99 protein-coding genes, 4 pseudogenes and 3 riboswitches (2 of these 106 cut by a window edge) are annotated in these 115343 nt (G+C 36.5%); of the genes and pseudogenes, 69 read left to right on the top strand and 34 right to left on the bottom strand.

The window, feature by feature from the left end:
* The 8 genes from arsB to A2J09_RS07785 all read left to right on the top strand — a co-directional run.
* Positions 1-816, top strand: the 3' portion of a protein-coding gene (gene arsB / locus A2J09_RS07820; protein WP_036161760.1) for an ACR3 family arsenite efflux transporter. 243 nt of this gene lie to the left of the window's left edge; 816 of the gene's 1059 nt are visible here — the last part of the coding sequence; its start codon lies off the left edge, out of view; it ends in the stop codon at positions 814-816.
* A gap of 12 nt (positions 817-828) precedes the next feature.
* On the top strand, positions 829-1245 hold the full coding sequence (arsC, locus tag A2J09_RS07815; RefSeq protein WP_036161757.1) for an arsenate reductase (thioredoxin): 417 nt from the start codon (positions 829-831) through the stop codon (positions 1243-1245).
* 330 nt (positions 1246-1575) lie between these two features.
* Positions 1576-2931 carry an NAD(P)-binding domain-containing protein gene (locus tag A2J09_RS07810; RefSeq protein ID WP_012294600.1) on the top strand — a complete coding sequence of 452 codons (1356 nt, stop codon included), beginning with the start codon at positions 1576-1578 and terminating at the stop codon, positions 2929-2931.
* 97 nt (positions 2932-3028) lie between these two features.
* On the top strand, positions 3029-3271 hold the full coding sequence (locus A2J09_RS07805; RefSeq protein WP_012294599.1) for a GNAT family N-acetyltransferase: 243 nt from the start codon (positions 3029-3031) through the stop codon (positions 3269-3271).
* Positions 3272-3939: 668 nt separating this feature from the next.
* Complete coding sequence (locus A2J09_RS07800; RefSeq protein ID WP_036161754.1) at positions 3940-5007, top strand: DUF4085 family protein; 1068 nt, start codon at positions 3940-3942, stop codon at positions 5005-5007.
* A gap of 186 nt (positions 5008-5193) precedes the next feature.
* Positions 5194-6249 (top strand): ankyrin repeat domain-containing protein, encoded by a 1056-nt coding sequence (locus tag A2J09_RS07795; protein ID WP_012294596.1) that lies wholly within the window; start codon positions 5194-5196, stop codon positions 6247-6249.
* 169 nt (positions 6250-6418) lie between these two features.
* Positions 6419-7180 (top strand): alpha/beta fold hydrolase, encoded by a 762-nt coding sequence (locus A2J09_RS07790; protein ID WP_012294595.1) that lies wholly within the window; start codon positions 6419-6421, stop codon positions 7178-7180.
* Complete coding sequence (locus A2J09_RS07785; RefSeq protein ID WP_012294594.1) at positions 7177-8022, top strand: DUF2785 domain-containing protein; 846 nt, start codon at positions 7177-7179, stop codon at positions 8020-8022. The genes A2J09_RS07790 and A2J09_RS07785 overlap by 4 nt, the downstream gene beginning before the upstream one ends.
* Before the next feature lie 397 nt (positions 8023-8419).
* Here the strand turns inward: A2J09_RS07785 and A2J09_RS22895 are convergent, their stop codons facing one another.
* Positions 8420-8566, bottom strand: coding sequence for a YrzI family small protein (locus A2J09_RS22895; protein WP_080695201.1), 147 nt, complete (start codon positions 8564-8566; stop codon positions 8420-8422).
* A 547-nt stretch (positions 8567-9113) separates the two neighbouring features.
* Positions 9114-9293: riboswitch (cobalamin riboswitch) on the top strand.
* Positions 9294-9565: 272 nt separating this feature from the next.
* Here A2J09_RS22895 and metE point away from each other — a divergent pair.
* The 6 genes from metE to A2J09_RS07755 all read left to right on the top strand — a co-directional run bounded on the left by metE (position 9566) and on the right by A2J09_RS07755 (position 17375).
* Positions 9566-11863, top strand: a complete 2298-nt coding sequence (metE, locus tag A2J09_RS07780; RefSeq protein ID WP_036161751.1) for a 5-methyltetrahydropteroyltriglutamate--homocysteine S-methyltransferase — start codon at positions 9566-9568, stop codon at positions 11861-11863.
* Positions 11864-11983: 120 nt separating this feature from the next.
* Positions 11984-12177: riboswitch (cobalamin riboswitch) on the top strand.
* Between the two features lie 143 nt (positions 12178-12320).
* Entirely contained in the window at positions 12321-13940 is a 1620-nt protein-coding gene (nikA, locus tag A2J09_RS07775; RefSeq protein ID WP_036161748.1) for a nickel ABC transporter substrate-binding protein, read from the top strand.
* A gap of 71 nt (positions 13941-14011) precedes the next feature.
* Positions 14012-14965, top strand: coding sequence for a nickel ABC transporter permease (gene nikB / locus A2J09_RS07770; RefSeq protein ID WP_036161745.1), 954 nt, complete (start codon positions 14012-14014; stop codon positions 14963-14965).
* 1 nt (position 14966) lies between these two features.
* A complete protein-coding gene (locus tag A2J09_RS07765) occupies positions 14967-15770 on the top strand; it encodes an ABC transporter permease subunit (protein ID WP_230586010.1) in 804 nt (267 codons plus the stop codon).
* Positions 15771-15780: 10 nt separating this feature from the next.
* The gene (locus A2J09_RS07760; RefSeq protein WP_012294587.1) at positions 15781-16554 is read left to right on the top strand and encodes an ABC transporter ATP-binding protein; all 774 of its coding nucleotides are present in this window, start codon (positions 15781-15783) and stop codon (positions 16552-16554) included.
* A 2-nt stretch (positions 16555-16556) separates the two neighbouring features.
* Positions 16557-17375 carry an ABC transporter ATP-binding protein gene (locus A2J09_RS07755; RefSeq protein WP_012294586.1) on the top strand — a complete coding sequence of 273 codons (819 nt, stop codon included), beginning with the start codon at positions 16557-16559 and terminating at the stop codon, positions 17373-17375.
* A gap of 47 nt (positions 17376-17422) precedes the next feature.
* Here the strand turns inward: A2J09_RS07755 and A2J09_RS07750 are convergent, their stop codons facing one another.
* Positions 17423-17908: an NUDIX hydrolase gene (locus tag A2J09_RS07750; protein WP_031416007.1), complete on the bottom strand. Its 486-nt coding sequence runs from the start codon at positions 17906-17908 to the stop codon at positions 17423-17425.
* Positions 17909-18139: 231 nt separating this feature from the next.
* Positions 18140-18335, top strand: a riboswitch (cobalamin riboswitch).
* A 188-nt stretch (positions 18336-18523) separates the two neighbouring features.
* On the opposite strand from A2J09_RS07750, the gene mmgD reads away from it, so the two are divergent.
* The 6 genes from mmgD (at position 18524) to A2J09_RS07720 (ending at position 25704) form a co-directional block, all read left to right on the top strand.
* Positions 18524-19645: a citrate synthase gene (gene mmgD / locus A2J09_RS07745; RefSeq protein WP_012294584.1), complete on the top strand. Its 1122-nt coding sequence runs from the start codon at positions 18524-18526 to the stop codon at positions 19643-19645.
* Between the two features lie 98 nt (positions 19646-19743).
* Entirely contained in the window at positions 19744-21177 is a 1434-nt protein-coding gene (locus A2J09_RS07740) for a bifunctional 2-methylcitrate dehydratase/aconitate hydratase (RefSeq protein WP_012294583.1), read from the top strand.
* A 42-nt stretch (positions 21178-21219) separates the two neighbouring features.
* Entirely contained in the window at positions 21220-22134 is a 915-nt protein-coding gene (gene prpB / locus A2J09_RS07735; protein WP_012294582.1) for a methylisocitrate lyase, read from the top strand.
* 45 nt (positions 22135-22179) lie between these two features.
* A complete protein-coding gene (locus A2J09_RS07730; RefSeq protein WP_012294581.1) occupies positions 22180-23838 on the top strand; it encodes an acyl-CoA dehydrogenase FadE in 1659 nt (552 codons plus the stop codon).
* Between the two features lie 10 nt (positions 23839-23848).
* Positions 23849-24634 carry an enoyl-CoA hydratase-related protein gene (locus tag A2J09_RS07725; protein ID WP_012294580.1) on the top strand — a complete coding sequence of 262 codons (786 nt, stop codon included), beginning with the start codon at positions 23849-23851 and terminating at the stop codon, positions 24632-24634.
* 14 nt (positions 24635-24648) lie between these two features.
* The gene (locus A2J09_RS07720) at positions 24649-25704 is read left to right on the top strand and encodes an enoyl-CoA hydratase/isomerase family protein (protein ID WP_012294579.1); all 1056 of its coding nucleotides are present in this window, start codon (positions 24649-24651) and stop codon (positions 25702-25704) included.
* Positions 25705-25813: 109 nt separating this feature from the next.
* Here the strand turns inward: A2J09_RS07720 and A2J09_RS07715 are convergent, their stop codons facing one another.
* Entirely contained in the window at positions 25814-26455 is a 642-nt protein-coding gene (locus A2J09_RS07715) for a YczE/YyaS/YitT family protein (RefSeq protein ID WP_012294578.1), read from the bottom strand.
* Between the two features lie 121 nt (positions 26456-26576).
* Here A2J09_RS07715 and A2J09_RS07710 point away from each other — a divergent pair, with 121 nt between their 5' ends.
* From A2J09_RS07710 to A2J09_RS07680, 7 genes are all read left to right on the top strand, one after another.
* On the top strand, positions 26577-27095 hold the full coding sequence (locus tag A2J09_RS07710; RefSeq protein WP_012294577.1) for a spermidine/spermine N(1)-acetyltransferase: 519 nt from the start codon (positions 26577-26579) through the stop codon (positions 27093-27095).
* A gap of 472 nt (positions 27096-27567) precedes the next feature.
* Positions 27568-29388: an IucA/IucC family protein gene (locus tag A2J09_RS07705; protein WP_012294576.1), complete on the top strand. Its 1821-nt coding sequence runs from the start codon at positions 27568-27570 to the stop codon at positions 29386-29388.
* A complete protein-coding gene (locus A2J09_RS07700) occupies positions 29363-31108 on the top strand; it encodes an IucA/IucC family protein (RefSeq protein WP_036161739.1) in 1746 nt (581 codons plus the stop codon). The genes A2J09_RS07705 and A2J09_RS07700 overlap by 26 nt, the downstream gene beginning before the upstream one ends.
* A 2-nt stretch (positions 31109-31110) precedes the next feature.
* A complete protein-coding gene (locus A2J09_RS07695; RefSeq protein ID WP_036161736.1) occupies positions 31111-32343 on the top strand; it encodes an AMP-binding protein in 1233 nt (410 codons plus the stop codon).
* Positions 32340-32597, top strand: coding sequence for a petrobactin biosynthesis protein AsbD (gene asbD / locus A2J09_RS07690; RefSeq protein WP_031415996.1), 258 nt, complete (start codon positions 32340-32342; stop codon positions 32595-32597). The genes A2J09_RS07695 and asbD overlap by 4 nt, the downstream gene beginning before the upstream one ends.
* Before the next feature lie 13 nt (positions 32598-32610).
* On the top strand, positions 32611-33585 hold the full coding sequence (locus A2J09_RS07685; protein ID WP_012294572.1) for a DUF6005 family protein: 975 nt from the start codon (positions 32611-32613) through the stop codon (positions 33583-33585).
* The gene (locus tag A2J09_RS07680; RefSeq protein ID WP_031415994.1) at positions 33582-34406 is read left to right on the top strand and encodes a sugar phosphate isomerase/epimerase family protein; all 825 of its coding nucleotides are present in this window, start codon (positions 33582-33584) and stop codon (positions 34404-34406) included. Before A2J09_RS07685 ends, A2J09_RS07680 begins: the two co-directional genes overlap by 4 nt.
* A gap of 135 nt (positions 34407-34541) precedes the next feature.
* On the opposite strand, the gene A2J09_RS07675 is transcribed toward A2J09_RS07680, so the two are convergent.
* Together A2J09_RS07675 and A2J09_RS07670 are read right to left on the bottom strand one after the other, a co-directional pair.
* Positions 34542-36020 carry an Lsa family ABC-F type ribosomal protection protein gene (locus A2J09_RS07675; protein WP_036161732.1) on the bottom strand — a complete coding sequence of 493 codons (1479 nt, stop codon included), beginning with the start codon at positions 36018-36020 and terminating at the stop codon, positions 34542-34544.
* A gap of 447 nt (positions 36021-36467) precedes the next feature.
* Positions 36468-37433 carry an arsenic resistance protein gene (locus tag A2J09_RS07670; protein WP_036162758.1) on the bottom strand — a complete coding sequence of 322 codons (966 nt, stop codon included), beginning with the start codon at positions 37431-37433 and terminating at the stop codon, positions 36468-36470.
* Positions 37434-37636: 203 nt separating this feature from the next.
* On the opposite strand from A2J09_RS07670, the pseudogene A2J09_RS07665 reads away from it, so the two are divergent.
* Positions 37637-37825 (top strand): annotated as a pseudogene (locus A2J09_RS07665) (SDR family oxidoreductase); the annotation flags it as partial.
* Between the two features lie 109 nt (positions 37826-37934).
* Here the strand turns inward: A2J09_RS07665 and A2J09_RS07660 are convergent.
* Positions 37935-38270, bottom strand: a complete 336-nt coding sequence (locus tag A2J09_RS07660) for a 2Fe-2S iron-sulfur cluster-binding protein (RefSeq protein ID WP_031415986.1) — start codon at positions 38268-38270, stop codon at positions 37935-37937.
* 552 nt (positions 38271-38822) lie between these two features.
* On the opposite strand from A2J09_RS07660, the gene A2J09_RS07655 reads away from it, so the two are divergent.
* The 18 genes from A2J09_RS07655 to A2J09_RS07570 all read left to right on the top strand — a co-directional run bounded on the left by A2J09_RS07655 (position 38823) and on the right by A2J09_RS07570 (position 54126).
* Entirely contained in the window at positions 38823-39191 is a 369-nt protein-coding gene (locus A2J09_RS07655) for a DUF2089 domain-containing protein (protein WP_031415985.1), read from the top strand.
* Positions 39192-39203: 12 nt separating this feature from the next.
* Positions 39204-39593 carry an SHOCT-like domain-containing protein gene (locus A2J09_RS07650; RefSeq protein ID WP_031415984.1) on the top strand — a complete coding sequence of 130 codons (390 nt, stop codon included), beginning with the start codon at positions 39204-39206 and terminating at the stop codon, positions 39591-39593.
* Between the two features lie 6 nt (positions 39594-39599).
* Positions 39600-39881: a hypothetical protein gene (locus A2J09_RS07645; protein ID WP_031415983.1), complete on the top strand. Its 282-nt coding sequence runs from the start codon at positions 39600-39602 to the stop codon at positions 39879-39881.
* A 306-nt stretch (positions 39882-40187) separates the two neighbouring features.
* A complete protein-coding gene (locus tag A2J09_RS07640; protein WP_012294563.1) occupies positions 40188-40625 on the top strand; it encodes a MarR family winged helix-turn-helix transcriptional regulator in 438 nt (145 codons plus the stop codon).
* 391 nt (positions 40626-41016) lie between these two features.
* A complete protein-coding gene (gene hslO, locus A2J09_RS07635; protein ID WP_036161726.1) occupies positions 41017-41895 on the top strand; it encodes an Hsp33 family molecular chaperone HslO in 879 nt (292 codons plus the stop codon).
* Between the two features lie 366 nt (positions 41896-42261).
* Positions 42262-43014 carry an SDR family NAD(P)-dependent oxidoreductase gene (locus tag A2J09_RS07630; protein WP_012294560.1) on the top strand — a complete coding sequence of 251 codons (753 nt, stop codon included), beginning with the start codon at positions 42262-42264 and terminating at the stop codon, positions 43012-43014.
* A gap of 584 nt (positions 43015-43598) precedes the next feature.
* Positions 43599-44723 (top strand): ABC transporter, encoded by a 1125-nt coding sequence (locus A2J09_RS07625; protein ID WP_012294558.1) that lies wholly within the window; start codon positions 43599-43601, stop codon positions 44721-44723.
* A 17-nt stretch (positions 44724-44740) separates the two neighbouring features.
* Complete coding sequence (locus A2J09_RS07620) at positions 44741-45952, top strand: ABC transporter permease (RefSeq protein ID WP_012294557.1); 1212 nt, start codon at positions 44741-44743, stop codon at positions 45950-45952.
* 11 nt (positions 45953-45963) lie between these two features.
* Positions 45964-46884 (top strand): ABC transporter ATP-binding protein, encoded by a 921-nt coding sequence (locus A2J09_RS07615; protein ID WP_012294556.1) that lies wholly within the window; start codon positions 45964-45966, stop codon positions 46882-46884.
* A gap of 47 nt (positions 46885-46931) precedes the next feature.
* Positions 46932-47561 (top strand): DUF3885 domain-containing protein, encoded by a 630-nt coding sequence (locus A2J09_RS07610; protein WP_051563248.1) that lies wholly within the window; start codon positions 46932-46934, stop codon positions 47559-47561.
* Between the two features lie 229 nt (positions 47562-47790).
* Positions 47791-48216, top strand: a complete 426-nt coding sequence (locus A2J09_RS07605; protein WP_012294554.1) for a hypothetical protein — start codon at positions 47791-47793, stop codon at positions 48214-48216.
* Between the two features lie 478 nt (positions 48217-48694).
* Positions 48695-49129, top strand: coding sequence for a hypothetical protein (locus tag A2J09_RS07600; RefSeq protein ID WP_031415973.1), 435 nt, complete (start codon positions 48695-48697; stop codon positions 49127-49129).
* Positions 49130-49146: 17 nt separating this feature from the next.
* Positions 49147-50028 (top strand): tetratricopeptide repeat protein, encoded by an 882-nt coding sequence (locus A2J09_RS07595; RefSeq protein ID WP_012294553.1) that lies wholly within the window; start codon positions 49147-49149, stop codon positions 50026-50028.
* 38 nt (positions 50029-50066) lie between these two features.
* On the top strand, positions 50067-50516 hold the full coding sequence (locus A2J09_RS07590; RefSeq protein WP_012294552.1) for a hypothetical protein: 450 nt from the start codon (positions 50067-50069) through the stop codon (positions 50514-50516).
* A gap of 19 nt (positions 50517-50535) precedes the next feature.
* The gene (locus A2J09_RS07585; RefSeq protein WP_051563246.1) at positions 50536-51447 is read left to right on the top strand and encodes a tetratricopeptide repeat protein; all 912 of its coding nucleotides are present in this window, start codon (positions 50536-50538) and stop codon (positions 51445-51447) included.
* Positions 51440-52726: an ATP-binding protein gene (locus A2J09_RS07580; protein ID WP_012294549.1), complete on the top strand. Its 1287-nt coding sequence runs from the start codon at positions 51440-51442 to the stop codon at positions 52724-52726. The genes A2J09_RS07585 and A2J09_RS07580 overlap by 8 nt, the downstream gene beginning before the upstream one ends.
* A gap of 251 nt (positions 52727-52977) precedes the next feature.
* Positions 52978-53391, top strand: coding sequence for a DUF4279 domain-containing protein (locus A2J09_RS07575; RefSeq protein ID WP_012294548.1), 414 nt, complete (start codon positions 52978-52980; stop codon positions 53389-53391).
* 78 nt (positions 53392-53469) lie between these two features.
* A complete protein-coding gene (locus tag A2J09_RS07570; protein WP_171821091.1) occupies positions 53470-54126 on the top strand; it encodes a Type 1 glutamine amidotransferase-like domain-containing protein in 657 nt (218 codons plus the stop codon).
* 367 nt (positions 54127-54493) lie between these two features.
* Here A2J09_RS07570 and A2J09_RS07565 read toward each other — a convergent pair whose 3' ends face one another.
* The gene (locus A2J09_RS07565) at positions 54494-55405 is read right to left on the bottom strand and encodes a DNA glycosylase (RefSeq protein WP_036161718.1); all 912 of its coding nucleotides are present in this window, start codon (positions 55403-55405) and stop codon (positions 54494-54496) included.
* 163 nt (positions 55406-55568) lie between these two features.
* On the opposite strand from A2J09_RS07565, the gene A2J09_RS07560 reads away from it, so the two are divergent.
* The 12 genes and pseudogenes from A2J09_RS07560 to A2J09_RS23400 form a co-directional block, all read left to right on the top strand.
* Positions 55569-56282 carry a 2OG-Fe(II) oxygenase gene (locus tag A2J09_RS07560; protein WP_012294545.1) on the top strand — a complete coding sequence of 238 codons (714 nt, stop codon included), beginning with the start codon at positions 55569-55571 and terminating at the stop codon, positions 56280-56282.
* An 85-nt stretch (positions 56283-56367) separates the two neighbouring features.
* Positions 56368-57006 carry a bifunctional transcriptional activator/DNA repair enzyme AdaA gene (locus tag A2J09_RS07555; RefSeq protein ID WP_012294544.1) on the top strand — a complete coding sequence of 213 codons (639 nt, stop codon included), beginning with the start codon at positions 56368-56370 and terminating at the stop codon, positions 57004-57006.
* Complete coding sequence (gene adaB / locus A2J09_RS07550) at positions 56990-57523, top strand: methylated-DNA--[protein]-cysteine S-methyltransferase (protein WP_031415949.1); 534 nt, start codon at positions 56990-56992, stop codon at positions 57521-57523. Before A2J09_RS07555 ends, adaB begins: the two co-directional genes overlap by 17 nt.
* Before the next feature lie 36 nt (positions 57524-57559).
* Positions 57560-58378, top strand: a complete 819-nt coding sequence (locus A2J09_RS07545) for an SPL family radical SAM protein (RefSeq protein ID WP_012294542.1) — start codon at positions 57560-57562, stop codon at positions 58376-58378.
* A 182-nt stretch (positions 58379-58560) separates the two neighbouring features.
* Complete coding sequence (locus tag A2J09_RS07540; RefSeq protein WP_012294541.1) at positions 58561-59247, top strand: response regulator transcription factor; 687 nt, start codon at positions 58561-58563, stop codon at positions 59245-59247.
* Entirely contained in the window at positions 59244-60320 is a 1077-nt protein-coding gene (locus A2J09_RS07535; protein ID WP_036161714.1) for a sensor histidine kinase, read from the top strand. The genes A2J09_RS07540 and A2J09_RS07535 overlap by 4 nt, the downstream gene beginning before the upstream one ends.
* Positions 60321-60449: 129 nt before the next feature.
* Positions 60450-61007, top strand: coding sequence for a class I SAM-dependent methyltransferase (locus tag A2J09_RS07530; RefSeq protein WP_012294539.1), 558 nt, complete (start codon positions 60450-60452; stop codon positions 61005-61007).
* Between the two features lie 1287 nt (positions 61008-62294).
* Positions 62295-62426 (top strand): hypothetical protein, encoded by a 132-nt coding sequence (locus A2J09_RS24645; RefSeq protein WP_235616131.1) that lies wholly within the window; start codon positions 62295-62297, stop codon positions 62424-62426.
* A 377-nt stretch (positions 62427-62803) separates the two neighbouring features.
* On the top strand, positions 62804-63652 hold the full coding sequence (gene accD, locus A2J09_RS07515; protein ID WP_012294537.1) for an acetyl-CoA carboxylase, carboxyltransferase subunit beta: 849 nt from the start codon (positions 62804-62806) through the stop codon (positions 63650-63652).
* The gene (locus A2J09_RS07510; protein WP_012294536.1) at positions 63645-64601 is read left to right on the top strand and encodes an acetyl-CoA carboxylase carboxyltransferase subunit alpha; all 957 of its coding nucleotides are present in this window, start codon (positions 63645-63647) and stop codon (positions 64599-64601) included. The genes accD and A2J09_RS07510 overlap by 8 nt, the downstream gene beginning before the upstream one ends.
* 527 nt (positions 64602-65128) lie before the next feature.
* Positions 65129-65308 (top strand): site-specific integrase, encoded by a 180-nt coding sequence (locus A2J09_RS24640; RefSeq protein WP_080695200.1) that lies wholly within the window; start codon positions 65129-65131, stop codon positions 65306-65308.
* A 218-nt stretch (positions 65309-65526) separates the two neighbouring features.
* A pseudogene (locus A2J09_RS23400) lies at positions 65527-65859 on the top strand (tyrosine-type recombinase/integrase); the annotation flags it as partial.
* Between the two features lie 149 nt (positions 65860-66008).
* Here A2J09_RS23400 and A2J09_RS07500 read toward each other — a convergent pair.
* Together A2J09_RS07500 and A2J09_RS07495 are read right to left on the bottom strand one after the other, a co-directional pair.
* Positions 66009-66722, bottom strand: a pseudogene (locus A2J09_RS07500) (SDR family oxidoreductase).
* A gap of 32 nt (positions 66723-66754) precedes the next feature.
* The gene (locus tag A2J09_RS07495) at positions 66755-67306 is read right to left on the bottom strand and encodes an NAD(P)H-dependent oxidoreductase (protein ID WP_012294533.1); all 552 of its coding nucleotides are present in this window, start codon (positions 67304-67306) and stop codon (positions 66755-66757) included.
* 497 nt (positions 67307-67803) lie between these two features.
* On the opposite strand from A2J09_RS07495, the gene A2J09_RS07490 reads away from it, so the two are divergent.
* A complete protein-coding gene (locus A2J09_RS07490; protein ID WP_231112958.1) occupies positions 67804-68010 on the top strand; it encodes a winged helix-turn-helix transcriptional regulator in 207 nt (68 codons plus the stop codon).
* An 877-nt stretch (positions 68011-68887) separates the two neighbouring features.
* Here A2J09_RS07490 and bluB read toward each other — a convergent pair.
* The 8 genes from bluB to A2J09_RS07450 all read right to left on the bottom strand — a co-directional run bounded on the left by bluB (position 68888) and on the right by A2J09_RS07450 (position 81438).
* A complete protein-coding gene (gene bluB, locus A2J09_RS07485; RefSeq protein WP_012294531.1) occupies positions 68888-69529 on the bottom strand; it encodes a 5,6-dimethylbenzimidazole synthase in 642 nt (213 codons plus the stop codon).
* Between the two features lie 636 nt (positions 69530-70165).
* Complete coding sequence (locus tag A2J09_RS07480) at positions 70166-72472, bottom strand: glycoside hydrolase (RefSeq protein ID WP_012294530.1); 2307 nt, start codon at positions 72470-72472, stop codon at positions 70166-70168.
* Positions 72473-73123: 651 nt separating this feature from the next.
* Positions 73124-74776 (bottom strand): helix-turn-helix domain-containing protein, encoded by a 1653-nt coding sequence (locus tag A2J09_RS07475; RefSeq protein ID WP_012294529.1) that lies wholly within the window; start codon positions 74774-74776, stop codon positions 73124-73126.
* 135 nt (positions 74777-74911) lie between these two features.
* Positions 74912-75904 carry an ABC transporter substrate-binding protein gene (locus A2J09_RS07470; RefSeq protein ID WP_012294528.1) on the bottom strand — a complete coding sequence of 331 codons (993 nt, stop codon included), beginning with the start codon at positions 75902-75904 and terminating at the stop codon, positions 74912-74914.
* A 631-nt stretch (positions 75905-76535) separates the two neighbouring features.
* On the bottom strand, positions 76536-77312 hold the full coding sequence (locus A2J09_RS07465) for a GNAT family N-acetyltransferase (protein WP_036161707.1): 777 nt from the start codon (positions 77310-77312) through the stop codon (positions 76536-76538).
* Between the two features lie 528 nt (positions 77313-77840).
* Positions 77841-79679: an alpha/beta fold hydrolase gene (locus tag A2J09_RS07460; RefSeq protein WP_012294526.1), complete on the bottom strand. Its 1839-nt coding sequence runs from the start codon at positions 79677-79679 to the stop codon at positions 77841-77843.
* A gap of 57 nt (positions 79680-79736) precedes the next feature.
* Positions 79737-80303, bottom strand: coding sequence for a TetR/AcrR family transcriptional regulator (locus tag A2J09_RS07455; protein ID WP_036161706.1), 567 nt, complete (start codon positions 80301-80303; stop codon positions 79737-79739).
* Positions 80304-80862: 559 nt separating this feature from the next.
* Entirely contained in the window at positions 80863-81438 is a 576-nt protein-coding gene (locus tag A2J09_RS07450; RefSeq protein ID WP_036161704.1) for a TetR/AcrR family transcriptional regulator, read from the bottom strand.
* Positions 81439-82064: 626 nt separating this feature from the next.
* Between A2J09_RS07450 and A2J09_RS07445 the strand changes: the two genes are divergently transcribed.
* Together A2J09_RS07445 and A2J09_RS07440 are read left to right on the top strand one after the other, a co-directional pair.
* Positions 82065-83087, top strand: coding sequence for an MBL fold metallo-hydrolase (locus A2J09_RS07445; protein WP_036161702.1), 1023 nt, complete (start codon positions 82065-82067; stop codon positions 83085-83087).
* Positions 83088-83795: 708 nt separating this feature from the next.
* Positions 83796-84047, top strand: a complete 252-nt coding sequence (locus tag A2J09_RS07440; RefSeq protein ID WP_036161700.1) for a GlsB/YeaQ/YmgE family stress response membrane protein — start codon at positions 83796-83798, stop codon at positions 84045-84047.
* Between the two features lie 615 nt (positions 84048-84662).
* Here A2J09_RS07440 and A2J09_RS07435 read toward each other — a convergent pair.
* From A2J09_RS07435 to A2J09_RS24635, 9 genes and pseudogenes are all read right to left on the bottom strand, one after another.
* On the bottom strand, positions 84663-85262 hold the full coding sequence (locus tag A2J09_RS07435) for a nitroreductase family protein (RefSeq protein WP_036161697.1): 600 nt from the start codon (positions 85260-85262) through the stop codon (positions 84663-84665).
* Positions 85263-86173: 911 nt separating this feature from the next.
* Positions 86174-87106: a carbamate kinase gene (gene arcC / locus A2J09_RS07430; protein WP_036161696.1), complete on the bottom strand. Its 933-nt coding sequence runs from the start codon at positions 87104-87106 to the stop codon at positions 86174-86176.
* 5 nt (positions 87107-87111) lie between these two features.
* Positions 87112-87882: an oxamate carbamoyltransferase subunit AllH family protein gene (locus A2J09_RS07425; RefSeq protein WP_012294516.1), complete on the bottom strand. Its 771-nt coding sequence runs from the start codon at positions 87880-87882 to the stop codon at positions 87112-87114.
* Positions 87879-89144, bottom strand: coding sequence for a YlbE family protein (locus A2J09_RS07420; protein ID WP_012294515.1), 1266 nt, complete (start codon positions 89142-89144; stop codon positions 87879-87881). Before A2J09_RS07420 ends, A2J09_RS07425 begins: the two co-directional genes overlap by 4 nt.
* Entirely contained in the window at positions 89144-90898 is a 1755-nt protein-coding gene (locus tag A2J09_RS07415; protein WP_012294514.1) for an acyl-CoA synthetase FdrA, read from the bottom strand. Before A2J09_RS07415 ends, A2J09_RS07420 begins: the two co-directional genes overlap by 1 nt.
* An 18-nt stretch (positions 90899-90916) precedes the next feature.
* A complete protein-coding gene (gene allD / locus A2J09_RS07410) occupies positions 90917-91966 on the bottom strand; it encodes an ureidoglycolate dehydrogenase (protein WP_012294513.1) in 1050 nt (349 codons plus the stop codon).
* Positions 91967-92098: 132 nt separating this feature from the next.
* Positions 92099-92902 carry a (S)-ureidoglycine aminohydrolase gene (gene allE / locus A2J09_RS07405; RefSeq protein ID WP_012294512.1) on the bottom strand — a complete coding sequence of 268 codons (804 nt, stop codon included), beginning with the start codon at positions 92900-92902 and terminating at the stop codon, positions 92099-92101.
* A 27-nt stretch (positions 92903-92929) separates the two neighbouring features.
* Positions 92930-94159, bottom strand: a complete 1230-nt coding sequence (gene allC / locus A2J09_RS07400; RefSeq protein WP_012294511.1) for an allantoate deiminase — start codon at positions 94157-94159, stop codon at positions 92930-92932.
* A 337-nt stretch (positions 94160-94496) separates the two neighbouring features.
* Positions 94497-94825, bottom strand: a pseudogene (locus tag A2J09_RS24635) (L-lactate permease); the annotation flags it as partial.
* Between the two features lie 155 nt (positions 94826-94980).
* On the opposite strand from A2J09_RS24635, the gene A2J09_RS07385 reads away from it, so the two are divergent.
* Positions 94981-96594, top strand: a complete 1614-nt coding sequence (locus tag A2J09_RS07385) for a PucR family transcriptional regulator (RefSeq protein WP_012294509.1) — start codon at positions 94981-94983, stop codon at positions 96592-96594.
* Positions 96595-96845: 251 nt separating this feature from the next.
* Here A2J09_RS07385 and A2J09_RS07380 read toward each other — a convergent pair whose 3' ends face one another.
* The 3 genes from A2J09_RS07380 to A2J09_RS07370 form a co-directional block, all read right to left on the bottom strand.
* On the bottom strand, positions 96846-98096 hold the full coding sequence (locus tag A2J09_RS07380) for an MFS transporter (RefSeq protein ID WP_012294508.1): 1251 nt from the start codon (positions 98094-98096) through the stop codon (positions 96846-96848).
* A gap of 443 nt (positions 98097-98539) precedes the next feature.
* Entirely contained in the window at positions 98540-98923 is a 384-nt protein-coding gene (locus A2J09_RS07375; protein ID WP_012294507.1) for a cupin domain-containing protein, read from the bottom strand.
* Positions 98924-98988: 65 nt separating this feature from the next.
* On the bottom strand, positions 98989-99948 hold the full coding sequence (locus tag A2J09_RS07370; protein ID WP_012294506.1) for a 2-hydroxyacid dehydrogenase: 960 nt from the start codon (positions 99946-99948) through the stop codon (positions 98989-98991).
* A 741-nt stretch (positions 99949-100689) separates the two neighbouring features.
* On the opposite strand from A2J09_RS07370, the gene A2J09_RS07365 reads away from it, so the two are divergent.
* A complete protein-coding gene (locus A2J09_RS07365; protein WP_012294505.1) occupies positions 100690-101598 on the top strand; it encodes a C40 family peptidase in 909 nt (302 codons plus the stop codon).
* A gap of 388 nt (positions 101599-101986) precedes the next feature.
* Here the strand turns inward: A2J09_RS07365 and A2J09_RS07360 are convergent, their stop codons facing one another.
* A complete protein-coding gene (locus A2J09_RS07360; RefSeq protein WP_036161689.1) occupies positions 101987-103516 on the bottom strand; it encodes a DHA2 family efflux MFS transporter permease subunit in 1530 nt (509 codons plus the stop codon).
* Positions 103517-104931: 1415 nt separating this feature from the next.
* Positions 104932-106377 (bottom strand): MocR-like pyridoxine biosynthesis transcription factor PdxR, encoded by a 1446-nt coding sequence (locus tag A2J09_RS07355; protein ID WP_012294502.1) that lies wholly within the window; start codon positions 106375-106377, stop codon positions 104932-104934.
* 350 nt (positions 106378-106727) lie between these two features.
* Here A2J09_RS07355 and qoxA point away from each other — a divergent pair, with 350 nt between their 5' ends.
* The 4 genes from qoxA (at position 106728) to qoxD (ending at position 110503) form a co-directional block, all read left to right on the top strand.
* On the top strand, positions 106728-107606 hold the full coding sequence (qoxA, locus tag A2J09_RS07350; RefSeq protein WP_036161687.1) for a cytochrome aa3 quinol oxidase subunit II: 879 nt from the start codon (positions 106728-106730) through the stop codon (positions 107604-107606).
* A gap of 68 nt (positions 107607-107674) precedes the next feature.
* Entirely contained in the window at positions 107675-109624 is a 1950-nt protein-coding gene (gene qoxB, locus A2J09_RS07345) for a cytochrome aa3 quinol oxidase subunit I (RefSeq protein WP_012294500.1), read from the top strand.
* Positions 109621-110217, top strand: coding sequence for a cytochrome aa3 quinol oxidase subunit III (gene qoxC / locus A2J09_RS07340; RefSeq protein ID WP_012294499.1), 597 nt, complete (start codon positions 109621-109623; stop codon positions 110215-110217). The genes qoxB and qoxC overlap by 4 nt, the downstream gene beginning before the upstream one ends.
* A gap of 1 nt (position 110218) precedes the next feature.
* The gene (qoxD, locus tag A2J09_RS07335; protein ID WP_031415917.1) at positions 110219-110503 is read left to right on the top strand and encodes a cytochrome aa3 quinol oxidase subunit IV; all 285 of its coding nucleotides are present in this window, start codon (positions 110219-110221) and stop codon (positions 110501-110503) included.
* A gap of 165 nt (positions 110504-110668) precedes the next feature.
* On the opposite strand, the gene A2J09_RS07330 is transcribed toward qoxD, so the two are convergent.
* Positions 110669-111208 (bottom strand): helix-turn-helix domain-containing protein, encoded by a 540-nt coding sequence (locus A2J09_RS07330; RefSeq protein ID WP_031415915.1) that lies wholly within the window; start codon positions 111206-111208, stop codon positions 110669-110671.
* Positions 111209-111357: 149 nt separating this feature from the next.
* Here A2J09_RS07330 and A2J09_RS07325 point away from each other — a divergent pair, with 149 nt between their 5' ends.
* Both A2J09_RS07325 and A2J09_RS07320 read left to right on the top strand, forming a co-directional pair.
* Positions 111358-112566, top strand: coding sequence for an MFS transporter (locus A2J09_RS07325; RefSeq protein ID WP_031415913.1), 1209 nt, complete (start codon positions 111358-111360; stop codon positions 112564-112566).
* Positions 112567-112723: 157 nt separating this feature from the next.
* On the top strand, positions 112724-113578 hold the full coding sequence (locus tag A2J09_RS07320; RefSeq protein WP_036161685.1) for a PhzF family phenazine biosynthesis protein: 855 nt from the start codon (positions 112724-112726) through the stop codon (positions 113576-113578).
* 147 nt (positions 113579-113725) lie between these two features.
* Here A2J09_RS07320 and A2J09_RS07315 read toward each other — a convergent pair whose 3' ends face one another.
* Both A2J09_RS07315 and A2J09_RS07310 read right to left on the bottom strand, forming a co-directional pair.
* Complete coding sequence (locus A2J09_RS07315) at positions 113726-115060, bottom strand: sensor histidine kinase (protein ID WP_031415909.1); 1335 nt, start codon at positions 115058-115060, stop codon at positions 113726-113728.
* Positions 115057-115343, bottom strand: the end of a protein-coding gene (locus tag A2J09_RS07310) for a response regulator transcription factor (RefSeq protein WP_012294492.1). The gene runs 352 nt beyond the window's last position; 287 of the gene's 639 nt are visible here — the last part of the coding sequence; the start codon falls outside the window, past its right edge; the stop codon is at positions 115057-115059. Before A2J09_RS07310 ends, A2J09_RS07315 begins: the two co-directional genes overlap by 4 nt.

Below are 115343 nucleotides of genomic sequence, written 5' to 3'. Positions count from 1 at the left end.
AAGGTGCTTTTGCTATCCCTTTTTCAAAACTGGTTACTCGGACCGTTCTTAATGTTCTTTTTAGCCATCATCTTCCTGCATGATTATCCTGAATATATGGCTGGACTCATTATGATTGGCTTAGCTCGCTGTATAGCAATGGTCATTGTATGGAACGATTTAGCCCGTGGAGACCGGGAATACGTCGCTGGACTCGTTGCTTTTAACTCCATCTTTCAAATCGTGACATATTCTATTTTTGCTTATTTTTTCTTAAATGTATTGCCTGGTTGGTTTGGTTTAGAGAATTTCCATGTATCCATTTCTATGTGGGAGATTACTAAGAGTGTACTTATTTACTTAGGTATCCCGTTTGCTGCAGGGTTCCTCACACGATGGATAGGGATTAAAACAAAAGGGAAACAGTGGTATGAAGAAAAGTTCTTGCCAAAGATTTCACCACTTACTTTAATTGCACTGTTATTTACGATTATGATGATGTTTGCTTTAAAGGGTGAGCAATTAGTAGAACTGCCACTTGATGTAGTGCGAATTGCTATTCCATTATTTATTTACTTTGTGGTGATGTTTGCTGTGTCATTCTTCTCTTCTCGTAAAGCAGGTGCTTCTTATCCTGTCACAGCAGCTCTTTCTTTTACAGCTGCAAGTAACAACTTCGAGCTAGCGATCGCCGTGGCAGTTGGCGTGTTTGGCCTTCACAGTGGCGTGGCATTTGCTGCTGTTATTGGTCCACTTGTAGAAGTACCTGTTCTCATCGGACTTGTATGGGTTGCCTTACGTTGGCAGAAAAAATACTTTAAAACCGTTGAATTGTAAGGAGCAATTTTTATGACAAATACACTTTATTTCTTATGTACGGGGAACTCATGCCGAAGTCAAATGGCTGAAGGATGGGCAAAAAAATTACTCCCTACTAATTGGACTGTAGAAAGTGCTGGGATCGAAGCACATGGCGTAAATCCGAAGGCCATTAAAGCGATGGCAGAGGTAGGGGTTGATATTTCGGATCACACATCAGATTTAATTGATTTTGAGACATTAAACAATGCCACATTAGTTGTTACGTTATGCGGTGATGCCGCTGATAAATGCCCAATGACTCCACCGCACGTACGTCGTGAGCATTGGGGATTTGAAGATCCAGCGAAAGCGACAGGAACAGATGAAGAGAAATGGACTGTATTCCAAAATGTACGTGATGCAATCGGCAAACGCATTGAGCAATTTGTAGCTGATGAGCTGTAATTGAATGGAGGATTAAAAATGACAGTGATTCATGCTAGCGTATGAACTCTAGACTATTTTATCGCTTATTTAATAGTTATTATGAATAGTAGAGAGCACACATTGAGTCAGGCCAAAGAGTTCGCTTTTGATTTTTTTGAAGAAGCCTTGGATTGTTACGGCGCTTCGACATGGTTGCAATTTAAAAGTGCTGTAAAAGAAATTGATAAACGATATGTGAAATGTGTTAATTACACATGCAAAGTTTAAACGTCTAGCTAACTGCTAGACGTAAAAAATATATTATATATAAGAGAATGCTTATATAAAGAAAAAGAGGAGAAGGTAATAATGAAAACACTAAATATAATCAACCAAAATGGCTCTTGTTGTACTACTACAAAGGATATTGAAGTACAGAAGAGTGTTAATAAATCCAACAAGAATTTACCGATTGTCATAATTGGCGCAGGTCCTATTGGATTAGCTGCAGCTGCTCATTTAGTGGAACAAAAGCAAGCATTTATTTTACTTGAGGCTGGGCGTGAAATAGCACACAATATTCGTACCTGGGGGCAGGTTACACTATTTTCACCATGGCGATATAATATTAATAAAGCAGCTAAAGCTTTATTAGATGACTCCGGATGGGTAGCACCTAATTTAGATACGTTACCGACAGGACATGAATTAATTGATCTTTATTTAAAGCCTTTTTCTGAGCTAGTACAAATGAAGCCGAACATTCAGTTGAACGCAAAAGTAGTAGGGATTTCACGACAGTTGAATGATAAGATGAAGACAAAAAATCGAGTTGAACAGCCCTTTACTATTTATATTGAACAAGAGAATGACATCCGTATGATTGAGGCGAGAGCAGTTATTGATGCAACGGGTACATGGGGAAATCCCAACCCAGCAAATTCTACAGGTATATGGCTACAAAGTGAAAAGGCATTAGCCAATCACATTGAATATGGTATCCCAGACATTGCTACGAATACTAAGAGATATGCCAATAAGAAGATTGCAGTTATTGGAGGTGGTCATTCAGCTATTAATACATTATTGGCGCTTGCGGAATTACAAACAGAGAATCCTGCAACCATGCTAGTGTGGATTATGCGTAAAAAGTCTGTAGAAGAAGCCTATGGTGGCGAAGAAAAAGATGCATTAGCAGCCCGTGGCACACTTGGTATTCGCATTCATGAATTAGTGGATACAGGTAAGATTGAAGTAATAACACCTTTCTATATCTCACAGGTGAAGAAAGTTGAGAACATCCATATTGTTGGTGCAATGAACGGAGAACAAAAAGTATTAACAGGATTTGAAGAGCTTATTGTCAATGCAGGAAGTAGACCAGACCTTTCAATTAACAGTGAATTACGGCTTTCCATTGATTCAGCAACTGAAAGTGCGCATTCCTTAGCACCATTAATTGATCCAAATGTGCATAGTTGTGGCACAGTAAGAGCACATGGAGAAGAAATTCTACGCCAACCAGAAAAGGACTTCTATATAGTCGGAGCTAAAAGCTATGGACGTGCACCAACTTTTTTAATGGCAACAGGCTACGAACAAGTTCGTTCCATAACAGCTTTTTTATCAGATGATGAAGAAGCTTCAAAACGTGTGGAATTGGAGTTACCTGAAACCGGTGTATGTGGAATAAATCTTGCCGGTCCATCAAATTCATGTTGTTAATGATTCCGACTGTTAGCGAAAGCTAGCAGTCCTTTTAAAATAATAAGGAGGGAATTAGGATGGACACACTCATTATTCGTAAAATGGAAAAGAAGGATTGAAAGAGGAATTACAGATTGATAAAGAAGGAATCGAAACAGGGTTGGCAACCTTTAAAATAATTGTGCCAAGTGAACAGGTAAGGGATGAAAGACAACATGCAACATTGCGTTTTGTTGCAGAAGAAGACAATAGGGTAGAGGGTTGGATTGGCATTTCCCCTGTCTCTACACGGTCGTCTACGATGCAACATGAAAAGATAAATCGAGGAATGACGTTTATAGAATTAGAATTTCCCTAACATTGTAATGCCGCATTAACTACATCAAGTTGTATGTGTAAAAAATCGCTTGAAAAGTGCAAAATATCTCCTGAAGCAACCTGTCCTAAATTAGAACGGGTTAGCTTTATAGATGATTATAAAAGTAATTAGCTATTCGCTACAGTGTTATATAACCCTTATCAAACTATATGGAGAAAATAATTAAAATGGGTCTTATGCTTAAAGAAGTACTTGTGTAGAAACTTTCTTAAATATAGAGCTGGGTATAGAAATAAAATTACATACAACTACGAGCTTTTAAATGGCTGAAAATTTGGTATTATTTGGTTTGGTGGGCTGTTTTTTTGAAATGAGGAGATGTTATTTTTTTAATGGGTATGGGCGTGATTATTTCAATAGCTGCCGTGATGGCTTGTGGCAAAAATAAATAATGTTTTAAGAAATAGTACTAAATTCACTACATATTCATTTTAGATAAATTTCCAAAACCAAATTTTGAATTCAATGAAATATTCTTTAAACAGCTATTTATGCAATACATAAACAGGTCTACTATAAGTACTTTTCAAGAGTATGCTGAGTGTGTACTCAGCATAGAAACCTGTATATTAGACACTTTAAAACTACATTTTTTTATCGTTCATATACTTTAAATAACAGGCATTACAGCTAAAAGGAGTGGGATGATGTTTTTCTTAACACGTGAACGTCAGGAAGTATTCAACGTAGCACAAACATATCCATTTGAAGAGGAGTTCGATGGCGAATTTGAAGATCATTTATACGAGTATTTAACTGCGTATATAGATGTCTTACCACAAAAGTTTCAAACCGGAATGATTGAACGAACTCTATTTGGAAATGATACTTTAATGAAAGAGTTTCAAGAGTGGTGCAATGTGACAATTGAGCAGTTCATAACTAAGAGTAATGCTATTTATGAAGAGCGTGAAGCAATTGTGGAAAGCTTTCATTCGTCTGCAAAAACTGTTTTTTCACAATCATTGCACGATGGAGAAATTTTGAATGCTGAGCAACAAGGAAATAATTTTATGCTTTTATTAGATATGAGTAACGGGTTTACAGTCGAGTCAATGGTCCAATTAGTTTTTCATGATGCCCATATAGAGGGTGATCTTGAAGGCTATTACGTGTATGACGAACTAATAAAGTTTGAAGGTAGATATGCCTTACGAGTTTTATCTAGTTTTGGTAGCCCTTATGCTGAATGTACGATTTTCTTCAAAGATGTGACAGCAAAATACTTGTATCGTCCTGCAGTTTATATTGAACCAGGAGGAGTCGCTACGTGGGATGATTATGTTATTGCACTAAACCTAGATGATAAACATTATATTGTAAAAGATACGCATTTTGTAGAGATTAATATGGCTAATATTTCGCAATCGGATAATGGGATTTTTGCTGGAGGAGTATTACTAGGTGATACTTTTGAGGAGGCAAGAGAGCGGATTTATTGTGCTACTTATGAAGATCCATATGCTCATTTTAGTGAGCCTATACCGGCTGATGAGCTGTTATCTGCTATGTTTGATTTAGACCAAAATATACGTGTGCGTGCCTTCAACACAATCTTTGCATTAGGAAAGGATGCCGCATATATCGCTAATGATGTGCTTCGTAAAGTCGATATAAACACAGATGAAAATATGTATTTTAATATTATTGCCAACCATTTCAATCAACTCGGTTGTTTAGAGGAGGATGTAAAACTGAAATGGCATAGTGAATAAGAAGAGTGCTGTTCAAAACGTTCAGTGATTGAACAGCCTTTTTTAGTATTATGGATAGTTGACACAACCAATCCCTCCTCCATGCCAAAAAAGAAATTAAAACATGGTAAAATATAGAATGGTATATAGTGAGTAAATGACGTGATGAATTGTATTCAAAAATCTAATGTGAGGAGGAAAATACATATGGCGAGGAAGAGAAAAACGTTACCGAAAAATTTTAGTGAACTAATTGAAGCAGGTGATATTGCGGCATTACAAGCGGTATTTACCAAATGCGAGCTAGATGCATATGGCGGTTATAGTAAAACAACAGCCTTAAGCTTTTTCGATGTACCGGATGAATTGGTTCGCTGGCTGGCGGAACAGGGAGCAAATATAAATGCGAGAGACAATTACAAAAGAACAGCTTTACATAATCAGGCAATAAATTGGCGGGGGAATATTGAATTGCTTCTTGAGTTAAATGCAGATATAGAAGCCTTGGATTATCAAAATGAAACACCTTTATTTGCTGCGGCTGCTTTTTTTAAACCAAATGCGGTGCGCACATTGGTTTCTAAAGGAGCAAATATAAGAGCGGTAAATATGTTGAATGAGACGCCTTTGGACAAAGCTTTAGCAGTATGCAGAAATATAAATATTGTTGATCTAGTGGAAGTTTCTGAGATTTTTTTGAGCGCAGGTATAGCTGTAACGCCGGAAATGAAAAATTCTATTATGCGAATTGGAAAAGACTTTGAATTTCATAGAGAAGGTTTTAATAAAGAATATTTGAAAGAAACGGATGAGGCACTTTCCCGTCTTTATGAGCTATTTGATGTTTCACCTGTAGAGAAGCGAAAAACGCATGATGGTAAGTCTAAAATAACAGTATGTACAAAGGGCTGGCAGGCACAACATAATGAACTTTGGGATTTACTAATTCCTTGGCAAGGACATGCCCAAACTGTACAAGGAGAGGTTATTCGTATTACTGGTAAAGTCTCATACGAAATTTTACATAATGGCGGCATCAACTGGGATAATGATTTTCGTAAAATGCTCAAAAGTTTGAACCATTACATTAGCTTAGGTACACCATTACATCCCGCTGCACTTCAGGAATCTATCACTTTAGCGAAAGAACTTTACAAAGGTGATGGAGATAAGGAGCCTGCGAGACTATGCGAGTTAGCAGTGCAATGGGTACTTAGCAATCCAAATCCAATTATTTTAGAACAGCCCGAATATAAGCGCTAACATATTTAACGAATCCAATAACCATTTTTATAAACAATACTATCCACTTTTTCTAAGCACTTAACGGCAATGAAGGGCTTTGGAAAATTACCCCTTAGTTGCATAAACGGACCTTTTTTATATTGTAGAAATAATAATGTAAAGCTTATAATTTAATTAGGTGATTAAAATGACGATACGACATAAAAAGATAATCAATTTCTATAATAGGCGTATACGGTTCAATAAATATCGTAAAAATACACCCAGCGTAATCTTTATTGCCGGGTTAGGCGATAGCCATGAAACATGGAAAAAGGTCCAAGATCGAATATCGGAAGAAACGTCAACCTTGTCCTATGACAGGGCGGGTATTGGCAGGAGTCAAGACGTAGCTGTTACGCGAACTTGCTGTGATCTTGTTGAGGAGCTCTCCGAATTGGTACAAGCGCTTGATGTGGAGAAGCCTTATATATTAGTAGGCCATTCCTTTGGTGGATTGGTCGCCAGATTGTATACCAGTCTTTATCCGCTGGACATCTGTGGTATGGTTTTGGTTGACGCTGCACCGGAATATAAAGAACTTGCCTATGAAAAGGTTCTACCAGAAAATCTACTTGCAGGAAATAGGGAATATTTCGAGAACCCTATGTTAAATAGTGAGAAAATTGATAAAATACAGAGTTATAAGCAAATCGTTGATTATTCAAACCAAAGTGATATCCCTCTCTCAATTATTACAAGAGGTTTACCCGATACTAATGAAAATGAAGGTGGATGGCCCTCACAAGAAATATTAGGAATTGAACAAAGTCTACAAGCAGAATTCCAATGGCTGTCAACGTCTAGTAAGTTCCGGATTGCTAGTCGTAGTGGACATTATATACATCATGATGAGCCTGATATTGTAATAGAAGAGATTATATTCATGTTAAAGGAGATGGGAAAATGAGCGACATAAGGTTTAAACTTATGGAGGATTTACAAAGAATTGAGGAGAATGCGTATCAGTTAGGCGAAGGTGAGCAGCATCAAGATTTCTTACCTTTGTTACTTCAATATATCGGTGATCCTCAGCCAGAATTGCGGGATAACTTGATTTATCCGATGTTTTATATGTGGATTAAGGAAGAGAATAGGTTCAGTGAAGAGGAGTTGCGTAGTCTCTTAACTGTTCTGACGGATGAGAACCATTTGTTCTATAAAATTGGCAGTGAGGAGGATCAGTCAGTTTTTACAAGGACGTTTTCTGCCTTGCCTATCGCTTTGATTATACAACGCCACAGACAGAATCCATTTTTAACTCAAGAAGAAATTGAGCAATTAATGCGAGACATGCTCCGTTATTACAAGGAGGAGAAGGATCTGCGGGGTTACCTTTCAGTAGGAGGCTGGGCTCACAGCGCGTCTCACGGTGCAGATGTTTTTGTTGAGCTGGTGCAGTGTGAGGAGAGCGGCGTTGCAATGCTACGTGAGGTGCTTGTCGCTATATCTAGCATGCTCCATAATGAAATACATATTTTTAGTGATGAGGATGATGAGCGGTTGGTCAATATCGTGGATACAATAATTGACAAAGAATTACTTCCACATCAAGAAATTGCTGATTGGATTAGCTGCTTAGCGCAATGCTGCAATTTGCCGAGAAGTCGCAGTCAGGTGATTGCTCGCGTGAACAGCAAGAATTTTTTACGCAGTCTCTATTTCAGAAGGGGACAAGATAGCCGAGGAAATGAGCTTAATACTGCCATACTTGGCACTGAGGCAAAATTAAACAGGTTTTCTATCAGTTAAAGGATTAAGGGGTTGTCCTAATCCATGGATTTGGCTGAGAAGCGCTGTTTTTTGTTACATGGATGGCTAATGGAGTAGAATAATTGAATTAGGCTAAATTGCCACATTCAATTTTAGTATCGAGGAATTACGCTTTGTAGAATTAGAATTTTTCGAACATTGTAATGCCGCATTTTCTTAAACTACAACAAGTGGTATGTGTAAAAAATCGCTTGAAAAGTGCAAAATATCTCCTGAAGCAACCCGTCCTAGATTAGAACGGGTTAGCTTTACAGGGATTATAAAATATTACTTCATCTGGTGGTTGTGTCTTTCTCCAGCCATAAAACTGCATATCGTCTTTTGATCATATAAATCATTTCTATTCCCACCTTTCCTGTTTTTTGAAATTACAACATTAATATTGACGAATACGAATATAATTTTCTACTTTTCTTCTGTTCTCTTCAAAGATTTTTTTCGCATTTTCATGTTGAAGTGCTTTTTCAATAGAAATCTCACGTTTTGTAATAGTTATCGTAAGAGCAAAAATGTTTAACATCATTTATTATCACCTCCTTAAATTACCATGAGGAATGAAAAAAACCGCAGAGAGACTCCTCTACGGTGAAAAAAGACACAAAAATACCGCAGGGGCACACTTCTCCCTGCGGTATGGGTATACTTAATTACAAAAAACTTAAGCGATCCATTCCGATCTGGTCGAATGTGTGATTTTCATTTTTACTGAAGTTGTAACTACCAATGACATTAATTTAGCGATAACGAACATTTCATTCGACCTCCTTAAGAATTTTTTACTTTGTAAGTATATCATTTTTTAAGTTGTTTGTAAACAACTTTTACTAAGAATTCCTGATTGTGTAAAAGTCTAGAAAAATTCTTTGCTGCTTTACATTGTTAGTTATCTGATTTTTTTTGGTAGCGAATAGTAGAAATAGTAGTCTTAAAGCCAACAAACATCATTAAACCATTATCACTAAGGGTAAGGGTCAAGTTGTTGACAATTAAAAACAAAGTAAATAGATAATTTTTTTATATAAAAACAATTTCTACTATTCTGAAATATATGGTATAGTAGGGGTATAACTGAATATAGTGTAAGAAATGGTGCCAGATGAAAGTTTGGCTTAAAAGGGAAGTCGGTGCAAATCCGACGCTGTCCCGCAACTGTAATTCGGAGCAAATCACAAATGCCACTGGGAAACTGGGAAGGCTGTGAGACGTGTTGATGAGAAGCCAGGAGACCTGCCAATTTCTAGTACACACCAAATACCTACGTGGAAATAGGTGGTGAATAGTGACCAATAGGCACTGTGCGAAAACAGATGATGTATACGGAAGTTCTTTTTTTTCGTATTGTTTTTGTATTAATAATTTTACTATGCAGCCATTTTCCAAAAAGGAGAATGGCTTTTTATCATGCTAATATTGCAAAGTGAAGCCCACTGGTTTTCATATAGGGCAACAAAACTAGCATGTGGATAACCAAATTTGTAGAGCAAGCTAGAAGTAAATTTTTTTGATGAAAGGGAGATGAAAGATGACTTATACTAGTACACTCATTGGCTACCCATATATCGGAGATGATCGCGAATGGAAGAAGGCATTAGAAGCATTTTGGCGTCAAGAACTAACGGAAGAGGATTTTCAGGCTACACTAAAAAGTATTCGTTTATCAAGAATTGAAAAGCAGCTACAACTCGGCATAGATGTGGTGACAGTAGGAGATTTCACATTGTACGATAGAATGTTGGATACTGCCTTAATGTTCGGCTTAGTACCGAAGCGCTTTAACTGGCAAGGTGGAAGGGTAGATTTACATACCTACTACAGTGTAGCGAGAGGAAATCATTCAGCAGTAGCTAGTGAAATGACCAAATGGTTTAATACCAACTATCACTACATTGTTCCTGAGTATGAAGGGCAACCGTTGCAGCTAACAGAAAATAAGGTATTAGCCGACTTTTTAGAGGCAAAGGAAGCGTTCGGTATTATGGCGAAGCCGACACTTATTGGCCCCTATACATTTTATAAGCTCACTAAGGGCTACAATAAATTAACGCAGGTCGAATACTTATTAGCCTTAATACCTCTCTATGCCCAGATTATTCAAGAATTAGTAGATGCAGGTGCCGAATGGATTCAAATAGAGGAGCCTTCTTTAGTGACGACACTTGACTCAGCAGAACTGAAGCTAGTTCAAGAAATCTATGCTCAATTGATGATGACAGTTCCAGCAGCAAAACTAATGCTACAAACATACTTTGAAGCATTATGCTCCTATGAAACATTAATTACACTGCCTGTACAAGGATTTGGCTTAGATTTTGTACATGGCTATAAAGGGAATATGGAGTCACTTCGACAATATGGTTTCCCTCCAGATAAAGTTTTAGCCATTGGGGTGGTCAATGGTCGTGATATATGGCGTTCAAACCTAGCGGAAGCGAATGCCATGATTCAAGCAATTGAAAAACTAAGTGATGCTAAGGAATTGTGGATTCAACCTTCAAGTAACCTGCAACATGTACCAATATCTACTTCATTTGAAAAGAAGTTGGACCCTGTTCTCAAACAAGCACTGGCGTTTGCCGATGAAAAAATCGAAGAGATTACTGAGCTAACTAAATATAGAAAGAGTCAAAACGGAACTCGACGTCATAATTTCTCAGAAAGTATGAAAGCCATTGAAGCACTAAAAAATCATCCGATTCGTCAAAATAAGATGATCCAGCAAGCCGTTCAATCCGTCTCCACAAAGGATTTTGAGCGACATAGTGATTTTAGTCAACGTCAAAAATTACAGCAGCAGGCGTTAGCCTTACCACTATTCCCTACAACAACAATCGGTAGCTTTCCTCAATCTGATGAGGTGAAGAGAAATCGGAATGCTTGGCGAAAGAAACAAATATCGAATACAGACTATGAAGCATTTATTGAACTGGAAACAAAGCGCTGGATTCACTTGCAGGAGGATATGGATATAGATGTACTGGTTCATGGAGAATTTGAACGGACAGACATGGTCGAGTATTTCGGTGAAAAACTGACGGGCTTTGCCTTTACTGAAAAAGCATGGGTGGTTTCGTATGGTTCTCGCTGTGTGAAGCCTCCGATTATTTATGGAGATGTTGAATGGACTTCATCCATTACCGTGAAAGAGTCAGCGTATGCCCAAAGCTTAACGAAGCGCTTTGTCAAAGGGATGCTGACAGGGCCAGTGACCATTTTAAATTGGTCCTTTGTACGTGATGATATTTCTCGGAAAGATGTGGCCTATCAAATTGCTTTAGCACTTTGTAAGGAAGTGAAAGCACTAGAAACGGCAGGTATCTCCATTATTCAAGTGGATGAGCCAGCACTAAGAGAAGGGCTACCTCTTCGTAAAGAAAATTGGGGGGCTTACCTAGACTGGGCAATCAATGCCTTCAAACTTGCTACCTCGAGTGTAAAAGATACAACACAAATTCATACACATATGTGTTACTGCGAATTTAACGATTTCATAGAACCCATTAGTGCGCTAGATGCTGATGTGATTTCTATTGAAACATCACGAAGCCATGGAGAGCTTATTTCTTCACTTCAAGTGCATCCTTATACAAAAGGGATTGGATTAGGTGTATACGATATTCATAGTCCACGTGTGCCGAGTGAGGGAGAAATGTTAGCCATCATGAGAGATAGTTTACAAGTTTTAGACAAACATCAATTTTGGATTAATCCGGACTGTGGCTTAAAAACAAGGAAAGAGCCAGAAACAATAGCGGCTTTAGCTAATATGGTGGCTGCTACCAAACTATTGCGTCAGGAGGTGAAAGAATCTATATCGAGATAACGAGAGATAAAAGGAGTTAAGCAAAGATCAGGTTATCTGCCTGGTCTTTTTGTATCTGTTTATTATATTCAGAAAATAAAATTGACGTGAACATTTGAGCATGTTATGTTTATTACTAATTTCAAATATTGCATTACAAGTTTGAATGAAATTATTTTTCGTTCGATTAAAAGGAAAATGGGTGTAAATCCCATGCTGTCCCGCAGCTGTAAATGAGGAGTTTTGTTTCGATGACCACTGAGTTTTTTCTTGGGAAGGTGAAGCAAAATGATGATTCATAAGCCAGAATGCCTGCTTGTAAGAAGATTCATTGATGATCTACGAAAGATAGGGAGATGGATGGTAGCTTACGTATTGTAGGTTTATCTGTCCTTATTCTTGTAGAATAAGGTTTTTTTATGCCTTCTTTCTATTCAATTTGTAGATATGAACAGGGAATAGAGATAGGAGATAAAAAATGAGATGGACGAAGTATTTACTGCCTTACATGCTTGTTTTGACCTTCAGTTTTCTTGCAGGTTGTACAAGCACGGAAAAAGACAAAGGAAACTCAGCATCAACTGAACAGACAGATGAAAAAATGATTACGATTGGTTGGCCATTAGATGTAGGCCCATTAAACCCCCATACATATTTACCAAATCAGATGACTGCTCAAGCAATGGTTTATGAATCTTTAGTGGCGTATAACGATGATGGGACAATTACGCCAAAGCTAGCAGAAAGCTGGGTCATCTCAGAGGATAAAACTGCTTATACGTTCCATTTACGCAAGGATGTTAACTATTCGGATGGGACTGCCTTTAATGCTGATAATGTGATTCGCAATTTTGATGCGGTATTAGCGAATCGTGACATGCATTCTTGGATGGGCATGGTCAACCATATAAAAGAGGTCGTCAAAGTAGATGAATCAACAATACGTTTGCAATTAGACGAACCGTATTACCCTGTGTTAAACGAATTAGCCTTTGTCAGACCATTCCGTTTTTTAGGGGATAATGGCTTCCCAGACGGCGATAAGACAAATGATTCCATTCAATCAGCTATTGGCACAGGGCCATGGGTTTTAACCGACTATAAAAAAGACGAATATGCTTTATTTAGCCGTAATGAACATTATTGGGGAGAAAAGCCTCTCGTAGATAAAATAAAGGTTAAAATCATCCCAAATTCGGAATCCATTTCGTTAGCCTTTGAAAATGAAGAATTAGATGTCATTTATGGGCGAGGGGTTATTAGTTTAGATAACTATACGTATTTAAGAGATAGTGGCAAATATAAAACAGCTACATCTGAGCCATTGTCTACGAAAGCATTACTGTTCAATACACAATCTGGACCGTTAGCTGAGCTAAAGGTTCGACAAGCGATGCAATATGCTATCAATAAGGAACAAATGGTAGAAAGCATTACACATGGTACAGAAAAAGTGGCTAACACGCTATTTTGGGAAGCAATTCCATATGCCAATATTGATTTAGCCCCCATTATATATAATCCTGAAAAAGCACAGAAATTGCTAGATGAAGCTGGATGGACGCTACAGAAGGGTGAAAAAATTCGTTCAAAAAATGGTCAACCCCTTACATTAGATTTAATCTATATTGCTACTGATGCCATTCAAAAACCTATGGCAGAGTTAATGCAGGGCGAGCTAGCGAAAATAGGCGTACAGTTAAATATTGAAGGCGCCGATGTGATGGTCGGTCTGCAAAAATTAATGGATGATCAGGTTGATATTAACTTCTGGCGAACTAATGGACCGCCGACTGATCCACATAGCTTTGCAAATGAATCAGCTACACCAAATGCTAGTGGTGTTTATGAAGCAAAATTAGGCTTACCAAATACTCAAGAAATCGATACTAACATACATCAATTATTAGTCGGGACCGATGAAGAAGAACGCGTGCAGCTATACACGGATATTTTAACAATGTTCCACAAACAAGCATTGTTCTATCCAATATCGTATGAAACGAATCAAGTTATTTATCAACCATATATGAAGGATTTTGCACCACGTGCTTCTGAGTATGACATTCCATATGCACAAATGGATAAAGAAAACTAAGTATGAAAGAGAGAGTGTGTCGAACCAGGACAACTCTCTTTTTATCATCGGATGAAATAGGAAGTGACGACATGTACGAATCGACTTGGATGTTTTGTGTAAAAAGAATTCTCACACTTCCATTTGTATTAGTAGGCGTATCTATTCTGACCTTTGTGTTTATTCGTTTCGTACCAGTAGAACCAGCAGAGGTCATTCTTCGACTTGCAAGAATAGCCCCAACACCAGAGGCTATACAAGCTTTACGAGAAGAATTAGGGACAGATAAGCCTTTTATCATGCAATATCTGCTATGGGTAAAAGGCGTTTTACAGCTAGACTTTGGGACATCTTTTGTTAGTAAATTACCCGTTGGTGATGAGCTATTTGCTAAGCTACCCGCTACCATCGAATTAGCTTTAGTAGCATTTATCCTTATTTTAACCTTTAGTATTCCGTTAGGGGTTGTGAGCGCATTATATAAGCATTCCTTTATCGATAAAATCATTCGATTATTTACAGTCCTAAGTGTTTCCATTCCAACATTTTGGTTAGGGTTTATCCTACTTTATCTATTCAGTTTAAAACTTGGGATTTTTCCGACGAATGGAAAAGGTTCAGGAGCACATTTAGTTTTACCAGCTTTCACATTAGCTTTACCTACAATCGGATTGTTCTCACAGTTTATCCGCTCTGCCATCATTGAAGAATACGAGCAGCCCTATGTAAAATATGCACAGCTTAGAGGCTTAAAAAAATCGGTCATTCTCATCCGACACGTGGGGAGGAATGCTGCCATACCGATATCAACTTTGTTAGGGATGACACTCGGAAATTTGCTAGGTGGGGCTGTCATTGTAGAGCAAGTATTTAGTTGGCCTGGACTCGGTAGATATTTAATAGAATCCATAACGAATCGTGATTACCCCGTTGTACAATGCTATGTGTTGGTGATCGCTGTCATCTATGTGCTCGCCAATCTAGGCACAGATGTATTGCATCGTTTATTGGATCCTCATCTGATGATGAAGAATAGGAGAGAGTAAAGTGAACTTAGAACGTATACATATGAGAAGATTTATGAGTCTCACTATACTAATCATCATTGGTTTACTAGGACTGTTTGCCCCAATCATGATGCCTCATGACCCTTTAGCAGTCGATATTTCTAAGAAATTTTTAGCACCTTCATGGGACTATCCATTAGGAACAGACCATTTAGGAAGATGTGTCTTCTCACGATTGCTTTTAGGGATTCGGTATTCTTTAGGTGCGGCGCTCGTCATACAAATAGTTGCTATTGTAGTAGCGATCCTGTTGGGCGCATGGGTCTCTTTAAAAAGAGGTATAATAGATGCGCTATTTATTCGGATATGCGATATTTTATTAGCTTTTCCAACACTTGTACTAGCATTTGGGCTTTTAGGTGTATTAGGGCCAAGCTTAAAAAATGTGTTAATCGCACTTATTTTGACACAGCTTATTTATTATTCAAGACTAATTCGAAGTTTATTTATCGGCATGAATGAAAAGGATTTTATTCTAGCGGCAAGAATAAGCGGTACTACAGGTGTGAAATTAATTATTCGTCACTATCTCCCTCATGTTTGGCCTCCTATTGTAACGATTGTTGCATTAGATATGGGAAAGGTTATTTTAGAGATTGCAGGCTTTTCCTTTATAGGGCTTGGCGTGCAGGCTCCCACTCCTGAGTGGGGAATGATGGTAAATGAAGGGAAGCAATATATCCGCCAACATCCCGAATTAATGCTATATCCTGGGCTTACTATCGTTCTAGTTGTCCTAGTATGTAATGTTTTGGCAAGTAGTTTAAAGACGCCTGACCAGTAAAGGGGAAGTTATGAAAAAAGTTTTAGAAGTGAAAGACTTATCGGTCAAAATTGGAGAACAAAATATTTTAAACGCCATTCATCTGACAGCCTATCAAGGCCGCGTTTTGGGGATTATTGGCGAAAGCGGTAGTGGGAAAACCATGCTTTGCCAAGCTATCATGCAAGCCTTACCGTCTAGAGCGCAGATTATCAAAGGGCACATATTCTACCATCAACAAGATTTATTGAAGATAAATGCTGCTCAAATGAGAGCTTATCGTGGAAGACATCTATCTATTATTATGCAAAATCCTTCGACTGCCTTTGACCGTGTGCAAACCATTGAAAGTCATTTTCGTGAATCATTAAAGGCTCATTTTGTTATAACTAAAAATGAAATTAGACAAATTGCTATGGAAAGCATGTCAAAAGTTAATTTACCTAATCCCGAGAAACTTTTACACTATTATCCATTCCAATTAAGTGGGGGAATGCTACAGCGTGTAATGATTGCTTTGTCACTCGCAATTCAAGCCTCGGTATACATAGCTGATGAGCCAACGACAGCTCTTGATACAGTCAACCAAAAACAGGTATTGACATTATTTGATCGGATTCGCCTGGAAACACAGGCAGCCATACTTCTTGTGACGCATGATTTAGGCGTTATTGCTGAACTAGCTGATGATGTAGCCGTGATGTATAAAGGGGAACTAATTGAACAAGCGAATGTCTATGATTTTTTTGATGCACCACAGCATCCTTATACAAAGAAACTATTACAATCCCGAATGATGTTTTAGAGGTGAAAAAATTGAAGCTACTAGAAGTGAGAAATATTGAGAAGAACTATGCACATAGACCGTTCATATTCAAGCGAAGACAGGATGCTCCTGTATTACAGAAAGTATCATTTTCACTTCAGGAGGGGGAATGCTTAGGCATTGTTGGACAAAGTGGCTCAGGAAAAAGCACATTGGGCCGAATTATATTAGGAATGGAAAGGCCAACAGCCGGTGAGGTTCTATTTCAAGGGGTTAATCTTTATGATGCCACTAGCCAACAGAAAAAAATGATACGGAGAGATTTACAAGCAGTCTTCCAAAATAGCTATCATTCATTAAATCCAAAGCACACTATTTTTCAAATTTTAGAGGAACCGTACCTAAATTTCGAGCATTATAGCTCAGCCGAGAGACACTATAAGGTAAAGGAATTACTTAATCATGTAGAGTTAGAAAAATCTATTGCCGAAAAGTATCCTTCCCAGCTTAGTGGGGGACAACAACAGCGTGTGAACATTGCAAGAGCGCTTGCCTTACATCCAAAATTAATTGTTTTAGATGAAGCCATTAGTAGTTTAGATATGATTTTGCGAAAACAAATCATTCAATTACTGCAGACACTACAAAAGGATTTGCAACTTGCATACATTTTCATTTCTCATGACTTACAGGCTACACGCTTTATTTCAGATCGCATCCTCGTCATGCAAAATGGTCAGCTAGTAGAGGAAATCATGAAAGGTGAACCATTTAAGCATTCCGCATCACTTGAGCTATACAACGCGATTTTGCCCAGTCACCCTCGCGAAAGAATTCACAAGAATACTAGTTTGGAATGATCTGAAATGTCTTTGCGAAGAAAGTCCTTATTAAAATTCTTACATTGTTATTTGGAAAGCTTCGTAAAGGAGCTTTCGAACCCCCATATTTTGCCCTCTAGGTTGTTTAAGAGAGCGACCGTCCTCTGTTCCATATTATTCGGAAGTTCTTCCTTACTGAAATAAGTGAGGCTTAAGCTCTCACCATCCTTCATTTCCAATACACCCCTTACATGTTTAGCTCTATAAAGGTGAATGACTGTATAGATTTCATCGCCATTCGGATAACAGTAGTAATAATCAGGTCCTGAAAAAACACCGATAAACTCAAACTCTTTAGCCACGAGACCAGTTTCCTCATAAAGTTCACGAGCAGCAACCTGCTCTAATGTTTCGTTTATTTCCATTGAACCGCCAGGTAATCCCCAATCCAACGTATCTGAACGATGTTGAAAGAGTATTTTCTTATCATCATTAACAACAAGAACTGTCGAACCAACGCTTATAATTGGTCTATTACCGATAAGCTTTCTTAATTCAGTTATATAGCCCATCCCGTCACTCCTCGTTTCATCGTAATGCAAAACAAATCGCTTTTTTAAAGCAGGCTTCATAAATATAGCTCCATTGGGATTGATTAACAATCTTTTTTTGAGCGAAATAATGCTTAAATATGCAGAATAGTTCGTCAAAAATGAAAAATAGCTTTTTATAATCAGTCTTTTCTGAATTTTACCTATATTGATTGTTTGGAAACCTCTATGTTAAGGTAAAAAGACAAATTGAATATGCTAAATTTTGGTGGTTCAAATGGGTTTGATTCCATTTGATTAAAAGGGAAGTTGGTGTGAGTCCAACACTGTCCCGCAACTGTATGTAGGAGTTCCATAACGAGACCACTGTTTTGTTCTTCAAGACGGGAAGGTGTTATAGGAATGTTGATGATAAGTCAGGAGACCTGCCACTAAATAAGCATCAATTGACCTACGAGGATAGGGAGGTGTTAGCTACTGTATGATGATTGTGAATGGATGTAAGTTCACTGTTTTTTGTTCTGTCATACTTTTGTAGATTAACAACTTCTAAAGGATAGAAGTTGTTTTTTTGTTGTTCTTTCGAGTTTGAATGGTAACGCTTACAAGAATGATTAAACAAAGGGGTTGTAATCTATGGAGTTAACGTATTCACCAGGTCTTGATGGAGTTATTGCTGCGGAAACAAAACTGTCTTTCTTAGACGTAGTAGGCAGTCAAATTGTTATACGTGGCTATGATTTGATTGAACTATCTCAGCGATACGCCTATTTAGATATTGTCCATTTATTATTGCACGGAAACCTACCAACTACTGAGCAACAAGCTGACGTACAGGATAAATTGAAAGAAAACTATCACGTTCCACAAGAGCTTTTTCAAATTTTCAACTTATTACCAAATGGGACACATGCGATGGACGGCCTTCGAACTGGAATTTCAGCGTTAGCAGGGTATGATCAGCACATCCATGATCGTTCGACTGAAATGAATGTAACACGAGCATATCGACTTTTAGGTGGAATGCCCAACATCGTTGCGAATAGCTACCGTGTATTAAATGGTCAAGATGTTGTAGAACCGGATAGTCAGCTTTCTTATAGTGCTAATTTTTATTACATGATTACTGGAAGAAAACCAACACCATTAGAAGAGGGAATTTTTGACCAATCACTTGTTTTATATAGTGAACATGAAATGCCGAATTCGACCTTTGCTGCTCGTGTTATTGCCTCCACACAATCCGATCTGTATGGTGCTCTAACTGGTGCTGTCGCATCATTGAAAGGAAATTTGCATGGTGGGGCGAACGAGGCAGTCATGTATATGCTGCTTGAAGCTAAGACTGTGGAGGGCTTTGAAGCGATGCTGAAAAACAAGCTCAAAAATAAAGATAAAATAATGGGCTTTGGCCATCGTGTCTATATGAAAAAAATGGACCCAAGAGCGCAGATCATGAAAGAAGCTTTGTATAAACTATGCTTGGAGCAAGGGGATGACTGCTTATATCACATGTGCGAAGCCGGTGAAAAAGTGATGGTGGAGGAAAAAGGCTTGTATCCAAATTTAGATTATTATGCTGCGCCCGTGTACTACATGCTGGGCTTACCAATTGAATTATATACGCCTATTTTCTTTGGCTCTCGAACGATCGGTTTATGTGCACATGTGATCGAACAACATGACAATAATCGATTATTTAGACCTCGTGTTCATTATATAGGCGAGCGTCATAACCTTGAAGAATTGTCGGTATAATCAAGTTTTAACAACTCGCCATAGAGCTGATGGACATTCTGACCAATGCCCATCAGCATACTAGTATATCAAATTCATACCTTGAAAGGAAGATATAGATGATTAAAACGAATGAAAAAACGATGACAGACCAGCTTCTTATTGATATTGCGGATTACGTATTAAACACAAAGATTACGAGCGAAGAAGCTTACGAAACGGCTCGATATGTTTTATTGGATACGTTAGGTTGTGGCATTTTAGCTTTACAATATCCTGAATGTACAAAACTTCTAGGTCCTGTAGTACCCGGTACAGTCGTTCCAAATGGTACTCGTATTCCAGGAACATCCTATGTCCTTGATCCAGTTAAAGGTGCCTTTAATATCGGTTGTATGATCCGTTGGTTGGATTATAACGATACATGGTTGGCGGCAGAATGGGGGCATCCTTCTGATAATCTTGGTGGTATTTTAGCTGTAGCTGATTATTTGAGTCGTGTACGTGTTGCAGAAGGGCAAGAGCCTCTCCAAATGAAAGATGTTTTAGAAATGATGATTCAAGCCCATGAAATACAAGGAATACTTGCACTCGAAAATAGCTTAAATCGTGTTGGCTTAGATCACGTTTTATTTGTCAAAATAGCGACAACAGCTGTTGTTACAAAGGCTTTAGGGGGCACTCATCAAGAGATTGTCAATGCTTTATCAAATGCTTGGATTGATAATTCAAGTTTAAGAACCTATCGACATGCTCCTAATACGGGATCAAGAAAATCATGGGCTGCTGGCGATGCTACAAGCAGGGCCGTACAACTAGCAATGATGGCTGTGAAAGGGGAAATGGGCTATGCAACTGCATTATCTGCACCAGGCTGGGGATTCCAAGATGTGCTCTTTCATAAGCAAGAATTAAAGCTTGCGAGACCACTTGCATCTTATGTTATGGAAAATGTCCTCTTTAAAGTTTCATATCCTGCAGAGTTTCATGCTCAAACGGCTGCAGAATGTGCCGTTCATTTGCATGCTGAAGTAAAAAATCGCCTAGCTGATATTGACCGCATAGAAATTACAACACATGAATCAGCCATGCGAATTATCGATAAAGAAGGGCCTCTTCACAATCCTGCAGATCGAGATCACTGCCTTCAATATATTACAGCGATTGGTCTTATTTATGGTGACATTACCGCAAATCACTATGAAGATGAGGTGGCGGCAGATCCACGAATCGATGACTTGCGTAATAAAATGGTTGTTGTGGAAAAAGGCCAATATACAATCGACTATTTAGACCCTGATAAACGATCCATTGCGAACGCTGTTCAAGTTTATTACAAAGATGGTACATCAACTGAGCTAATTGAGTGTGAATATCCTTTAGGACATCGTTTCCGCCGTGAGGAAGCATTCCCTCAGATTATTGATAAATTCCAGCAAAACCTTCGTACGCATTATGCTCAAAAACAACTCAATAAAATAAACGATGTTTGTGTAAATAAAGAGCTGCTTGAACAAATTGCTGTTCATGAATTTATTAATCTATTTATTTAATTTAGATGGATTCCGAACACAATAAAGAGGAGGTATTTAAAAATGGCATGGATTGTCCAAGAAGCAAAGACACAAAAACAATTAGCTGAACAATTTAAAGCTCTTATCGCTCGTTCAGCTATTTTGCAAATACCAGGGGTACATGATGCAATGGCTGGTTTGATGGCTAAAAAAGTTGGCTTTGAGGCATTATATCTTTCTGGTGCCGCTTATACAGCGAGTAGAGGTTTACCAGACTTAGGGATGATTTATTCAAATGAGATAGCCCAGCGTGCTAGTGATATTATTCGGGCTACAAATTTACCGATGCTAGTGGACATTGATACGGGCTTTGGTGGCGTATTAAATGTTGCCCGTACTGCTCGTGAAATGCTAGAGGCAGGGGTTGCTGCCGTACAGCTAGAGGACCAAAATCTTCCTAAAAAGTGTGGACATTTAAATGGCAAAACTCTTGTTCCAAAGGAGGAAATGATTCAAAAAATAAAAATGATTAAACAAATAGCCCCTACATTAATGATTGTTGCTCGCACGGATGCAAGGTCTGTTGAAGGCTTAGAGCAGGCTATACTAAGAGCCAAAGCATATGTTACTGCTGGGGCAGATGTTATTTTTCCAGAGGCATTACAAACTGAAAAAGAGTTTAAACAATTTGCCAATGAGTTAGATGCCCCCTTATTAGCCAATATGACTGAATTCGGTCAAACTCCTTATTATACGGCTAAGGAATTTGAAAAGATGGGCTACTCGATGGTCATTTATCCCGTTACATCTATGAGAGTTGCAGCAAAAGCATACGAGCGCGTATTTGAATTAATAAAAAATACTGGAACACAACAAGAAGCAATTGAGGATATGCAAACAAGAAGCGAATTGTATGAAACGATTTCCTATTATAAATTCGAGGATTTAGATAGTGAATTAGCAAAAACCATCTTACCGAAGGAGGAAATAAAGTAGGAGAGGTAAATGGCTTTTCTCCACTTTCTTTCAAGGAGGGCTTATATGGATCGACTAAAAAACAACATGACGATCTTTACACCTGAGGATTTCCACGATGAAGAAGAGCTCATTGCAAAAACTGCTGAGCTCTTCATTAAACAGGATGTCTCACCGAATATCTCATCCATTGAACAGCAACAATATGAGATCACCCGACAATTGTTCCAAAAAGCAGGTGATCTTGGATTACTGGCCATTGAAATACCCGAAGCTTATGGAGGACTTGAGCTCAATAAAAAAATTTCTGGTCTGGTAGCAGAAAAAATGGGTTTTGGGGGTTCTTTTAGTGTCTCCTACAATATTCATGCAGGGGTGGGCACATTACCCTATATCTATTTTGGAAATGAGGAGCAAAAGCTGAAATACTTACCAAAGTTGGCTTCTGGAGAATGGATTGGAGCTTACGCCCTTACAGAGTCCGAAGCGGGTTCTGATGCACTGCGCCCCAAAACGAATGCTAGATTAACAGAAGACGGGAAAGCATGGCTAGTAAATGGAGAAAAGCAATGGATTACCAATGCTCAGCTAGCAGACGTCTTCGTTGTATTTGCCCAGACGAATAGGGGGATGACTGCGTTGATTGTCGAACGTTCCATTAAAGGGGTATCCGTGGGTCAGGAAGAAGAGAAGATGGGCATTAAAGGCTCTTCAACGGCCACGCTCATTTTAGAGGATGTTATTGTGCCAATCAATTGTGTTCTTGGAGAGGTTGGCAAAGGACATATAGTCGCTATGAACATTTTGAATATGGCACGTCTAAAGCTTGCCTTTTCTAATATAGGAACGGCCAAACAAGCATTTCAAATAGCCGTGAATTATGGGAAGGGACGGAAACAATTTGAACGACCTATCGTTGACTTTACATTGATACAGGAAAAGCTTGCTGACATGGCCGTTCTGATTTATGGAGCAGAAAGCGGTGCATACCGAACGGCTGGGAAAGTTGATGAGGCTATTGCATCAGCAAGCAATGAAACGATAGTTCAGAAAATATCTGAATTTGCTCTGGAATGCGCACTTCATAAAGTACATTGTTCCGAAGCACTTGGAAGAATAGCTGATGAAGCTGTTCAAATACATGGTGGATATGGCTATATGCAAGATTATGAAGTGGAACGTTTGTATCGAGACGCAAGAATTAACCGTATTTTCGAGGGTACAAATGAAATCAATCGCCTTACAATGGCTAAAATGCTGTGGAAAAAATATGTACAAACAACTGCAATAGAGGGTGATTTTATTCACGCTCAACCATTAGAAAAAAATCACCATTACATCCTTCTCTCCAAGCATTTAATGCAACTAGCTATTCATGTCATTGCAAATACACAAATTCAACTCGAACAGGAGCAAGAATTTATGCGTTTGTTGGCGGATATGGCCATGGAAACGTATGTCATGGAATCAGCCTGGCTCAGGTCGAAAAAAACTGCACATGTCCAAACAAAACAATTAATGACTGACATATTATGCCAGGAGGGTTACCGCAAAATAGAAGAAAGTGCGATTACTATCATTACGGCCGCTGAAAGCAATGAACAAAAACGAGTAAGCTTGCTAAATAACATTCGACAATTAAATATTCCGCTACAGCAAAATCTCTTTATGAAAAAACGGGCACTTGCGAGAACATTCATTGACAACCCAAAAATGATTAGTTAGGAGGAGCAGCATGATCGATACATTTGTCAACGTTAGTAAAGAGGATTCTATTTCAATTATTCATTTAAATCATCCACCTGCAAACACTTTGTCATCAGCCACTATTGAAAACCTACGTCTCATTTTCCAAGAGCTAGCAGAGGATGAAGACACAAGTGCCATTATTATTACAGGCACTGGCCGATTTTTTGTCGCTGGGGCTGATATAAAGGAGTTTGTTTCAGCCTTTGGCCAACAGGAAAAAGCATTGCAAATGGCTCAAGCAGGGCAAACGCTATGCGATGAAGTAGAAGCCATGAAAAAACCAGTTATTGCTGCCATTAATGGACCGGCTCTTGGAGGAGGGCTTGAACTAGCGTTAGGATGTCATTTCCGAATTGCTTCGAATCAAGCCATTCTCGGCTTACCTGAATTAAAGCTTGGGCTACTCCCAACATTCGGGGGGACTCAACGACTTAGCAGAATGACGAATCAAGCAACAGCGCTCCAATTAATTTTAACAAGTAAACAACTGAGTGCAGACGAGGCATTACAGCTAGGTATTATTCAACTCGTAACAGAACCTGAGGAACTTTTGACGACAGCTAAAGCTGTTGCACAGTCCTTTGTTGCGGGTAAAAGTATGACATGTGTCTCTCGTACAATTGAATGTGTGATTCAAAGCACGAAGGATAACCTACAAAAAGGACTTGAACTTGAACGAACGAGTTTTGCTGAGTTATTTTTAACAAATGATGCCAAAGAAGGTGTGCAGGCATTTATTGAAAAAAGACAGCCACACTTTAAACACTGTTAAAGGAGGGGGCCAACATGGCAAACGAAGTTTTATTTTCGGTGGAAGATGGAGGATCAGCCTTCATTACGTTGAATCGTCCTAAAGCTTTAAATTCTCTTTCCACTAACATGCTTAACCTCATTAGAGAAAAATTAAAAGAATGGGAAGCGAATGATCAAATCTGTCTTATTGTACTACAAGGGGCAGGGGAGAAGGGGTTTTGCGCTGGAGGTGACATTAAAACACTTTATCAAGCACAATCCAGTCAAGAAGCATTTAAAGTAGCTGAAAACTTTTTTGAAGTAGAGTATGAAGTGGATTTGGAAATCTATCATTATTCTAAACCAATTATTGCTTGCCTTGATGGCATAGTCATGGGTGGTGGAGTCGGATTAACCTATGGAGCAAGCCACCGAATCGTTACAGAGCGTACAAAATGGGCGATGCCGGAAATGGATATTGGCTTTTTTCCAGACGTTGGCGCGGGCTATTTCTTAAACAAAGCGCCAGGATTTATTGGTTACTATCTGGCATTAACTGCGTCCATTATTAAAGCAGCAGATGTCCTTTTTGCGAACGGAGCAGATCATTATATGACGAGCGATAAGCTATTTGATTTCCTTCAAAGCGTTATACAGACAGATTGGCATTCTAACAATATAAACGCAACCTTACACCAACTAATTAAGAAATATTCTAGTAATCCATCCACGAACAGTGAACTTGAGAAGCTTCAAACAGTAATAAACCATCATTTTTCAAGAAATTCAGTCGAGGAAATCATACAATCCTTAAACCATGACCCAAGCGAATTTGCCCGTGACACGAAGAACTTGCTTTTGTCGAAATCACCTTCCTCTTTAAAAATTACGTTACAGCAGCTTATTGACGCTCGTGAAAAAACAGTAGAGGAATGTTTGAATACAGATTTCATGTTGGCAAGAAACTTTTTAAGACATAAGGATTTCTATGAAGGTGTACGATCTGTTGTGATTGATAAGGATCGTAATCCACGCTATACCTATCAAAACCTAGAAGAATTTACAGAAGAGGAGAAGAAAAAGTTTTTTCAAGAAAATAATGTTACATGATAGACTTCATTTAAAAATCCTGTTCGTAGCAGGATTTTTATCTTTATAGAAGAAAGGGGGAAATGACATCACCCCATTCTAAGCAAGAAACAGAATATTTGGGTTTATACTAGCTTTCAATCTCTTCATTTTGATCATTTAGAGTGGTATTAGAGTGCTGTAGGAGGTTATCTAGTATTCTGCCAGTAATAGGCATAAAGAAATGGAGGATGAGCCCTCCCAAACAAACCGTTATGATTGTTCCAAAGCCAATTGGGCCTTTCCATAGTAACGCCAGCGCTAAAAACAGGAGATAAATAGTAGTTCTTGCAAAAAAGATGCTCCTTTTCGTGAGCTCTTTAATTATTAAGGTTAATCGATCAACAGGTATCGGTGCAAAATTCGTATGTAAATAGGTGGCAGTCCCTAACCCAATCACCATTAAACCTACACCAAAACTAACAACTTGACTATACCAAGCTACAGGCGTTATCCAATTGTGTAACACAAATAACCACATATCAATTCCAATTCCCGTAATAAAGGCTGTCATCAAGCCCAAGAATTCGGGCCTTTGCTTGGTTAACATAGAATTACCAACTATTAAAATAATAGCTATAATAATTTCCCAGCTACCTACAGTCAGCCCTATATTTTTAGACAATCCCACTAAAAGGGCATCGAAGGGGGAAGTGCCTAGATTAGATTGAATAGTTAAAGAAATGCCCAGTGTTAAAATGAAAATGCCTAAGACATAAAAAACATATTTCACTTTTATTACCTCCCTCCACTCTTTATTGCATATACAACAAAAATAAGTTACATTCAATATATATTCTTTTTATTGCATTTGCAATATAAAATACATAAAGAGTTCTGAAGGAGTGTAATCAATGTCAATCAAATTATCAAAATGTAGCATAGGTGATTTAAAAAAACTCCAAGAGGTGAGTATCGAAACATTCAATGATACCTTTAAAGATCATAATTCACCTGAAAATATGACCGCTTACTTGGAGAAAGCATTTACAGAGTATCAGCTGGAAAAAGAATTATCTAATAAAGCTTCAGAATTTTATTTTATCTATAACAATGATGTCATTGCTGGTTACTTAAAGGTGAATGTCAATGATGCTCAGTCTGAACCAATGGGGGATGAGACACTTGAAATTGAACGTATTTATATTCGACAGCCATTTCAAGGAAGAGGTCTTGGCAAATATCTCATCAACAAGGCAGTCGAATTAGCTGAAGCTCAAAACAAAAGCAGCATCTGGTTAGGAGTTTGGGATAAAAATGACAATGCCATAGGCTTTTATAAGAATATAGGCTTTGTGCAGACCGGGGCACACAGCTTTTATATGGGTGAGGAAGAACAAATAGATGTAATTATGACAAAAATATTAATATAAATTTTTAAATAGCAGAAATGTTGCGGTATCAACGTTTTTGCTATTTTTCTATACTTATTTTTCTACAGGTACATCGTTTGTGAAATGGCACGTCTTTCAAACCATAAGAACCTTTGTTTCATTAAACAACTATTCTTGTTTTCTTGTAATATTTAAGCTTTTTAATCCATTAAATATTAAAAATCTCTAATATGTGATGCGGAAAACGCCAACTTTTTCTATACTTTTACCTATTTCAATGGTTTGTATTGTCATATAGGTCTTTAGACAGTTGAGTCATTTCCATATTACCTATAAAATGTAATTATTAATGAAAACGATAATCATTATCAATTGTTAACAACACCTCATTTGTTTCGATTTACTTTTACTTCTCAGTCTTTCTAATAAGTGAGACTTATTTTTTCAACAGTGAGTGATAATCATTATCAATTAATAGTAAAAAGGTTCTGTGAAAGGATTGGTTTATTTCATGCAGCAGATTGCTAAACAGATTGCAAAGAATGCAACGTTTCAGGCGTTTATGAATTGTTATATACGAGAGGTGAGAAGCGGGCATTGGGTCAAAAAGGAGGAATGGATTAAGGAACAACGACTATCAGCCCTGATTACCGAGGCATATATATTAGAGCTTGAGTTACCAAGACAAAACATACGTTTTGCATTTGGCGTGGAATATAAATCTCTTGTTGGAAGACAGGTATTTGGTGCATCGTTGAAATATTGTACAAAACAAAAACAATGGCTTGTTGAGGATAAATTAACGATTCTCATCACGCTTATTCAGGAACTACATTGTACGACTAAAATGGATGGCTGTCTGAAGCTTTCTTCCCATTTTGACGAACTCATTCTTCGCATAATTGAGAGCTATCAAACAATGGCCCATTATATTGAAAAGAGTTTTGAAGGTGACAAGCAACACCGAGCTAGCGATACGTTTATTGAAGCAGAGCAGTCTCTCCTACTTGGTCATTGGCTCCATCCAACACCTAAAAGTAGACAAGGGATGGCAGATTGGCAACAAACCAGTTTTGCTCCAGAGTTACAAGGTTCTTTCCAACTTCACTACTTTCGAGTCGACCGTAAAATGGTGAACGAGGCCTCCGTATTAGAAATAAGTGCTAGTGAACACATTGCTCGATCTTTAATCAAATCACAGCCTGAATTTGTTAAGTCAGAGAATGTCTGTTACATTCCTGTACACCCCTTACAAGCACAATGGCTTCTACAGCAACAGTATGTCAAAAAGGCGATTGCTGAAGATTTAATAAAATACGAAGGAGCACTAGGGGCATATTATACAGCAACCTCTTCAATCAGAACGGTTTACAACGCCCAGGAAGAAATGATGTATAAGTTTTCAATTCCCGTAAAAATAACAAATTCATTGAGGGTCAATAGAACTCATGAACTCAAAGCGGGGATTGCTATGGCTCGATTAATGAAGAAGATAGATTTCTTACAAAAGCATTCATCCTTTCAAATGATGAATGACCCTGCGTATATGACTATAAAGTTTCCAAATCAGACGGAATCAGGATTTGAGGTTATTTTTCGTTCAAACATATTTCCTAAGGGGCATGATGAAGGAATCTGCATGATCGCTACGCTTGTGCAAGAGCCCCTGCTAGAAGAAAAATCAAAGCTATGTCAGCTCATCATGAAAATCGCTCAATCTGAATTCCGGTCATTAGAGAGCGTCAGTTTAGATTGGTTTAAAGTCTATTGGACAAATGCTATTGAACCATTATTAAGATTATACGATGAGCATGGGATCGCTCTTGAAGCCCATCAACAAAATAGTCTGTTAAACATCTCTTCAGGTTATCCAACTAAATATTATTACCGCGATAACCAAGGTTATTACTTATCAAAAGCATATAAAGATGTACTTCTTTCAATAGAACCATCTTTACATGAAACGGAGGAGCTATTTTACGAAGATGCCCTTATCCATGATAGATTTACCTATTATTTATTTATGAATCAATTGTTCCCTGTTATTGCTCGATTTGGAGCAGATCAGTTAATTAATGAAAATGAACTTTTGAAGTGGTCTATGGATCAACTGCACTTATTAGAAAAAGAATTTACAGGTTTTGGAAAAATATTCGTTCGTAACATTCTAAAACAAGAGGAGCTTGCCTTCAAAGCAAACCTATTAACAAGGTTTCATGATGTAGATGAACTGGAGGCCGAACTGGAACAAGCCGTATATACTAAAATTCCTAATCCATTTGTTATTCAGTTTGAGGAGGCAGAGTATGCAGCAGCTACAGCCTTTAGCTAAACAAGGAGAACTCCGTGTAAGGCGGCAGCTTGTAGAAGCAATGATCTTTGAAGGACTAATCAAATATGAAGAAACACGTCTAGATCAAAGGACTATAATTTTTACACTTATTGGACAGAAATACACCTATCGTTGTGAAGGTAGAAGGATGGCATTTGATCGCATTCGAATAAAGGAAGATCATATTTTTTTAGTAAGCGAAGATGAAACGGTACATGAGGCAACACTTGAGGAGCTAGTCGATGAGTTACTGACGAGTCGTCAAGACAAAATTCGATTACTGAAAGAACTTCATGGAACGAATAAGCTTTGTGAATGGAATGAACGACATCTCCAAATGCCCATGTCGAGAAGAAAATCAATCTATGAAGAATTAGAATCGGAAATTATGGAAGGACATCCCTATCATCCTTGTTTCAAATCCAGAACCGGCTTTACAATTGACGACCATGCAGCCTATGGCCCTGAGGGAAAGCAAGCATTTACTCTTCAATGGGTTGCAGTGAGAAGAAGCTATGTACGAATCGCTGTACTTGAGGATGAAGCGAATTTTTGGAAAAGAGAGCTAGGGCATTTACTGTGGGAAACCATTCTTGACAAGCTTGCAGTATTCAAAGGAACATTTGAGGACTATACGTTCTTACCTGTTCACCCATGGCAATGGCGTACCATGAAACAGGAACTTGCTGAATTAATAGAACAAAAAGATTTCATACCTCTTGATGTGAAAGGAGATTACTATAGGGCAACTCAATCAGTGCGAACATTATGGAATTCTTCAGATCCCAAAAAGGCACAATTAAAATGCTCCATGAATATGGTGAATACCTCTTCATTACGAAGGTTACATTCTCATGCTGTTTGTGCTGCTCCTCATATTTCTGCATGGCTTAAACAGGTCATTGAATCCGATGCCTACTTACAAAAGAGCGTTATTGTACTGGAAGAATATGCAGGCATTATTTTTGAACCGGATGCCACAATGCATAGTAGAAAATTAGAAGGTCAGTTTGGCACCATATGGCGAGAAAGTGTGCGCTTGTACATGAAGGAAGAAGAGAAAGCAGTACCGTTTACGGTACTCATGATGACGGAGTTAGATGGGCGTCCTTTTATTGATGACTGGCTATGCCGATATGGAACCGAGGCGTGGATAAAACGATTGATTGAAGTGAGTGTTATTCCTGTTTGGCACTTACTTGTTGCTCACGGAATTGCTGTAGAGGCCCATGCGCAAAATATGATTTTATTGCATCAAAATGGGTGGCCGACACGAATTGTATGGCGGGATTTTCATGACAGTATCGAATATACGGAAGAATTCATTGCCGATAGAAAACTCGTTCCAGATTTTGAAATGATACATGAACGCTTTAAAGATGCACCTGCCGATCAATATTATTGGATGTCTTCTGTAGAGGGTTTACGAGAGTTAGCTATGGATACACTCTTCGTGTTTCATTTAAGTGAGCTATCTTATTTGCTAGAAGAGCATTATGGATACGAAGAAACACGCTTTTGGAGTCAAGTTAACAACGGAATACAGAAGCACTTTTACCGCTTTCCATCTTTATGCCCAAGAAATGAACAGCTTCAGTTTACTAGCACACATATTTATGTTGAATCTTTACTAAAAAAGAAACTGCAAAATCAAGAAGAAGGAAATTTTCGACATATCGTCAACAATACGTTGGCACAAGCAGATGAAAAGGGGAAATAATGATGTTTTATGTTAACGATCAATTTTATACAGTAGAAAATATTGAACAACAATTTGATATATATGAAGGCTTATCTCATCTAAAGGAGTGTAGCAATCGCAGGATAGCGATTTGTACGGATGATGTTTTTCAATATATGACTCTTTGTTTATACATTCGTGAAAATGGAGGATCAGTTGTCCCAATCCATCCGGCTACGCCCAAAGAGGGGGCCATAAGGATTGCTTCTACAGCGGGTAGTCATCTGTTGTTGTTCCAATCGATTGATACGTTTATTGAACTATCCAATCATTCCAATAACCAAGAAGGGGTATTGGTTCAAATGAGCTCAGGTACAACAGGAGCTCCGAAGTGCATTGAACGAACGTGGAGCTCAGTGGAGGAGGAGATTGAAAGTTATGTAAAAGAGTTACCTGTTGATGCCATGACAAATTCTGTTGTTGCTTGTCCAGTTACTCATTCTTATGGATTTATTTGTGGGGTTCTAGCCTGCATAAGAAGAGGAGCAAAGCCGGTTATTATTACGAATAGTAATCCTAAATATATATTGAAAAAGCTAAAAGAACATCCTCAGCACATACTCTATGGAGCTCCAGCGTTACTGTATACATTAAGCCGATTATTACCGATTGATCAACAATTTGATCGTGTGATGACGTCAGGAACTGTGATGCCCCATAGCTGGTTAACATCATTAAGAGAAAAATCTAACCAAGTACTACAGCAGTATGGATGCTCCGAATCTGGCTGTGTTGCGATTCACCCTCATGTGGAAGATCCAAAAGAGATGGGATATCCTCTACCTCATGTAAAGGTGACAGCTGGTGACAAACAAAGACCTAGCGAGATTATCATTGAAACGTCTACACAAACGATTTATACGAAAGACCTTGGCTATATAGAACATAATATTCTTTCTTTTCTTGCAAGAATCGATGACACAATTAATGTAGCAGGCTTGAATGTGTATCCGCAAGAAGTAGAAAGCGTGTTAATGGATGAGCCAAGAATAACGGAAGCCGTCGTATATAAGAAACAGGATAATTTATCAGGAGAGCGAGTTTGTGCACTCTATGTGTCTTCTGAACCAATCGATACTATAGAACTTAGAGAATGGTGCCGGAAACTTCTTGCCCCCCATCAAATTCCGATTGAGTTCATATTTGTTCATGAAATCGAAAAGCTACCTAATGGAAAAGTAAGTAGAAAAAAACTTGGAGGCATCCCTGTATGAGTCGGCAACAATTGATTAAGAGCATCTATGATATTATGGAAAATTCATTAGAGTTGCAGACACTGTCTTCTTTTAATGAAGATGCCCGATTAAATGAGGATTTATATATGGATTCAATTATGGTTCTTCAACTCATCCTTCATATAGAATTGGATCTTGGCATTTCCATTCCCGATGAGGGGCTCGTTCCGAAAGATTTCAAAACAGTAGGGACACTAGCAAGCTTCTTAGAAGAACAGCAAAAGATAGATTAATCGGAGGCTAAAAATGATAAAAGTTCATTGTTTTGTAAGCTGTGTTTGTGAGGTTATTAAGAAAACAAAGGGTGTCGATCATAGGCCTTACTATTTTGGGGTATGGGATGCAGATTTCGATGTGCTTGATAATGGTGTGCTCACATACCATTCTGAACAAATAGATCATTATTTCTTTCAAACATGGTATGAAATGCTCTATGGCATCAAGCTTTACAAATGGTATGACGAAAAACAAACCAAACAAGAAAATATCAACAAGCTACTAGGGTTATTAGCGCATAAATCTCCCCAGCAACATGTAATGGTAATGTTAGATTTATCGAAGCTTCCAGAACGAGAGAATAAATTTCATCAAAGTCCATTCCCTCACTATGTGATGCTAGAATCGACAGAAAATGAAGAAGAGTGGTTCATGTATGATCCTGATTTTCGCTGGGAAGGGTTATTACCAAAGGAAAGAATTTTAGCTGCTATCCAAGAGCCATCTGTAGGAGGAGGCTATTACTTTGATTCGGAGACAATCATTGCTCCAACTACCGAGACGGTGGAATCCTATTTTAATACATGTATCAAGCTTCATTGTAATCCATTGACAGATACCATTGCTGAAATTATTAAAGAGCATACTGCTGGGAATGACAAAGAAAGTATATCAAAACTTCCAGCTGCAATAAAACAATTGCCAGTTATAGCGATTAGAAAGTATGCATATGAGCATGCGTTTGCATTTTTTTGGGAAGCACTTGGCCGCGCTGAAGAAGGCTTTGATAAATGGTGTGATGATATTGAGCGTTTAGTGAATGGCTATACTACGATTCAGTATCGGGTGATGAAACTTGCGATGACGCAAGACCCGCTAGTAACAGAAGATATTTTTGCGAAGTTAGCAAAACAAAATCTCCTTGAGTTCAACATAAAGCAAGGATTACATGAATGTTTTCAAGCATGGTTAACACTACAGCATAAGAAAGAGGTCCAGTTATGAAACTATCTATTTGTACAATTTCGTTTCGCCACTATCTTCACTCAATAGATCAATTGGCTGACTTTGCCAAAGCTCAAGGCTTTCAAGGGATCGAGCTCTGGGGTGTTCATGCAAAGAATTTGGCTGATGACCTTCATTATGGAGCGGATTGGTTAAGATCTTTCGGTTTGGAAACGAGCATGCTTAGTGATTATTTACCATTAGATGCTCCTATTTCTGAGATGATGGCTGAAACGGAGAGGTTATCTGCACTTGCGGAACGCTGGGGAACCAATAAGATTCGTACATTTGTCGGAAAGAAGGGCAGCTCAGACACAAGTAAGAAAGAAAGAGAGGAACTTACTTTCAGACTAGAATTGCTCTGTGATTATCTTGAGTCAAAGGGACAATATTTACTTGTTGAAACTCATCCGAACACTTTGACAGATAATTTACCATCAACCATGCAGCTACTCGAAGAAACGAATCACCCAAGGCTACGAGTAAATTTTGACGTATTACATGTATGGGAATCAGGGATAAACCCTATTATCGCTATGGAGCAACTTCGTCCTTATATTTTACATTTCCACTTTAAAAATATTGCCTCCCGTACACAACTTGATGTTTTTGCACCACATAATGTTTATGCTGCATCAGGGTCTAGAGAAGGGATGGTTCCATTATTTGAAGGAGTCATTGATTATGGAGAATTCCTAGCGGAAGTAGATTCAACCATGGAGATAAATGCCTCACTGGAATGGTTTGGATCGAATGTGAAGAGTGTTTTAACAAAAGATATTCACGATGTTAAGAAGGCTTTGCAGCTGGTGCAAATATAATAAGTATAAGGCTATAGAGAATCCCAAGGAAAAATATGTATCATCTTTTCCTTGGGATTTTGTCTTTTTATTAGGGAGATACGCTTAGAGAGCTATTAATTTACAAACGTTCAGTTTTTATAGTTTCCTACTTAGCTACATAGAAATAATTTTGGTTGCCACGGTTTGCTGAAATGCCTGGTCATGCTCTACAAACACCATTGTAGGATTAAAGCTTTGGATGAGCTCTTCAATTTGCAGACGGGAATAGATATCTATAAAATTAAGTGGTTCATCCCAAATATATAAATGTGCTTTCTCACATAAACTTTTGGCAATAAGTAGTTTTTTCTTTTGTCCACCTGAATAATGAGCAATATCCTTCTCAAATTGGATTCGATCAAAATCCATTTTACGAAGGATGGATTTAAACAATGTTTCATCAATGCCGTTATCTTCAATAAAATCCGATAACGATCCCTTCAAATGGGAAGTATCCTGTTGAACATAGGATATTATGAGACCCGAGCCTACATGAATGTTGCCCGTATGCTGTATGTCGTTTCCAAGAATGAGTTTTAAAATACTACTTTTTCCGCTTCCATTTTTTCCATCAAGGACAATACGATCACCTTGCTCAACTTTAAAGCTTAATGGCTGATTAATCATTTGGTCATCATATCGAACAGATACATCGGTCAACGTCATTAGTTGCTTTGACTGAAACGTCAATGGCTCTAATTTTAATGACTCCGTCTTTTCTACATTTTTTAGCAATTTTGATTTTTCATCAATCGCTTTTTGTTGTCTTGATTCAATGTGCTTCGATCTCTTCATCATCTTAGCCGCCTTATGTCCGACAAAGCCTTTATCTAGCTTAGAACCTGAATTCGTCGTCCCATTTTTGGAAGCCTCGACTTGGTTGGACCAGCCTGCTGAACGCTTCGAGGAATGTTTTAATCTTTCTATATCCTTTTGTAGACGATGGTTTGTTGCTTCCTCGTGCTCCTGCTGTCTATCAAAATTTAACTTCCATGAAGAATAGTTACCACTTTGAACGTCAATATTTGCTCGATTAATGGATAGGATATGGTCCACACAGCCATCTAAAAACGTTCTATCATGCGAAATCAAAATAAATCCTTTTTTCTTCTTCAAATAGTTAGCAACCATTTTTCGCGCATCTGTATCTAGATGGTTAGTCGGCTCATCAATTAATAGAAATTGGCCCTCCGTCAAGAAAAGGGCAGCAAGCAATACCTTCGTTTGTTCTCCGTTCGATAATGTATTAAAGGGTCGGTACATGACCTCCGCATCTACATGTAGATACGATATTTCGCGAAGATACTCCCAATCCTCTGCCTGCGGGCAAATCTCCTCAAATATTTCATACGTAAATTTGTTTCGATCAGCAACAGGGTAGGGGAAATAAGTAAAGTCTACCGAAGCATTAATTTTCCCACTATACTCATAATGCCCTAATAATAAATGAAAGAATGTTGTCTTCCCTCGACCATTTCTACCGATAAATCCTAGTTTCCAATCCGTATCTAATTGAAAGTTAACACCTTCAAAAATAGGATCAAAGCTACCTGGATAGGAAAATGTTAAATTTTGAACTTGTATCATTGACATGATAATTCCTCCTTTGTATAGCAACACGTTTTTCTTTCTTATATACAAAGTCGGCATATCCATCTGGTGTTCATGTCTCCGCATAAGTAGGATGGATATTAACGACTTATACGGAGATTTACATGTGTAACAATTGTGTCTAAATCGCTCATTTTCCACACTCCTTTTTTGAATTTTGATGTAACTATGAGAGAATAAAAAAATCCCCCCAATTTCATTGGAAGGATTAGTCGGTTACAGGTAATAATAAAGGACCTTTTTGCCATAGGAAAATGACAAATAAAGTATAAACTGATGAATAAAAATGGACAGACTAATCCTATATTTTGTAGTTTGAAGTAATTGATTTCAACTTAAAATATAGATTAGTTCATCATTGTTCATCCATCAGTCCTCTCATAATTGTATATTCATCGTACCAAATTTTTTCATGAATGACAAATCAGCCTATTGTTCGCGTAACAGTAAATGAGGCACAATACGAATGTACATGATTTCTCCTATAATTTCGACAATCGTTTGTGTAACGATAATAGCAACCACAACTGTATGAATTGAATCCGGTAAAGATAAGGCCAAGGGCAGAACGACAAGTGAATTGCGTGTTGAACCACTAAAAATTAAAGCTCGACCAGATGCAAGATCAAGTTTGAATCGTTTGCCGATGTGTTTTGAAATAAATGGCATGATAAGCATAAAGGCAATATAAATTGGAATGACCTTTACAATCAAATCAATGGACGACGATAGTTTTCCAATTTGTGAAGCTACAACAACAAACAATGTTAACGCCATAAACGGAACAGGTAGCCATGCAGAAAAATGAATAATTTTTTGACCAATTATTGATTTTTTAGCTAGTAGTTGAAAAATAATAGCAATGACTAATGGGATGACGATCAGCTCTAAAAATGCCTCTAGGAAAGGACCTTTTTCAACTATTTCCGATGCTTCATGACCAATAAATAACCACAAATAGAAGGGGAGTAATAGCATTTGGGTAATGAAAAGAATAGGTGTGGAAATCAGCATAGCTTTTTCATTACCACCACCAAGTGCTGTAAAAACAATGACATAATCAATACAAGGTGTCAGTAATACTAAATAGACACCAAGTAATAAAGGCGGGTGGTTTGGAAAAAACAAAGTTAGTAGCCAAACAACAATGGGTACCGCTATATAGTTGACCGTTAGCAGAGCTCCCAAAAAACGACGGTTAGAAAAGGATTCTTTTAATGTAGTAAAAGGAATTTGTGAAAACATGCTATACATTAAAATAGCTATGACAAATGAAATGGTAATGTCTAAATGGATGCCCATCTCAGGGGCGAATAACCCTATACCTCCTGCCAACAATAAAACGAATACATACAGGGAAATCTGATTTCTTTCTAATGTTTCTCTTGCAATCATCATCATTGAACTCCTATTTTTTTAACCCCGTATATTTACTAGGGGAATTCCTCTATAAAAGTATCATATAAAAGGACCTTATTGGATGATATAAGCAAATTCCTTCATAAAAACAGATTTTTAATCGCAAGAAAATACCTATCCCCATTCGGGTGGGGGTTCGGAGTCAGTAGAAATCAGCTAATAGAACGACTCCATATCATGAAAGTTTGACAATGGTAGAAGCTGAAGCGCGCTTTATGAAGGAGAATCGACCAACTTCTATTATACAACGACTTATTCGCCCAGAGGAAATTGCTAATTTCGTCACGTTTTTATGTAGTCCACTGTCATCTGCCATCAATGGCTCTGCATTAAGGATTGATGGTGGATTAGTAAGCAGTGTATTTTAAGAAAATTTCCATCATATAAATACAATCATTAGCCTTGGAATACTATTAAAACATAAATATTAAGAACAAAAACGCGGGTTTAGTCTCCGCGTTTCTTTAACATTAAGGATTATTCTGCTGGTCTTGGTCCTCTATTGCCCTTTGTATTTTCAGAAGTTAGAATGGGGCGAACAGTAATATCACTAATGACACGGATTTGACAAGATAGTCGTAAGCAGTCGTCATATAAATTCTCATCTATATTTTTTAAAGCGAAGGCTGTTTTTTCTACTTTTGAAATATCTTTATACTCACCAGCTAAAACCTCCACTCTACAAGTGGTACATTTAGCTTTTCCGCCACATTGATGATAAATTTCTATCCCATTTTCCTCAAGTGCTAGCACTAGTTTTTTTCCTTCCTCAACTTCAAAAGTTTTTCCTCCAAACACGGTGACAAATGGCATCTAATAATACTCCCTTCATTTTTTCCTTATGGGGTTAACGAAGTAAATGTTTTTATCAGTTTGTATGGATGCTGCTATTTTTATACAAAAATCAATTTGAACAATAATACCTAGCGAGGATACTTGTATGGTGGAAATCCTTCCAATTCATACGCTGGGAAAACCACTCTATTTAAAGGATTACGCCCAAATCCGCCGTACATGGGGGATATATTTCCCTTGGATATGGGGAAATTTTCTTGTCACTTTCTAACCTTCTATCGGTGGCAAGCACTTAAATTTGGGTTAAGTACCTACTTTACTACTACTATTTCAGTATCTTGGATTGAAATCGATGAACGAAGGCGAATTTTTGTTTTCCCATATTGCCTCTACATACTCCATTTCTATATCGTCTCTTCACTTTATATTAACGTTGTTTCGTAAAAAATTAATTATTTCAAACTGCATATTAATATTTTTAATTTTTTTGGATAAATAATTAAACTTAATTATTTATTTTTTAAATTCTTTGTTATATAATCAAATCAACCTAAAGAAAGGAATTTCATTATGGCCTATCAAGTAATCACAAATTGTCCTGTTTGCAGTCAAACATTGAAAATTACAAAGTTGCAGTGCTCTCATTGCCACACTACAATCGAAAATGAGTTTGAATTATCGAAACTGGCCTCCTTATCAAAGGATCAGCTTCATTTTGTGGAAGTATTTTTAACTTGTAGAGGGAATATTAAAGATGTTGAAAAAGAACTTGGGATTTCATATCCAACAGTTCGAGGAAAGCTAACAGATATTATTTCATCCCTCGGACATGTGGAGAAGAAGAAGAAAAATGAAGTAGACGAGAAAAATGTTGTTACGCTGCTAGAAAAGGGTGAAATCACAGCGGAAGAAGCCATTAAGCTTTTAAAAGAGGAATAGGAGGAAATGATCATGAAAGAGGAAATTGCACGAGTGTTAACGATGGTTCAGGAAGGAAAAATCGATGCAGAAAAAGGTTCAGAACTTATTCAAGTACTGCAAGAGAAAGATGAAGCAGGAAATAAGCTATTAGATAAACCAGCTAAGTATTTAGATAAAACTTTAAAAGTTCGTATTGTCTCAACTGAAAATGATAACGTAACAGTCAATTTACCTATCAAGCTGGTCAAGGTGGTATTAATGGCTGGACATAGTATCGCAGCTAGTATTCCTCAATCGGAAAAATACGTGAAAGATCTAGATATTAATCTTATAATGGAAGCCATCGAAAACGAATTAGATGGCCAAATCGTTGATATTAAATCGGCAAACGGGGATTCCGTTTCTGTGTTCATTGACTAGTGACTGATGATACATGTCAAAGTGAAAACAAAGGATGTTCGGCTTACCATCCCAATCCCATATGCTATGTTAAATATTGTTATTTCCATTTTGTCTTCACCATTATTTCAGCGGAATATAAACAAATGGACAAAAGAATACTTTGAAAGAAAAAAACTGAACTTTACTTTGCCGCCACTAGACAAAAAAACACTCAAGCCCATTGTCCAGGAGCTCAAGCATTATAAAGGCATCGTGCTAGTTGATGTCAAAGCACAGGATGGTACAGTAGTAAAAGTTAAATTATAATTTATTGACATACAACCACTTACATCTGAAATAGTAGGTGGTTTTTTTTACATATTCGCTACCAATAAACACGTCAAAAAAAGTTTAATAGAACCACTATCCAATTCGTCCATGAATTTGTACCTATATAGGTTTTTCTGCGAAATCACCACGCTAGATGTCAGATAACCATTAAAGTGTTCTACATCTATTATCAATCATAACTTACATCTAGCTACTAAATGGCTACCGAAAATCATTGTGGAAAAATGAGTATATAAGTTGAAATAACTTCAAAATTGAACTATTCTAAAGGCGGTGATATGAATGGCAGAGATACAAGCACATGAAGCAATTTTATTTAACTCCATAATTTCTACCGCAGTACAAGATGAATTAAAACAAGAGTTAAAACGATTAGGCTACACGGACTTAGCCCCAAGCCATTTCATGCTGTTATACGTTGTGTACAAAAATGGGGGACGCATACAAATAAAATGTATTTGTGATACAATGCAAAAACAAAAATCAACGATTACTGAAATGATTCTCCGTTTAGTCAAGTCTGGTTATCTTGTAAAAGAGGGACATAGCCAGGACAAACGAGTCATGTATGTGGTTGCAACTAAAAAAGCACTGGAGGTCCAGAAATATTTTGAAGAAATCTTTGATCATCTGACAACCAAAATGTTTCATGGATTTAGTGAGGAGGAGAAAGCTACTTCTTTTACTCTACTTCAAAAAGTGTTAGGTAATTTGAGTTAGAGCAGCTATGTTCTAACTTTTATTCCCTCTAATAGTTCATAATTGAACTATTTGTATAGAATTTGTCCTCTCAACACGTAGATGTATATTAGACATAGTGAAATAAAGGACTCTTGGACTAACGAATTTTTCCCACTATGTGCTTTACAATACGTAGGCTGTTTATTGGCTATGTAGAAACAGAAGCCCATGCCAATAAAAGAGAAATGACAACATGTATTTTTACAGACGGCACTCGCATGATACGCAACTGAGGTCTTTGTGACATGTATAACACAATCATTAGATTATTGAATCGTCGATGGGCAAATTGTTGGGCTTGTGGCGTAAAAAGGCGATGATGTATGATGCAGATTCATCTTTTAATAAAATGAAGAAAAGAGAGATAATAATGAAGGATTATTTAGTAAAAGGTTTAGCCTATAACGGACAGGTTCGAATAATAGCAGCAAGGACAGTCGATACAGTAGGTGAAGCACAACATCGTCACTATACATGGCCGACTGCATCAGCAGCGTTAGGACGTTCAATGACTTTCGGCGTGATGCTTGGTTCTATGTTAAACAATGAAGATAAATTAACCATTCGAATCAATGGTGGAGGCGATTTAGGTACAATCCTTGTAGACGCTAACGCGAATGGAAAAGTACGAGGATATGTTACGAATCCGCAAACACATTTCCCCCTCAACAGTATTGGCAAATTAGATGTTAGAAGAGCCGTAGGAACAGATGGTATGGTAACGATTTCAAAGAATATTGGTCTACAACAACCCTTTGTAGGACAAGTACCTATTATTTCAGGGGAGTTAGGGGAAGATTTCACATACTATTTAGCACAGTCAGAACAAATTCCTTCTTCAGTGGGGGTAGGAGTGATCGTGAACCCTGATAATACAATCCAAGCAGCAGGCGGCTTTATTATTCAAGCATTACCTGGTACAGCAGTAGAAATTATTGAAGAAATTGAAAAGCGTTTGGACAGAATTCCTACCATTTCAGCAATGGTACGTGATGGCCTAACACCGGAAGAAATTCTAACTATGGTTGTAGGAGAGGGGAATGTAAAAATTCTCGAAACACAAGAAGTACTATTCCAATGTACTTGCTCAAAAGATCGCTCTACTAAAGTGCTAGTTAGCTTAGGAAGCGCAGAACTCCAAGATATGATTGAAACAGATGGTCAAGCAGAAACACAATGTCACTTCTGTAATGAAACGTATCAATTTAACAAAAGTGAATTAGAAGCCATGTTAGAACAGGCCGTTTAATCTTTAAAATAAGTAACCAAAATTTATACCCACATTGGTAAAATGAATGCACGCTAAAGGAACTGACTTCCGTTCTTTTTAGCGTACATTCATTTTTTTGGTTACACTTAATCATGTTCTTTATTAAGAAAAGCATTTTATTATATGATTAGCTAATAGATTTGAACTTTAGCTGAAATTAAATCTATTCAGATACCTTTCAATTAAAATCTTTTTCACAAGACATGGACTGAATAAGCAAGGATTTAATCCCCGCAACAATCCAACATAATAGCGATAGTTAAACATGTATATCGAAGCTTCTTTAAAAGGGTTTACCATAGAAATGGAGAATAACTATTGTAAACATTTGTTAGGAGAGAAGCTATGCAGAACTTATTAGGACAGGTTGTTCTCATCACAGGCGCAAGCTCCGGTATTGGGCTTGCTACCGCAGAGCTGATGGCATCTAAAGGCGCTAAAGTAATTATTCATTATCATACAAATGTGAATGGGGCCATGGAAGCTGTCCAACGTATTCAAGAAAAGGATGGAGAGGCTATGGCCATTCAAGCTGATGTTACGAATAAAGAAGAAGTGAATGCAATGGTTGACCAAGCTATTTCCTCCTTTGGTGCGATTGATGTTTTAGTTAATAACGCTGGAGGAGGTATCCAACAAAGTACATTTATGGATATAAGTGAAAGACTATTGGAAGAAACGTTCAACTTAAATGTTACTAGTGTTCTCTTATGTTCCCAAGCTGTATTAAAGTATATGATTCCTAAAAAATCCGGAAAAATTATCAATATCTCTTCGGCGGCTGCACGAATTGGAGGAGCGGGAGAAAGTATTCATTATGCATCTGCTAAAGGAGCGATAAATACAATGACGATTGGTATGTCACGAGAACTAATTGACTATTGGATTATTGTAAATGGGGTAGCGCCAGGAATGGTAGAAACACCTTTTCACAATAAATTTGCTCCTGGCGATAATCGTCTCGAGCGTATGACTTCAACTGTACCTATTAAACGGCCTGCAACCCCTGAGGAAATAGCAGAAGTAATTGCCTTCCTCACTTCTGATGCCTCCAATTATATTCTTGGTGAAATTATAAATGTTAGTGGTGGGAGATAAATAACATTGTAGAACGTGTATTTCAGGCTTTGTTGCTGCTAATAAACATGGCATAGATATCGAAATAATAGAGTTTCACCAAGAAAAACCTGCTCAAACTCGCATACCATGATGTTCAAGAATGTTTAAAGAAGAATTGGATGGCCTATTCGCATTGTAGGGCTATGAACAAGCCTGCTGTGGCTATTGTAGAAAAGATAGGGTTCCAGAAATATATGTGGTACTAGGCATTCAAGCCATTTTAATAGTAGATCATTTAAGGACTGTCAAAAGCAGTCCTTTTACTTTTGTCGTGATGAATGTACCTGTAACGAAAAAACTATTTTTAAAGCGGTGCATTGATAATGACTATACAAAATTGAAAGCTAATAATACGCAACATGAAAATTTGAATGGTTTAATAGTTTAGTTATTAAAAAGGAACTAAATTATATAGTATCTTATTATTATTTTGCTATTCCTCCAAAATCGTTAGTCTTTTTATTCGTAATATTCTAAACCTTTAATATACAAAAAATTGAAAAAATATCCACAAAGCATTATCATAGTAATCTAAAGACTTTCACATTGAAGAAGCTAGGAGGATGACCGTGTTAAAAGCATTAAAAGTAGGTCTAGTGATAGAGCGAGCGAATCGACGAAATTTAGTTGCACTAATAGCTGTTGTCATGATCGTTTTTGGCTTTATGTTTTATATAAAGGCGCAAGCCGTTGGTAATCAGCTTATTGAAAAAAAGGGTGATTATTATTCAACACAGGCCATACTATCAAAGTTTCAGGTGAAGGATGCCTCGGAAACAGGTGATGGCAGCGATATATTTAAAAATTTAACGAAGCAAAAAAGTAAGATTGCATTGCAAATAGCCACATTAACGATGGACAGACAATCCATGTATTATGAGGCGTCACTTCAGCTTGCTGAATTAAGACAAGAGGCATTCCAATTAGAAGGATACCATGATATCGCAGAATTATTACCCTCTAAATTACAAAATTCGATGGACTATCTTTATTTTAAATGGATGAATGATGCGGGAAGGGATAAAATAACTGACTTATTTCAATACATACCTTTCTTATTATTTTTCTTTAGTTACGTAGGTGCAGGCTGGTACATATTTATTAGCTTCCAAACAAGTTCTATTTTGCTAGATGATTTTGAGCATTCTAGTTTAATTCAAGGCTTTCCTGTTCGTTTTGATTCTTATATTTTATCCAAATGTATGATTTCTTTGTTCACCATCATCACAAGCTTTTTACTCATTTTTATTTGCGCCAGTCCATTGTGGGTATTAAATGGACTTGGTAACCCACAAGATCCAGTAGGCATATACGTAGGAGATGCTGTATTAATCTCTTCTATCCAATATATCGCGATGAGCCTTGGCTATATGTTCGTCATTTCCATTTTCGTCATGCTATTGTCGATTATATTAAATGTGTTACTGAAAAATATGTATTTAACATTATTTATACACTTTATTTTGTTCTTTTTACCGATGATTTTTCCATCACTAATTAGTGTATTTCCCTATAATCCTTTTAATTTCATGAACTTCAATGATATTTTAGGAGGCGTACCAGTTGATTTAGCACAGCCTGTTGAGATTACGATGAATCTTGGCTTACTTATTTTGTTTATCTGTATTATTTTAATGTTGTTCACTATTAAAACGTTTTTCTCAACAGGGAAAATCAAAAGGGCATAGGGGAGGTACTCATAAGCATGTGGAGTTATTTCAAATTTGAATTCAAACAATTTTTTACGAATAAGAAAAACTTAGCCATCTATTTTTTGCTTGCTTTTGCAACCTTTTTTTATGTATTTAAATTAGCACCCGCATACGATCCGATTGAGCAAGTCGAATATGAAGAAATTGAGGCTCGCTATTTAACACGGCAAGAGTTTTTAAATTCGATGGAAGGTCGCAACTTATATAGTCTACATCCTGCCATCATTTATGCTGTTGAGATATTTGGGCAAATTAATCCACTAGATAAAGCAAGATTAGAAGCATTAGAGGAGGGGGACCTAAAAAAATATGCCGAGGTAACTCGTGATTGGTACTACTTTACGAATGCGATTACATACAAAAGTGATTCATTCTCCTATAACTCAAAGTATTTTATAAAAAATAATGATTATGCAGAAGATGATGCCTTTTATGCTTATTTAGAGCAGGCAGCCCGTTATGATACGTACGCGGAAGCAAAGTATGAATTATCCATGGACATATTCGAACAGCGGACAGCCCTTCAAACGTTAGAGCGTTTATTAAAGGGATTACTACCTGTTATTTTAATTGTGTGTGTACTACTTTTAGCTATTGATATCGTGACAAAAGATCGCCGTCATCCATCTATTATCAAAGGATTTCCTATTAGCGATTGGAAAAAGCTATTGATGAAAATGATCGTTGCACTACTAGGTAGCTTCGTATTATTTGTACCACTTTTTGCTGGGTTCATTATTATAGGCTTACAATCCGGCTTTGGAAATTTCAATTTACCATCACCCATGTATGCTCCTCATCTCGATTGGCGTCAGGAGGGTAAATTTGAACCGATGACTTTAGGGATGTTTTTAGGACAAACCCTCATTCTGCTTTTAACTTGGTTTATGGTCATCATCAACGTTGTATTATTGTTCAGTATCCTATTCCGTAACGAGATGATGAATGTCGCCATCGGCTTACTCCTTATTTTTGGGGAGAAGTTTTATTTCAGCCGATATGTTGGCTACTTTTGGGATATTCAAATTTATCCAACCTCGTACATTCAAGTCGGACAAATTGTATCAAAACAACGAAATTTTTATTATATGAACGATTATTTAGATTTCAATTTAGGATTACAGTTGTTACTAGTCTTAGCTGTAGTCGTCATTTTATTCATGCTGCTTATTGTTATGAATAGACGGTATAAGCTAATAAAATAGGAGGGACACAGGTGATTGACATTCAAAATATTACTGTGCAATTTGCGGAAAATAAAGTGTTAAATGATATCTCAATGACATTTGAGCAAGGTGAAATGATTGGACTTGTTGCACCAAATGGAACAGGAAAATCCACATTTATGAATGTGTTGATGAATTATGTAAAGCCTATGAAAGGGAAAGTAGTATTTAAAGATGGTCTATGCTACTCGAATAAATCAAATGAAGTAAAAATTCATAGTTTTGTGTCGATGATGCCAGACCAAAGTGACTTGTATAATCACTTAAGCGGGCGCGAACATTTAAAAATGTTTGCAACCATGTGGCAATCCGATTTAAAACTTATAGATGAAACCATTGAAATGTTAAATATGGGGCATTATGTGAATAAAAAAACAGGCACGTATTCTCTGGGTATGCGCCAGCGCCTTTGCTTTGCTATGCAAATAGTGACGGATACGGACATTATGATGATGGACGAGGTGATGAACGGACTTGATCCAAATAATGTAGAAATTATTTCGAAGATATTAGTAGAGAAAAAGGCGGAGGGAAAGGTTATTATTATTGCCTCACATTTACTCGATAATTTAGAGAAATATGCAGATCGAATTTTCTTGTTTAACGAAGGAAAACTAGTGGATACCAATGAAATAATAGAAGGTTTCAGTCAAGCACATATTAAAACAATTCGCGTGAACAATATGGAGAGTGCAACTGAAAAACAACTGTCTGAGCTGTTTCCAAACATCAAACTTCAAACTCTTACAAATGGAATCACATTAATTCATTTACCAAGCTCTGAAGCCGCTTTATTAAGTTCGCTTACATCTTTTTTAGTGGAGAGAAATGTAGTGGATTTTGCATTTGGAAAAGTGACATTAAATGATTTGTATTCTATGTATTATCATGAGTATAAAAATGTGACCTAGTTTTTTTGAATTTTATGCTAGATTATATTAAAGGAAGATTTGAGTGAATGACGATAGATGTAGAACAATATTTAAATAAGACTTTTCCTGGACTCACGTTAACACCTAGCCTTTTTCAGCAATGGGATATTGGTATTCACGTTGAATTTGGGGCTGGATTTTATCAATGGAAAAATAATGGTCGTCTAAATCTAGCCATGTTTAATGATGTATACCATCAAGCTTTGGCCGTTTTCAACGAAATTTTTTCGTATTCAGATGAGATTTTACTTGTGACAAATGTTTATCAGTATAAGCCTGCTGAAGGTAAGAAAAAGCGCATAAAGGTTTATCATCGTTATATAAAAAATAAAGAGTTAAAATACCATTTAAAACAACAAACCTTGCCGTATGTATTGGATGATGAGGATGTTTATATTTCACAATTTTCCTTAAAGTGCCGCAAACAAGATATTCACTATGTATTACTTATCCAAGCAGCCTGTAATGAAGATTTCCACTTAAAGCCTAAATTTGGTACAGGCTATAGCTATCCAGATGTATTTTTTATTAATTTGACGAAAAATGTTATCTTGTTTATTTATGATGATAGAGGTTGTGAGGTCATCGCGACGAATAAAGAAACGATAAAACCTGTAGGTCTAAAATTTAGGAACTGGATAGATAATTGCAAATGAGATGACAGCGTTACACATTCTCAATGGAATGAATGGATGCAGGAATTAATCAACATAAGCTTTTATGCTTTTGCATCCATTTCGTTATGACAAGCAAAGGGTAGGAAAAATAATTCATTCAAAATCATGGAGTTGCACCAGCAGCTCTTTTTTTATAGGGCTTACAAGGCCGTTTAATGGAAATTATGCGCTATCTCTTGAGTATGGACGAGGAGGAAACAGAAAATTGATGATGATTACTGAAAATATAAGGGGGCAACGCTATTATCAGCTTATTGATATACTAGCGAAACGATGTAGCCGCTTTGCCTTTGTTGAGAACAGACAATTGATGGAAAATGAAGAATTACGCTTAGCCGCTGTCGATGAGCTAATAGCACCTATTGAAAACCTGCTTATCGAAAAAAAGGTTCAAAATGAATGGGAGACAACAACGCTTGGCGAGCATACAGCCTTTGTTTTTTACTTTCTATTAAATGATACGACTGCTCAATTCTTGAAGGAGCATAGCGATTCACTTTTTGGTTGGATTACGCCAGAATTACCAGAGGATTTAATGTTTTATGAAGATGAACAATGTGTATTAGCAGCTTGTTCGCACGAAGGTTTTTTCTGGGTGGATGAAAAGGTATGGGACCGTTTTTTATTAAGCTAAAGACGTCGCTTATTTGATTATTTTGTGAGGCAATTCTTAATGAAAAAGGGGGTTTACGTTATGTTATTTATACGTTGTTTGTCATACCAGTATTAGGAGTTTTATGTTTTTTAAATTTCACTACTTTTTTAAAGGAACTAATAAATGGGAAAAATACGTATAACCAAAAAGGTTTAAAGCAAAAAAAGTATAAAAACGAACTATTAATCAAATACATATTTAAAATATTCGTATTTTAACCTATGAAATGCGCTTTCTCCATCGACTGGAGACCGTCCATTTTGGATTAAACACGAACATTTAATGATTATGAAGATGTTTCTAACATTCAACGATGAAAACAGTAATTTTAACAGAAAGCATTTCAATAAATGATCTGCTTATACATTTAAAGAAATAGTTTCCATTATTGATAAATAAATGTATAATACGAAATGTCAATGGGATAGGTACTAAATAGAAGGAGGCTTATGGTTAGTTGCATTCACTTTATACACCAAGCTTAACTGGTAAGAAAGTAAGAAGGACAAAAAGCTTTAGCATACATAATTTAGTCATCGTTGCCTTTATTGGAGGTCTACTTGCCATTACGATCGTTGGGTTTATAAATGCCAACGCCCTTAAACTAGAGAAGCATTACATCAGACTACTAATAGTAAGCAGTGTATTTCTCCATACGGCTACTATAATCTTTTATGTTTTCCTTCCTTTTTCCGCTGAAATGGATTTGCTAATCAATCGGTTACTGGCTGGAGTAAGTTATTTTATCTTTTTGGTGATTTTGAAAAGACCTTATAAAGAACATTTAGTATTTGTGGGGGAAACAAAATCCCTGTACTGGATAGGGATTATCTATTGTTTAATTTCCATCTTTATAGATGGTTTTCTTAGAAATAGTGTCCTAGCTAATTAGGGAAGGAATTTATGTGCATGAACAGTGAAAAAGAAAATACACCTATGGCTCTTATTGAACACTATTTTGCGATTGGAAGATACACAAATGTTATTTCCTTAGTGAAGCAACGGATGGCTGAAGATATGGAAAATAAGGAATTATGGTATATGCTAGCTGTCAGTCATTATTCCATAGGTCAATATGAAGAAGCATTTGAGCCATTTCTTAAAGCATTTCAGCTAGGATATGATAAAGGCGTCATTTACTATTTTTTAGGCGGCATCTATATGGCAACGGAACAGTGGCAAAAAGCAGAAGAATCTTTTTTGGAAGCATTACATAATAATCCAAATGATGCATATGTTTATTCAGCGTATGCAATTTTGATGAAAATGACAGGTCATAGAAAAAAAGGCAGTTTATTAGTAGAAAAAGCTCTAGCATTAGATCCTAACAGCACAGCCGTTTTATACCACTATACCCTTACTGAAATGGCTGCAAAAAAGGAAAAGCACAATACTGCACTAGCTCTTTATATGAATTCAGCGGATAGTGAGTTTGCAAAGTTAATTCATCTGGGCTGGAGTGCTGCCTTTAATAATCGATTTAAGGAAGCTAAAGAATATTATCGACAAGCTTTTCTTATAAAACCTGAGGATAAAAGAATTTTATCGAACTTAGAGGAATTGGAAATTAAAACTCACCCGCTTTTGCTTCCTTACCGTATAGTAGAGCGAATAGGCGGCATTGGATTTGTATTCATAATGTGGCTTATACTTTGCCTGCTTCTTGACAAGCTTATTTCCAATGATAACTTTGTCAATCACCTTCTTCGCTTTTCTATTTTTTTCACACTTTATTATTTTATATCTATTCCCATTGTAAAAGGCTTAAGAAAATGGAAGAGCCCTAAATAAGGAAGGAACAAAATTGAAAAGGAGACAACTAAGGAATAATGGAACATATTTATCAACCTAGTTTACTAAACGAAAATGAGGATCGAACACGAAGTTATGTTGTAAACAATTTATTTTTCGTCGCTTTTTTTGGTGGAATTTTTGCCATTGTAGTATTAGGTATGCAAAATGCTAAGTGGTTAAAGCTTGAAAAAAAATATATCCGAATACTAACGATTCTTAGTGGTTTACTAATTATAGGAAAACTAATCATGGTTTATGCCATTGGACAAGGAATCTTAGCGATTGATGAAGACTACATAAAGGTTTTTGGACGAATTATTGCAGTGGCGGGCTATTTTATTTTTTTCGCCTTTTTAAATAGGCCCTATAAAGAACATCTAGTTGTTGGTGGACAAACTGAGTCCTTATGGATGCCAGGCTTTCTAGCATGTATTGTTTCTGGATTTATCGAATTTATCGCTATAGCATTCCTATTAGCGCTTTAAAAAGGAGCTTTACTACAGAATGATTGAACGTGAAGATATTGAAATGAATGAAAACTATGAAGGGGCAACATTTGAAGTAATAGAACACTATTTTCAAATAGGGAAATATGCACAAACGATTGAACTTATTCATGAGGTGATAGCTGATCACCTTGAAAACAGTCGACTATGGTTTATTTTAGGCTACAGTTATTATCTTATGGGAGATTACAATAGAGCTGAATTGCAATTAAAGGAAGCCTTGCATTTGGGGTATAGTGAAGAAATAATTTTCTATTTTCTTGGATTTATTTATATGAAAAAGGAGCGTTGGAAGGAGGCTGAGGAAGCTTTTCTAGAAGCATTACGAGCCAATCCAGATGATGCTGAAAACCACGCTGCTTATGCAGTTCTAATGAAAAAAATGGGGCATCGAAAAAAAGCAAAGCAATTAATTACTAAAGCACGTGAGATGGCTCCTGAAAATAGTTTTGTATTGCGTAACTATTTTATATTAGAGGAGATTAATAGCCCTAAAAAACAACGAGTCCTTGCATTAGAGCAATATATGAATTCAAGTGATAGTGAATTATCTAAACTATTACACTTGGGAATCCATGCTGCCTTTCATAACAAAGAAAAAGAAGCACAAGAATATTTTAGACAGGCCTTTCTACTTAACCCTGAGGATAAAGAATTGTATGAATTATTAGAGGAGTTTGAACTGTCAGGACACCCGCTATTAATACCTAATCACCTCGTTGAAGTTGTAGGTGGTACTGCTGGCATTTGGCTGATAGGGGTGGTCATTTACTTTTCATTAATAGGTTTAGATTTTAATACGGCAGCGGTTCTATTTATAAAATGCTATATTGCATTAGCTCTATATACATGGATATCAATTCCTCTTGTAAAGGGATTAAAAAAATTAAGGGGCTACAAGTATGGATAAAATAAAATGGTTACAACAAATGGTAGATCAAAATGCTAATGATCCACAAGGTTACTTATGGCTTGGCAAAGAACTAGCTGATCAGCATCGTTGGCTTGAAGCGGTTCAAACTTATTCATTGGGTCTTTCTTTTTGCTCGGACGATGAGCTACGAAATAACATCATTCAGGAATTAACAAAGGCTAGTTTACAAATTCAACACTCTCCAAAGGATGCTAGCGCCGTTGGAATTGACGATGAAGATAAGGCTGAATTAGCTATCGTAGATCGTTGTCTAGACACAGTAGCAGAGGTGGAACTGGATAATCAAGATAACATTCCTGACATACAGTTAGACGATAGAAAAGTAAAAAACCTTGAACCGAAGTTTAGGGTGATTGATGGGGATGCACCTAAAAAGGCTATAAAAAAAATCGAGGAAATAGTAACTTTTGCGGATGTTGCTGGTCTTGAGGATTTAAAGAAAACGATCAACTTACGTATTATTAGTCCATTTTATAACAAGGGATTGTTTGCAAAGTTCCGTAAAAAAGTTGGGGGTGGCGTTCTTCTTTATGGACCTCCTGGCTGTGGGAAAACCTATATCGCTAAAGCGACAGCGGGAGAATGTAAGGCTAATTTTTATCCCGTTCATATTACAGATATCTTAGACCCTTATATAGGAGTAAGTGAACAGAATTTAAAAGCCATATTCGATAAGGCTCGCTTCCAAAAGCCTAGCATTATGTTTTTTGATGAAGTAGATACTATTGGCATGAGTCGTTCACAAACGTCCTCCCATGTTCGTGGCATAATCGATACGTTTCTAACCGAGATGGAAGGTGTGGATACAAACAATGATGAGGTTCTGGTAATGGCTGCTACCAATACACCATGGGATGTTGATAGCGCTCTAAAAAGACCTGGTAGATTTGACCGGCTCATCTTTGTAGCGCCACCAGATGAAAAAGCAAGAGAGCAAATTTTTAATTTGAAATTAAAGGGAAGATTTGTTGAAAATGTTGATACAGCCGTATTAGCAGCCAAAACGCCATTTTTCTCAGGTGCTGATATAGCTAATGTAGTGGAATTAGCTACTGAGTATGTGCTAGAAGAAATATTACTTTCAGGTAATGAAAGACCCATTACTACCGATGACTTAGTAAGGGCACTACATGAACTTCAGCCTTCTACATTAGATTGGCTTCGTACAGCAAAAAATTATGTTAAATACGCAAATCAATCAGGGTTGTATAATGACGTAGAAAAATATCTTCGAGCACATGCACGGTATATATAAAATGGCTATCTCCAAATATTGATAGCAAAACATGAAAAAAACCTTTTAAACATTCAAAGTTTAGAAGGTTTACTTTTTATATAAATAGTCGTTACTTTAATCGCGTGTCTTTGCAAATTACAAGTGGCTCAGGTTTGAGCATGAGCATTGCTAAATAACAAACAGTAGCCCATGGTTGAGAGAGTACTGTAATTGTATTTTAAATTTTATTCATGATGGCGTTTAATTAATTCCTCAAGAAGGGAGAAAGAATGGAAAAGCCAACAACTAATATAAGGTCTTATTTTTGTGTATTTGGAGATAATTTTCCACTAGATGAATTCACACAAAAAATAGCAATAACACCAACAGAAACACGTACAAAAGGTGCACTCTATACAATCGGAAAAACACAACACGAAAGTTATACTTCATCGTGGACTTACGAAATAGATGATCAACGAACAAGTGATCCTACTTTACAAATAAATGAACTAATAGATATTTTCACGAATAAGGTAAACATTATCAATCACTTTAAAAAGAAATATAAGTTACAATGTAAAATAGCAGTGATCCTTGTTTTTCCTGAAACTTCCGGTCTTTTTATAAATCAAAAACTTATTAAATTTGCTTATGACACCGACTCAGAATACGATATTGATATTTATCGCGATGAAATATGAATTGCAAAAAGTAAAAAGCCTTTTATTTCGTACTACAAACAGAACTTATAAAAGCAGGTAATAATGACGGAGGTACACATGAAAACACACTATTATTTAGGGTGGTTTAATGATTTTTTTCCAGAGAATCTAGGCAGGGTGTTACAGGAGGATATAACTGATAGAAAATCGCTTGCTATGATTAGCTCGAATCCACTTTTGTATGAAGAGGCGGGTGCTACTGAACGCTCATGGCTTGACCAAGCAGGTATCCTATTCGATGACTATCATTTAATTAATTATCACGTACAGAAGGAAGATGCCCAAACCTTTATTCGAAATGCGTCAGCCATTTTTTTGTTAGGTGGAGATACGCTGAAACAAAATGAGTTTTTACTAGACTATGAATTGTCGGATTTAATCAAAAAAAGCACAGCGGTTGTGATGGGAGCAAGCGCAGGAGCAATCAATATGTCCGCTAAATGGTTATGCTCAAAAAACTTTGGCTATCCAGTTGAAAAAAGCTCTTTATACGATGGAATCGGTCTTGACAATTTTTCCGTCCTCTCGCATTTTGATCTTGAAAATAACATAGAGTTGGTGCAAGACGAGTTGTCTCCCTTATCGGAAGAACTAAATATTTATGCGTCGAACAAAGATTGTGCAGTACGTGTAAAGGGAGACAGCATCGACATTTTAGGTAATGTATATGTAATTTCCCAGTCAAAAATTAAGAAGTTGGATGAGACGCTCTAGATAGGGCGAATGGCAATAGCTTACCTGAAATATTGGAAATAAGAAGAGCGTATTTGGATTTATCTTTTTCCAAAACACGCTCTTTGCTTTGTTCTCCTTTATACCAGATTAGGTGTTAATATTGTAGTGAGTTTAACAGTTAGTGCGTTTACAAGAAAATTTTTCATGAAGCATGATGGGGCTTCCAACGAGGAAATCGTGGAAAGTTTACCATAATAACATTATTGATGGATTGTAGGATAGATTTACATTTATAATAGAGCCTGTGATTATATGATAGCTCGCAAAGAATAGTTGAAAAAGAGCATGTTTTTGATCCATTTGTTTCAAAGCATGCTTTTATAATTGTTCTCATCTTAAACTTTTTTTAGTAAAGGACACGCCATAAATAAAAGGTAGCGTAGGATTCCCAGTTTTTCCATGGTATCGATAATTCCAAGATCTCATCTTTCGTCGGCTTTTGATTCATGTTCAGTAATATTTTGATTGAATTGATAAGACCCACATCATCGATTGGAAAGGCGGTTCGGAACCTGAGGCAGCGCATTAGCACATAATTGGCTGTCCAAGGACCGATTCCTCGTATTTTAATTAAGCTTTTTTCAGCATCTTTAAAGTTCATCTTCATTAATTTTTCCCTCGATAATTCTCCACTTGCCATTAATTTCGCAATGCCAATGATATATTCACTTTTTCTTACCGTCATTTTAATATCTGCAAGGTCAGAGGGTGTTAACTGTGCAATTCTTTCGTACGATGGAAACACCCAAAATTGCTTACCATTCCATTCGATGAAATCGCCAAATTTTTCAACAAATTGCCTCTTTAAGGTGTACGCGAAGGCTAAGTTAATTTGTTGGCCTAAAACTCCCCAGCATAAAGCTTCAAATAAATCAGGAATGCCAATAACTCGCAATCCATAGAAGCTTTCAGCAGGTATTTTTAATAAAGGATCTGCCTTTGCCATTTCATAAAAGGGTGTTAAATCGTTATGAAGATCAAACCACTCATGAATATATTTTACAACCTGTTCTCGTTGCCAGCTTTCAATAGGTCTTGATTCATTTAAGAATTGAACAATCATTTGTTTATTCTTCATGACGTTTACCTGTACCAGAGACCGAATTTCTCCAATAGCAATCACTTTTGTAATACTATCGTTCTCTATTTCATACATGCATTCATTCTTTTCTCTTGTTAGATAGCCTAGATTGGCATTCATGTTGAAATGTTTAGGTAGGGTAATGACAATATTATTATTGACTTCATGCCATTTCATTTTTTCATTCTCCTTTACAAAATACACTGATGTCATTTTTACTTTATCACATCATCATCTTTACTAATTTTGTTATCTTGCTCTTACATTCTAAATACCTTATTTTTTTCGATTGATGAGGTTATAGTGTTAGTTATCAACAATGCTAAATAGGAGGGATAACATGGTGCAAGACATAAAGACACGTGTCGAAAGCTTAGATTGGGAGTGCATTCAAAATGAATTAGATGAGCAGGGTTTCGCAAAGCTTCCAACAATTTTAACAAAAGAGGAATGTGAATCTTTCATGGAAATGTATGGGGAGGAAGAGCTATACAGGACGACAATCAATATGACAAGATATCGTTTTGGGAATGGGGAGTACAAATATTTTTCTTATCCATTTCCTGATATCATCCAACATTTAAGAGAGTCCTTTTATTCGGAATTAGCGAAAACTGCTAATCGATGGCTGGGCTATTTGAAGAAAACAGAACGGTATCCACAACATCTTCAAGATTTTTTAAACACCTGTAAGGAGTTTAATCAAACGAGACCGACACCTTTACTATTAAAGTATGAAGCAGGCGGTTTTAATTGTTTGCATCAAGATTTATATGGCGACTTATTTTTTCCGTTTCAAGTAGTGTTTGTATTAAATCAGCGAGATCAAGACTATTACGGTGGAGAATCTCTATTAGTAGAGCAAATTCCACGTGCGCAAAGCAGGGGTCATGTCATTACGTTAGAACAAGGTAGTGCCCTTATTTTCCCCACTAACCACAGACCCGTTCTCGGTAAAAAGGGCTATTATAAAAATACAATTCGTCACGGTGTAAGCACCGTTACTTCTGGAGAACGATACGGACTTGGAATCATTTTTCATGATTCTCAATAATATTACATTTCAATATTTTGCTATTCCATTCTTTGAGATATCCATTCGAATGGATAGGGAGTATATTATAAGGTGAGGTGAGAAAATGTCAGATAGAATGGATCACGGCTACAAAGAGAGCTATGCTCAAAGTCATTTGAATGATGGAGAAATGATAACTGATGAGAAGTGGCAAGCCATTATAAATAATGATATTGCATACAATAATCAATTTTTCTACGCTGTCAAGTCAACAGGGATATTTTGTAAGCCTTCTTGTAAATCACGCGTCCCCAAAAAAGAAAATGTATGTATTTTTCTAAATGCAGAACAAGCTCTCCGTGCTAATTTTCGCCCATGTAAACGATGTAAGCCGACAAATGAAAATCTACCTGATAGTGAGTGGGTCAATTTAATTACGGAATACATTGATAAAAATTTCACAGAAAAATTAACGCTAGAATCGTTAGCATATATTTGTCATGGAAGTCCGTATCATATGCAGCGGACATTTAAAAAGATTAAAGGCATTACGCCAGTAGAGTATATACAGCAAGTTAGAGTTCACACAGCTAAAAGGTATTTGATTCAGACGAATAAATCAATTGGTGATATCGCCATATGTGTGGGTATGGCTAACACGCCTTATTTTATTACTTTATTTAAAAAGAAAACGGGCCAGACACCAGCGCAATTTCGTCAAATGAGGAAGATGGAGGAACAGTGCAATGGAAAAAATGAATAAACCAACCCTTTATTGGTCTTTACTAAAGTTTAAAGAGTGGAAATTCTATGTAGCTTCAACATCAAAGGGGCTTGTGTTTGTTGGGTCACAGAACAATCCATTCGAGGAATTATTAGAATGGGCTTCGAAACACTTTCCAGGAAGTCCGCTTGTGGAAGATGCTGAAAAGCTTGAGCCCTTTGTCGATGAAATCACTCAGTATCTAGAAGGAACGCGGAAAACCTTTACGATTCCATTTGAGTATGTAGGTACACCATTCCAGCTAGCAGTCTGGCAGGCACTTTGTGATATCCCTTATGGCGAGACGAAATCCTATTCTGATATTGCCAATGCTATCAATAATCCAGCAGCTGTGCGGGCAGTAGGCGCAGCGATCGGGGCTAATCCGGTATTGATTACTGTGCCATGCCATCGCGTAATAGGAAAGAACGGCTCATTAACTGGCTATCGAGGTGGATTAGAAATGAAGACATTGCTCCTTGATCTGGAAAAGCGAGCTTTATCAAGCATTATGTAATCTAGTTATTGCTGTACAACAAATGGAGGTACCGTCATGAGTAGTGAATTATTCTATAAAAATCCGAAAACCATTCTGAATAAAGGGACAGGCTTCCTCTCTGGCTATACGCATTCACTTAATCCCTATACAGGCTGTTCTTTTGGGTGCTCCTATTGTTATGTCCGTGAAATGCCTGTATCTCTGTTTCGGGAGGGTGAATGGGGAAATTGGGTGGATGTTAAAAATGGAGCTGCAAATTTATTAAAAAAAGAACTTTATCGAGCCAAAGCTAAAGGGAATGTAACTATTTTTATGTCATCAAGTACAGACCCATATCAACCTATAGAGCAAAAGGAAAAGGTCACGCGATCTTTACTAGAAGTAATGGTAGAAGATCCACCTGATTTTCTATTAGTACAGACTAGAAGTCCACTTGTAAGTCGAGATATCGATTTGCTGCAACAATTGAAGGACAAAGTTCGAGTAAGTATGACGATTGAGACCGATTCGGAAACGATACGAAAACACTTTACTCCGAAGGCCCCTCCCATTCAGGCACGCTTTAAAACATTGGAAAAATTAGCAGCCGCGGGCATACCCATCCAAGTGGCTATAGCTCCCATATTGCCAAGTGGGGATGATTTTCCGTTAAAGCTAAAGTCTTATGTCGATCGGATATGTATAGATGACTACTTCATGGGCGATGGTAGTGGTGGTAAACGCACACGAAAACTCGGTATTGACAGCAAATACGCCCAGCTTGGTTTAGAGGAATGGTACGGATCGGATGTTCTTAGAAAAGTATATAAAAGATTTATTGAAGTCTTTCCCGAAAATCAAGTTTATGTGAGCCAGGCTGGGTTTGTGCCCTAAAGATAGCATTTTTAATAATGAATAGAGGTAGTAAGCTACTTGATTCAGCTGTATTAAAAAATGATAGAATAATAATATAGCATATACATGAAATAGATAATAACTTTAGCTAGTTGGAATTAATAACGATTTAAAAAACATATTTAATGTTTTTTCGGGAAGATTACTAAAAAGGAGAAACCATGATACCCAAAATTCTTGTTATAGATGATGATAATGATATTAGAAATTTGATTTCTGTTTACTTAGAAAATGAAGGGATGGAGACCATTAAAGTAGCCGATGCGATAAAAGGGCTAGAATTTTTAAAATCAAATGATGTAGATTTAATAATCCTCGATATTATGATGCCAAAAATGGATGGTATTCAAGCCTGTTTAAAGATACGAGAAGAAAAAAGTATGCCTATAATTATGCTATCAGCAAAGTCAGAAGATATAGATAAGATTCAAGGACTGACTTCTGGAGCTGATGATTATTTATCGAAACCATTTAACCCATTAGAGTTAATTGCAAGGGTTAAATCGCAGCTAAGACGCTCCAGTAAATATAATGTAAACATGAAAAACAATAAGAAAATTATAGAAATAGGAAATTTAGTTATAAATACAGATACTCGACAGGTTATTGTACAAGAAAAAGAAATTAGATTAACACCTAAAGAATTTGATATTTTAGAACTTCTAGCATACAACAAAGGTATTGTACTCAGCATTCAAAAAATATATGAAGCTGTATGGAAAGAAGATTATTTTAAGTCAGACAACACGGTTATGGTTCATATCACTAATATAAGGGAAAAGATAGAACAAGATCCTAAACATCCAATATATATTAAAACCGTTTGGGGTGTGGGATATAAGATATGAAAAACATTAAGCTTAGGAACAAACTTACTGTCAGATTACTAAGTTCATTTGCAATCAGTTTATTCTTTTCATTGTTTATTTCTTTACTTACATCGCAATTATTTTTATACTATATAACTTATAAAAATATAGAAATGAACACTACTAATGCAAGTATTTTTATTACATTCCAATTTCTAGTTATAATTTTTTCGTTTATAGCTTGTTTTTTATTTTTGATAAGAAATAAACTAAAATATTTAAAGCATATTTCTGATAGTGTACAACAAATTGCTAATGGAAACCTAGGGTTTAACATTAATATAATGGGGAAAGATGAGTTAACCTTACTTGCACAAAATATTAATTTTATGTCAAATGAATTAGAAAACCAATTCCAGCATGAAAGAGAAATAGAAAAAGGAAAGAATGAACTCATAACAAATGTCTCTCATGATCTAAGAACACCTTTGACATCATTAATCGGGTATTTAGATTTATTGAAAAAAGGGAACTACAGTGATAGCGAAAAATATAAAGAGTATTTAGAGATAACCTATTTAAAGTCACAGAGACTCAAATTATTAATTGATGAATTGTTTGAATATACTCGTTTATCGAATCCAAATATAAATCTGAATTTATGTGAAGTAGACATGAGTGATTTGTTACAACAAATCGTAGGAGAGTATATCCCCATTTTTGAAAAAGAAAAATTAAATGTTATAAAGTCAATTGAAGTGAAAGCTCCTGTACTCATTGATATAGAACAGGTAGTAAGGGTTTATGAAAATCTTTTCACAAATGCAATAAAATTTAGTATGAAGCCCTCAGAATTACAAATATCTCTACAGGCAAAGGGAAATTACGTAATTTTTAAAATTATGAATCAGGTTGAAGAAAAGCCGAGTAAAGATTTAAATAGTTTATTCGAGCGGTTTTATACTGGAGATAAGGCTCGCGTAAGTAATCAAGGGGGAGGTTTAGGACTGGCCATTTCTAAAAGGATTGTGGAATTACACAATGGGAAAATTTATGCAGAATATGATAATGGGTTTTTGAGTATTACTGTCGAATATCCTTTAAAAAAATAAAAGGCTCTTGGAATATATAAATTCCAAGAGCCTTTTTCTTAAGAATTCTTAAGGAATTTCATGATAACTACTTAAGGTTTTAAGTTTAGATTTTAAGTAGAAATAACTTTAACGCAATGGAGTGTTATCATGAAAAACCTATCTTTTATTTTTCAATATATGTTTAACCCTAGATCAGTGGGAGCAATTCTTCCAAGTTCCAAGTATCTTAGTAAAAAAATGGTTAAAGAAATCGATTTTGAACAAGCAGAATATATAGTTGAGTTTGGCCCAGGTACCGGAGTATTCACAGAGAATATTCTAAAAAAGAGGAAACAAACAACTAAAGTTGTTTTAGTAGAAAATAATAAAGAATTTTACACATTATTAAAAGCAAGATATATAAAAGAAAAAAACTTTGTAATTATAGATAGTTCTGCTGAGTATATTGAAGATATTTTAATCGAAAACGATATACCTTACGCAGACTATATAATTTCAGGGTTACCATTTGCAAGTTTGCCTAAAAATGTATCAAGTAATATATTACGAAACTCTTTAAAAGTCCTTAAAGAAGATGGGCTCTTTATAACGTTTCAATACACCAAATTTAAATTAACATTTCTAGAAAGCTATTTTTCTAAAATTGATATTAATAGAGAAATTAGAAATTTCCCACCTGCTTATATAATGAGCTGCAAAAAGTGAGAGCGGTTAGTTGTAAAAAAACTCTCTAAATAGCTTTAGTTGAAAATAATACAAAGACAGGTAATTATTTTTAATCTTACAAAAGATACTTATATGGATTTTTTATATGAAAATTATTTTCAAACAAGCTAGGTTTTTAACCCTGCTTGTTTTTTAATACGGATAGTTTGTTCATATTTATTGTTTTTTTCACGATATATACACCTATACTGAAACTCTTGATTTAGTAAAGTGGCGACAATTATAAAAAAGTTACGATTAATAACCCTGAATATTGGCTCAGTGGGCCACGTCCGAACGATGCCAGATACGTGCTTTCCTTGTAAGTCGCCGTTTACAAATGGCCTTTATTAGCTTCAGGATGCGTTTGGAAGAGTATCTGCAACCTTATTCCGGAAAGTTTCTCATCTTGTTCAAGAGCTGTTACTAGAAGATGAATTGCTTTACAGTGAGAGAACGCTTGAAAAGCGCTTTGGTAGACCTCAAGTGAAAGTAAAACATGCCCAAACGACGAAAAGAATATGAAATTGAAGTAATTTTAGAAATTACATAAATTTTTATACAGTTTCTTCTTTACTTTTAAATAATTATTTTGTAAGATAAAGCCAATTCAAAAGTGGCCAGACCACTTTTGGATTCATTCAGTAAGAGACGCCACCATCTGGAGGTGGTGGATTTTGTTTCTTTATAGTAGGTATCCAAACACCTATTGAATGAAGATAAAGCCTTAGGATGTATTGTTTATCTGCGCGAAAGGAAAGCGACAGCGATAATTATTCCACGGCGAATAGATTGACCCAGGAGTTAATCGTATGGATAAAAAAAACGAACAAAAGAAAGTGTTTTTAGATATCGTCCAACAATTACGACAACTTATTAAAATGAAAAAACACAGGCTGGTGAAAAGGAACCTTTCGAATGAGTCCTTTCAGAACGTCTGGGTGTCAGGCAATCCTCTGTGAGAGAGGCATTGCGAAGTTTAGAGTTGTTAGGTCTTATTGAAACGAAACATCTAGCTTTTATACAAAAGCATCCGCTCGTAGAAATAAGATAAAGCCTTAGGATGCATTGTTTACCTGCGCGAAAGGAAAGCGACAGCGATAATTATTCCAAGGCGAATAGATTGACCCAGGAGTTGATCGTGTGTATAAAAAAACGAACAAAAGAAAGTGTTTTTAGATATCGTCCAACATTACGACAACTTATTAAAATGAAAAAACACAGGCTGGTGAAAAGGAACCTTCCGAATGAGTCCTTTCAAAACGTCTGGGTGTCGGGCGATCCTCTGTGAGAGAGGCATTGCGAAGTTTAGAGTTGTTAGGTCTTATTGAAACGAGACATGGGGGTAGGTACGTTTCTAGCTTCTACACAAAAGCATCCGCTCGTAGAAAAATTGTCGATGTTTATATTAGAAGATGAAAAATCAAAAAAAGGATGTCGAATTAACGCGACAAATTCATGAAATGGAAGCCATTCGCGTTATAAGTTGTACAGTGACTCTGCGAACACTACCTATGTGGGACAGTTTTTTGTAAGCTAGAGATAGAGGTACGATTAATTGTCTGCATGTTTTACGAGAAATAGTCATCATGTCAGAAATCGTTTTTTACTTAAAGTCTGGTTTCAATTAGCAGTTAATGCCGGTGATGTTTAAATCGAAACTCAACAGAAGAAGAGAAATTAATCATTCAAACTATGTTGAAATCGATGCAGCTTGGCTATGAAAAAGAAGCATTAAAAGCTTACGAACATAAATGCTGAACAAGGCATTTAGACAAACATAGGAGGAGTAAAACATGGCAATACGTAGCTTATTTAGAAAAAAGAATGAGGACGGACAGGAAAAGGGATTTCCGGAAGGACTTATGACAAAATGTCCAGAATGCCGTCACATTCTGTTAACAAAGGAATTAGAAAAAAATCATAAAGTGTGTACAAAATGCGACCATCATTTCAAAATGACTGCACAGGAGCGCGTAGCATATTTCATAGATGAAGGTTCATTTGTTTCAATGGATGATCATTTACAAACAAGTAATCCACTTAATTTCCCTGATTATGTAGAAAAAATTTCAGTGGCTAAACAACAAACGGGATTAAGCGAAGCTGTACTGACTGGGGTAGGTACTCTTGATGGAGAAGAAATTGTTGTAGCAATTATGGATTCTCATTTCCGTATGGGCTCAATGGGCTCCGTTGTAGGAGAAAAAATCACACGTGCCGTTGAAAAAGCTATTGAATTACGTGTACCTGTTATTATCTTTACTGCTAGTGGTGGAGCGCGCATGCAAGAAGGTATTCTATCATTAATGCAAATGGTAAAAACGAGTGTGGCATTAAAACGTCATAGTGAAGAAGGACTATTATTTATTTCGATCATGACGCACCCTACATACGGTGGCGTTTCAGCAAGCTTTGCTTCTGTTGGAGATATAAATATTGCAGAACCGCAAGCATTAATTGGCTTTGCTGGTCGCCGTGTAATCGAAGAAACATTAAGAGAAAAATTACCAAATGATTTCCAAAAGTCAGAGTTCTTACTAGCGCATGGTCAGCTTGATGCAGTTTTCCATAGGAAGGATTTACGAAACCAAGTAGCAATGCTTGTAAAAATGCATACAAAGGGCGGTGTGCAACATGTCTAAAAATTTTGCTTTTGAAGAACCAGTAGTACAATTACGAGAAAAAATTGATGAATTAAAAACGATTGCTACAGAGGCAAATGTAGACATGACAGGCGAAATCGAAAGGCTTGAAACACGTCTAACACAGCTAGAACAATCTATTTATGCCAATATGAAGCCATGGGATCGTGTACAGGTTGCTAGACATCCAGAACGACCAACAACTTTACAATATATAGAAGCTATGTGTGAAAACTTTATTGAGTTACATGGAGATCGTAAATTTGGTGATGATGCAGCTATTCTTGGAGGAATTGCTCTCTTTGAAGGACAGCCCGTAACAATTGTTGGACATCAGCGCGGAAAATCAACTAAAGAAAATATTCGACGAAATTTTGGTATGCCACACCCTGAAGGATATCGTAAGGCATTACGCTTAATGAAGCAAGCTGAGAAATTTAAGCGCCCAATTATTTGTTTTATTGATACAAAAGGAGCCTATCCGGGTAAGGCAGCCGAGGAACGCGGCCCAAGTGAAGCCATTGCTAGAACTCTCTCAGAAATGGCGATTCTAACAGTACCAGTTATTAGCATTGTTATTGGAGAAGGCGGAAGTGGGGGTGCAATTGCATTAGGGGTAGCTAATCGCGTCTTTATGTTAGAGAACTCAACGTATTCGGTTATTTCGCCTGAAGGGGCTGCATCGATCTTATGGCGAGATGGTAGCCTAGGGAAGCAAGCTGCAGAAGCAATGCGGATAACAGCACCTGACTTAAAAGAGCTTGACGTTATTGATGGAATAATCCCTGAAATAACGGGTGGAGCACACCGCAATGTTGTGAAGCAAGCATTTTATATAAAAGAATGTATAAGCGTCACACTAAAAGCATTGAATTCCCTAAATGGCGAACAATTAATTGAAGATCGCTATGAGAAATTCAGAAAGATTGGACAATATACAGAAGCTTAAATTCATTTTTAGGTTTTTGGACATGTGAATTTGTTCGTAAAGAGAGAAAAATTGTTTCTTAAATAAATTAATATCCCAATGATGGATTTCGCATTTAAATAAAACCCATTCATTTTGATAAAAGTTTGATCAAAATGAATGGGTTTCTTCTATTTTTATAAAATCAACGTTTGCAACAAACTTTTAACCAAACTTTATTCCAATTAGAAAATCGTGATTGAAAGCCTAAAGTATACAAAAGTTAATTATAATAATTCGATATTAAAATAATCGTTAAGTTTAGACTTTGATGTCTATGTACAAATTTCATCTCACTGTTATTAGTATACTCTTAATTGATACATAACTTCCTATAATTTATATTATGTAAACTAAAATTATTTGGCGTGGAGGAGGGCTTAGATACGTCAACTACCCCTAATATCTGTACTTTTCGACTTGTCATTCTGAAGTTCCTTATAATAATCATGTGAACGATAACTCTCCTTTTTTACGATAATGGGATGATTTTGTACGGATAATAATTATTGTTTAATACGATATCTATTGGTTTGTATATTGAGATTGAAAAAAATTACTCAGTTAATACGGTTACGAGTTATGAATACGATTTACAACTCTTCTTAAGCTTTTTAAAGGATCATGGCTGTTCAACCTGTTTAAATGAGATTACGAAGACCCACGTCGCTTTATCCAGTATTTATTAGGATCATTAAAACAAAAACCTCGTTCGATGAATCGAAAAATTTCTTCTTTAAAATCATTCACCAAATATTGTTTACAAGAACAATATCTTGCTAATGATTTTACGCGCGGGATTGAATCGCCAAAGAGCGCTGATAAGCATCCTGTCTATATGACACATTAACGGATTTAAAACAGCTAATATGACTATTTAGAACGCGCCCAATCACGTTTTTCAAAGCATAATGAGCTCATGTTTAAATTATTAGCAACAACAGGTCTAAGACATTCTGAACTTGTTTCATTAACATGGGAACAAGTTGATCTGGTAAATGAAACGATTCGAATTGATGGAAAAGGAAAAAAAGAACGGATATTGCCCCTTCCTCCACACTTAATACCGCTTCTGGCATCCTATAAAGCCTCTTTAAGATCCTATCAAATTTATCCATCAGAACCTGTTTTTCTTAATAAAAATCGTAAAGCATTCGATCCGCGGGGTTTACATGTCAACTTTAAAGATGTATTGAAAAAGGCAGGCTTCCCACCTACCGACTTTACACTGCATAACTGATGTTACAACAAAATAAGGAAAACGTGTTAGAGTGCCTTTTAAGCCCAATAGAGATGGGAAGATTAAAAAAACAACATCCTTTCGTATAGTTATACAAAAAGAATAGCGTTTTTTCTTGTTTAGTGGATATATGTTCTTCAGCTGCTGGCTTACGTTAAAATGTGACCGCCTTCTACATGAAGAACGGTTCCAGTCACGAAACTATTTTCTAGCAAGTATAGTACGCTTTGTGCAACATCTTCAGCTCTTCCTATTCATTTCACAGGGAGTTTGTTTTCAACTGCATTATAGAAGTTATTACGTGCTTATTCTGCCATTTTGCTACGGGAAGGTGTATCAATTATTCCAGGTGAAACGATGTTTACTCGGATCGGAGCAAGTTCTAAAGCCAAAGTCTGGCCTAGATTCGAAATAGCCGCATTGACTGCACCTAGAATTGCTGAGCCAACCATAGACTTGTAGGCTACAACCCCAGAGAACAAAGTGATTGAACCATTTGGTAAAATTTTGGAAGCACCGTATTTCGCTGCATAATATTGTCCCCAGAATTTGTTTTCAAACAGTTTTCGGGCTAGTGCTGTATCCGTTTGGAGGAATGACCCGCCTGATGTTTCTGCAGCGCTTACCACAAGATGATCGAACTGGCCGATCTTTTCAAAGAAAGACTGGACTTGCTGTTCTTGCGTTGTATCTAGAGTATAAGCCGTTGCTCTATCTCCTAGTTGCTCTTTTGCATTCCGTAATTTATCTTCGGAACGGCTGGCAATGATTACTTCTGCACCATGAGCTATTAGCTGTTTAGCTGATTCCAAACCAATCCCAGAGCTTCCACCGATCATTACAACTTTTTTATCTTTTAACATGTTTTTCTCCCCTTAATCGTTTAATTAATAGATTAAAAATTCAATACCTCTTGCAGATGTAAATCAAGTTCGGATATAAACTTTTCAACTGTCGGATTTTTGACTACATCATAACAAGAGAAACTCTTTAAAGGTTTCATTCCGAGAAATTTATGTATACGATGTAAATGACTTAATGCATCTTCTAGGTTGCTCCCTTCAAAAAATTGACTTGGATCGTTAAATGCTTTTTCAGGAGCATTCCAGGTAGTCGAAAACATATATTTCTTTTCAGTCATCAACCCGCCTTTTCCATACTGATCAGCACCCCTAAAAAATAAACCATAAGCATATACTTCATCCATATACGACTTCAATAAGCCGGGGACACTGAACCAATAGATAGGTGTTTGGTAAATGACAATATCAGCCCATATAAAATTTTGTTGTTCTTCTTCGATTTTATATCCTTTTTGAATAATTGTTGTTTTTACATTGTTTTTTTCACTTAAAAAACTGACCATTTTGTTCATCAATGTTTGGTTTAAATTACCCTCTGCTGAACTATACTTCTGATGACCGTTAATTATAAGTATATTTTTCATCTTTATCTAGCTCCTTCAATTATATGATTTCTAAAAAAACTGCCTAGCGTGTAGTTGATAACCCTACTGCACTTAGTAAAATTCAAATCGTTTGCTTCATCCGGAAGAATACTCATGATTATGTATCAATAGCAAACCATTGATTTATATTGCAATGAGAGCAAACGGTAGTTTGTTTCGTTGATTTCTTGCAATAATTTTACTCACCTTCTCAATAAGGGATGAAATTATAAGTACAACGATATTATAAATATAGTAACTTTATTTATGGAAGTAGTGATATTTATTTCATAAAGTTTCTGAAAGTATACTATTGTGAAATGATAAGGTGAATTAAACAAAAAAATTTTCAGGAGGATGTTCCATATGAGTGTTTTTGAGCCAGTATAATAACCAAAGGAGCACCAGATGAGACTTGCCCCATTGCTAAAACGCTCAACGTGATTGGGACTAAATGGACTTTTTTAATTATTCACGATCTGCTTATAGAAGGAAAAATGCGATTCAGTGACCTATTGAAATCAATGAATGGAATTAGCCCAAAAACACTTTCACTCCGTCTTAAGACACTAGAAGATCATCGGATATTGAATAAAAAGGTATTCCCGGAGGTTCCCCCTTGTGTGGAATATACGTTAACAGACAAAGGAAAACAATTGGAAGGTATTTTCATTGCATTAAAGAGATTTGGATTAAATTTATAAAAAATTAAAATAATTCATTCTTTAAATTTCGGTAAGTTAATTATGAATCATATCAGAGCATTTTTATTTTTAAATCTATTACTCAGGCTATGAACTATACAAACTACGCTATCACCGCATATTGATAGTAAAGCTATTTTAGCCTTACACCTGCGAATTTTGTTACTTAGGTCACTCCTATCCCAAGTGACCTTTTTTTTCCTTAAAGTGTTCATTAACACTTGTTTAAATTTATTTAAATGAATCTAGGCTGCTTCGCTTTTGTCTTTTATTAGATTTTGCAAGATCATAATCAACACCTTTTTTAAATACTTTTTAAAAATTCAGAGTATCAAATTTATTACTTGTCGCTACTTTCAATCCTTTAGTAATCTTTTCTCAGTCAATTCAACAATATAAAAAAAGTTATCCATAGGTTCTATATAATGTGTAAAAAGAGTCGAACATACAAATTTGTATGTTCGACTCCGCTTTAGAATCTCAATATATATTTTCTTATGAACTTTAATCGTGATTCTTTAACAACAAGCTAAGTTCATCTCTCTTAGAATAATTTTTATGAATATTGGCCAAATCTACATTAAACGATCATTAACATTATTTAAACGAGTAATCCCCTTTTGAACGATAAATTATGAGAAACATCCGATAATTTTAAAGTTGTGACTCAGGTATTTATATTATGTAAACAATAATTATTTTCAATTAATAAAAATTCGATAAACGTTATTAGGGTTATTTATGTATAAGTTATAAATCCTTGTTTCAATAAAGCCTCCGTTACTTTAAGTACATTGCTTTACAATCTTTAAGGAAGCTTTAGCTTTCTTTGTGTTTCAAAACTACCCATAACGCACCCTGATAGATTAAGAAGTTTTTAGTTTTGTCCCCATTTATTTTCAAAAATAAGATGTTCTAAAGAACGCCTTTTTTCCCAATTAGCTAACTCTAAAATGGGCTTTTCTGGGTAATTTTCAGTATAACCGATTGATATAAGAGCAATGGGATCGATGTGTGGTGGTATTTCTAAAATGTCTCTAATATCATTTTTTTTATAAAAACTTACCCACCCCATTCCAAGTCCTTCAGCACAAGCAGCTAACCACATATTTTGAATAGCACAAGCTGTTGATAATATATCTGTTTCAGGAATTGAATTTCGTCCTAATACATGGGAACCTCCTCTTGTAGGGTCACATGTAACACAAATAGTTATAGGAGCTTCTTTTAAACCCTCAATTTTTAAATCAAGGAATTTCATTTTTTTCTCCCCATCATAATGAACAGCTAATGCTCTGCTTTCTTTTTCTGCTGCCCAGGCCAATTTTTCTTTAATTTCGTCAGTGGAAATCAAAATAAAGTTCCAAGGTTGCATAAATCCTACTGAAGGTGCATGATGAGCTGCATTTAATATTCTATGTATAATGTTTTCAGGGATAGGAGTTGATAAAAAACTTCGAATATCTCTCCTATTATAAATAACTTTATAAATAGACTCTCTTTCTTCATTAGAAAACATAAATTTTTCCCCTTTTCTTTACAAAAATATTTATTTTTAATATTAACTAATTTTTCATTATTCTGCCACGTAAGTGAAGTAAAAATACATCAAAAAGCGTGGTTTGGATATGTTGTCCTTATCGTTGTATCCGCATAAATCTGACTCCACCTCTTCTTACTTCGGATTAACATTCGTCAAATCGATTACCACAATTCCTTTCAGTTTCATATATGGATAATGGCATCATTAATAATAGACCTGTTTAAAGACACCTTATGCAGATTTCACAATTGCCTTTGGCTGATGAATCGATAGTCGTTCAAATAGCCAACGAAGCTCTTGCTGTGAGAAAGTTCATACTTCAGCGTTTCTTCTACAACATAAACAAAATGTACCCTATAAGATGACCTCTTTGAAAGTGTCTATCTTATAGAGTACATTTTAAAACGTAAACTTCACGTTTTCTCTAATATTTTTACGCTAACTGCAGCATACGTAATAATTACTTTTTTAATCCTTTTTTCAATGAACCCCCACAATGGATAAGCTACTTCTATTCTTCTTGTAAACTTATTCCTTAGCGTTCAGATTTAGCCTCTATGAAGATTATCTCAAGGAAAATTATTAGCAGTTATACTATTGCGAATTTCACGCTTATTTTTCCGGTGAATAGATAGTATTACTATTTCCATCAATAATTAACACCGATTTTCCTGGTATTGTCTTGCCTTGATAGTTACATTCATCTTCTGAAAAATTTGCGACTACTCTTAATGCTTCACCATATTCAGTCATTTGAACGAGTCTATCATCTGATATAATTTTAAAATCTGTCATTTCTTTCGTTATTGCTTTTTTGCTAAAATTTGACCATACCTTTGAATGCCTTACAATTGTTTCTTTATGTTTTTCCCACTCGTGTTTATCTATATGATATAAAGGAGGAACATTATAAAGTATCTCATACAACATTCTATTTGTTATTTCGTCTTTAAATTTTAAGGTTCCCCACCCCCACCAATGGGTTGTGATCACTGAATCGTTGTAAACCAACTTATACAAGGGGATCGTGTAGTTTGAATCCAAAAATAACTTCTTGTACTTATCCTTTAGTGGTATTTGTTTAGAAAACATTTCGGGAACTCCACCATTGCTCGAATAGTATCTCCCTACGTAATACTCACTTAGTTTGTTTTTTGCCATATCCTCGTCCATCCAAGAAAATGATGGCGTTTCTATTCCATGTGCAAAGGCAATCGATTTGCTAGCAAAATCATTTCCGCCCTCAGTTCCTACTACCATATCCCATTCTTTTTGCAGATACTCCATTCTCTTAATCCTAGCCTGGATATCTTCCTTTTCAGTAGTAATATGTTCTGGAGAATAGTCATCGAAGATTTCTCCAGTGCCATCTGTGTCTAAAAACCATGAGTTAAATGCTAAGCCGGTATTTAAAATCGAAGTTACTCTTTCTTTTACACTAGGCATTGCAAGCGTTGGATTCAACTTTCTACCTGCACCTTGGAATCCTTCAATCTTTTCTCCATTTTTATTTGTTACAGTTGCATTCTCGTAAAGTAAAGCATTCTTAAACTTAGCAGTTTCCCACTTCTCTTTACCTGGTTCATGGATTGAATGATATGAATCATAGGTACCAAATAGATAGCCGAATTCTTCTGCATCTTTTACTAACTCAGGTTTAATGAAGCCTTCCTGCCAATCATCCAAGCCGATCCACATATGTTCTAGCCCAGAATCCTTCATGTCCTTTATCACATCTACAGTATTAGCATCTGCCCACTTCTTTATTGGGTCAACTACATCTCCAAGTATGCTTTTTAATAATCTCTTATTTAGGTCAATTAATTCAACGGGATTTAATTTTTCTATTCCTTTGTTTAACAGCCTCTGAGTATCTTTATCTATTTCAGTAAATACTTCCGGATTATAGAATTCATTTAGTTGCATTACTGCACTTAAGGATTTTATTATTCTTTTCTTATTGTATTTATCTACATAATCTAAGCTTTTTAACTCTTCAAAAGCTGATGAAAGCTCTGATCCATCCTCAACATTAGTAGTTAATAGCCTCTGAATCCATAATTTCAGTTTTTCGGGAAAAATGTCTCTCAGCTTTGCCCATTTAATATTTTCTTCTGAAATCACAGTTCTGTCCCAAAAATAAGCATGAGGTGCTCCATAAAGCTTTTCAATATTACTATTTTCTTTAGCCTTATCCGCCAAGCTTTTGAAGTCCCCCTGTTCAATCAAATAATTTTTATAGGTTTTTGCAACATCTACTGGATTTTTTTTCGTTATATATATTCTGAAACCATATTCCTTCTCTTTATTTATAGTTGGAAACTCATGATTAAAAGTAAACTCAATATCGTTTTCTGTATGATAAACAATTTCACTATTATAAGGGTTTTTAATTATATATACTAGTGAATACCCACTTTTATCAACTGCAAAAAATTGCATAGATAAAGCCTCAATTACCTTCATTTTTTCTTCACTTAAGTAATTTTTCCAAATTGAATCATCGCTTGGAATATACTTTCCTTGATTTAATGGGAGCATATATCCGTCACCTTTCACTTTTGGCCATGCAAACATGTTGTCTTCATCCTTGCTGGATTTTATGGTTACATCAACATACTTATCTTTTTTTTCGATATCAACCTTTATTCCCTGTTCTGAATAGGTCCAGCTAATGTTATCTCCACTGTCTTTTAAATTTGACACTCTCATTTTCTCCAATGGTTCAGATAATTTCTCAGTAATTCCATTGGATTCCACCTCAAGCGCAAATGTCTCAGGATTCACACTAAAGTTAAAGTCTAAATTATTTATTTGTGGCTTACTCTCTATACCTGTATTCATTTTTTCTTTCTTACATCCCGTAAGAACGCTTGTTAATAGTGCAGCAATTAACATGATTGATAGAATTTTTTTCATGTAACACACCTCCATACCTAGTGTAATATCGGTTTGTTACACGAATGTCACAAAAAAAATCTAACTTATTATTTTTTAATTCAAAAAAAGGCAAGCACAAATCCTTAGTAGCAAGCTCCCTATTAGAAATCTCGTCAATCAGATTTTGGTTGACCGTCATATCTTCCCTCATTCAGGGTCAGTTTAACTCAGTGACCCCTTTTATAATTTCTATTCTCAGATAAAGAATAAAGACCCAGTTCCAAAATCCACTTCAATTATTTCCGATATGAAAAAATACTGATTGCCATTAAATTTAACTTCTGCGTTACAATCCTTGACCCTTATTACCTTTACACCTAACTCTTCTAGCGCTTCTCTGCTACATCTGTTGGCTTAGATTAGATTATTGTCTGACAATTGGAAGTGCAATTAATTGTGACGATGAATATTTTATTCGTCTTAAGGAGAATCCAGCTTAAAAATTAGTATTATTTGAACGAATAATTCCCTTTTGAACGATAAATTATAGGAAGCTTTTAATAATAAGAAAGTAGTGACCAAGGTATTTATACGAGGAGGAGAGCTTGGACGTCACCCTAACAGTCTCAACAGAAATACGATTAATGGTAATAACTCGATCCAGCTAATGGATCGAGTTTTACTTTTTGATTATTGAATAACTTTCTTCTTAAAAATAGACGGTATTACCTCTAACAACCGTTCACGTGTAATGGGATCACAATGATTCCATGTAAAATCTATAACATGAGTCTTACCAGGGGCTAGCTCGATTAACGTGGCGATTTGTGGACAGTGAGTAATGGTTAGTAATTCTTGGGGGGAAGCCAAGATAAAATTACGCTCTCCAGCATAGTGATTTATTTGATGCTGCTGAATTTCTATCCATGCTTGACCTTGCTCGATTAGCTGCATTACCTTGAGAGTAGGACGAAAGCCAAGAGATTCATACAAGCTGGCAGCCAATCCAGTCTGACACATAACATAATATTTAGTTTCTAACTTGAGATAAACAGTAGCCGTCTCCCCAGCAACATAAACATCCGCTAATTGCCTACGTACTAATCTTACTTTGTTCTCATATGTTGTAATCCACTTCTCTGCCGCTTTACACCGTCCAAATAGTTTAGCGATATATCGTAACCGCTCAAATAGACTAAACTTGCTATTCAGTATAATAGTAGGAGCAATCGCATCTAGTTTCTGCAAGTCATGTTCAGGATGAAAATAGCTAAGCAATAATAACTCTGGCTGCAGCTGTGCTATTTTATCCGGATCTACCCAATGCCCGATACTATGAATGTTCCTTAATTGATTGTGATAAACCACGTTATCTTTCATTATTGAGATGGCCGCTCCTATAGGGGGTATACCTAGAACAAGCAATTCCCCAAGTGTAAATTTGCCATCAGTCACAATACGAGTTACATCTTTAGGAACATGAATCTTTCTACCAAATGAATCAATAACTGTTCTTTCTGGAGTATAAAGATGACTGTTTGTATATTCACGTGGGGTGTTTCCAGTTAATTTATGAAAGCATCGACTAAAATAATATTCATCCTTAAACCCAATTTGTCGAGCTATTTTTCTCAATGGCTCTGTGGAATTACTTAGAAGTTTTTTTGCCTGATTTATACGTACCTGAGTCAAATAGTCAGTCGGTTTTTTACCGGTCAATATTTTAAACTTTTGACTATATTGCCATCTTACCATTCCAGCCATGTTAGCTAATTGTTCAACTGTCAAATCCTCATCATAATGCTGTTCTATGTACTGTACAGTTTGTTGAACCAATTGTGTCTTTTCTTCGTTCTGTAGCTGGTTAGCTTGTTCATCTAACTGAACCATCATAGCTAGTAATTGCTGAAGTTTACCTTGCAGCATGGCCATGGAACTAAATCGATTATTTATCATTGCTTCATTTCCTAATACCTGCTTGACTTGAGAAAATAACAGATGATAGGGATAACCATAAAGCAAGGGTGGATGAGCAATTCGGTTCAAAGTGATTCCTTCTACTTCAAAGGTTTCAAAGGTAAAGCGAGCAAGCTGTGCCTCTTTATTACTTGACTCTACCGTGTAGCTTTGTACAGGTAAAATGAGAGCGCAGCTTCCTTGTCGTAGATCGATTGCCATTTTGTCTACATACAGTCGTATGTCATGACTGAGAGCTATCAATAATGTGCATACATTTGTTTCATAATTATTTATTCCCTCTTTATGGCTATCAGCTGACATGATTCGATCAACTTGAAATCGGTCAAAGTGTTGTAGTCTAATATATAAGGATGCCAGATTCATAAGCAACTCTCCAACTATTGAAAATGATTATCATTATCGTTATTGTAACATAGAATGACCCTCTATCAACTATTGTTCGAATATGTGCTATTTAGCATACTAGCCGTTTAAAAATTGATTGGACGGATACAATTTTTACTGTTTGCGTATCCACTCTGGTAGCTTTTGGAATAATTGCTCCAAAGCTAATAAATTATCTGTATTCCATTCATTAGGAACAACATAAACTGTTCCCTTTTTGACCGCAGGCAAAGTTCCCCATATCGGGCTTTGTAGCAGCCGATCAGCTTCTGCTTCACTTTCACTATCCTCTTGTACAATTACAAACAAATGATCCCCTGCAAACTCAGGAAGCACCTCTTCGGAAACCTCAAGGAAAGATACCCCTTCTACATCAATAATATTTTTCTGTACTGCTGATGGGACGGCAAAGCCATTTTTTCCATAAATAATAGCACCTAGGCTACGATCCCCCATAACATAAAGCGTCTTACCTAGCTGATAGAAAACTGTTGCGGTCTCTCTTTCTGTTAAATGAAACTTGTCAAACATTTCTTTAGATTTTGTTTCATACGTAGCAAGCAATTGAGCTACTTCTTCCTGCTTACCTAGGATATTCCCCATCTCTTTTACTCGTTCTGTATAAGGAAGAGCAGGGTTAAAGGGAATCGTAGTAGCAATTTTTGACAAATCTTCGTTAAGATTTGGATCCGCCTTGTAATAGCCATTAATAATAAGATCAGGTTTTAAAGTCAGAATCGTCTCTAAGTCAGCTGGGTTTCCAATATCAACGATTCCTTCAAGCTTGCCTTCATAGTAACTTGGAGAATCTTTGGGAAGATTATTACCAACAACCGGAATATCCATCGCCAAGAAATCACCAACTGTCTGACCAATATAAACAACTCGTTTTGGATCTGCAGGTATTTCAATCTGTTCACCTGTAATCGTTGTATATGGAACAGTTGTCTCACTTTTCTCTGCTTGCACATCAGATTGAGCTGTTTTCTCGTTTTCCTTTTCCTTCGCATCAGATGTGTTGCTACTAGAACTACATGCCACTAATACCACTAGCAACAGGAGGAAACTCCCCCATAGCATAATTCGTTTTTCTATATACTGCTTCATATTTGTTACCCCTTTCCGATTTACCCTTAATTGAAAATGATTATCATTCACAAGGTTATTATAGATGTTATGAAAGGGCGAAACAATGAAAAAAACGCAATAATTTATTTGGATAAATGTCAATAATCAGGATTATGAAAGCCATTTGGTTTTTTATCTTCATGTTTAGTGAAGAAGCATAAGGATTATCTCGCTATAGAAAAAAGAAACCATTTTAGTGATTTCTTTTCATATCAACAAGCTGTTGATTAGCTATCTATTTGATTTCTCCAGCGAGCTCCACGAACGTAGCCTAATTTATAAGCGTGTAAGTTCTGCGCCCGTCTTTATCGTGACAATATTTGAAAATTTCTTTTTTCAACTCCGTTAATCAATCCATCGGAATGAGGATTTGTTTATCCTTTTATCGATATTACTGTAGTTTTGGAATAAAGATTGATTAAAAATATCCCTCAATCCTTATCTAATAGCAACTTCAAAAACTCCATTTTGAATAAAGTTTGTTCAAAATGGAGTTACTCCTTTTATATAAGTATAAGATTTTTATAAAAAAGTTTGATTATTTTCCAGCTATGTTGTTCAATAATAGCGCCCTTTAACGGAATAAAACATGGGCTTCTATTTGGCTCTACTACTTAGTAGAAGGTGATTGGCAGCCATAAGAGTATGCAAGACATAGAAAACCGCACTTTTCTAGGATAGGTCTACTCATTGGACTGGCGTCAACAGTAAGGAAAGGATGCCCATTTTCATAAGCCTTTTTTGCTCGAGTAGCTAAAAGTGCTGTATAATAACCTTTTCCTCGGGACAACGGTAGCGTTGAACCTCCCCATAAGCTAGCAAAGGAGGAGTTTTTCTCTAAGTACATCCAAGCAGCACTTACAAGCAGACCATCTTCATAAATTCCATAAAGGTATAGGGAGTCAGGATTATTCTGTTTATCTCTCCAAAGTCTTTCTCCCAGCTCAGCGTGCGATGCATTCCAGATGGTATCTTCTAGAACAATAATGTCTTGAATACCTTGTTCATCCGTTATTTCCTTAATGTCGATGTGTTGGTCATGAATAAGCAAGGGATGCTGATTATCTAACTTCAGGACCATTAGTGCTTCAGGATCCTCTATTGTGAATCCTTCTTGTTTAAGAATATCTTTTAAACTATCAGGCTTGTCGTAGCTATACACTTTCCACTCAAAATCCTGCTCAAAGTTACTAAAATAGTTTAACTCGTTCTTAATAATTTCTATTACATTGCCTTCGGTTACATTAGATGAGATAATGAACCCTTTTTCACCAAACTGTGAAATGTGGCGCACGACATGCTCTGTTTCCTCTCTTATGTAACCTTGTACGTGAGCCTCTTGTCGAAGTTCTTTGTGGAATAGTGATATTAATTCATTTTTATCCATGAGCGACCCTCCTATATGTATTAAATTTTTTCTATTGAATATTTTTCCATTAATTAATCTATTGATTAGTACCAATTATCGTAAAAACGCAAGTGTTCGGCATCTTACCCAACCAGTCTTATCATTAACTCATAGTCTCTAATAATCACTAATTTCCCTTCAGTGTTTAAAGATGATTTATACGCTCATCCCTTAAAAAAGATGCACCCCGTTAAATTTGTTCGCGATTTTCATAATATACCGCCTCCTTCTCATGAACATTATTTTATCAGATTTTTCCAAAATATACACTGATAAATGATAGACTTCATACACTATAAAATCCCCCAAAAAGTAAAAGTACAATTCTTCTGCAGAATAATACTAAATAACCAGTCGTCAAATAAATTCCGACAACTGGTTAGATGTATACTTTTTCGACTGTATTCTATCAGCAATTTTCACTTCTACCTGTAAAGGATACTAAACATTAGTTTTCAACAGGACGACTTTATTTCATTAATCCCACTCGTTCATCTACTAGTATTCCTATTTTATTATCAGATTAGCCGTTTCACTTGGATGGTTAAGAGGAAAATGATGACCATATGGAACAAAATCAATCTTACCAAGATGTGAAGGAGCCGAATAGCCTCTGTCATAATCCCCCCAAATAATGTGAAGATTAACCTTTGTTACTTCATTGAAATCACCTTGAACGTTTTTCAATAGTAAACTATTAAGCTGAACCGTAGTATTTAAAATTCTAGGAGAAGTAAAACTGTTACTTAGTTTCTCAATATAATGTTCAGGGATGCTCTCCGTACTTTCAAATAAACCATTACTTAATAAATAACGCTCTATCAAATTAGTAGTTGCCAATTTCAATGTCCATTTGTTCATAAATTGAGGAACATTTATCGATTTAGCATTTTTTTTAGCAACAGGTGGCTGAAGTAAAGTAATTGTATACTTCTTATCTATGTACTTTTGTTCTAATGCTTTCAGCAGAATATACGCACCAAACGAATGGCCAATTAGATGGGCACCACTAGTAGCTTTCTCCAATAACTTTCTCAATACATTCAAATAGATATTTAAAAGATTTTTCTCTCGTTTAAAAGGAGAACGTCCCAAACCTGGAAGGTCCATAATCCATACAGGTCGACCCGTTTTTTCATGAAGCTCTTTCCCTAAAGGAAATAAATCCTCTCCATCACTTAATAAACCATGTAATAAAATAAACGGTTTACCCTCTCCTTGTAATTGGTAAAGGGTATTGTTGTCGCATAATGTTCGCTCAAATAAATGATGATGCTCACCATTTTGATACATCAATCGATAATCCAGATCAGCTACTACGGCTGGGAAAAATTTCATTACATTTGTCTCCTTAAACCAATCTTCTCCCATAATCTTTTTCGCTGAACCATTTGAAAATGTTCGATTAGTAATAAAGTTCAGCCCATCAGCAGGAATTTGGGTTATTTTGCTTACGCCACTATTCATTATTGTTTTCATAAGCGGCATGGGAACAGAGATTTTTGGTGCCCTCATATTCATACTTTCCGACATAACACTTAATAATTCAGCAATGTTCGGATCGTTCTCTTTATCTTCAACAAGTGTATATGTTTGAATAGCCGGCTGCTCCAATTTGAAAACCTGCACAATAAACTTCGCAAACTCATCGTTTGAAATCAGTGGCAACCTATATCCCTTACCACCAGGAATCACTGGCATGAGCCCTCTTCGCATACTTGTCACAAGCAAACCTAATCCTGCTATCTGCTCTGTACTCCCTGTTTTACTACTACCGACCACAGTTGGCGGATTAATGACAGACAGCGGGTAACCTACTGCTGATGCCTGCTGACGGATATAAAGATCTGCTAAAAATTTTGTTTTCTCATATGGATTTTTTATTTTTAAATAATTGTTTCCTTCTTTAAACACATCAATTGCAATCTTGCTATTTTTATCATCAAAGGGACTCATATAGCCTACAACATGAATAAATTGCTGCAATCCCTTCAATTGATGAATGTTTTTAGCGAATTCACTAATATGTTTGGCGCCATTTAAAAAGACGGAAGATGCCTCTTTGCTTGTCGATTGAATATCCATGGGGCCTCCTGCGTGAATAATTACATCCGTTTTCAATACCAACTCCTTATCTTCAGCACTTAGACCTAAGTCTATTTTTGTCAAATCACCTTCAATAAAGTGCATAACTGCCTCTTTTAAGATGCCTCTTTCTTGATAAATGCGTGTTGCTTTACTTTTCGATCTCACTAATAGAAGAATTTTAACATGCTCTTTGGCTAATTCCTTCACTAATTGCTTTCCTATAAAACCTGTTCCACCCGTTAAAAATACTGTTTTCATAAAAATCCTCCTTGTAGTACTAATCAGTACTAATTTGATGTAAAAAAAATGCTTCTTTTATCGAAGCAAGTTAAAAAAATGATCTGCTGTTTTCATAATTACAGTTGCATCCTCCAGTGTTTCTGAAATAAATAGCGCTCCTTCAAGATTTGTAATAAAAAGAGAGGCAACCTCGTCAATATTAATTGTCTTTCTAAATTCACCATTCTCTACCCCTTGTTTAAGTAATAGAGAAACTTTCGTTTGTAATCCTTGAAAAAAAAGACCTATTTTCTCTTTTACTTTAGTGGCATTTGTTGGACTTTGAATATAGAGCGTAATAAACGGACAGCTCCCCTTATATTCCCTCGTCTGAACTCCTTGTGATAATTGCTTTAAAAACAGTTGGATACGATCTTCAACTAATAATTGGTTTTGAGATAGTAAGTCATCAATTGCAGATTGATACATTTCAATCCAATAATCCACGACCCCTTCCAACAATTCTTCCTTATTAGAAAAGTGATAATACACATTAGACTTTGAAACTTTGCTTACACGAACTAATTCATCCATGCTAGTATAAGCAAACCCTTTTTCTAAAAATAATGTTGCAGCGACTTCAATCACACGTTTTTGATTCATTAATTTTACCTTTGTCATAATTAGTACTGTACAGTACTACAATGCGTATTGCAAGTATTTTTGTTAGTTTAATAAAAAAATTGATTAAAAAAGCTATACTTTAATTGATTTTACTGCTAATAATTTCATTTTTTTGGGGGAAGCTTGTTGTGGAGTTTTATTTAATAGATTTATTATTGGTGACTGTCGCCTTAATTTCTTCAAAAAACAGATTTTGAAAAAGCTGCCGACTGTAAAATACAGACAGCAGCTTTCTTTAATAATTTTTATGACTTTATTGTTCCTTAATACATTAACTTATTTCTACAATGCAACTACCTATAGACGTTGAATTGATAAGATGCATTACCCTGTATTTCAACCAAAGATGTTATTATTTGTCTCATGTTTTTATAATGTAATTTTATTTCGACTTCAGAAAATTCTTTAATACACTAGATAATTAAAATTTGATATCTATTGAATTTTATTAATTACACTTTGGAATATACCTTCTTTTATTTCATCAAGTGAAGCATACCCATAAGATTTCGTATAAACGGCTACAGCCTTTTTATGACTAAGACAATATTGCTTTAACGAACGATGAGACAATGTACTTGTAGAACTCTTCCTCGGTGACGAAGTGAGACTGATATTGCTGGTGAATCAGCTCGCTCATCTGAAAGCCGTAGCACGTCGAGAGAAAAGACATGGCGGCAAGACGCGCATCTTGACTGGCTATGATTTTTTTCTTCTGCAGTCGTTCAAAATATTCAACGAGCAAAGAGTGCAGCTTCACTGGTGGTTCTGCCAGCACTCTGTCTAATTCAGGAAATATGCCTTTTTCGCGGATGCCAATCAAAATAATATCCTTATTTTTATGGAAAAACAAGCGGTACTGCTGGCTTACATTCAGCAGATCAACTTCCGGATTATCGGTCGCTTCCTCCATTAACAGCTTCTCAAATTGTGGGATATCCGAATGCCTTTCAATGATGGCTTCCAGTATGCCTTGCTTGCTTCCAAAGTGCCGGAAAATTGTAGATTCATTGACTGTAGCTTCCGCTGCGATGGCTTTAGTGCTTACTCCCCGATAGCCATTCTTTTTTATGAGCCGTGTCGCGGCCTCAATGATTCTGTCTGAAGTATGCATTGTATTACTCCTTTTGCATATGTTAAACCCATTATACAACAAGTTATACATAGACAATAGGGTCGGGGTTCATCATCTTCGTAAACGTTTATTTAAACTCCTCTCTTTTCGCTCATGTGTGTTCTCTTTTCAGCAGATTTGCGCCAGCATTTCTCAGATGTCTTGGCGTCATCCCGAAATCAATAAGTGCAGCCGGGTTCGGAATCGGCGGCAGCAGTTTTACCCCTGTAATTGGACAGATTTCATTTTCATTGAATTGATGCGGCTGTCAAACAGCGTATTGCATGAGCTCCTTAGCGGCAGTAGCAAATGTTGTGGATAGCTGTCCATACTTTTCAGACTGTCAACGAATGTCCCTTGCTTTTTCATGATTGCGGCAAAAGACACGACAAATTTCTCATTAATGACAAGCCCAAAAAATCTCCTTTCGAAGTTTCGATTTGAAAGGTTACCAGTTTCATGTTTGTAGCGCCTCCATCCATGTAGTGTGGTGTTGTTCAGTTATTATCATATTACATAATAGAATGAATGCACGCAAGTGCTCGCTTGCTTTTTGTTTTCCATTCTCTATAATAAAGATATAGGGTGACTAACCTCAATAAACATATATGTAAAGGGGAATTGTTATGCAGTATAAAAGTATTATCCAAAAACCTCGGGTTAAATTTTTTGAAGTCGCAGATGGCGTCTTTGCCGGTATTTCGCCGTATCGTGGTATCAGTTGGGCCAATGCTGGGTTTATCAACAAAGGCGAAGGTCTGGTGTATGACACGTTCTTTGATCTGTTCCATGCGCAAGAAATGCGAGAGGCTTTTAAGGAAGTAAGCAATGGCGGCTCTCCCGCCTACGTGGTGAACTCGCACTATAACAGCGACCATACTTGGGGGAACAAAGTGTTTGAAGAAGCCTGCATTATTATGCACAAGGAAGCGGCCAGGGAGCGTCTTTCTGAAAATATAGCCTGGATGGATAGCGTCATCAAAAGAGGGAAACATTCTCCAGAATCGACTCAGGGAGAGCAGTTTTTTGCAGCGGAATTTGAAGGATTCGACCTGGAGGGCGTAGAATGGGTGCACCCGAATATAGAGTTAAAGGACGATATTAACATACGGCTTGGCGATACTGAAGTTATGATTTACAATGTAGCTCCGGCCCACTCTGACAGTGACTTGCTGTTGTGGATGCCAAAAGAAAAAGTGCTGTTCGCCGGCGATGTCGTGTTTAACGGTTGTACGGCATACAGTGAAGAAGGAACCCTCAACTGGATTAAAGTACTTGATCGCATTATTGATGACATTCAACCTGAAATCGTTGTTCCAGGGCATGGCGCCATATGCGGCCTGGATTTCGTGAAGGAACAGAGAGACTACCTCTTGAACGTGATAAGCGAGTTCAACAAGCATTACAATGACGAGATTGATTCCTTGTCCCTAACTAAGGAAATCGATATTTCTCGCTTCCTTCATTGGATTCAGCCAGAACGTTTATATGTTACGGTAGATATTCTCTTAAAAAGCAAACGCGGGTTGCCATCTCTTCCAAATTGGAACGAGGTTCCTACAAAACTGGAAGAGATGAAAGCTTTTTTATCCGAGAAATATGGCAATCGAATTAAGCCATGGGACCCTATGAGCGTGTGGCAGGAATAGAGTATACATCTGCAGAGGCGATTGGATTCGTACATCTCTTACCACAAATAATTCAAGGAACCAACTACCTGTCTCACTGTTAGGCATTTCTATAAAGCTTGAAAATTTTTCTGATTACGAGGCAATTACCAGTATGATTAAGATTAAAGGAGGAAGCTTTAGACTTCTCGGAATTACATATAAAAAAGCTATCCCCCTTGGATAGCTTTTTTATATGTAAAATGCAAAACAACACCTAAAGTGGATAGATTTCACTTCTGTTAACTCTCTTGGAATTTCTGCATTCAGGTGTTCCGTAGCAATTACACTTGCAGAAACTGGTTGTACCCCCTCGTCACTAGAGAAGGAACGAATGACCAATGAAATATCTTATGGGCCTGAGGTAAAAAATATCACACTCTCCTAAAAACGTATTAATATCCACCAGAATAATTTGTGGCTTTAGGAGAAAGTTTGATTAGAAAATCTCATAAATCCATATTCCATGATAAATGAAAAGACTCTCTTCTGAAAATAAGTTCACCAAAAGAGAGTCTTATTAAGCAATATCTATGTTGTTCAACAATTGCGCCCGATTGTTGAACATAAGTTCTTCTTTAAACATAAGACCAATTTTAATTTTTTTCTCCTTATAGTTTGAAAGGTGTTCATAAGGGTTATATAACACTGTAGCGAAATACTTAAAATACAAAATAGGAGATGGATAGTATGAGTTTTATTTGGTTTTTAATAATTGGCGGGATTATCGGTTGGCTTGCAGGAATAATTTTAGGAAAAGATATTCCAGGTGGCATTATTGGTAATATTATTGCAGGGATTATCGGTGCTTGGATTGGTGGGATGCTTCTAGGAAGTTGGGGTCCTAAAATTTCTGATTTCTACATCTTCCCTGCTCTCATTGGAGCCATTATACTAGTGTTCATTGTAAGCTTAATAATGAAATCATTGCGTCAAGCGTAGTACGCTAAATTACTTCGTTTAGTTTTTATTTCAAGACGGTTAAATGAATCACATGTAACCGACTATAAATGCTGACTGTGTTTATAATAAAAAGGCGGTCCTCCACAAACTTATCTGTGGAGGACCGTACTTTGATGCTAATTTATGAATTTGTTCTTTATCACGAACTTCTCCATTTACTATGTGCCTTACCATATAGGATTATTTAGCAAGCTCTCTGAAACACTAATATCATCTTCTGTATAATTAACTAAACTAAACTTTCACTCTCCAACATTTTAACATCCTCGCCTTCTCCAATTAATTATATGGAGAAAATAAAAAATGGAACCTGATTAGTTGATGTATACATATCGTTTCATTTCCGCAAAGTATCCCGCCGGCTATATCAAGGATTAAGAACTTTAAAGCTCCCCTTTCCAACAGATACCTACAGGGGGACTTTCGCTCTTTTTTAACACCAGATTCTTAAAAAGGAGAACCCTAAACAGGCTCTCCCATTCGTTTATATATTTGATTGTAGATGTTGTAATTTTACCATACTCGTTTTCACAACATAGCCCTTACCATGAATGACGGTACGGGTTTGAAACATTTGGGGTATATTGTAATTAATTATTTGATAAATTTCATTCGCTCTTCAAGCGGTCGGAAATCTTTTTCACCTGGTGTTACCGTTGGGTTACCGAAGGGCATTTGTGCAATAAGTTTCCAATTTTCAGGTATATTCCATTCTTTTTTCACTTCATCATCAATTAGTGGATTATAATGTTGTAAAGAAGCTCCTAATCCCTCTGCTTCCAAACCTGCCCATACGACCAATTGATGCATACCTGATGCTTGATTTGACCAAATTGGAAAGTTCTCAGCATAGGGTGCAAATTGCTCCTGAAGCGATTTAACTACAGCCTGATCTTCAAAGAATAATACTGTGCCATAACCTGCCTTAAAGGAATCCATTTTTTGTTGAGTTCCTGAAAAATCTTGATTGCCTACTACTTTTCTTAATGTTTCAGTAGTGATGTCCCATAATTTATTATGTGCGTCACCAGATAATACAACAATACGCGCTGTTTGGGAATTAAATGCTGACGGAGTATATTTCACAGCAAATTCTACAATTTCTTTAATTCTTTCATCCGATATTTTTACCTCTTTACTAATTCCGTAGTAAGAACGTCTTTCTTTAAGTGTAGTGTAGAAATCTTTTGTCATCATTTTTTCCTCCTGAAATTTAAATTGCACCTGGCGCTTCGAGATTTTTACTTACCAAAACTTTTTTAAAATTTTCAAATGGCCATTTTATTTCTAAGACCTCCACCAAGTAAAACAAACTGACTTGTCCGTCACTCCTACTTTTAAATCAAAAAAGAATTGAAAGTTATATAATCACGTTTAATGTTCAAAAATATATTACCCAAACAAAAGTAAGAATATTCAGGGGTAAATTGGAGAAAAGATTCAATCATTTTGTTTAATCAAAAATCAACAGTACAATAGATGTTCTGTGAAAGTTGTTACTCCTAGTCCATCTCATCAATAATGATTAATCGTTAAATAACGATAGCTTAAGAAAAGTTAATTTTTTCGGTATATAAATAAGACCTCAAAGTTTAACTTTGAGGATTAAGTGTTAAAACCATTTCGTTTTATAAAGGAATGTGCGAAAAATTACTGATTTACTATATCTCTTAAAGTCTTATTCTAAAATCTATATAACAGCCATAATTTCCTCATCTTTTCCTCAACAAAATCAACTACTGGTTTCGCCTTCTCGTTTTCCAGCACTACCTAAAAGTATGTGATGATACTCCGGAATTTACCTTCCTCCTGTTATTGACGAGTACGAAAGGGGAAAAATGGCTCCTGGCTACCAACTAAACCAATAATTAATAAAAATTTAGTAAGACAGGTCCTCCACTTCAATGGCAGCAAAGATATTAGAGTAATGGACATCAAATGTACCTGTACTACTTAAGCCTCTTGCTAAACAGTTAATGTCTCAAACTCCTTTTTCACACTAATTCCACAAATGAAAAAAAGTTTGCAACGTCTATAGTCCGTGATTCCTCACTTCATGACGTTGCAAACTTAATGGATGATGGTGATTGAACCATTCTTTAAACTTATTTTGTAATACGTGTACCTGCTTTTCCATCTAATGCAGCTACTGCTTGATCGATTGAACAAATGATTGACTCTTTCCCTAATTTTGCGAATTCTATAGCTGCTTGCATTTTTGGTAACATACTACCCGCCGGGAATTGTCCTTCTTTAACATACTGTTCAGCTTCTGCCACAGTAATGTGGCTTAGCTTTTGCTCATTTTCTTTACCGAAATTAATATAGACATTTGGTACATCTGTTAGCATCATGAAAACTTCTGCATTCACTTGTTGTGCTAGCTTTAATCCTGAACGGTCTTTGTCAATAACTGCTTCAATACCATGTAATTGACCACTGTCTTCACGATATACAGGTATACCGCCACCACCAGATGAAATAACAATCGTTTCATCAAGTAAACGTTTAATTTCATCGATACCATGAATCACTTTTGGTTCTGGTGAAGGGACAACTCGTCTATATCCTCGCCCAGCATCTTCTGCCATAGTAAAGCCTTGTTCTTCTAAACGATGCGCTTCTTCTTCTGAAAAAAATACACCGATTGGTTTAGTCGGATTTTTAAAAGCTTGATCATCCTTGTCGACTTCAACCATCGTTAGCAATGTCACTACATTTGTAGCTATGCCACGTTCTTTCATATGGTTTTTTAAAGCTGTTTCCATCATATAACCAATGAAACCTTGTGATTCTGCGTTGCAGACATGAATTGGTAGTGGTTCGACTACATTTTTCGCAGCTTCATTTTGGGCAATGATATTCCCCACTTGCGGACCATTACCATGTGTAATGACGATGTTATGACCCGCTTCTCGAATTTCTACCATATGGCCTGTTGCCGACACTACATTTTTGAATTGATTATCATAAGTTGCTTCTTGTTTCGGCTGTAAAATAGCATTACCACCTAAAGCAATAACTACACTTTTCCCCATTTCTTTCACTCCTTAGTTAATGACAAGTAAATGCCATATAACGTATCCATTCCAGATGATGATCCTACTTTTATAAGCCTGTTCATGCTTTCTAAAGATGGATCATGTTGCAATGCTGTAATCTTCGAACTAAATACACCGTCTATAGCACAGGTTAAGAAACGCTTACTGACAATGGTTGTTAAAGGTTCCTTGATTAGAGCTTTTAGTGTTTCTAGATGTTTAGGTTCGATAAAATTTTTAATAAAATGTCCGTACAATATGCCGACTAGTATATCATCACCAGTTGGTGTTAAACCTTGTCCACGCCCAATAAAGTAACGGAATGTCTCGTCAAGATTTTGGGTTGGATCTTGTAATTGATTAATTAAGGATAATACACGTGCTCGTTCAAAATCTGATGATTCATAGGATGTAAATGAAATGTATTTAAAATTTTCTTTCAATTTATTTATATTTGCATGTTCAAAATCCATATATAACGGTAGTATTTTTATATTAAACACCATTTCGAAGCGGTTATGAAAAAGACGATTATTCCGAAATATTAATGTATCGCCTACCTTAATATTGGTTTTTACTGTTTGTCTCGTTTGAGGATCAAGCAAGATCCCGAACGGAAATGTCCCATTTTCATCGGTACCAACAAATATCAATTCTCCATCTTGATCAACCATATTTAAACCTTTTTCAAACATACTGTGCACGGTAAAGGTTTTTCCTTCATTCAATAATTGAAGTGCGATTGAACCAACCGCACTTGCTTGTAAAATCATCCTTTAAATCCTAGCTTTTCAGCATATGCTGTGATAGCTTTCTCAAAACATTCGATTGGCGGATGTACTGTACCGGCACCAATTTGTCCGTACCCCGCAATTTTATGGGCAATACCAGTGTTGATAACTGGTGTGATCCCTGTTTCAACAACTTTCCGTGCATCAATACCTAAGCATGCGCCTTTAAAGTCCCAAGTTGGGATAACAAAGTTTGGATTTTCGCTAATACAGATTTCAGTCATTTGATTACTTGTTTCAAGCGCATCATTAAATCCACCCGAACCAACAAAGCGTGTTACGGCAGGTGCTGCAATCATCGCCATACCTCCGACACCAATTGTTTCTGTAATCGCTGAATCACCGATATCTGTGTTGGCATCTTCTGCTGAGTAACCAGTGAAATATAATCCTTGCGGGGTATTAACAGGACCAGTAAACCATTCGTCTCCCATACCAGCAATACGAATACCAAAGTTTTCACCGTTTCGGCACATTGCGGTAACAACTGTACCGTGTTCGATTGTCCGTGCTGCATCCATCATCGCTTTGCCAGTCGCCATAGCAATATTTAAGAAAAATTGGTCTGTGTCAGCTAAGAATTGGATTACTTCTGTACGTTGATCTTTTTCAACGTCATCTAATGAAGCAATTACTGGAGATAGTTCTTTTAAAAATGCAAGTGAAGCTGCAATATTTCGCTGGTGGAACTCATCTCCCATAGCAATAGCTTTAGCAATCAATACGTTGACGTTCAAGCCTCCATCAATTCTTTTTAAGGCTTTACTTAATACGGGACCTAATACATCTTTCATCCAGTGTAAACGATTGATGACTTGCTCATTATAAGCGCCGAAACGTAATACTGCGCCAATCCCTTCGTTCATTTGACAATACGCTTCGTTACCACTCTCCTTGTTAATAACAACAAGGACTGGCATGTTAGGTGAAGTAATACCACCCATTGGTCCAACCGCATTCACATGATGACATGGAATGAATTTGATTTTATCGTTTTCAAGTAATTCACGTGCATTCTTTTCGTCTTCTGCCCATCCTTCAAAAAGGATGGCACCAACACAGGAACCTTGCATTGGGTCTGTCATGTTTTCATATTTAATTGGAGGTCCAGCATGTAATAACACGTACTCTTCTAATTCAGGAATCACAGATTTAGCAGGTACAACATCCGTTAAAAATGGTGCTGCTGCTATGATCTTTTGGATAACGGCTTCGTTCGCTTCATTTATTGTTTTGTATCCCATTAGATTGTGCCTCCTTCATAATAGTTTAAGAATTGAAGTACTTTCATTAACTTCTCATCGCCACCAGCAATTGGGCGCCAGTTAAATTGAACACACTCTGAGCCACTGTTTTGAACAGCTTCCGTAAAGCTTTTTAGCCCAATATTGATAACGCTAGGTTTCATATTGATGAAGGACATGATTTTCTCATCCACTACTAAGCTTTCTTCTGTATAGTCAAATTTTTGTACATCAGTAATTGGTTGTTCCACTTTACCACCTACAAGTTGGATAGCTGTGCGGACCATTTGATCATTGGTTTTACAAATAATTGCACCACTCTCTTTTAAAATGGCAATTTGTTTATCGTAACCTTGAACGTCCTGTGCTGTACCTACAACCGTTGCAAGCACTGCAAGCTGACGACCTTCTTGACGTGCATTATCCAAAATACGTTTGATGGTTGGTGCTAGCTCACTAGCCATATCTTCATGACCACCGTTACCGATTACGTTATCAATCATAATGACTGCAGTTTCAGGGTCATTCATAGATTTTTCAAGCATTTCGATACGTTTTTCAGGGTCAATCATCGGATGTGGTTTACCTTTTGTATAAACATCATCACCTAAATCAATGATTTCATGAGTGTTTGTTTTTAAAACATAGCTTTCGCTTTTCTCTTCAGTCATTGTATCTTTAAAAGCATCTCTCACTAGCATAGCCGCTTCAGATGCTAATGTACCACCTGAATAATAACCTTTAATACCAACTTGTGATTCTTTTAATACAACGTTAACATCAGCTGTTGTCGGTTCAAAATTCGGTTTATCACCATTTGATAATTGGACAGCTACAACTGCTGCTTCTTCAAGTGTATAAGCATGATAGATGTTCTCTTCTTGATAGGAAGGTTTGTCACCTAAAAATAGCGTAACCACTGGTTTATCAATATTTCTTAATAAGTTTAATACTTTGCGTTGTACTTCCTCTGCAGGTGGTTTGGAGATCACTGTAATGACTTTTACTTTTGGATCTTGATTTAACGCTTTGATGCTATCTAACATCGTGATAGCACCAACCTCCGTCGATAAATCACGTCCACCTGTTCCAAGAGCATTTGTAACACCTTTACCATAACGGTCAATAATTGTAGTGACTTCTTGAATCCCTGTACCTGATGCCCCAACAATACCGATATCGCCTTCGTTGACGTTATTTGTAAAAGCAATGGGGACACCGTGAATAAGGGCAGTACCACAGTCTGGACCCATCACTAATAACCCTTTTTCATGCGCTTTTTGTTTTAGTTTCACTTCGTCTTCTTTCGAAACATTGTCACTAAACATGAACACATGTAAACCTTCGTTCAATGCGTTTTCCGCTTCCATTGCAGCATATTGACCAGGAATTGAAATTAACGCTAAATTTGGATTGTTTGCAAGCTCCATTGCACGTTTCCAGTTATGAGCTTCTTGACCTTTAGACGTATTTTGTGAATCTGAATCACCTTTTAAAGCGATTTCTACTTCTTCTTTCACTTCGTCTACTTTTTCTTCCTGCTCTGTATCTACAACGATGACGATATCATTTGGCTTTGCTTTTTCTAATTCATCCGTGCCTAAGCCAGAAGATTTAAAAATGTCCTTATTCGCTGGTGTTCCCATCATGATCGATACTTTGTTTACACCATCAATTGCAGACAACTTGTTGGATAAAAGCATTAACACGATGGAGTCTTTATAAGTGTTTTCTTTTATAATTGTGTATAACATGATGATCCTCCAATTTTATTATTCTGCAAATCTATTTTTTCCATGATAACGATCGTAATGAACGTCGTCTGACACAAGATAGTTGTAAATGTCGTCTACGATTTCAATACCTTCCTTATCATATTCCTTACTTCTTAATATACCGCGTTCACCTGGATAATAAATTTCTCCATAGCCCTCTGCCGCAGGCTGTGCTTTTAATTCATTGAGCATAGTTGTAATTTGTAGCTTGAAAGCATCCAAATCTGTGAAATAGGCAGGGTTAATGACGATATGAATTTGACCTAAATCGCGTCCTTTAGTTAAGTCTTGATACATAGAAGATACATGGATACCATGTGGGACTCCTAGAAGACTACCTGATAAAATATCTACCATCATCATCAAGCCGTATCCTTTTGGACCTGCAATTGGTAGGAGTGCATGAACATCTCTTGCATTCGTTGTAGGTGCACCAGTAGCATCCACAGCCCATGTGTCTGGAATCGATGCATTTTTACTTCTTGCATCTAAGATTTTGCCCCATGCTTGGACAGTAGTCGCCATATCAAATGTAATGATGCGGTCATCAGCAGATGGTGCACTATAAGCAATTGGGTTTGTCCCAAAATAAGGTTCAGTTCCGCCAAACGGTACGACCATTGGATCTGATTGACACATACTTAGAGCAACCATATCTTGTTCTGCTGCCATTTCAACAAAGTAACCTAAAGCACCACTATGTGAGATATTTTTCATACCAACAACGGCAACACCTGATTTTTTAGCCATTTCAATCGCTTTTTCCATCGCTTGTTTTGCTATTTGGTGACCTGGACCATTATCCCCATTAAAGATCGCAGATGCTGGTCCTGTTTGTTCAAATGTGTAGTTGGGATTGTTTGTAATCCCGCCTTTTGCAATTCGTTCAGAATAGTATTCAACACGTACAGCACCATGTGAATGAATACCTCTATGATCAGCGTATGTTAATACGTCTGCAACATCATGTGCCGCTCCTTCATTTAATCCAGCTTTTATAAACTTTTGCTTCATTAAATTAAATAGTTCTTCTTTAGATACACGCATCTTGTTTACTCCTCATTTAATTAATATTTTGTTTCACATTCTGAATAATCAGAATTTTATTTTAGAAATTTTTTTGTAACTAAGATGCCTAATTTATCTTTGGTTCACTATCGGAGATAATAGACTCCCTTTTTATAAATCAATATCTCTATTTGCATCTTTAGAATAAATGTATGAGAATGGTTCATCTAAACCAATTGCATAGGTTGCTTGTGGTACATAAGCGCCCATAAAGATATAATCACCTTTATCAACCGGCATCCATTCATTGTCTAAGTTGTACATGCCTCGCCCGCTTAAAACATAAGCGCCGTGTTCTTGAACGTGTGTTTCAATGTAACCATGTGAAGCACCTGGTTTGAATGAAAGAATATGAATGTTCATATCATAGCCAATTTCTTTTGGTAATAAGTCTTGAATTAATACTTCTTTCATACCTTCATATGCCTCTTGTTCGATGTCGTGCACATTACCTGTAACGACTTCTGGCGTAAACCCTTTAAGAGGTTGTCCTTTAAGAGGTTGATAACGTTTTTTGTATAAGAATAAACGGCTATCTTCACCGTTATTATTATTTTCAAAAGTTAACTGTAAGTGTGGAGGCACATATAAATACCCACCTTCAGTTAATTCGTATTTTTTACCATCTGCAAAAGCATTGATTTTGCCATAAACAACGTATACAAAAGATTGAATACCATCACCAGCGAAGCCCGCTTTGTTTCCACCTTGGTTTTTTACTGTTACTAAGTAATCTACAAATCTTGCACCTAAACGAGGGGACCCTAAAATTGTGACGTCACAATCTTTGAAGCCAGGTACAACATTATTAACTAGGCCATCTGGTGTGATTACCGCATAATTGTCTTTTTTAATGACAGAACGTGTTTCTAATAAACCTTCTCTGTATCCTTGAACTTGATTTAAGTAACCCATAAGTATCTGGCTCCTTTTTCATTATTTTTATTCTTTGTATGCTAGTTCATAAAGTACATCACTTAATACTTCAATACCTTTAACAAGGTCTTCTATCTTCGTTTCTTCACTAATGTTGTGACTAATTCCACCAATAGAAGGTACAAATAACATTGCCGTTGGAACATATTGTGCAAAGATTTGTGAGTCATGTCCTGCACCAGATGGCATCACTTTATATTGATTCCCTACATTGTTCTTTGCTGCTTGCTCAATGATTTGAACAATTTTTTTGTCCATCAATGTTGGTGCTTCATCCATCCATAAATTAATGTCATAAGTCATGCTATTTGCTTCAGCGACTAATTTAATTTTGTCTTCGATTTCTACTGCAAAATCATTTAATATTTGCTGATCAATATGACGACAGTCTACTGAGAACGTAATTTCACCAGGAACTACATTTACTGTGTTTGGTACAAGTGTGATATGACCAAACGTTAATACAAGTGGTTCCCCAATTTCTCTAGCACGTTTTGTTAAATTTGAGACAATTTCACTATAGGCAACAACTGTATCGCGACGTAATGACATTGGCGTAGTACCAGCGTGGTTTGCTTCACCTTTTAAATTGATCGTGAAGCGTTTTTGACCAACGATGCCATTAACAACACCGATTGTTTTGTTTTCCGTCTCTAGCACTTTGCCTTGTTCAATATGAATTTCAACAAATGCTTTGATGTCATTACGAACGTCAGTAGTTTTACGATAATCAAAGCCTGATTTACGCATCGCGTCTTCGAACTTAATGCCCTCAGCATCTGCAATTGTGTCAACATCCGATTTTTTAGCTAAGTTAAAGAAGTTTTTGCTACCCCAGAATGTGTAAGGGAATCGACTGCCTTCTTCTTCTGCAAGAGATAATACTTCTAATGAGCGTAGTGGTTGGCCGTGTTTAGCTTTTAAATATTTCACAGCCACTAGTGCAGCTAAGATACCGAATTGGCCATCTAGATGACCGCCTTCAACTACTGTGTCGATATGTGATCCTGTTAAAATGGTTTCTTCCGGATATTTACTGCCAACCAGACGCCCAGTTAAGTTCCCGATATCGTCAAAGCTTGCTTCTAATCCTTCTTCTTTGAATGTTTTTTCCAGTTCACGAACTGCATCATTCCATTCTTGAGAATATAAAAGGCGTGTAATTCCACCTTGTTCTAAGCCACCAAAACCTGTAAATTTCTTATCTAACATTTCAAAAGTTGATTGAATATCCATACCTCTTTCACTCCTTCCTTCTACACTTTTATTATAGGTCCTCCCCCATAACCATTCATTGACACAATGAACAATAATGGATAGTCTTTTTATGCACTTTAGACAAATAGATATGGATAAGGAGCAAGTAGCTGTCGGAGTAAAAAAGAACGCTTTTTGCTATCGATTATGGAAAGGCTTTAAGACGGGGTATGAGTGGAGTAAATCATCCATTCTATCCTTACTAAAAAACAAAAACCACATAGTAAATCTATGTGGTATAGTCCCTATTAAAATGATTAAAGGATAAATCATGAACCTTACAAATAGGAGCAAGCCAGTTATATCGTATTGGCTATTGAAAGGTTTTTGACTCATCCCCGGTTTGATGAACGGCTGCTGCTGCAATCGGGATAGATTGTGTAGAAATCACTTTTGCTTTGCTTCCCCCAGCAGTGTTAGCTGCTATACGCGAGATGCCAATCTGCGTCCCAGTAAGTGCCTGTAAGCTTTCGAATAGTGCATGATTATTTACAACCGATTCCGTTAGAAAGACACCCATCCATCCTAATACTGGACTAACAAATGGGGAGAATTCATCCGTTTTGGCAGGTCGGGTGCTAGAGAAGTGCTAAGCCCAGAGAAGTCAGAAAGATTGGCAAAAGTCATTAATAGTACGATTGTAAGATTCCTCCTTTACTATTTCGAAATAAAGAATTATACGTATATTAACCTTCAAAAATAGTATACAATCAGAGTGATAGGTTATCCTTGTAGCGTTTTACAAATATATTTCTTATTATTTTGGTCTTTTTCTAACAAATATAAAGGAGATGATCCTTATGACAACATTAAAAGAAATCATGTCTGTCCAACAATTTTCTGATTTAACATTATTAAATGATGAGGGAGATTTAGATAGAGAAGTAGAAATGGTCGATATTACGGAAACACCAGATATTAAAAATTTCACAGCACCTCATTCATTTATCGTCACTACGGGTATGTGTTATCAACACGACCAATCCGGATTAAAGGATCTCATTCTAGAATTAAATGATATACAAGTTGCTGGCATAGGCGTTAAATTATCGCGTTTTTTAGAAAAAATTGATGATGAAGTAATAGAATTTGCAAACAAGTTAAAATTCCCCATTATTAGAATCCCTGATAGTTGGAATCTCGGATCCATTACACATCATATATCATCCTATATCTTGGATGAAGAAACTGAAAAGTTATATTTTGCATTAGATATCCAACAAGAATTAAATACTATGCTGATGAGAGGTTTGAGCTTGGAAATGATGATTGAACGAATGAGCAGACTTCTTAGAGTCCCTGTGATGCTCTTAAATCCTTTTCATCAAATTAAAACGATGAGCCATCACTTCCAAGAACAATCAGAGCAAATTCAAAAAAATCTTAGTTACTTCAAAAGATGTGTTAATTCCAAGCAAATTTCACCTAATAATAAAGCATCTTTCCAAGAGGAGCATATTATATTTGAAGTTCCAGCATTTAAATATTTCCCGTATTATTTGATGGTTTCAAATGTTAATACGCTCACCTATCCATTTAGTTTGCTTGCCATAGAACAAGCCGTCAATACACTCAGTCTCGCCATTTATAAAAACAGTAAAATCAAAGAAGCGGAACAACAAGATGTCAACCGATTTTTCGAAACATTGATGTCTGAGCATCCTGATAATCTTATTTCAGTCAAACAGCACCCTGAGTTTTTAAAAAAGCACCATATTCACCCATCCAATTTCTATCAAGTAATCGTTTGTGCGATTGATCAAGAAAGGGATGTGGAAAATAATATCTATTTGAATGAACGTTATCAAATGACTTTTGAGTGGCTAACACATAAATTTACTGACATTGATCCTTCTATCAGTGTTTATAGGTCTCCAGGTAATCATCGATTTACGATCCTATTACAAACTAAACATCAATATTATTTAGATTACTGCAAATATATCCAAAAAGAGTATCATAAACTTTTTAATAGTACACTGTCATTCGGTATTGGTAATGAAGTGACTGAATTCTCACAGTTACCACTCTCTTATTTTGAAGCGAATGAAGCTTTTGATCATAAGTCTGAAAGTAGTAAAGTGGAATTTATTGAACTCTATAAATCTAAAAGTGTAGAAGAATTGTTACAACTCATTCCAGCCAATAAATTAAAACCGTTTATCACGTACACACTAGGTTCATTAGCCTATCCAAAATCGACAAAAGAAAAAGAACTAAAGCATACATTGAAAATCTATTTGGCGAATCATTGTGATCTGACAAAGACCTCTGAAGATATATTTATTCATCGGAATACAGTAAAATATCGTATTAAAAAATGTGAAGAGATTTTAGGTCAGTCTATCGAATCGCCTGATATTTCATTGGATCTACGATTAGCATTATTTGCCTCAGAGAAAGTAAATTTTTAAACTTAAAAATCCCGCTAAAAAGCTGTTATGAATGCTTTTTAGCGGGATTCTTTTTACCTATTTTACCATTCAATGTAGCAGCTCCTACTCAAGCTATTATCAATAAACCGACACGCTTATTCGATTGAATCCACATTTAAATGAAGCTGCTTTCACAACGGTTCCACGAGCATCGTTGCTTTTAGGCAGCAATAACAAAACTACCTATCAGCGGGAGATGTATTAAATCTCCGCTAATAGGTAGCTTTACTTTATTCATTAGTTAGGGGATGGGTTGCTTTCTTCTCTTTCAACATCACGACCAGGAAGAATAAAATCGCTGCTGCTGCAAGAAGTATTGCTGCAATATAGAATGCTAATACTTTTGAACCAGTGATATCACCAATATAACCTGTAAGAGTTGGCGCAATAACTGATGAAGTCATTCCAAAGAAGTTAAAGATACCTAGTGCTTTGGCCATGCTGTTGGAAGGTACTGAATCCGTTACATATGTGATTAAAACTGGATCAATGGCAAGTTTACCTAATAAACCGTATAAAATTAATGCTGCATAGAGGACAGAAGGGTTAGGTGCAAATACGGTTAAACTAATAGTTACGGCTGCCCCAATTAACAAGAAGATTATTAATTTCTGACGCATATGTGCATTTTTATCAATATACTTAGAAAATATCAATGCACCAGGTACTGCTGTGACTGCAACTAAAGCAGCTACATATCCTACTGAACCTTGTTCAAATCCTTTTTCTCCGACAAGGAATGATGGTAACCATGTCACTATCATGTAATAACCATAACATGTTGCAAAATAGACGAAGTAAATAACTAATTTTTTTATCGAGAATAATTCTACGCCTTGAGATACTGTGGCTTGTGCTGTTATTTTATCTTCGGATGTTTCGTTTGTAGCTTTTTTGTCTTGTTTAACAAATAAGATAAACACAAATGTTACAGCTACTATTAAGACTGCTATCATATAAAGCATGTAATTCCATTGGATTTCAAGGCCACCTACTAATACAGATGAGCCTACTAGACCAATAACCATCCCTAATGCCGAACCACTGTTGATGATCGCATTAGAAAAGCTTTTCTTATCTTTTGGCATATATTTAGCGGATAAAGAGAAGGCCGCACCATAGTATGAGCCAGTCGAAAGACCTGCCATTAAGGCGCCTACATAAACTTGAGTGATTGTCGTGCTTGATCCAATGACGAATGCTGCTAATGCAAATATGATAAACGCAGGGATCAATACTCGTTTTTGTCCAAATTTATCAACGAGTATTCCTGATGGAATTTGCATACCCGTATAGGCAAAGAAATAAATAGAAGCAATAAGTCCTACTTGAGTATCGCTAATATTACCAAGCGATTCTTGAATTTGTGGATATATTGGTGTAAGTATTGTACGATAAATCCAAATAGCTACCCAACCTAAACACAGAGTAAAAATGATTTTTTTGTAATAATTCGGGTCATTCTTAACTGTTTGTCCCATAATATGACACTCCCATTTTTCTTTTTTTTTACTTATGTAGTGCTTAATTTAATTTTAGGTGATGAGTACGTAAATAACATTGTTCACTTTTAACAAAAACAGAACCAGCATTGCACATTTTAGACAAAAGCCAATGTTTGAATTGTTTATAAATGCATGACTTATGGCATTCTTATTTACCGATTCCTACTCAGTGCTTTTGTATCTACAAACTTTTCTCGGCTCGAATAAACAAAAATAAGCCCGACTACCCTATAGGTAATCGGACTGATCGCCATCCTCGTGCAAACATCTTTGCTCAAATCCTATTTTGAAAAATGGAATTTTTCTCATGTGACAATCCTTTGTGATCGCAGAAAAGATTCCACCTTGTAGATAATGGATCATCAAGGAGGAATCTTTTTACTATGAAAACTAGTTAATCAACAGACGTGATCGTTAATTTAATGATGTTTATGCGCAATAAAGCCTATTGGTGTGGGACCTGCGAACCCTAACATGACGAAATCTCTACTAGAATTATTAGTCATTCCGTGCTTTTCTCCTGCACGTGAAACGACAACATCACCAGCTTTAATTTGAACCATTTCACCACATTCTGGATAATAATCAGCTGTCCCTTCAATAACAACCCATATATCATCCGCTTTCTCGTGTGAGTGAAGTGGCAAAGTTTGTCCTGGACGCATACACCATATAGCTCCAACAGTATTAGGTGTTTCATAAAAAATATGTTTTGTCGCTTCTTCTTCTCTAAACTCTTGAATATCAGGCCAATGGAAAATACGATTTTTTAAATCTTCTCTTGCTAATTGTTTTAATGTCATAGTATTTTCTCCTTGTTTCGAATTTCAAACTATACCCACGTCATTTAGCGTTTATTAGAAAATGATTATCTGCGAATAATATTTTGAGGTTTTCCCTCTAAAAAAGCCATGGTGTTATCAAATGCAATTTTAGCACGCAGTTCCATTGCCTCATTTGTAAGGAAGCCTACATGGGGTGTTAAAATAACATTTTTGGCTTGTAATAGTTTATAGTCTCCAGGAATTGGCGGTTCCATATCAAATACGTCAATCCCCGCTCCTGCAATTCGCCCTTCATTTAAAGCATCGGCTAATGCATCATTATCAACAATTGGACCTCGTGCACAGTTGATTAGAATAGCTGATTCTTTCATTAATTCTAATTTTTCTTTAGAGATTAATCCTTTTGTACTTGAAAGTAGTGGTATATGTAATGACACAATATCTGATTGTGCTAATAACTCATCTAATTCCATGTACTCGATACCCAAAGCTTCAGCTTCCGGATTTCTTCTAGATTGGTCTGAAGCTACTATTTTTGCGCCAAATGCTTTAAACAAACGAGCAGTCATCATGCCAATCTTTCCTGTACCAATCAAACCAACTGTTTTCCCTTTAATTTCACTACCTTGGAATGCTCCTGGGAAATGATCGGCATGGATTTCTTTATTACCCTGAGAGATACGGCGGTACACATCTAATACTAAACCAATTGTTAATTCAGCAACTGCTTGATTCGCATATCCAGCTGCATTACATACCATAACATCTTGATTTCTCGCTTGCCCGATACCTACATGATCAACACCTGTAAAGGCTACATTTATTAATTTTAAATTGGCATTTTGATCAATCACTTCTGTAGGATAAGGATTATTAGCAATCATAATCACATCTGCACCTTCACTACGTTTTGCTAATTCTGCACTATCTGTTGTTTTCTTGTTGTAATAAACAAATTCGTGTCCGGCCTGTTTGATTGGCTCCGCTAATTTTTCAATGATCGAATCTGAAACATTTAATGGTTCTAATAATTTGACTAACATTTCAATCAATTCCTTCCTATTATTTTTTTTACTAATACGTCTGTTGATTAACTAGTTACCATAGGTTTCTAGAAGAGACATTCGCATCTCTTCAAGACTGTTATTTCACCGCAGAGATGGATGAGATTTTTTTTTGCACATATTGCACAAAAAAATCAGGTATTTTCGTTTTCAATCACTTCCTTTTTTATTTTTTATTATGTTAATTGCTTAATTTAATTGTAAGATAGGAGCATTTAAATAACATTGTTCACTTTAAACAAAAACAGAAACGACATTACATGTTTTTGACTAAAGCTACTATGTAAAATAACTAGAAATACGCTTTATCTAAATCGGAAACTTGCCTCTGATTGAATATTCTTTAGCTGATAGTGTCTTACCTAGATGAAGATTTCATTTATTCAAGTCAATTGACCATAATTCCCTCCTTTCTATTTTTATAACGAAGATTCATTATTAAATCTCCACTATTTATATTTTGCTAGTAAGAGATATTGATTATGGAATTTAGCATAAATATAATTAATATCTCTTTTATCCCTAAATATCCAATTAATTCATATATTTTTAGTAAAATTGACCATAATTATTGCAGATACATTACATGATTAAAAATAATATGTCAGAATCATAGGAAAGTGTTAATCAGTAATATGATTGAAAAATAACTCTTAAGCGTTTCATGATATTCTTACTTTAGTTCAAAAGCGATTGCTTTTTGAAAGGGGTAAGGATTAATTGAAGAAAAAAATATTACTACCGATTTTTGCGTCTTTTATGTTCTTTACAGGAATAGGTATTCACGATGCGCAAGCAGCTACATATACAGATATAACAAATACAGCTAAAGCATATATTGGCACTCCTTATAAATATGGGGGCACAGATATTAAGACAGGTATTGATTGTTCAGCCTATACACAATTAGTATTTTCTAAGGTAGGAATTTCATTAGAACGTACATCGAATGCTCAATATCAACAAGGTACTTCTATCGCAAAAGATAATTTAAAGACTGGCGATCTTGTATTTTTTAATACTTCGGGAAGTGGTGTTTCACACGTTGGCATTTACATAGGTGACAGCAATTTTATTTCGGCTACGACAAGTTCAGGGGTTAAAATGGATAAAATCAATGACCCTTATTATTGGGGATCTCGTTACGTGGGGGCAAAACGTGTTGCAAGCTTCTCGGATTATGGAGAGGTAAAAGATGCTGAAATAGACTTTACTATTTATTCATCACGTGGAGAAGTAGCTCTTAAAATAGCTAAAAAACTACAATTAGATACTAGTCAAACAAATTCAAGTTTTCCTGATGTAAAGCCAGGGTCTAAATATGCAGGTGCTGCTGAAGCCCTAAAAAAAATCGGTGTCTTTACTGGTGATGAAAACGGGAAATTCAATCCAGGTTCACCTATTACACGCGGTCAACTATCAAAAGTTTTAGTAGAAGCATTCCACTTAAAACAACAAGGAGCAACAGAAAACTTTCTAGATGTTCCTGGAGCTCATTGGGCTAACAGCTATGTATCCATCCTTGCATCCAATAAAATTACGGTAGGTAAAGGTGATAATTTATTTGGTGTTAACGATTATGTGACAATCGAACATTTAGATGCTTTTATCCAACGATTAACTCAATAATATGAAATGGTGTTTCACATGGATGAAACGCCATTTTTTTATGTCAAGCTCCCCTTCTCCGCTCGCCCCTCAACCCAAAGCATTTTTAACCGTTTTGTTGCACCATTTTTTTAGAGGGAACCAATCACGTTAAAATAAAGGCGATAATCGCCTAGATGGTCATGAAATAATAGGTATCACTGGACTAAGATAGAGAACCATTTCAGCCGTAGCATTGAGTGTTTCTACAAATAGGCTTTTCGTTTGTGTTGTAAAAAGGGTAATACAACAGCAGCTCCTATCGCACAAAGCCAGTAGATAACCACTGTATAGTTGTAGCTGAAGCCGAGGTTTATTTTCACTAAAAAACGGGTGCTGCTTATCATTAGCAACACCCGTTTTTGACTACTTATTTCACGTCTACTTGTTGTTCAGCATCCTCATGAGTCATCATATTTTCATGATTTGGTTGAACTCTCTTAATAAAGAATGCAAGAATGAGTGCGATTACCGCAATCAATGTTGAAATAAAGAAGGTATAATTAATACCATGAAGCATGGCTTCATTCATGATTTGTTGTTTTAGCTCAGCGGCACCCTGTGTAGATGTCTGTGCATTGGCACTCATATTATTCATAGCGCTAGCAGCTATTTCTTCTGCCTTGGCAGTTGTTTTATTGTTCATGACTGTAATCAATACAGCAGACCCAATAGCACCGGATACTTGCTGAAGTGTATTGTTCATTGCTGTTCCGTGTGGATTATTATACGCTGGTAGCTGATTCAGCCCATTAGTCATAACTGGCATCATGACCATTGACATCCCAAACATCCGTAATGTATACAGAAGAACAAGTGTCGAATAAGCCGTATCCATACTTATTTTACTAAAGTAATAGGATGTGACAATGGTGATGATTAAACCAAATACGGCTAAACTTCTTGCGCCATATTTATCAAAGAGCTTCCCGGTAATTGGAGACATGATTCCCATTACAATTGCACCTGGTAGCATTAATAAACCTGAATCCATTGGTGAAATGCCACGAATTGTTTGCACATAAATAGGCATTAAAATCATTGCAGAGAACATGGCCACCGCAATGACGATGGAAATTGCCGATGATAAGGCGAACATAGGATATTTGAAAATACGAAACTCAAGCATTGGTTCATCCATTCGAAGTTGACGAAGGACAAAGGTAATTAAAGCAATCGTCCCGATGATGATTGTTCCATAGACAAGTATGTCGTCCCAACCTTTTTCCCCTGCTGAACTAAAACCATACAGCAGGCCGCCGAATCCGATACTTGATAAAATGAGTGATATCACATCAAGCTTAATGGCACGTTGTGGTGTCACATCCTTCAATTTAAACGCTGCAAAAATTAATGTCAAAATGGCAATTGGCAGAACAAGATCGAATAACATTCTCCAGCTATAATGTTCAATGATCCAGCCGGAAAGTGTAGGTCCTATTGCGGGAGCAGTAATCATCACGAGACCAAACATCCCCATCGCTGCCCCTCTTTTTTCAACTGGAAATGCAGTAAGCATAACATTCATTAGTAAAGGCATCATTATGGCTGAGCCTGCAGCTTGTATCATACGGGCTGCTAATAATACACCAAATGCTGGTGCAATACTCGCTAGGAACGTACCTAGCGTAAATAAGGCCATGGCGGTAATAAATAGCTTTTTATCCGTAAAGCGTTGAATAAAGAACGCACTCGCAGGTATTAAAATACCGTTAATCAACATATAGCCCGTTGAAAGCCATTGTACGGCAGTGGCTTTTACGTCAAATTCCGTCATAATGGCTGGGAGGGCAATGTTTAATAACGTTTCATTCAAAATCGCTACAAATGCCCCAATAAATAAAATGGCAATCATGCCGTATGGCGTTTTTGTCTGGGCAGACATGGTATTCTCCGACATATAATATCAATCCTACTTTCTTTTATCTTTTTCATTTTCTTGAGAATTTCGATTATCTTTTTAGGTCTCGACTTCTTCGTCAATGAGCTGAGTAGGTTTTCCTCCCATCTGTTGTAGTGCCTTTGCTGATTTCATAGCAACCACTCCTTTAAAAATAAATAATAAAACTGTTGACGAAAGAATAGAGTATATTGTATAATTAAAATAGGGAAAGTGCGTGGTACGTTAATTATACAATGTCTATCTCTATAAATTTACCATAAACCATTGTTGATTTCAATGTGTTGTACATATATTTTTTTGTAAAAAGTCGATTCTTTTCTTACAGAGAATTGACTTTTTTTATTGTTGATTTCTTGATTAAGCCATCATTCGTTAATTCATAAATGGTTGATACAACTTCCTTTAAATATCGGCGGTCATACGAAATACTAATAATGGTGCCACCATATTGGGCTAACGCATTACACAACAGTACAGGCGTTGTCAAAGGACTAAAAATTCATCTGCATCACCCCGACGTTTGATAAAATCAAAAAATGCTTCTATTTATCAACAGAAGCATCTTGTGCAATAAAAATAGTTTCCCTATGTATCAATTAGCCCAGAGCTTTCAATCTGTGCACCATTTGATATTTTATGTCAATTGAGGGGCTGTTAATAGATCTTGCACAAGAAACCACCCGTGTTCCAGTCATCCTATAATGACCCCCCTGCATCTTGAAAAACCTTCGTAAAAAAATTCCACATCTCCCCTTGTAAATATGTGTTCTAATGTTATTTCACACCTACCTGTACTTCCACCATCATTCCCCTTAGCGAGTAAACAAGAATGAAACTAGGTATTTTCTCAATCTTTCTATAAAAGTAGCCACCTAGCGCGCTGATGGTATTGCGGAGCTAGGTGGCTAAGTGATGTTTTTAACTAGATTTAATTGAATATATAAGGGGTGCCTATATCCCTTCTATATTCTCGTGGGCATAAAAATATAATAAGTAGTGACTGCCTTGATTTTTTTCATCAGCAGCTAAAGCTAAAAATGAGACTGTTCGAACAGGTAAAGCTTTCAGACAACATTAACGATAGGTGTTGTGAATGTTATAACCTCTTTATTAAAAGTGGCTTTCTAGCATTTTTTCCTAAACCTTTGTGAAGCGCAAAACCTACTAGCATTAGTGATCTACCTCATCCCTAATGTCCTCGGCATTGCAGTCAAGGTTCCTCTATCACCTTCCCTATTTACAGATTTCATTACTTGTGCGAATAATTGTGAATCGTTCCACACGTCCATGATTGTTGATAGCTTTGATGGATGTTGGTTATCCATGTTTCTATCATAAATACTTTCCCTACTTTTTTAACCATCCACATCATTGTTAATTTAACCATCCACTTGTCTATAATTAACAAAAATTCATCTTTTTCCATTTAGACAATGCAGTGCTTCTGCAAACCTTTTGATTCCTTCGTCTATTGACTCGGTATCCTCTCTGGCGTACGTAAAACGGACAAATCCCTTTTGTGATCCCATAGTAGAGCCAGGCACATAGATGACCCCACGTTGAATGGATTCTTCTAGTAATTGGGTTTCATTATAATCTTCCATCATTACTTGGCACCAAATATGAATGCCACCCTGTGGCGCGTAAAATGTCACCTCATCCTTTAAGTACGTATGGAGACTTTGGACAATAGTATCTCGGCGTCTTTCCAATTCCTTCACTAAATGCTCGATATGCAGGTTAAAATTGGAGGACTGTAAAAAATCATTCGCTATCCATTGTGTGAAGCTGGAATGGCCAAAGTCAATTTGTTGCTTGGCATCGGATAGTCTTTCAATAACGGATGTAGGACCAATAATCCAGCCGATTCGTAAACCTGAGGCTACGATTTTGGACAAGGAGCTAATGTATAATACATTTCCGTTTGTATCTAATGATTTTAAAGTTGGTCTTTTCTCACCTGAAAAGGCCGTTAAGCTATAGGGATCATCTTCTACTACCGGAATCCCGAGCTTGGACGATATGTCTAGAATAGCCTCTCGTTTCTTTATATTTAACGAAGATCCAGTTGGATTATGAAAATCTGGGTTTAAAAATATCATTTTAATTCGATGTTTTTTATAAAGGGCTTGCAAATCATCGGGATTAATGCCATCCTTATGAACAGGAAGATAATGGATTTTTAATCCAGCCGATTTAAAAATAGGTAAATTAAAGTTATATGAAGGATCTTCAATCGCGACAGCATCTCCAGGCTTTAACAAGCATTGGACAATCAAATGTAATGCTTGTTGAGCTCCAGACGTAATGAGGATGGAAGAAGGATTTGTATCAATTCCTCTGCTAGTTTTTATATGGTTTGCTAGGGTCGTTCGTAAAATCTCACTTCCTTGAGGATGATCATATCCTAGACTACCAATGAAAGAGCGTGTTGCCGTAATCTCTCTTAATGCGCTTTTAGGAAAAAGATCCTCCGATAATTCTCCGGTTGCTAAATTGATCAGTTTATGATCCACTGCCTCTTTTCTTATTTTTTGCGTAACTGGTAGATTCGGTAAAAAGGAGCCTGCCTCAATATATCGATTCCAGCTCGGAATTCGCTTTCGTGTGATTCCCCAAATATCTTTGCTAATGGTCGTACCGCTTCCTCTATTGCGTTCAATGAGTCCCATTGCTTCTAATTCGTCATAGGCACTAACAACTGTACTTCTGTTTACTTGTAAAGTATTCGCTAAATATCGCTCTGATGGTAATGGTTTATCGGGCGGAAATGTTCCATCAGCAATCCCTTTTTCCATATATTCTGCGAGTTGTTTATAGATAGCTTTTTTTGCATGTCGATCTGGTTTCCAATTCATAGTTTTTCACCTCTATATTGCCTCTTATTTCTAGCTTTGTCTGAAAAGCTAAAAAGTCAATCATAATAGAATGTTAATGATTAATAACCATCCACTTCCTTATTACTTTCACCATCCACTTTTAATTATAACCCGTAGAATTCTACGAGAACCCTTATCTGACGCTTATTCCTCTCGATAATATTATACTAAAATTATTTTTGTTGTTTTAGAACGTTCTGTGTAATCTTGCAAAACACCTTGTCTTTCAAAATATGGACCACTATCATAAAAATCAATTGTGAATCAAAATCCATACAAGCCTATAGTAACCGATAGCACTTCAAAGAATCAGTTAAAGGGGTTTGTTTATGAAAAAAAGTTGGCTCAGATTAATTGGTCTTTTCACTATTGTCACTATGTTAACGGGCTGTGACCCGCTTTTAGTATTAGACCCAAAAGGTCCTCAAGCTCAAGTACAAGCCAAAGATATTATGCTTTCGATAGGGATTATGTCCTTTATCGTGCTAGTCGTTTTTGTGATTTTAGCTTATATGTTAATGAAATTTCGCGCTTCCAAGCAAAGTCCCGACTATAAGCCTCCCCATATTAAGGGAAGTACAATGGTTGAAATAATTTGTGTAGGTATCCCTGTGTTAATTGTTGCGTACATGTCTATTATTTCAGTTCAAAGTAATTACAAGGTGGAGTCTACGCCGGAAAAATACAAAGATGAAAAGCCTTTAGTCATTTATGCTGCAACATCTAACTGGAAATGGCATTTTAGTTATCCAGAAGAAGATATTGAAACCGTAAATTATTTGTATATTCCTGCAGAGCGTCCAATCGAATTTAAGCTTTATTCGTATGGACCGATTACTAGCTTCTGGATTCCACAACTTGGGGGTCAAAAATATGCGATGGCCGATATGGTGAATACCTTGCATTTGGCTGCGGATATGCCCGGAGAGTTTATGGGAAGAAATGCAAACTTTAATGGAAAAGGATTTGCGGAAAATACGTTTAATGTTACAGCGGTGACTCATGATGAATTTGATGAATGGGTCAAGGAAGTAAAGGAAACAGCAGATTTATTAACGGAGGAAAAGTTTAATACGTTACTACAACCAGGTCATGTGGGACAAGCCACATTCAATGGAACGCATTTAACGTTTCTACCAGCGCCTGAGGGTGAAAATGGCGGACATCAGCATGGCTCTTCCCACGTAAAAGATCATGCCACTCCATAAATTAATGATGAATTTCTCAAACGAAACTAGTTTACGATAAGGTTTATGTCGAAAGGAGACCTAGTCAGATGGATTACTTTGAACGTTTTGCTATACCCCATCCAAGCCCAGCTATTTATGCATCTATGGTCGCTATTGGTCTAACGGTTATAGCGATTATTGTAGGATTAACTTATTTTAAAAAGTGGAGTTATCTTTGGCGGGAATGGTTAACAACAGTGGATCATAAACGCATTGGTATTATGTATTTAATTTCAGCCATTCTTATGCTATTCCGTGGTGGTGCGGATGCTATTATGATGCGAGCGCAAATGGCAGTACCAGATAATAAATTACTAGATGCCCAGCATTATAATGAAATATTTACAACACATGGAACAGTCATGATTATCTTTATGGCGATGCCGTTTATTATGGCCTTTATGAATTACATTGTGCCGCTTCAAATCGGCGCAAGAGACGTGGCCTTCCCACGTTTGAATGCATTAAGCTTTTGGCTATTTTTCATGGGAGCTATGCTATTAAATATTTCCTTTGTTATTGGGGGTTCACCTGATGCTGGCTGGACGAATTATTTCCCTCTTGCTAATAATGAATTTAGTCAATCTGTAGGGGTCAACTATTACTTGTTTGCTCTACAAATTTCAGGGTTAGGTACATTAATTACTGGTATTAATATGATTGTTACCATTCTCAAAATGCGAGCTCCAGGAATGACATTAATGAAAATGCCTATGTTTACGTGGTCTTCATTAGTCGCAAACGTTATAATCGTGTTTGCCTTTCCAGTATTAACGGTTGCACTTGTCATGGGAACATTCGACCGCCTATTTGCTACGAATTTCTTCACAACATCCAATGGTGGTATGGATATGCTATGGGCGAATTTCTTTTGGGTCTGGGGACATCCTGAGGTTTATATTCTCATATTACCTGCCTTTGGGCTTTACAGTGAAATTATTTCGACCTTCTCGGGACGCAATCTCTATGGCTATAAATCGATGGTCGGCTCCATGGTGATTATCTCCTTCCTATCGTTTTTAGTATGGACCCATCATTTCTTTACAATGGGGCAAGGTGCTTTAACAAATAGTATTTTTTCAATAACAACGATGGCGATTGCTGTGCCCACTGGGGTGAAGATTTTTAACTGGTTATTCACCCTGTGGAAAGGAAAAATTGTCTTTACAACGCCGATGCTGTATGCCATGTTGTTTATCCCTACTTTTACAATTGGTGGCGTAACAGGGGTAATGCTAGGTATGTCTGCAGCTGATTACCAGTACCATAATACGATGTTTTTAGTAGCTCACTTTCACATGGTCATTATTCCTGGTGTTGTATTTGCCATGCTAGCAGGGTTACATTACTATTGGCCAAAAATGTTTGGCTTTATGTTAAATGAAAAAATCGGCAAAGTGACGGCTTGGATTATTGCACTTAGCACCTTACTTGCCTTTATGCCGATGTTCTTCTCTGGCTTAGATGGACAAGCACGCCGCATGTATACTTACTCAGCTTCCACAGGTTTTGGTATGTGGAATATGGTTTCCTTTGTCGGCGCTATTGGTCTTACGATTGGCTTTATGTTAATTGTATACAACGTTTATTACAGCATTCGTTATGCACCAAGAAACATTGGCTCAGACCCATGGGACGCACGTACATTAGAATGGGCTACACCAAGTCCAGTGCCGTACTATAATTTTGCAAAAGTACCGCATGTCATTTCAACTGAGGCATTATGGGATGCAAAATATCGCCAGCATGATTTGTTCCCAGAAAAATACGAAAACATTCATATGCCAAATAACAGTGGGATACCATTCATTCTAGGCTGTATATTCTTTGCTTGGGGCTTCTCATTTGTATTTGGTATGTGGATTCCAACTATTGTTACAACTATCGGTATTTTTATTTGCATGGCTCATCGTTCATTGGAAAAAGACCCTGGACACTATGTACCTGTCGAAAAAGTGAAAGAAACGGAATCAAAATTGCGAGGTAGTCAATCATGAAAATCGATCAATCACTCCCTTTAGAATATAGTACACAGCAAAATCAATTGAATATACTAGGCTTTTGGGTTTTTATCGGCGCTGAAATCATGCTCTTTGGAACGCTGTTCGCAGCATATTTTGTGTTAGTGGATCGCACCGGAACTGGCCCTACTGGAGCAGATATTTTTGAAATTACACCTGTTTTATTTGAAACATTTATTCTTCTCACTAGTAGCTTTACGATTGGTCTAGGCATACACGCTATGCGCAAAGGCTATATGAAAGCGATGATTACGTTCTATGTGTTGACGCTATTGCTAGGCGTAGCATTTATTGGATTTGAGGTTTATGAGTTTATTCATTATGTGCATGTTGGTGCAGGCTTACAAACGAGCGCCTTTACAGCTACCCTTTTGACAACATTAGGGACGCATGGTGCCCATGTCACATTTGGTGTGTTTTGGGGGATGTTTATTGTCTACCAATTAATTACGCGTGGATTAACGCCTGAAACAGCCAATAAATCTTTCATCTTCTCCTTATACTGGCACTTTTTAGATGTGGTTTGGATTTTTATCTTCAGCTTCATTTACTTGAAAGGAATGGTGTGAAATGAGTGATTTATTCCCACTAAAACAGGTGATGGGATTTGCCTTGTCGATAATCCTTACCATCATTGCAGCGTGTGTCTATTTTTTTCAGATAGCAATGCCTATTACGATGACAATACTTTTAGTCACAGCATTTATTCAGGCAGGCTTACAGTTAGTTGTCTTTATGCATGCTGGTGAAACGAATGATAAACCCGCCATCTATACCAATATTTATTATGGGTTAGTCATAGCGCTCGTTACCATTTTTGGAACATTACTATGTATGATTTGGGGTTATATTTAATAATACAATGGTGAAAAATCGTCCTTACTTGAACTTAGTAAGGACGATTTTTACGTGAAAATACCGATGTTTGTTTTGAATGAGAGCAAATCTTTCTTTAAAAGTATCAATCTATTTTACTTTGTAACCCTTACCATTCATCCGTGCCTAATTTTTAGGGGACAATCACGGAGTTGTATACGTTAATGACAGCATTAAATGTATTTTTTCATCTGAGTGATTAATATACGTGTGAAGTTCTTCACCCTTGAACTTAATGACATCCCATTGATTTAACAGATGGGTTTTCTCTCCGACCTTCAGCTCCAATTGCCCATTCAACACAAGCACAACTTCCTCAGAGCCTGCTAAGTGACACTCACTATATTCACTATTAGGATCAAGACGACCTCTATACCATTCAGTTCCATTTGTTTTGAATAAAGGCTCGACAAACCAGTCGTTATTGTGACCTGCAAATTGATATTCCGATCCAAAACGGTGAACCTCTACATTTTCTTCAAAGGATAATAAAGAAATTAATGGAATATGAAGCCCTCTACATATTTTCCAAAGGATATTAACAGTTGGATTTGTTTCCCCCCGTTCAATTTTCCCTAATGTTAGCTTACTGACATTACTAACACTCGCGAGCTCTTCGAGACTCATCCTTTTATTTTTTCGAATCTCTCTTAAGTTCATACCTACTTGACTAGATAAATCCATATGCTCCTCCTGCAATAGATGGCACCCCTTCCATTGACTTTGCACCAATAGTATACTATATTATACAAGTCGGTTAATCATAGTTTATTTTTTAAACAAAAAGTTAACTATAGTATATCAAATAATAACTAAAAGAGGTGTTTTCAGTGATGGCGAAATCAAAAAACTTCCCGATTATTTGGAGCGTTTTTTCTTTGTTTATACTTTCCATGAATCTACGAGCTTCGATAACATCTATCTCGCCAGTATTGAAAAATATTCAAGTAGACTTGCAGATGACAAGTGTTGTAGTAAGTTTATTAACGGCACTACCCGTATTTTGTATGGGGATTTTTGCGCCATTGGCTGGCAAGCTAAGTGAACGATGGGGTATTGAGTGGACGATTGGTGGATCCGTTCTATTAATCGGTATATCAACTGCTTTACGGTTAGTGGCAACTTTCCCCTTCCTTTTATTATTAACTGCTATTCTTAGTGGGATAGGGATTGCCATAACAGGTCCACTGATTTCAGGCTATATCAAAAAGGAATTTCCTAAATATTCTTCTACTATGATTGGTGTATATTCTGCGGGTATGGGAATTGGAGCCTCTTTAAGTGCTGGTTTAGTTGTTCCTGCTATGCATGCATTTCATCAATCTTGGAACGCAGCTTTAGCGATATGGTCGGTATTCGCTCTTATAGGTATCATTGTTTGGATTCCTATCATTAAAAAATCAAAGCCATCTCAAGAGTCATTTGAGAAAACTGCAAATCAAAAAAGTCGGTTACCTTGGGGAAACCGATATGTTTGGCTCCTTATGATTATGTTCGGTTTCCAATCAGGTGTTTATTATTCCCTCGCGACATGGCTCGCTCCAAAAGTACAGGATATGGGATATAGTGACGCCTACGCTGCAACGACCGTCACTATTTTTTCTGTCATGCAGATGGTTTGCAGCTTTATCATTCCCATCTTAATAAATAATAGTTCCAAGAGAAAGCCTTGGATGCTACTTTGTGCTTCAAGCTCCTTTATCGGCATTTTCATGTTAATTATGGGTGGAATCTCCCCTATTTTCTGTGCGACATTAACAGGGATTGGTGCTGGTGGTTTATTCCCATTAGCAATGATTTTACCTTTAGATGCAACGACTACACCAAAAGAGGCAAGTGAATGGACAGCAATGATTCAATTCGGTGGCTATATCATTAGTGGTATCATACCAATGCTTGTTGGGATTATCAAAGATATGACAAATACATTTGACGTTGCCCTTTTCACCTTATTAATTATTATCATCGTTATCATGGGGCTGACGTTAAAGGTTAAAACAAAGAAGGAATCAGCTACTATTCGCGTTCTTCCTAGTAGATGAAGGACGGCACCGCGTTTTTGACTGTAGGTAAACTATTTTGGAGAGTTCAGATACTAAAATAGTTCGCCTCTTGTTTTATTGTATATTTATACAACAACGTTTTTACGTAGTTTTTTCTATGCTACAATTCACTATAAATGAGGAAGGAAGATGTCTAATGAACGTAACCGTTTATGTTGCAAGTGCATTTAGCAAGGATCATCAAGGCGGAAATAAAGCAGGAGTAGTATTTGATGAGAATACATTGACCACTACTCAAAAAATGGAAATAGCCAAACAGCTGGGCTATGCGGAAACCGCATTTATATCAAAATCTGAAATGGCTGATTATAAATTTGAGTATTTTACACCAAAAGAAGAAGTTGATTTATGTGGTCATGCTACAATTGGCTCTTTCACGATACTGATGCATTTACACAAACTTTTCAGGGATTGCTATACAATTGAAACGAACAGCGGTGTTCTTACTATTACGATAAAAGATGACATCATTTTCATGGAACAAAACAAACCGATATTCTATGATGTTATATCTTCAAACGAATTCATCAACTGTTTTGATAGTAAAGCTATAGACAATAAATACCCCATTCAAATTGTCTCGACAGGCTTAAAAGATATTTTAATTCCTATAACCAATGAAACACAATTATATGCACTGCAACCTAATTTTGAAAAAATTAAAGAAATGAGCCAGTATTATAATGTTGTTGGGATGCATCTATATACTTTTAATGACAATCGTATTATATGCAGAAATTTTGCTCCCCTATACGACATCAATGAAGAAGCAGCAACTGGAACTTCTAATGGTGCATTAGCTTGCTACCTTTATGAACAGCATCACCTGCAAAAAGAAGTCTATGTATTTGAACAAGGCTATTCTTTACACTCGCCTTCTGAAATTTTAGTTAAATTAGCAACCAATAGCAAGAATGAAATAGAAAAAGTTTATGTTGGCGGCAAAGGGTATTACTGTGAAACTAAGTCTTTAAATATAGAAAAAGGTTAAGAATATCATTTCTCAACCTTAGACTGTAGATTTTCTACGTTTTAATTCCAAACATTGTATTAATTGAACAAGATTTTTGTCTTCTGTCTGAACACGGTTTAGGAATATGCCTAAACCGTGTTTTCATATATTCACTACCTATGATTATTACTCGCTTGTAAAATCTATAGTAAACGTTATTTTTCCATTTGATAGTGCGGACTCCGTTACAAAGTCTAACTGTTCGGCAAGACTTTTCACTGTAGCGAGACCAAGCCCTGTTCCAGAGAAATGTTTATTTCGAGAGCTTTCCCCTACATAAAACGGTTGCCATATTTTAGAAATATCCTGAAGCGTTGTATGATTACTTACTTTCAATATACCCGAATGAAAGGTAATCATTATTTCATTGCCCGAGGTGTATTTTAGTGCATTGCTAACCAAATTTTCTACAATATAATAGACTTTTTCCTGCTCACTATTCAGCATAAAGGTAGTTACGTCAGATTGAAGAACTATCTGCTTATCCCCCTTCAAAGGCTGATAGCTTTGGATGATTTCTTGTAGTAGCTGGAAAAAGTCAAAATGTGATACATTCATAGCATTTTCTTCTGTTCGAGCATAATAAAGCATATCTGTAATGATTTTCTCCATACGATCCACTTGCTGATGAATAACAGTTAAATAGGTGCCATCATCCAACCCATCTTCAATCCCACTTGAGTAAACATTAATGAGGGCGAGAGGCGTTTTCAACTCATGTGTTAAGCCCATCATAAATTGCTTTAAATCTAGATTTCGTTGGGTTAATAATTGCTGTGCTGATTCAAGGGTTAAACTCATTTTATTAATACTTTTTGCTAATTCTTCGATTTCATCACCCGTTTGAATGGTCGTCTGTTGAAAATTCAGTTCCCCAATTTCTTTTGCTACTTGTTGCAATTCATTTAATGGATTGGTTATTTTTCGAGATAGGAGCCCCGTAACTATAATAATGATTAAAATGCTTACTATTAGAAAGGCTAAATTAAAACGATTAATAAAAGAGGCTATATCTGTAAAACGTGCCATAGTGGCTCCAATCATCACAAGCTGATCCTCTTCTTTCGCATAATGCACAATAAAGCTAGACTTTTGTTTCCCCTGATCATAGAGCTTTCCTACAACTTTATCTTCCGAGATAGTTTGAAGTACTTCCTCGGAAACCCAAAATTTATTTAGAGCTATATGCTTTCTCGCCAGTTGAAGTCTTAAATTTTCATTCAGATCATTGAGGGAATCCTCCAATGGAACTGCTATAATCGTGACATCAAATTGACGCTCCACCAACTCTACATCCTCTAAAACTTGATAAGTCTCAAAGGCTTCTGATACTTTTTTATTCAGCTGATAAAGATAAAATTTAGGGAGAAAAAACTGGCTTACACCAAGGGATATAGAAAATGTAAGTATGACTACTAAAGTAATATAAATGGTTAATTTTGTGCCGATTTTCTGTTTCATTCGCTTGTACTATACCCAATACCTCTATGTGTTTGGATAATGTTCTCCCCTATTTTTTCTCGCAATCGTCGTATATGTGTGTCCACTGTTCGAGCATCTCCCATATAGTCCAATCCCCACACTAAATCCAGGAGCTGATCTCTCGTCAAGATTTGTCTCCGATTTTGGCTAAAAATTCGTAACAGCTCAAATTCCGTTTTCGTTAACTCTATTTCTATCCCTGCTCGCCAAACACGTTTACTTGTCACATCGAAGGACACATTCTGTAGCTGTTGTATAGCTT

The sequence above is a fragment of the Lysinibacillus sphaericus genome, assembly GCF_001629735.1.
GTDB classification, from domain to species: Bacteria; Bacillota; Bacilli; order Bacillales_A; family Planococcaceae; genus Lysinibacillus; species Lysinibacillus pinottii.
This window is presented reverse-complemented; position numbering and strand designations above follow the sequence as displayed.

Bases quoted from the DNA above. Each gene is read 5' to 3' on its own strand.
- A2J09_RS07685 (WP_012294572.1), top strand. From the start codon at position 32,611: ATGATAAAAGTTCATTGTTTTGTAAGCTGTGTTTGTGAGGTTATTAAG.
- A2J09_RS07445 (WP_036161702.1), top strand. From the start codon at position 82,065: ATGCAGTATAAAAGTATTATCCAAAAACCTCGGGTTAAATTTTTTGAA.
- A2J09_RS07375 (WP_012294507.1), bottom strand. From the start codon at position 98,923: ATGACATTAAAACAATTAGCAAGAGAAGATTTAAAAAATCGTATTTTC.
- A2J09_RS07590 (WP_012294552.1), top strand. From the start codon at position 50,067: ATGGAACATATTTATCAACCTAGTTTACTAAACGAAAATGAGGATCGA.
- A2J09_RS07555 (WP_012294544.1), top strand. From the start codon at position 56,368: ATGTCAGATAGAATGGATCACGGCTACAAAGAGAGCTATGCTCAAAGT.
- A2J09_RS07480 (WP_012294530.1), bottom strand. From the start codon at position 72,472: ATGAAAAAAATTCTATCAATCATGTTAATTGCTGCACTATTAACAAGC.
- A2J09_RS07810 (WP_012294600.1), top strand. From the start codon at position 1,576: ATGAAAACACTAAATATAATCAACCAAAATGGCTCTTGTTGTACTACT.
- hslO (WP_036161726.1), top strand. From the start codon at position 41,017: ATGAAGGATTATTTAGTAAAAGGTTTAGCCTATAACGGACAGGTTCGA.
- qoxC (WP_012294499.1), top strand. From the start codon at position 109,621: ATGAAAATCGATCAATCACTCCCTTTAGAATATAGTACACAGCAAAAT.
- A2J09_RS07645 (WP_031415983.1), top strand. From the start codon at position 39,600: ATGATACATGTCAAAGTGAAAACAAAGGATGTTCGGCTTACCATCCCA.
- A2J09_RS07540 (WP_012294541.1), top strand. From the start codon at position 58,561: ATGATACCCAAAATTCTTGTTATAGATGATGATAATGATATTAGAAAT.
- A2J09_RS07670 (WP_036162758.1), bottom strand. From the start codon at position 37,433: ATGATTGCAAGAGAAACATTAGAAAGAAATCAGATTTCCCTGTATGTA.
- A2J09_RS07325 (WP_031415913.1), top strand. From the start codon at position 111,358: ATGGCGAAATCAAAAAACTTCCCGATTATTTGGAGCGTTTTTTCTTTG.
- A2J09_RS07710 (WP_012294577.1), top strand. From the start codon at position 26,577: ATGTCAATCAAATTATCAAAATGTAGCATAGGTGATTTAAAAAAACTC.
- allC (WP_012294511.1), bottom strand. From the start codon at position 94,159: ATGGATATTCAATCAACTTTTGAAATGTTAGATAAGAAATTTACAGGT.
- A2J09_RS07725 (WP_012294580.1), top strand. From the start codon at position 23,849: ATGATCGATACATTTGTCAACGTTAGTAAAGAGGATTCTATTTCAATT.
- A2J09_RS07385 (WP_012294509.1), top strand. From the start codon at position 94,981: ATGACAACATTAAAAGAAATCATGTCTGTCCAACAATTTTCTGATTTA.
- A2J09_RS07800 (WP_036161754.1), top strand. From the start codon at position 3,940: ATGTTTTTCTTAACACGTGAACGTCAGGAAGTATTCAACGTAGCACAA.
- A2J09_RS07790 (WP_012294595.1), top strand. From the start codon at position 6,419: ATGACGATACGACATAAAAAGATAATCAATTTCTATAATAGGCGTATA.
- A2J09_RS07380 (WP_012294508.1), bottom strand. From the start codon at position 98,096: ATGGGACAAACAGTTAAGAATGACCCGAATTATTACAAAAAAATCATT.
- mmgD (WP_012294584.1), top strand. From the start codon at position 18,524: ATGGAGTTAACGTATTCACCAGGTCTTGATGGAGTTATTGCTGCGGAA.
- A2J09_RS07605 (WP_012294554.1), top strand. From the start codon at position 47,791: ATGATGATTACTGAAAATATAAGGGGGCAACGCTATTATCAGCTTATT.
- nikA (WP_036161748.1), top strand. From the start codon at position 12,321: ATGAGATGGACGAAGTATTTACTGCCTTACATGCTTGTTTTGACCTTC.
- A2J09_RS07740 (WP_012294583.1), top strand. From the start codon at position 19,744: ATGATTAAAACGAATGAAAAAACGATGACAGACCAGCTTCTTATTGAT.
- A2J09_RS22895 (WP_080695201.1), bottom strand. From the start codon at position 8,566: ATGATGTTAAACATTTTTGCTCTTACGATAACTATTACAAAACGTGAG.
- A2J09_RS07675 (WP_036161732.1), bottom strand. From the start codon at position 36,020: ATGTCAATGATACAAGTTCAAAATTTAACATTTTCCTATCCAGGTAGC.
- nikB (WP_036161745.1), top strand. From the start codon at position 14,012: ATGTACGAATCGACTTGGATGTTTTGTGTAAAAAGAATTCTCACACTT.
- A2J09_RS07580 (WP_012294549.1), top strand. From the start codon at position 51,440: ATGGATAAAATAAAATGGTTACAACAAATGGTAGATCAAAATGCTAAT.
- A2J09_RS07435 (WP_036161697.1), bottom strand. From the start codon at position 85,262: ATGACAAAAGATTTCTACACTACACTTAAAGAAAGACGTTCTTACTAC.
- A2J09_RS07315 (WP_031415909.1), bottom strand. From the start codon at position 115,060: ATGAAACAGAAAATCGGCACAAAATTAACCATTTATATTACTTTAGTA.
- A2J09_RS07795 (WP_012294596.1), top strand. From the start codon at position 5,194: ATGGCGAGGAAGAGAAAAACGTTACCGAAAAATTTTAGTGAACTAATT.
- A2J09_RS07700 (WP_036161739.1), top strand. From the start codon at position 29,363: ATGCAGCAGCTACAGCCTTTAGCTAAACAAGGAGAACTCCGTGTAAGG.
- A2J09_RS07630 (WP_012294560.1), top strand. From the start codon at position 42,262: ATGCAGAACTTATTAGGACAGGTTGTTCTCATCACAGGCGCAAGCTCC.
- adaB (WP_031415949.1), top strand. From the start codon at position 56,990: ATGGAAAAAATGAATAAACCAACCCTTTATTGGTCTTTACTAAAGTTT.
- A2J09_RS07620 (WP_012294557.1), top strand. From the start codon at position 44,741: ATGTGGAGTTATTTCAAATTTGAATTCAAACAATTTTTTACGAATAAG.
- A2J09_RS07785 (WP_012294594.1), top strand. From the start codon at position 7,177: ATGAGCGACATAAGGTTTAAACTTATGGAGGATTTACAAAGAATTGAG.
- A2J09_RS07570 (WP_171821091.1), top strand. From the start codon at position 53,470: ATGAAAACACACTATTATTTAGGGTGGTTTAATGATTTTTTTCCAGAG.
- A2J09_RS07560 (WP_012294545.1), top strand. From the start codon at position 55,569: ATGGTGCAAGACATAAAGACACGTGTCGAAAGCTTAGATTGGGAGTGC.
- A2J09_RS07425 (WP_012294516.1), bottom strand. From the start codon at position 87,882: ATGATTTTACAAGCAAGTGCGGTTGGTTCAATCGCACTTCAATTATTG.
- metE (WP_036161751.1), top strand. From the start codon at position 9,566: ATGACTTATACTAGTACACTCATTGGCTACCCATATATCGGAGATGAT.
- arsC (WP_036161757.1), top strand. From the start codon at position 829: ATGACAAATACACTTTATTTCTTATGTACGGGGAACTCATGCCGAAGT.
- A2J09_RS07440 (WP_036161700.1), top strand. From the start codon at position 83,796: ATGAGTTTTATTTGGTTTTTAATAATTGGCGGGATTATCGGTTGGCTT.
- A2J09_RS07625 (WP_012294558.1), top strand. From the start codon at position 43,599: ATGACCGTGTTAAAAGCATTAAAAGTAGGTCTAGTGATAGAGCGAGCG.
- A2J09_RS07640 (WP_012294563.1), top strand. From the start codon at position 40,188: ATGGCAGAGATACAAGCACATGAAGCAATTTTATTTAACTCCATAATT.
- A2J09_RS07545 (WP_012294542.1), top strand. From the start codon at position 57,560: ATGAGTAGTGAATTATTCTATAAAAATCCGAAAACCATTCTGAATAAA.
- A2J09_RS07465 (WP_036161707.1), bottom strand. From the start codon at position 77,312: ATGGATAAAAATGAATTAATATCACTATTCCACAAAGAACTTCGACAA.
- qoxD (WP_031415917.1), top strand. From the start codon at position 110,219: ATGAGTGATTTATTCCCACTAAAACAGGTGATGGGATTTGCCTTGTCG.
- A2J09_RS07490 (WP_231112958.1), top strand. From the start codon at position 67,804: ATGCGATTCAGTGACCTATTGAAATCAATGAATGGAATTAGCCCAAAA.
- A2J09_RS07510 (WP_012294536.1), top strand. From the start codon at position 63,645: ATGTCTAAAAATTTTGCTTTTGAAGAACCAGTAGTACAATTACGAGAA.
- A2J09_RS07760 (WP_012294587.1), top strand. From the start codon at position 15,781: ATGAAAAAAGTTTTAGAAGTGAAAGACTTATCGGTCAAAATTGGAGAA.
- A2J09_RS07730 (WP_012294581.1), top strand. From the start codon at position 22,180: ATGGATCGACTAAAAAACAACATGACGATCTTTACACCTGAGGATTTC.
- A2J09_RS07660 (WP_031415986.1), bottom strand. From the start codon at position 38,270: ATGCCATTTGTCACCGTGTTTGGAGGAAAAACTTTTGAAGTTGAGGAA.
- accD (WP_012294537.1), top strand. From the start codon at position 62,804: ATGGCAATACGTAGCTTATTTAGAAAAAAGAATGAGGACGGACAGGAA.
- asbD (WP_031415996.1), top strand. From the start codon at position 32,340: ATGAGTCGGCAACAATTGATTAAGAGCATCTATGATATTATGGAAAAT.
- A2J09_RS07455 (WP_036161706.1), bottom strand. From the start codon at position 80,303: ATGAATCAAAAACGTGTGATTGAAGTCGCTGCAACATTATTTTTAGAA.
- A2J09_RS07470 (WP_012294528.1), bottom strand. From the start codon at position 75,904: ATGAAGCAGTATATAGAAAAACGAATTATGCTATGGGGGAGTTTCCTC.
- A2J09_RS07585 (WP_051563246.1), top strand. From the start codon at position 50,536: ATGATTGAACGTGAAGATATTGAAATGAATGAAAACTATGAAGGGGCA.
- A2J09_RS07530 (WP_012294539.1), top strand. From the start codon at position 60,450: ATGAAAAACCTATCTTTTATTTTTCAATATATGTTTAACCCTAGATCA.
- A2J09_RS07575 (WP_012294548.1), top strand. From the start codon at position 52,978: ATGGAAAAGCCAACAACTAATATAAGGTCTTATTTTTGTGTATTTGGA.
- A2J09_RS07595 (WP_012294553.1), top strand. From the start codon at position 49,147: ATGAACAGTGAAAAAGAAAATACACCTATGGCTCTTATTGAACACTAT.
- A2J09_RS07460 (WP_012294526.1), bottom strand. From the start codon at position 79,679: ATGAAAACAGTATTTTTAACGGGTGGAACAGGTTTTATAGGAAAGCAA.
- A2J09_RS07495 (WP_012294533.1), bottom strand. From the start codon at position 67,306: ATGAAAAATATACTTATAATTAACGGTCATCAGAAGTATAGTTCAGCA.
- A2J09_RS07655 (WP_031415985.1), top strand. From the start codon at position 38,823: ATGGCCTATCAAGTAATCACAAATTGTCCTGTTTGCAGTCAAACATTG.
- A2J09_RS07705 (WP_012294576.1), top strand. From the start codon at position 27,568: ATGCAGCAGATTGCTAAACAGATTGCAAAGAATGCAACGTTTCAGGCG.
- A2J09_RS07475 (WP_012294529.1), bottom strand. From the start codon at position 74,776: ATGAATCTGGCATCCTTATATATTAGACTACAACACTTTGACCGATTT.
- A2J09_RS07535 (WP_036161714.1), top strand. From the start codon at position 59,244: ATGAAAAACATTAAGCTTAGGAACAAACTTACTGTCAGATTACTAAGT.
- prpB (WP_012294582.1), top strand. From the start codon at position 21,220: ATGGCATGGATTGTCCAAGAAGCAAAGACACAAAAACAATTAGCTGAA.
- A2J09_RS07370 (WP_012294506.1), bottom strand. From the start codon at position 99,948: ATGTTAGTCAAATTATTAGAACCATTAAATGTTTCAGATTCGATCATT.
- allD (WP_012294513.1), bottom strand. From the start codon at position 91,966: ATGCGTGTATCTAAAGAAGAACTATTTAATTTAATGAAGCAAAAGTTT.
- allE (WP_012294512.1), bottom strand. From the start codon at position 92,902: ATGGGTTACTTAAATCAAGTTCAAGGATACAGAGAAGGTTTATTAGAA.
- arcC (WP_036161696.1), bottom strand. From the start codon at position 87,106: ATGGGGAAAAGTGTAGTTATTGCTTTAGGTGGTAATGCTATTTTACAG.
- A2J09_RS07650 (WP_031415984.1), top strand. From the start codon at position 39,204: ATGAAAGAGGAAATTGCACGAGTGTTAACGATGGTTCAGGAAGGAAAA.
- bluB (WP_012294531.1), bottom strand. From the start codon at position 69,529: ATGTTTTCTAATGAAGAAAGAGAGTCTATTTATAAAGTTATTTATAAT.
- A2J09_RS07355 (WP_012294502.1), bottom strand. From the start codon at position 106,377: ATGAATTGGAAACCAGATCGACATGCAAAAAAAGCTATCTATAAACAA.
- A2J09_RS07360 (WP_036161689.1), bottom strand. From the start codon at position 103,516: ATGTCGGAGAATACCATGTCTGCCCAGACAAAAACGCCATACGGCATG.
- A2J09_RS07610 (WP_051563248.1), top strand. From the start codon at position 46,932: ATGACGATAGATGTAGAACAATATTTAAATAAGACTTTTCCTGGACTC.
- A2J09_RS07565 (WP_036161718.1), bottom strand. From the start codon at position 55,405: ATGAAATGGCATGAAGTCAATAATAATATTGTCATTACCCTACCTAAA.
- qoxA (WP_036161687.1), top strand. From the start codon at position 106,728: ATGAAAAAAAGTTGGCTCAGATTAATTGGTCTTTTCACTATTGTCACT.
- A2J09_RS07450 (WP_036161704.1), bottom strand. From the start codon at position 81,438: ATGCATACTTCAGACAGAATCATTGAGGCCGCGACACGGCTCATAAAA.
- qoxB (WP_012294500.1), top strand. From the start codon at position 107,675: ATGGATTACTTTGAACGTTTTGCTATACCCCATCCAAGCCCAGCTATT.
- A2J09_RS07720 (WP_012294579.1), top strand. From the start codon at position 24,649: ATGGCAAACGAAGTTTTATTTTCGGTGGAAGATGGAGGATCAGCCTTC.
- A2J09_RS07320 (WP_036161685.1), top strand. From the start codon at position 112,724: ATGAACGTAACCGTTTATGTTGCAAGTGCATTTAGCAAGGATCATCAA.
- A2J09_RS07330 (WP_031415915.1), bottom strand. From the start codon at position 111,208: ATGGATTTATCTAGTCAAGTAGGTATGAACTTAAGAGAGATTCGAAAA.
- A2J09_RS07420 (WP_012294515.1), bottom strand. From the start codon at position 89,144: ATGGGATACAAAACAATAAATGAAGCGAACGAAGCCGTTATCCAAAAG.
- A2J09_RS07680 (WP_031415994.1), top strand. From the start codon at position 33,582: ATGAAACTATCTATTTGTACAATTTCGTTTCGCCACTATCTTCACTCA.
- A2J09_RS07695 (WP_036161736.1), top strand. From the start codon at position 31,111: ATGTTTTATGTTAACGATCAATTTTATACAGTAGAAAATATTGAACAA.
- A2J09_RS07415 (WP_012294514.1), bottom strand. From the start codon at position 90,898: ATGTTATACACAATTATAAAAGAAAACACTTATAAAGACTCCATCGTG.
- A2J09_RS07750 (WP_031416007.1), bottom strand. From the start codon at position 17,908: ATGGGCTATATAACTGAATTAAGAAAGCTTATCGGTAATAGACCAATT.